The sequence below is a fragment of the Pseudomonas sp. OIL-1 genome, from assembly GCF_010669185.1.
Lineage (GTDB): Bacteria > Pseudomonadota > Gammaproteobacteria > Pseudomonadales > Pseudomonadaceae > Halopseudomonas > Halopseudomonas profundi.
The window spans coordinates 57672-173014 of the sequence record NZ_CP048629.1 but is presented as its reverse complement, the minus strand read 5'-3'; the positions used below and the strand labels follow the sequence as shown (position 1 = coordinate 173014).

The window sequence follows — 115343 nt, the reverse complement described above, 5'->3', positions numbered from 1 at the left end:
ACCCAGTTCATTACCTCGTTTCGCTCTTCGAGTCGGGCATCGCCTGGATGAGCGACCTGGATCTTGCGGCGGCCGGCCTTTTTGCTGATCTCGGCAGCGACCTCCACCGTTCTCAGCAATTCCATTATGCGGTCGTTGGTATGGTCGAAACCGAGCAGCGCCATCGCGGTATTGATAACAAAGCTGTGACCGCCTTCCTCGAAACGTGTGCTTTCGATTTCAACCTTGATTGCCGAGGCAAGCTGGAAGCCTTCGACTTCGGCATCGAGCGGAACTACGACGCCGAATTCGGCAGCGCCGATGCGGCCGACGATTGCATCATCACCGGCGACAGCCTGTAAGCTCCGCGAAAGCTCTTGCAGCAAGCGGTCACCGGCTTCGTAGCCGCAGGTGTTATTGACCAGTTTGAACTGCAATATGTCGATGAAGATGAGCGTGTGGCGTCGCTGGTGTTCCTTGGCGTTGGCGACACTGTGGGCGATGCATTGGGAGAATTCCCTGCGCGTGCACAAACCGGTGAGCTGGTCATGAGAGGCCTCAAACGCCAGTTTCTCGTAAATCTTTTGTACCAGCGTGTCCAGGCCCTGTTCAACGGCTGGCAGAGCGGCATGTTCAAGCGCAGAAAGTGAGCGGTGGCGCAGCTTCTGAGCCATTTCATGCAGGGACAATTCAGCGACTTTCTTGCCCTGTTGGTTGGCCAGAATGAACTGGCTGAAGTCATCCGCTACCCAGGCAAGCTGATACAGGACCGGGGATTGTGGCGGCGCCAGGCATTCCAGCCATTGGCCCTTGCGCAGCCCCTTGGCCCGCTTGATCCAGCGCAGGGCAGTCGCATCGTTCTCGTTCGGCTCCTCCTCAGGCTCCGTTGTGCTGCGATACACCAACGAGGCGAACGCCTGTCCGTTCAGCAGATTTTCGATATTTTCAAGGAGTTGTTCATGCCGGCCCTCGGCATCGTGCACCTTGGCCAGGCCCTTGCCGATCAGCCTGAGCAGGGCATCGATGCGGATCAGGTTGCCGGACGCTTCTTCAGCATCAGAAAGCGTGCGCGCGACCAGCTGATCGACAATCGCCAGCGTCAGATCCCAGGACCTGCTGTCATCGCCCTGCCTGAACAGGCACAGCATCATCAAGCCTTTCCAGCCGTGTTCGAGCAGCTCAAGCACCGGAGCAGGGACCGGGCGGGACCCGAGTCGACGAACAAGCTCGCGATCAATCAGCTGATGGGCTTTGCGAATCCGTTGCTGGCCGTCGGCCGCTTCCGCAATGCGGCGCAGGTTGCGTTCGACGAGCCGCTTTTCCTTGGCGACGAGCTGGTCGAGGATGAGCAGCGAGCGGGTGAACCCTTCGTCATCACTGCTCTCAAGGATCGTGGTGATCGCGTTAATCACCGCAGCCTTGTTGTGCGCGGCGTGCGTGCTGCCTTGATCCGACAACAGGGCTATGTGGTTGACCGCCTGGCGCGCAGGGTGGAAGTCGGCGGTGAACAGGCTCTGGTCCTTGAGCATCACGCGCAGGACCGGCACCTCCAGCTTGCGTACTTCATCGCGCAAATCGTCTGCAACCTGATCGCTCTGCACGATGTTGTCGAACAGGTTTTCGATCATATCGGCAGAGTCTTCTTCAAACTCTGACAGCTGCACGCCCGGATCGCTGGCTTCAATCAATTGCTTGAGTGCGCCGGGCTTTGCCAGATCGGCATGCTGCGCAAGCAATTGTTGTTGCATCTGCTGCAGTGCTGAAAGAGTCGCACGACTCGGCTGGGGCGGCTCCGCTGGCTCGTCGGGCAACGTCAGCCGCCCGGCTGTGCCGTTATTCAGGCGCTTATGCGCGGACCACAAGCGCGTGGCGGTGTTGAAGGCGCTCGGTGTTGCTTTCGCATCACCAGGCGCTGTCTTCGGGGCATCGGCCTGCACCGGCTGCTGCGGTTCAGGCGGCGGGACAGGGGGCGTGATCTTTGCCTCGGCTTGCGGCGACTCCTGGTCCCTGCTCGGGTCGCTGGCCTTGCGCTCGCGTATGGCCTGTTCAGTCAGATACTGCTCTACATCGATATCGGGGAGTACGCCGGCCTCGATAAACAACCGGTTCAGGCTGCGGTAGAGCGTGGCAAGATTGCTTAGCAATACATCGTAAAGCACCTTGAAGGCAACGACCTGAACCTTGCCGGTGAGGCGCCAGTCACGAGTGACCTCGGCGAACCCGTAACACAGCGCACTGGGCGAGTAGGGGTTGTAACAGTGAGATGCGTCGGGCGAGCCAAATGCCGCATCCAGCCGCAGCTGCAACTCAAGCAATTGTTCCCGAAGGATGATTTCGGCCTTGGAGATGGCCTTGCGGATGACCAGCCAATCCTCGAACTCATTCTTCTCGACCAGGGACAGTCCGGCGCGCTCGTTACGGGGTTTCCGCGCTTGCCAGGCCTCAATGAAGCGACCATCGGCCGCCTCCGCCGCGTCCGCACTGATCTTCGCTGAAAGGTCAGGCACAAGATGCATCTGCTGCGTGCGGATGATGCCTAGCGTGTCGAAGAAGGGTTGCTGAGCCGTCTGGCTGCGTTGACGGTCAGCTTCGGTGATCAGCGCATCTTTGAGGGTGCCTATATATTCCGGGAAGCAGCGATTGAAAAACTCTGCGACGTGATGGTTGGTGCTTTTAATCAGCTGCGCCTTGCTGAGTGGATCAAGCGGTTGCTGCGTCGGCGCGACGATGCTTACCGCCGGCGCTGACTGTTCCACGGCGAAGAGTCTGGCTGCGCGTTGAATATTGAGTACGAAACGAGAATCCTGCTGCGCCAGCTGCAAGCCGATGCCCTGACGGCTGACATGGGCCACACTCACGTCGACTGCGATATTCCTGCCCTCGAGCTGGTAGATAACCGTGGCCCGCTTGTCGACCTTGAGCAACCCGCGGAGCCGGCCCAGCTGCCCGGCGCCAGTCAGTATCACCAACATGCCGCCCTGGCTGAAATCGCTGATCACACAGTCAAATTCGCCCTGGTCGCCTAGCACTAGCGTGCCGGCAATCGAAGCTGATTGACGGGTGAATTTACGTTTTTCCGCCGTCACGATTTCCCCGGTTGGCTGTCCTGTTCCTGCACGATCCATTCTAGTGCATAGGGATCGGGTGCATAGGTACGATAATTCAGTTCGCATGGTCAAAGCCAGCCATGCGCGGATTTCCTGTGAAGAAGATCGCGGCGCTGTGCGCTGGGCGATTCGGGGATCATACGCTAACTGTTTGTGCGTTGTGATTGGCGCAACCGGAGCAGCTATCAGATGCCCGTGCCTGGCGAGGCACGCATCCGGTTTCAACTGTCTGTTCCGGGGCGCAGCAGCAGGGTGTAGCGCGACCGCCGGTTCGCTCGTTACGGAATGCAGCGCCGATGCCATGGTCTACTCTGAACAGCAATCAAGTGGCCAGGGGTGGCGCGCCTGCCTGGCTCCTGGTTGGATTGAAGTGTCCGCAGGGAGATTTTCGGGACGGGTATTGACCCCGTGTACGCAAGGTTCTATGGTTCGCCGCGAACGTTGAGGCTGGCACGATCCATACGGCTCAAGTACTGACGACGAGACAGCAAGACCGCAGGTTGCGGGCTTATTGCTTTCGGCGCACGCCTTGGGAAGTAGGCGAACCAAAGTGGGGATACTGATCAGACGTTCGCACCCCCGGGTTGTGTGTTGGCTACGCGTTCAGAGTCGCTTCCGTCGGAAGGCGCCGCTCTCTTTTATCCGAGAGTCAGGCCGTCTGTCTGCCCTGCATCTGATCATCCATGTCCTCACCCGCCCCGAAACTGAATTCGTAGCTTTGGAGCCATGCCATGTCTATCAAACTTGAAGACTACTTCGACAAAGAAACTTTCAACCGCATCAAGCAGCGTGCCGACCAGCATGAAACGCCCTTCCTGGTGGTTGACCTGAAAACCATCGATCGCGCCTATGACGAACTGGTCGAAGGCTTCCCCTTCGGCAAGATCTACTACGCAGTTAAGGCCAATCCATCGAACGAAGTGCTGAATCTGCTGAAGAGTAAAGGTTCGAACTTCGATATCGCCTCCATCTATGAGCTGGAGAAGGTCATGGCGCTGGGCGTCAAGCCGGAGCAGATCAGCTTCGGCAATACCATCAAGAAGTCCCGCCATATTCGCGCTTTCTACGAAAAGGGCGTGCGTCTCTATGCCACCGACTCCGAAGCTGACCTGCGCAACATCGCCAAGGCTGCGCCGGGGTCCAAGGTCTATGTTCGCATTCTGACAGAGGGCTCAACCACGGCCGACTGGCCGCTGTCACGCAAGTTTGGCTGCCAGACCGATATGGCCATGGACCTGCTGGTGCTGGCCCGCGAGCTGGGTCTGGAACCCTATGGTATTTCCTTCCATGTCGGCTCCCAGCAGCGCGATATTGGCGCCTGGGATGCCGCCATCGGCAAGGTGAAGGTGATCTTCGAGCGTCTGAAGGAAGAAGACGGCATTGTTCTGAAGATGATCAACATGGGCGGTGGTTTCCCGGCCAATTACATCACCAAGACCAATACCCTTCAGGTCTACGCTGAAGAGATCACCCGGTTCCTGCACGAGGACTTTGGCGACGAACTGCCCGAGATCATCCTCGAGCCGGGCCGCTCGTTGATTGCCAATGCCGGCATTCTGGTCAGCGAAGTGGTGCTTGTGTCGCGTAAGTCGCACACCGCGCTGGAGCGCTGGGTGTACACCGACGTCGGCAAATTCTCTGGCCTGATCGAGACCATGGACGAGTCGATCAAATTCCCGATCTGGACAGACAAGAAAGGGGAGCTTGAGGAAGCAGTGATCGCCGGACCCACGTGCGACAGCGCCGACATCATGTACGAGAACTACAAATACGGCCTGCCGCTGAACCTCGCCATCGGCGACCGTATGTACTGGCTCTCCACCGGCGCCTACACCACCAGCTACAGCGCCATCGAGTTCAACGGCTTCCCACCGCTGGAAGCGTTTTACGTTTGAGCCAGAGGACGCAGCGGGTCCGCCTGCTCTTTTTGTGAGAGGCTGCGGGTCCGCTGTCTTTTGTAGGAGATTCTATGGTTCCCCACAACCCCTTTCAGGGTGTTTTTGGTTGATAGGTGGTTTGGTTCTGCATTAAGGCAAAAGCGATGCGGGCCAGTTTCCTAGCCAGCTTGACCAACGCCTGGGTCGGCTTGAGCCCTTGTGCAATATAGGCCTCATAGAGGCTTTTCCAGGCCTGTGTTTTTCGCGCTGCCATGGCCGCGTTGTAAAGAAGCCGGCGCAGCTCTGGATCGCCTTTCTTGGTTAGCTTACGTCGGCCTGTTTGAGTGCCTGAGTCTCTGACCCTGACGTCCATGCCCAGGAAGGCGATGAAGGCGTCACTGGTTCTAAAGGGGCCGCGATGGAAGGTGTTGGCTAAGGCTATGCCGGTAAGGTCCCCGATGCCTTCGATGGCCTTGCAGCGCTTGGCATCAAGCCACCAACCGACATCTGCCATGGCTTGTTTTAACCGCTGAACGATCAGCAGCTCTACGCGGCGAATGTGCGCATCGAGCTGCTTGGCAGTCTGCTTCAGCTCCGGTATGTCTTGCAGGCTTTGACTAAGGGCCACTCTGGTATGAACCAGCGATGCTCGGCGGCGCATCAGCCCCTGGACGCGATAGAAGGCATCATGGGCCGGTATCCACGGTTTAAGACTGTCCATTTCCTTGGTGAGATAGCGGAGAATGAGCCTGGCATCTGAAGCATCAGTCTTTGCTCGGGTACCGACGCCGCTGCGGTAATGGTTGAGCTTGTACCCATCCAGCAAATAGAGCTCAAACCCTGCTTCGTGCGCCAACTTGGCAAGCTGACGGTGATAGATACCGGTCGCCTCCAAAGCAATCTTGGATCCAGGGGGCAACGACTTCAGCCAGCGTTTGCAAGGACCTACGGAGTTGCTAATGGTCTCCACGCCAGACGAATCGCTGCGAGCTATCACCAGTTCCGCTTTGCTGACATCGACACCGGTCAGAACGGGTTCGACTGCCTTTGCCATGGTAAGTCCTCCAAGCTAAAGTAATCTTTGACTTGTCAGGGCTCACCAGACGCTGGCTTGCAACATATTGTCGGTCCGAGCGGGCCGCGCTCTGCCGATGGATTCTCTATTGGCGTTATGGTGAGGGTGGGGCTGAATCTCCCACAGTCCGTACCGAACGGTCGGAAGGGGCGTTTACCCCTCCACCCTGACAGGTCCATTTTGGTTCTGGACCTGTAGGAAAACCATACAAGGGGCGACCCGCCGCGATGGCGTCCGCAGGACGCCTTATGGTTCACCAAAACGACCAAGTCTCCCTTCACTCACAAACCTCGAACCAGCCCAGCCCAGCTCGAGGCTCCTTCAGCTCCTTCTTTAACTAAACTTCTGAATATTCGCCATCAGCTCACGCAGCGCCTCGATATTGTCCTTCGGATGCACCGCATTCTCGAAGCTGCACAGCTGCTCGAAATTCGCCGCTACATCTTCCGGGCTATACCCCTCGTCCGGGTTGAAACCGATACCCAGTGAACGCTCCCAACGCACCTTGCCCATCCAGCCACCGCCAACTTCGAACAGGCTGCCGGTTTCCTTGCACTGTTCTGAGCAGAGAAAGGCCACCAGCGGGCTGACCAGCTCCGGCTTCAACTTTTCGAACGCACCAGGCGGGAACAGACCTTCGGTCATGCGCGTACCGCCAGTCGGGGCAATGGCGTTGACGAAGATGTTGTTCTTGCGGCCTTCGATTGCCAGTGTGCGCGTCAGACCGTAAAGGCCCAGCTTGGCCATGCCGTAATTGGCTTGTCCGAAGTTACCGTAGATGCCGGAAGTCGAAGCAGTGAAAATGATCCGACCGAAGTTGCTGTCCTTCATATACGGCCATGCCGCATGCGTGACCTTGTAGGCGCCTTCAACGTGGACCTTGTAGACCAGATCCCAGTCAGCGTCGGTCATCTTGGCAAAACTCTTGTCACGCAGGATGCCAGCGTTATTGACCACTACGTCGACACGGCCAAAGTTATCCATCGCACACTGCACGATCTTGTCGCCGTCGATTACGTTGTCCGGGTTGGCTACCGCAGTGCCGCCGGCGGCCTTGATCTCTTCAACGACTTTCAACGCCGCTTCGCTGTTCGCGCCTTCGCCCTGTGCGCTACCACCCAGGTCGTTGACGATGACCTTGGCGCCATGCTTGGCGAACAACAGCGCGTGCGCACGACCAATACCGCCGCCGGCGCCGGTTACGATGACGACCTTGTCGTCAAAACGGATATCGCTCATGAAATGCTCCTAATCTATACGGGCGTTGAAAAAGGACTGCCAGTGTTAAACACTTGTTTCAATTCGCCAAGGGATAAGGTCAACGTGAATAGCCCGGCATAAGCCGGTGAATATCGGTTCGTGCCACGTCCTGAACGGCCGCAGGCGAGGAACCGCTGCAGAACGCGAATCTAACGGAAGTACGTCACAAAACGTGCGCTGCGCGAAAACTTACACCTGCAATCCAATCCAATACTACTGCCGCCTATGCCGCACAGCAGAGCGGCTGCGCCTATCTGCACCAAGAGCTAACGGTCCGAGACTATAAAAATGAAACGACTTCTCCTGTCAGCATTCGCTGTTTCCGTTTTCGCGTTAGCGGGTATCGCCGTATGGGTCCATGCTGGGCCACCATCCGAAGTGTCTGCTACCTATCTCGGGGTTGAGCGTCAACTGGCCGATCTCGAGTCGCACACAGTTGATATTCCCGGCTTCCAGGTGGCCTATCTCGAAGGCGGCACGGGGGAGCCGTTGCTTCTGATTCACGGTATGGGCGCCAACAAGGACGAGTGGAACAGGGTTGCCTATCACCTGACGTCCCACCATCGGGTGATTGCGATAGACCTCCCTGGGTTTGGCGACAGCGACAAACCGGCCGGTGGACAGTATTACACGCCTGATCAGGTTCGCTACCTGAGCGACATTATTGAGGCGCTGGGGCTGGACAAGGTGCATCTGGGTGGTAACTCCATGGGCGGCCGCATTGCTGCTGCCTATGCCGCCCAGTATCCCGACAGGGTTGAAAGTCTATGGCTGCTGGCGCCGTCGGGCGTCATGAGCGCCCAGCCCAGCGAAGTGATAAAGCGCCTACAACGCGGCGAGCAGTTGCCACTGGTAGCGAGCAATCGTGAAGAACTGGACGAATCACTCAAGTTGACCACACAGCAGCCGCCTTATTATCCCGATCCGGTCAAGGATGCCTTTGCTGAAAGCGCCGCCGAGAACTACAGGCTCCACAGCCGAATCATGGCAGAACTCAATCAAGAGGCGGCAACGCAGCCGCTCGAACGCATCGCCGCAGGCCTGTCAGTCCCCACGCGTATTGTATGGGGCCAGGAAGACAAGCTGTTCCATCACTCCTCGGCTGAGGTCCTGCACAACCTGATCGACGGCAGCTCTGTATTTCTGGTCCCCGACACAGGCCACCTGCCGATGATGGAAGCGCCGGCCGAAGTGGCGGAAGACTACCAGGCGTTTCGAGCTTCGTTTGGGGAGCGTTCTTAGCGAGGCAACAGAATGCTAGGCGGCTGGGGCCGCACACGGGCGTGGACGATAGGCCTGTCTGCGGCTTACCGTCGGGCGACCAAGGCAACTTGCTCCATCGGTATTTTTATTAAGGAAAAGTGATGTACGCACCAGCATATCCTCAGGACGAACTCAGCCTCTTATACCCCGGTGTGTATCTTCTGCATGGCAGCATCAAGATGGGGCCCGGAATGTGGATGAATCGAAACATGATCGTGCTCAAGAACGGAGACGAGTTGACCTTGGTTAATCCAGTGCGCTTGACGACCAGTTCTATCTCGATACATATAACTGCGAATTCTGGGAGCAGGAGGGTCAGAAACCGTACAAGATTCCGCGGCCCTTGTTGGCGAATGTGCAGTTGTGATCATGGATGCCGAATTCGAACACAGCGATTCGATTATGGAAACGGTAACGGTTAACAAATCGAGTGATGAGTGGCAAGTGGTTGGCTATATTGTCAAGTAATACACTTGGTAATAGCAGGCACGGCGATGCACATTCCATTGCGCCTTCAGCTTCATTCCAGGGCTGCGCATGCTGAGGGCGTTAACTCCAAGGATCGAACATGCAACTATTAGCGAAATCAGATGCGGCGATATTACAAGTCGTGAGTCCATTGATGGACAACCTGATGGAGGGCTGCACCGAAATCGACTACGAAAAGCACACCAAAGACTTTTCCTCGCGCATAAAGATCCAAATGTCGCCGAGCAGGCTCGGGTCTTAATTGGGGTCAGTTGAACATTCTTTGCTAAAGTTCCGGATCGTTGACATCACCACGCACCTCCAGAAAGCGCGGGACAACAAAGCACATTCCTAACAACTGGTTCAAACCGTTCGCTCTGCTCACTGGGACGGGCTGAAGCCCGCCCCTTAACCAAACGTTGGACGACAAGAAATTGGGGGGTTGAATCGGCGCAAGTAAGCAGTATGATATTGTCATACTTTCTGATTTGTTAGGAGCTCAGCCATGAGCATGCACCGGAAGACCATCACGCTGACTGAACAGCAAGACGATTGGGTGAAGGGCCAGATTGAGAGCGGTCACTTTGGCAATGATAGCGAGTATATCCGCGATCTCATCCGGAGAGACCAGCAGGCCAAAGAACGTCTTGCCACGCTGAGGCAGGCCCTCGCTGAAGGTGAGTCAAGCGGGAAACCTAAGCCGCTCGACATATCGGCCATCAAAGCGGCTGGCCGTAAGCGAATGAAGGCGTCGGATTAGTGCTTAGGTTAACCGTCACGCCGAAGGCGGAATCTGATCTCACCGGAATCTGGATATATACCTGCGAAGAATGGGGGGTTGATCAGGCGGATAGTTACCTGGATCAGCTTGAAGCAGGAATGAATCAGCTGATTAATCATCCATCTCTCGGCTCTAACTACGCCCATGTTCTTCCCGGATATCGCAGATTGCAGGTAAAGCATCACGCTGTTTTTTATCAAGTGCTAGAGCCGCAAGTGCTCATTGTTCGTGTTCTGCACGAGGACATGGATGCACCGCAAAGGCTTCTGGATTAGCTGGCGGCTACCTTTTGGTGCAGCGCATGTTTTCCAGCTAGGTTCCGTGCTGTTGTCGCCCACGTCGTCGATGGCTTCTTAGTCCACACCTCGATGATTGGCGCATCTGGGATGGAAAGCTTCCGCTTGCACCGCCCCGCCAGCCTTGATTAGCACCTGGCGGCCGCGCTGCCTAGCGCCTCTATTCTTCCTTGGCGGCGTATTTATCTTTCATCAGATAAGCATAGGCAGTATTGAAGGCAACCTCCTGATAGGCCTTGAGGTCAGTTTCGGCATAGTCAATCTGGATCGGGTTGCGCTTCAGTGATTCCTTGATCTCGGTCGGCGACATGATTATCACGTCCAGATCGCTGATCAGTTCGATGGCCGCTTCCAGCTTGAAACCGACCGCGCCGCCAGCAAATTTGCCCTTCATCGGTCGCTGCCGGACAACCACACGGTCTACCTTGTAATCCTGCATCAACTTGGCGAAGGTCTGCTGAAAATAGCGCAGCTCATGTGTGCTGTTGATGTCTGTCAAGGTCAGCCGCCGGGAGCGAAAATCGGGTAGCTCAAAAATTTCGTCTGTCAGCGACAACAAACACACGTTCACATCATTACTGCTGATTTCAACACCACACACTTTCATAGAGCACCCGGTTTGGCTAGACCCGCGCATTGTAGCGCAAATTTGCGAGGTGATTTTGGGTGTTGCCGCCAATTGTCTCCAGACCTCATCTGGCGGCGCTGACAACCTCGCTGTGGTTCTTGAGTGCTTGTTCTTTACTGTCTAAGATAGCTGGCTTTATCCCAGCTCAGGACCGCCGCATGAACGATGCCAAATCGCTACCTCCCTTACCGGATAGACTGTCGAGTAATCCCCGTAGCCCGCATTATGTAGAAGCAATTTTCGAACATGATATTGGCATTCTGTTGAATGGAAAAGAACGTACCAACGTCGAGGAGTATTGCATCAGCGAAGGCTGGATAAAAATCCCTTCGCCTAAGGGATTGGACCGCCGGGGACAGCCACTACTGATCACGCTGAAGGGCAGGGTTGAAGCCTTTTACAGCTAAATTTTCTACGGCTTGGGGCGTTCAATTCCGTTAAGTAACCAACGTCTGAATCAGTAAAAACAAAATCCCCAGTGAATTTCTGTATGACGCTTGGATTATATGAAAACCAGGAATTGAATTTTGACCAACAATGATATTTTACGCCGCTTACGCTATACATTTGATTTAAGAGATACCGCTGTGGTCGATATACTCGCCTTGACCGATATTGACGTGAGCGAAGAGCAGGTGGCTGCCTGGTTGAAAAGAGAGGAGGACGACGGATTCCTCAGAATGAATGACAGTGACATGGTAGCTTTTCTGAATGGTTTTATTAACTTCAAGCGTGGCAAGCGTGACGGAGCGCAACAACCGCAAGAAAAGCACCTCAACAATAATATGGTATTGCAGAAATTACGGATTGCTCTTAATTTGCAGGCTGAAGGCGTATTGCAGATGTTAGAGCTGGCCGGATTTCGTTTAAGCAAGCATGAACTAAGTGCTTTTTTTCGCAAGCCGGAAAATAAGAATTATCGAGAATGCAAAGACCAGATCCTTCGCAAGTTTCTGCTCGGCATTCAGCTTCATTTGAGGCCTGGTGAGGTTGATCCAGAGTTACAATAAAGCCGTCCATTTCGCCCGTTAGCTGCCCCAGGAAGCCATGACCATCGAGTACAGAACCAACGCCCTGGTTACCACCGACGAATTCATAGAGTTGCTGTTGCGGTCCACGCTGGGGGAGCGGCGACCTGTGCAGGACCGTGAATGCATGGAGGGCATGATCTCAAACAGCAATTTGATCGTTACCGCCTGGGAGGGAGGAACGCTTGTCGGCCTCGCTCGGTCCGTGACTGATTTCCACTATGCCTGCTATCTGTCAGACCTTGCTGTATGTAAGTCTTGTCAGGGGCAGGGCGTCGGTCGGAAGTTGCAGATCATTACGCAAAATCAGCTTGGCCCCCGGTGTAAGCTCATTTTGATCGCGGCGCCCGCTGCAAACACCTATTACGAATACATTGGCTTTACCAACAATCCGCGCTGTTGGGTGCTGGAGCGCGATACACGGATCCGCGACTGACCGCGGGCGTTGTCGGTCGGTCACGTGCTTGCCTGGAAGCCGTCGCAAAGCCCAGCGTATCCGTCTCAAGGAGTGAGGATGAAGTACCTGATAATTCTGCCGTTTCTCGTCCTGGTCGGGTGTGCATTCACACCGGAAGCCCCCTCCCCGGAGGCTGTGTTTTCAGATCCGCCCCATTTGTGGTCAGGTCAAAAGGTGATTGTTCAGTCTCCTGAAGCCTGTGCGCGTAAAGGTGTTGCGATCCTGGAGTCACTGCTGTTTGTCGGGGTAGTCAAAAATGGTAGTTATGTCTATGGCACGTTCATGACTAATCGTGCTGCGATAAAGTGCATCCCCAACGGGGAAACCACCTTTGTGTATGCTGCAGTGGCTGGGCCCGACGTAAAACAGGTGGAGCGACTACGTAACGAAGTCGTCTGGCGGTTGTGATCTTTGTTCGTGGTCAGAAAAAATCTTTTGCCTGGTCTGGACGTGTTCCATGCTGCGAATGCCCGAGGAGAAAAACAGTCGTTGGGTCCAAAGGACATTCTTTAGAGATTGTCCAAGTGCATCGCCGGGAGAAACACAATGAATGCAGATGGTGCTGGGCCCCAGCCTGTCGCGACGTTGGGACGAGAGCCAATCCCACTGACTGCACGTGAATTGGATCAACAGTTCCCCGGCGTTCTGGATGGGATTTCGCTTTTGGGAGGTGGCGCGAATGTCATCCTGCAATTGGCGCGGCCCGGGGTAGGCTACGGCGTGCTGGAAAGCCGTGTAGAAAGCGGGCAGATATTCCGTCGTCCTCTCAAGCGAACGCGCACGACACTGACCTATCTCGCCGTAGCCCTGGCCGGTACGAACCAAGAAAAACAGGCGTACCGGCAAGCGGTTGATGAAGTGCATGCGCAGGTTTATTCAACACCGCAGTCACCTGTGCAATACAATGCCTTCAATCACGACCTGCAGTTATGGGTGGCGGCTTGCCTTTACTGGGGTTTTGCTGACACCTGGCGTCAGTTGCGCGGCGAGCCCGATCCGGCAACGGCTGGCAGCTTTTATCAGCGTGCCGCTGCATTGGGAACCACACTTCAAGTACCACCGGAGCGTTGGCCGTCTGACCTTGCGGCTTATCAGACCTATTGGCAGCAAGCGTTGGCGCGGATCCATATCGATCCTCCGGTGCGCGCCTATTTGACCGACATTGCAGAGCTGAAATTTCTGCCCACAGTATTCAGTCGCAGCTTGGGGCCGCTGAATCGTTTCATTACTGCCGGCTTTCTTCCGCCTCAGGTGCGTGAGGAGATGCACTTTACCTGGGGAGAAAAGCAGCAGAAAAAATTCGATAGACTCATATCGACTGTCGGACTTGTGAACCGCTGCCTGCCCCGGGTTATTCGTCAATTTCCTTTCCTCGTTGTGCTCTGGGATTTTCGTCGGCGTCTGCGCAACGGGGCACCGTTGATATGACGGGTAAGCCAACGACGGATGCCGTGTCAGGTCGTCCCACCGCTCTGCTTTCTATTCGTCATTCGCAGCGGGCAAGCAGGCTGGAACTCTAGAGACCTGACGCTAGACTCCAAATAATGAGACTGCTCACTTAAAGGATTGTCTTCCGTTAATGCCGCAGTCTTTCAAGCTTACTAGCGCGGCGGCGAGGCGTGATGCGACATGACTATCTCAGCAAAAAACACGATTTGCCTCTGGTTCAACGGCGATGCCGAAGACGCGGCACGGTTTTATGCCGGTACTTTTCCCAACTCTTCCGTAGAGGCTGTTCATCGTGCGCCGGGCGATTTTCCTGCGGGTAAGGAAGGTGACGTTTTGACCGTTGAGTTCAGCGTCATGGGTATTCCTTGCCTGGGGCTCAACGGCGGGCCGGCGTTCAAGCACGACGAGGCGTTTTCGTTTCAAGTCGCTACAACTGATCAAGCCGAGACAGATCAGTACTGGAACGCCATCATCAACAACGGCGGCCAGGAGAGCGACTGCGGTTGGTGTAAAGACAAGTGGGGGATTTCCTGGCAGATAACCCCTGTCGCCTTGACGCAAGCAATCACCAGCCCGGATCGAGCCGCCGCCAAGCGCGCCTTCGACGCAATGATGACGATGCAAAAAATTGACATGGCGACGATCGAACAAGCATGCCGTGGCTGAAGCTTGAGACTACCGGTGTGATGATGGGCGGCCCGTTGCTCAGTGGACGCGCACCGACGCAGCAGTAGAATAGGACTACACATCGCGCGGCGTCAGGCCCCTCTGGAGAGTACATGTCGGAAATCAAGTCGAAAGACGAGAAGGCAGTCATCGTTCACAAGGTTCAGCGCTACTTCACCGAAGAGCTCAAGCAAGAAATTGGTCAATTTGACGCGGAGTTTTTGCTCGACTTCTTCTCCGGAGAGGTTGGTGCATATTTTTATAATCGTGGGCTATCCGACGCTCAGTTAGTTCTGTCCAACAAGCTCGATGACTTATCCGAGTCGATCTGTGAACTTGAGCGTCCCACGGAATTTCGGAAATAAGCATAGCAGTGCCGTTTGGGCGAACGGAGGAGATCGAAGGAGTCGACAGGGCCCGCCACACACGAGCGAAAGGCATTGCCGAACCCTATGGTCATCCAGTGACTTGCGGGCCGTTAGCCGACTTGATTGCTCTAGAACGGCATTTCCGCCTAAAGCGTAAGGTTAATCCGCCGATACAGTGAATGCTGGTATTAAACGGACTTTGCCTGGGTGGGCTTCCAGCTTCCCGAGTGCACTATCGCTGGAGTTGACTATGTTCAAGCTGTTCCGCAATCTTGGCTTTCGCTGGAAGCTGACCCTGCCACTGGGTTTGCTGGTGGCGCTGTTCTGCGCGCTGGGTGGCGTTTCGTTCATCGCTGTGAAGATCTTTCCGCCCGCCTTCAATTATTTTCTTCTGCCCTGCTACCGCAGGCGACCGCCCTGCTTGAAGCCGACCGGGACCTGTATCAGGCGCTCGTGGCCGAGCGCACGCTTGTGCAGCTTGCCGGTAACGGCAGCCAGCCGAGCCTGGAAGCCGAGCATCGCGAAAATATGCAACAGGCCTTCGACCGCGTGCAAGCCTTCGCCAGCACGACGGAATCGATGCAGGCCAGGGCGCTGGCGGACAGGTTCTCCCAAGCTTTTGACGCCTGGAAGCGTGGTAGTGAAGAGGTCGTTACCCTGGCGCGCAGCTCATCTTTTGCAGATAACGACCAGGCTCACGAGCTGAGCTTTGGCACTTCATACGAGCGCTTCAGCGCGGCGCGCGAGCTGATCGATCAGATGACCCAGCAGGTCGATAGCCAATCCGCAGCAGAAGTTGCCGCAGCCGAAGCGGCCGTTGCGCGCGATGCCGGCATCTTCAGTACGGTCGCGCTGGTCGGGCTGGTCATTTGCGCGTTGCTGATTGCCTTTCTGCCGGGCCTTATTCTCAAGCCATTGCTGGCGATCCTTGCACGCATTCGCGATATCGCTGATGGCGAAGGCGATCTGACCAAGCGTGTCGAGGTCACCTCTACTGACGAAATTGGGCAGCTCGGGCAGAGCGTTAATCTGTTCCTTGAACAGCTGCAGACACTGATCCAGCAGGTGGCCGATTCGACCCTGCAGGTCGCCTCGGCCTCGCAGCAGATGAGTACCATAGCCGTGACCCAGCAACAGCTGGTGAGCGAGCAGTATATGGCAATCGATCAGGTCAGCACCGCAGCCACGGAGATGAGCGCGGCCATTCACGAAGTACAGGCAACGCCCATAACACTGCTGAAGCCGCACGGCAGGCGGACAAACAAGGGCATACCGCATCGGAGCTGGTCGGACACACCATGGGTGCGTTGCGCAGACTGGCCGGTGATGTAACCGAGGCCGCGGGCGTGATCAACCGTCTTGAGCAGGATAGCGAGCGGATCGGTGGCGTGCTGAGCGTAATCCAGGCGATTGCCGAGCAGACCAATCTGCTGGCGCTGAATGCCGCGATTGAGGCGGCGCGTGCGGGAGATCAAGGTCGTGGTTTTGCGGTGGTGGCCGATGAGGTACGCGCGCTTGCAGGCCGCACGCAGGCTTCCACGCAGGACATCCAGAAAATGATAGAAAGCCTGCAGGCAGGCAGTGCCCAGGCAGTCAGCGTGATGCAGCGCAGCGCAGCAGTAGCGGCCGAAAGCGTGGATCAGGCCGCAGGCACCGAGCGCGCGTTGGGTGACACGGCCCAGGCGGTAGTACGCATTAACGACATGGCTACGCAGATCGCCGCGGCCTGCGAAGAGCAGAGCCAGACCACCGAAGAAATCGCCCGGAACATTAGCGGCATCCGCGATCTGTCGAACCAGGCTGCACAAAGCTCCGAAGAAAGCCGCGGCGCGAGCGAGTCTCTGGCGCGTCTGGCAGAGGGTCTGCAACAACAGGTAAGGCGGTTCAGAACCTGATCGCACCCCTGGTATCAGTTGAACATTCGTCGAACCCCGGTGGGAATGGATCCCGCTGCTATAATCGATTAACCGTTCAGCCAGCCAGGGTGTGAGAACATTATGGGGGAAGCAAATAGTAGCCCTAAGGTCGATTCAAACCGAAGAACAAGTCCAGCGGCCTTTTTCCGTGGGTTCTTGCGGGAGCCGAGTCAGGTGGGTTCGGTTATCCCCAGTTCGCGATTCCTGGAGCAGCGAATCGTCGATGCTTCCAGACTTTCTACGGCCAAGCGGGTGGTTGAGCTAGGACCGGGTACCGGTGGCACCACGCGAACGTTTCTACAGCACCTTGCCCAGGATGCGCAGCTGCTTTCAATCGAACTAAGTCCTTACTTCCATGAGCTGCTTGGCGAGATCGCAGACCCGCGCTTCACCAATCACCTGGGCAGAGCCGAGGATCTCGCCGCGATCCTGGCGTTGCACGATATGGGGAAGCCAGATGTGATTATCTCCGGCATTCCCTTCTCGAAAATGCCGAAAGCGGTTGCTACCCGCGTTGCGCAGGCGGTGAAGGACAGCCTGGCCGAAAACGGGCGTTTCATTGCGTATCAGTTTCGCCGGGATGTAGCCTGGGTTACCGACCCGATCATGGGGGCGCCTGCTTCGTGTACGCTGGAACTACGGAATATCCCGCCGATGCGGGTTTATAGTTGGTTCAAGACTGCAAGTGGCTGAGCCGGTTACCACAGCGGATACGGGGGTTGTTCTGGGAGCCACAGGATCAGATCCTTTCAGGAGGCTTCCCTGAACGTCGGAATCTATATCTACGACAACGCAGAGGTCCTGGATTTTTCCGGTCCCTTCGAGGTGTTCTCGACGGCCAACCGGATTTCCGGCCCCACCGAGCCGTTCAAGGTGTTTTTGCTGGCCGAGGACACGAAACCGTTATCGCCCGCGGTGGGTTTAGCGTCAATCCGGATTATGCGTTGGACCAGCATCCCGGTATTGATGTACTGATCATCGCTGGAGGGGTGCATGCCGACCAACTGATCAAGCCCGCCGTCATCGATTGGGTGGTGAAGCAGGCAGAGAGGGCGCAGATTGTCGCTTCGGTATGTACCGGCGCCTTCATTCTCGCCGAGGCTGAATTGCTGTCAGGCCTGGAAGTAACCACCCACTGGGAAGACCTTGCCGAGCTCGCCAGCCGATACCCTGAACTCAGGGTGGTAAAGGGCAGACGCTGGGTCGACACAGGCAGGTGCGTTACGTCGGGTGGTATCAGTGCCGGCATCGATATGAGTCTGCACCTTGTCTCCAGACTGGGCGGCATGGCGTTGGCCAGGCTAACCGCCAGACAGATGGAGTTTGATTGGCCCTAGGGTCAGCGCCAATACCCGCAGCATAGAGGCATGGTTTGCTGTCCCGTTGCGCAACGACAAGCGGCATGACGGTCCGCCTTGCGCAAGGTTCAGCTATGGCTATTCATCTACAGCGAAGGCATCCACCGGATTGTCGAAGGAAATAAACAGCACACAATCTTCCTCCGACTGGCAGGTTGCTACGTGGGGAAGCTCCGGCGGACCATAGGCGTAGGTCCCTTGCTCCATCACCACAGGTTCCTGATTATCGTAATCCACCCTCATTTTACCGGACAGCAATATCATGCGTTCTGCGGAGGTGTGCCAGTGGTGCGGTGCAGTAGTGTCGCTGCGCAGGCGGAAGAGCACATCGGTGTTCTCCTTCCTGGGGTCGCCCTGCAGTACGGCCAGACCGCAAGAATCCGGCATAAAGGCGGGGCAAGGACCCCATTCAATGTCGGCACTCGCATGATCCCGAATAAAGGCTTGCTCATCTGCGGCAATCGACCAGCCGCCCGCCAGGAGCAGTGCGCTCATGACGCCTATTCGCACCGAGAGTCGGGTCATTGGTTTTTCGGTCATTCGCAATGCTTTCATGATTGTTCCTCCTCTTTGTTAATGGACTCCCATAGTGGTCAAATGATTTCTGAAACCTCGAAAGCGATTGGCAACAGGGCGATCAATGCCGGGCTCCGTACTAGCGAAAGTCATCGGCCAGATCGCTGTCACGCGATGCTTTCATCTCGTTTGCTTGGTACTGAAGGCCTTTGATAGACGCGTTTTGAGGGGCAGGGAGGAGGCAGGACGCTGTGATTTGTCGTGGGAAATGCGAAGGAAGGGAGGAGTGATTGGGGCAGTGGCGGAATAGCTGAGTACATCAACCATTCCGCCCGAGCAGGGTCAGATCAGTTCAATCGCCACCGCAGTCGCTTCGCCGCCCCCGATGCATAGCGAGGCGATGCCGCGCTTGCCACCAGTTTTCTGCAGGGCGTTGATCAGCGTCACGATCAGGCGCGAGCCGGTGGAGCCGACCGGGTGGCCCTGGGCACAGGCGCCGCCGTAAATGTTGACCTTGGCGTGGTCAAGATTGTGCTCACGCATCGCCAGCATGGTCACCATGGCGAAGGCTTCGTTGATCTCGAACAGGTCCACATCATCCTTGGTCCAGCCAGTCTTGTTGAACAGGTTGCTCATGGCACCGATCGGGGCCAGTGTGAATTCGCTTGGATCCTGGCTCTGGGTCGCATGGCCGACGACGCGGGCCAACGGCTTCAGGCCGCGACGCTCGGCTTCGGCGGCTGTCATCATGACCAGGGCGCTGGCGCCATCGGAAATCGAGCTGGCGTTGGCTGCGGTAACAGTGCCGTCCTTGCTGAACGCCGGACGCAGGCTCGGGATTTTCTCGATGTTGGCGTTGTGCGGTTGCTCGTCGTCCTTCACAACCACCTCGCCCTTGCGGGTCTTGACCGTGACCGGGACGATTTCGCTGTCCAGCGAGCCATTCTCGATGGCAGTTTTGGCCCGCTTCAGCGATTCGATGGCATAGGCGTCCATATCTTCACGGCTCAGGCCGTTGCTGTCCGCGGTTTCCTGGGCGAAAGAGCCCATCAGCCGACCGGTGCGGGCATCTTCCAGACCGTCAAAGAACATGTGGTCCTTGATCTCGCCATGGCCCATGCGCAGGCCGTTGCGTGCTTTTTCGATGAGGTAGGGCGCGTTGGACATGCTTTCCATACCACCGACAACCATGACCTCGTTGGTACCGGCCTTGAGTGCATCATGCGCGAGCATCACGGCTTTCATGCCGGAGCCGCAGAGCTTGTTGATAGTAGTACAGCCGGTGGAGGCGGGCAGGCCGGCATTCAGGCTCGCCTGGCGGGCCGGGCCCTGCTTGAGACCTGCGGGCAATACGCAGCCCATGATGACTTCCTGCACATCTGCGCCCTGAATGCCTGCTCGCGATACGGCTTCGCGGATGGCGAGTGCGCCGAGTTCTACTGCCGACACGCTGGCCAGACTGCCCTGAAAACCGCCCATGGGTGTGCGGACGCCACTGACAATAACAATGCTGTTATCAGACATGCTCTACTCCTGGTATGTGACTGAGTCGGTTATTCAGCCGGGTTGAGGGCGCAGATTATACTCGGTTTTCGCAAGTTCATACTTTGGAACGATAGGTAGGCTGTGCTGGCCTTGGCTATAGTCCGATGACTGGTAAGCTGCGACATTTGCCAAAACCTAACAACTCAAAAAGAAAAAGCAGGTCATCCCATGTTGAACACTCGCATTCTCAAGCCAACCGATAACGCCCATTCCACCCCGTTGTTGATCAAAAGTCTGCTGCTGTCCGGTAGCCGCTACGAGCGTAGCCAGGAAATTGTCTACCGGGATATCAGCCGGTATGACTACGCGACCTTCAATGAGCGGATCTGCCGCCTGGCCAACGCTTTGACTGCCGCCGGGGTCAAACCGGGCGATACGGTGGCGATGATGGACTGGGACAGTCACCGTTATCTCGAGTGCATGTTCGCCGTTCCCATGATTGGTGCTGTCCTGCACACCGTCAATATCCGTCTCTCGCCCGAGCAGATTCTCTACACCATGAACCACGCCGAAGATATCTTCGTGCTGGTTAACAGCGATTTTCTGCCTATCTATCAGGGCATTGAGGGCGGTCTTACGACCGTAGAGAAAACCATCCTGCTGACCGATGGCGATAGCAAAACAGCCAAAATGGCAGGTCTGGTAGGCGAGTACGAGGAGCTCCTGGCCGCCGCAGAGCCGAGCTATGAGTTCGAAGATTTCGACGAGAACTCCGTTGCGACCACCTTTTATACCACCGGCACCACGGGCAACCCGAAAGGCGTGTACTTCACCCACCGTCAGCTCGTTCTGCACACTCTGACCCAGGCTGGCACCATGGGCGGGCTAGACAGCGTGCGCCTGTTTGGCAACCGCGACGTGTATATGCCGATCACGCCGATGTTCCACGTACATGCCTGGGGCATCCCCTATACCGCGACGTTGCTTGGCGTGAAGCAGGTCTATCCCGGTCGTTACGAGCCAGAATTGCTGTGTCAGCTGATCAAGAACGAGAAGGTTACCTTCTCACATTGCGTGCCGACCATTTTGCAAATGCTGCTCAATGCAGACACAGCCAAGGGTATGAGCTTCGATGGCATGAAGGTCATCATCGGCGGCAGCGCGCTGAACCATGGGCTGTATAAGGCGGCCACCGCGACGGGCATGACCCTGTCGGCAGCCTATGGCATGTCCGAAACCTGCCCGTTGATCTCTGCCGGGTACATCAATCTTGAGCTTGAAGCGGGCACCCAGGAAGAACGTGAGACCTTCCGCTGCAAGGCCGGCGTGCCAGTGCCGCTGGTGGATGCACGCATCATGGACGCCCAGGGCAATTTTCTGCCTAAAGACGGCACTACCCAGGGTGAGCTTGTGCTGCGCGCTCCCTGGTTGACCCAGGGATATTTCCGCGAGCCGGAGAAGAGCGCTGAGCTGTGGCAGCACGGCTGGATGCATACGGGTGACGTGGCGACCATCGACGAGATGGGCTTTATCGATATCCGCGACCGTATCAAGGACGTGATCAAGACTGGCGGTGAATGGATCTCTTCCCTTGAGCTTGAAGACTTGATCAGCCTAAGCCCGGCGGTGAAAGAAGTGGCTGTGGTCGGTGTGCCTGATCCGCAATGGGACGAGCGGCCCTTTGCGTTGATTGTTCCCGCTGAAGGTCATGAGATGAACGCCCGGGTGTTGCGCGATCACTTGAAGAGTTATGTCGATGAAGGGCGCATCAACAAATGGGCAGTCCCCTCGCAGATCGCGACTGTTACCGAAATACCCAAAACCAGTGTAGGCAAGCTCGACAAAAAACGGATCCGTGTCGAGATCGGGCAGTGGCAGGAAAGCCAGGCGCCGTTCCTCTCCACCATCTGATCCATGTCGGCGGGTCTCACATTGGTGCCGGCCCGCCTCGATTCTCGCTTGCAGCCTTATCAGCGCATCTGGTTGTCGTGTTTGAGACAGGATGCAAATCTGTACCAAAATCATACTTTGGATTGATCCCGGATACCGGCGACTTGGTTATAGTTCGCCGCTGTATCCGTTCCGTGCTGCGCGTTATCAACGCGTCGACTGCGCCACCGTCAATACCTCAGGGTCTCCCTGATTCCGCTAGCAGAGAATTCATGATGAAACCTACGCTTCTGAAAACCGCTGTCCTGGCTGTTGCCATTGCCGCGGGCAGTGTCCACGCAGCCTCCGAGCAACAAATTGCTGAACTGGGCAAGAGCCTGACACCGATTGGTGCAGAGAGGGCCGGTAACGCGGCAGGCACCATCCCTGAATGGGATGGTGGCCTGGCACCTGATGCCGGAGAGTTCAAGGATGGTTTTCTGACCAACCCTTATGCCGGTGACCAGCCGCAGTTCGTCATCACGGCTGACAACTACGAGCAATACGCTGAACAATTGGCCCCGGGCCAGATAGCCATGTTCAAGCGCTATCCAGAAACCTACCGCATGCCGGTTTACGAGACCCAGCGTAGCGTCGGCATGTCGGATGAGATCTATGAGGCCGCCAGGCACAACGCCGCCCAGTCGCAACTGGTCAAGGACGGCAATGCGGTCACCGGCTACAAACTGGCGCATGCGTTTCCGATCCCGTCCAATGGCCTGGAAGTCATCTGGAACCACATCACCCGCCTCCGCGGTCATTCCTTTGAGCGTGTGGTTACCCAGGCGACCCCTCAGGTCAACGGTAGTTTCGGCATCGTCCGCTTCGTTGAGCAATACGCTCTGCCAGCAGCGTTGAGCGATTACGACGCCGAGAGCATGGGCAACATCCTTTATTACTTCAAACAGCAAGTCACCGACCCGAGCCGTCTGGCCGGTAACGTATTGCTGGTGCACGAAACCGTCGATCAGGTCGAGACCCCGCGTATGGCGTGGATCTACAACGCTGGCCAGCGCCGTGTACGTCGTGCTCCGCAGGTGTCCTATGACGGCCCAGGCACAGCCGCCGACGGCATGCGTACTTCGGACAATCTGGATATGTTCAACGGTGCCCCTGATCGCTATGACTGGGAGCTGGTCGGCAAGCGCGAGCTGTTCATTCCTTACAACAGCTACAACCTGGGCTCGCCGGAGCACGAGTACAGCGACATCATCAAGGCCGGTCACATCAATCAGGATCTGACCCGTTACGAGCTGCACCGGGTGTGGGAAGTGGTTGCGACCGTGAAGCCCGATCAACGGCACATCTATGCCAAGCGTCACTTCTTTATCGACGAGGATTCCTGGCAGGCTGCGCATATCGACCACTACGATTCCCGCGGGACCCTTTGGCGCGTAGCGGAAGCCCATGCCCTGCATCGCTACAAGGATCAGGTGCCTGGCTACGCTCTGGAGACGCTGTATGACCTGGTCGCCGGTCGTTATCTGGCAATGGGCATGAACAACGAAGAGAGCCGGGATTACGATTACAGCTATCGTGCCAGCTCACGGGAGTTCACCCCGACAGCGCTGCGCCAGTCCGGCGTACGCTGATCCACTCTGACCTGGCGGCCCCTTGAGGCTGCCAGGTTTTTTCTTTTGCGCCGGTTCCCGGTAGCGATACAAACTGCATGACCCGCAGACCGTGCAACCGATACACTTGGTGCCATGGTTTCGACGATTCCCCTGCACCCCGGCAAGATCTATCGGCCTCCGTTACCGGCCGACCATTTGCCCCGCCCCGAGCTTATAGCACTACTTGAACAGGCCGCTTCACGTCGGCTTGTAATGGTTTGCGCGCCCGCCGGTTTCGGCAAGAGCACATTGGCGATTGAGCTCTGTGAAGGCCTGTCTGCTTCGCGTCGCTCCGTCTGGATCTCCCTCGATCATCACGACGCTCTGGCAGGGCAGCTGTTGCACAGCCTGATAGCTGGCTTGCGTACTCTCTATCCGGAACTGGGCGAACCGGAGCTGGCACTGCTGCAGCAAAGTCACAGTGAGCAACCGCTGGCATTGGAGCAGCTCACGTTGTCTGTGCTGGATAAGCTCAATCAGCGCCACCCGGCTGAACAATCCGTCGTGCTGGTGCTGGACGACTATCACCTGGCTCAAAATCCGCAGTGCGACCGCCTCTGCGCGTTGTTGCTGGAGCGCTTGCCTGCCTCGTTTCAGCTGTTGCTGACCAGCCGGCAGCGGCCGGACTGGCACCTGGCACGCCTGCGTGTTGCCGGCAAGTTGCTCGAAATAGGCGAAGCGCAGCTGCGTCTGAACGAAGAAGCAGCCGCAGCTTTCCTGAGCCGTGCGGGCATGGTTGCGAATGATCCCGAATGGTCTCGGCATATGGTCGAGCGAAACGAAGGTTGGATCGCCGGCCTGCGGCTGGCGACGGTTGCAGCGGAACAGGCGGCTGCTGTCGGATACGCCCGTAACCTGCCGGTCATGCCCGGGCCGCTGATTGGAGAATATCTTCTTGAAGAGGTGCTGCAGTCACTGCCGGAGCGGGTGCGGCAGTTTCTGTTTGCGATTGCCTGGCTGGATCGGTTCTCGGCGCAGCTGTGTGATCGGGTTCGTGATCGCAACGATAGCCGGGAGATCATCGACTTCCTGTTACAGCACAAGGTCTTCCTGGTGCCTCTGGATCAGACGGGTGACTGGTACCGCTTTCATCATCTGTTCTCCGACTTCCTGCTCGATCAGGTCGTCAGGACTGATCTGCAGCAACGTCAGTTGGCGCATGCGCGTGCGTGCCAGTGGTTTAAAGAACAGGGTCGGATCAGCGAGGCGGTCGAGCATGCGTTGGCCGCTGAAATGCCTGAGCAAGCAGCGGGCCTGGTTCAGTCTTTGCCCCTCGATCAGCTGCTGGCGGCGCAGCCGGTGGCCATGCTCCTGCGCTGGAAGGCTGAATTGCCAGCCGTTCTGCAGGGCAGCTCGGCGCAGCTGGTTCTGGTACATGCCTGGACGCTCGCGCTCGCGTGTCAGCTGGAGGATGCCGAAGACATGCTGAGCCGGCTGTCACGTTTTATGCCACAGCCGAACGCCACCGGGCAGGCGACTTTGATTGGTCAGGCGCTGGTTTTGAGGAGCTACCTGGCGCGGGCGTCGGGACGGATCTCCGAGGCTGTCGAGCTGGCTAATCAGGGACTGACATGCCTTGCGGACGCGGATGCCGGTAGTCGACTTATGGCGATGCTGACCCTGGCCGAAGGCGAGCTGAGCCGACACCAACTGGAAGCGGCCCGGAGCTGGGCCAGCAACGCCATCGAATTGGCTCAGCGAATAGGTGATCCGTTGTTCGAGGCGCAGGTGGCGCTATTGCGTGCGCGGCTGTTACAGGCGCGTGGCAAGGTAGAACGCGCAAGACAGTTAATAACAGCGCAGCGCACCGACCTTGCAAGGCGCCCGCTGCGCTCGGATGAGTCACCCATTCACGCCCGGCTAATGCTCTACGAAGCGCATCTGCTCAGCCTGCAGGGCGAGCGCAATGTTGCCGGCGCGTTGCTACGCGAAGGGATCGCCGAGGCGCGGCGTCATCGGGATGTCTTCGTTCTGGTGGGCTTTTGCCAACAGGCAGCACTGCAAGCTCAGGTCGATGGGGCTGTGACTGAAGCCTTCGAGACCCTGGCCGAGGCTGAACGGCTGATGTACCAGTGGGACATTCCGCCGGTTTATTATCTGGGCTGGATTACCGCCATCAAGAGCGACTTGTGGATCAGCGCAGGGCGTCAGGAGCTGGCTGAGCAGTGGTTGCCCCGACTGTACCAGACCTATTGCGCTGAAGCGTCTGCTGCTCCGCCGCCTGTTTATCACGCCTTGCCGGTTCTGGTAGGCCTGGTTCAAGCGCGCCTGTTATGGGTTCAGCAGGAACCGGCGGCCTGCGAAGCGCAACTGCAGATCTTGCTGGTCGGTGCGCGAAGGGCAGGCGAGCGTTTGCAGGAGCTGAATGTACTGGTCTATCTGGCATGGTTGCAGTTGGAGGGCGGCCGGCCAGGGGAAGCCGAACAAACCTTGCGTCGGGCGCTGGCACTTGCTGAGGATGACCGGCTGATCGGTTGTTTTTTCCCCTTGTTGCGTGGCGCGCCGGCCGGACTTGGAGAAGCATTGCGCCGGGCGCCCGAATCGGCGTTGCGTGAAGCGCTGTGTGCCCGGCTACCCGCCAGAGATGCCCCCGACGTGTCGATTCCTGCTGCGATGAAAGAGCCGCTTAGCGCCAGGGAGCTGGAAGTGCTGCGTTGCATCGCATTGGGCTATTCCAACCAGCAGATCAGCGAAACCTTGTTTATTTCGCTGCATACGGTCAAAAGCCACGCGCGGCGCATCAACAGTAAACTCGGCGTGGCGCGACGCACCCAGGCGGTGGCGCAGGCCAAAACGATTGGCCTGTTAACCTGAGAGCAGGCCGGGCCGCCTGAAGATCTCTGCACGTGGTTAAAAGGCATTTGATGTATCCTTTTTATTCCAATTAATTGTGCGGAGCCGCGAGCCATGCCAAGCCTGAATCGCCAGATCATTATCGCTGCCTGCCTCGGTGTGCTCGTTGGCTGGTTGTTGAGCGGTATGCCGGACGAGGCAGGCATCAGGGAAGGGGTGCTATACGCGAGTACCCTGGCCGGCAGCGTGTTTATCGGCCTGCTGAAAATGATCCTGGTGCCGCTGATCTTCACCTCGATCGTGGTGGGGGTCGCCAGTCTCAGGGCGCATCACCAGGTGCATCGAGTCTGGGTCACGACTTTGGTGTATTTCGTGTCGACCCTGGCGCTGGCGATGCTGGTGGCATTGATCGCGGCGAATATCTTCAAGCCGGGCGCGGGGTTGTCATTATCCCTGTTCGCCGAGGCGATGGAGAACTTTGAAGCGCGGCAACTGACTCTTTCAGAGTTCTTCCTGCACTTTTTCACCAACCTGTTTCAGAACCCCTTCACAGCCTTTTCCAACGGCAGCATTCTCGCTGTGGTGGTGTTCGCGTTGTTTCTGGGCGTCGCCCTGGTGTCCGGTGGCGAGCGCTACGCAAACATCCTGCAGGTGATGGAAGAGTTTCTCGATCTGATGCTGCGCATCGTCGGCTGGATCATGCGTCTGGCACCCATCGGTATCATGGCGTTGTTGATACGGCTAGTGGCCGAGCAGGATACGTCTTTGTTGGTTACCATGCTCGGCTTCATCGTACTGGTATTTGCGACCACCATTTTTCACGGAGCAGTGGTTCTGCCAGCAATACTTTATGCCGTCGCGCGCAAGTCACCCCTGTGGCTCTGGCGCGGCGCGCGTGAAGCACTGATTACCGCCTTCGCCACCAGTTCCAGCGCCGCTGCGCTGCCGATCTCCATGCGCTGCGCGGAACACAATCTTGGGGTACGACAAAGCGTTGCCGGCTTCGTTTTGCCGCTTGGCGCCACCATGAATATGGATGGCACCGCGCTGTATGAGGCCGCGGCTGCGCTGTTTGTCGCCAATCTGGTCGGCATCGAGCTGAGTTTTGCGCAACAGATGGTGGTGTGCTTCACCGCCATGATCGCATCGACCGGCGCGCCCGGCATTCCCAGCGCGGGCATGGTTACCATGGTCATGGTGCTGCAGGCGGTGGGGCTGCCCGCCGAAGCAATCGCCATCCTGCTGCCGATTGATCGCCTGCTGGACACCGTGCGCACGGCTGTGAACGTAGAGGGCGACATTGTGGGCAGTGTGGTGGTGCAGACTGTGACGGATCGGGCTGAGGCGCGTGTAGGTGGTTGAGCTTTAAAAGCGAAACCCTGAATCCCCCCTAGCCCCCCTTTTTCAAAGTGGGGGATCAGTCCGAGCAGTGGCTACCTTGTCCGCCAGAACTGACTCCGAGCGGTTGCTGGCATAATCGCGCTGGCATGCATCGCTATCAGTTAACGGATATCCAGTCGGTTTGCAAAACCAGCCCCTTTTTCAAAGTGGGGGAAAAGTCTCAGCAGCGGCTACCTTGTTTTCTACGGATCAGTCCGAGCAGCGGCTGGCATTATTGCCGGCATGCATCGCTATCCGTAAACGGAGACCTAGCCGGATCACAAAACCAGTCCCCCACTTTGAAAAAGGGGGGTTAGGGGGGATTCGCTTTTGCGAGGTGTGATTTCAGCCGCGAAGCCCAAGCCGATTCTCGAGCTCAACGAATATCACATTCAGGACATCCTCCAGCTCAACCAGCACCTGGCGATTATCAAACCGGATGACCTTCAAGCCCAACGCCTCAAGCTGAACAGTACGGCGCTGGTCCTTGACCAGTTCAGCAGGCTCGAAGTGCTGACTGCCGTCCAGCTCGACGACCAGCTTCGCTGCCGCGCAATAGAAGTCGATGATATAACCAGCAATTGGTTTCTGCCGGTAGAACTGTACGCCCAGCACCTGCTTGCGACGTAGCCTGGCCCAGAGCAATTGTTCCGCATCAGTCATGTCCTGGCGCAGCGCTCGCGCTCGTGCTCGTGGTTTGAGTTCTTTCTTGTATGGCAACATGGTTCGTCCCTGACGTTGACAGGGAAACCCTAGCGCCATCGCCTGCCCCAATCCAGCAACGGATATCAAGGCTGTGAAATGCATGTTGAAACCCGCAGCCGTTGCCGCCATCCTTGCCGACTCGTGCATTTTTCATAGGACCCGCTCATGCAAGCCCCCAGCACCGCCCTGATTCGCGAAACCTTTCCCGTCGGCCCGTTGCAGTGCAACTGCACCATTATCGGCGACCCGGTAACCGGCAAGGCGATTGTGGTAGATCCAGGCGGCAATCATCAGATGATTCTCGATCGTCTGGAGGCGTTGGGGCTGAAGGTGGTCAGTATCATCCATACCCATGCGCACCTGGATCACTTTCTCGCATCAGGCGAGATGAAGAAAGCGACGGGCGCGACCTTGCACCTGCACAAGGAGGATCAGTTCCTCTGGGATAATCTGGAGATGCAGTGCAACATGTTCGGCATCCCTTACACGCCCGTCCCAGCCCCGGATCAGTGGCTTCAGGATGACGAGGAGCTGGCATGCGGTTGTGGGGTGGCAATGCATACTCCGGGACATACCCCCGGTTCGATGAGCTTCTGGTTCCCCAGGGATAAACTGCTGATTGCCGGCGACACGCTGTTCCGTGGCGGTATAGGTCGCACCGATCTGTGGGGTGGTGACTCGAAGGCCATCGAGCAATCCATACGCGGCCGCTTGTATAATCTCGATGAGGAAGCCGTCGTGGTAACCGGACACGGTCCGGATACGCGCATTGGTGATGAAATGCGAGCTAATCCCTTTGTTCGCGCATGAATACTGGCAGCGGTTTTACTCGTTCTTTACGTTATGCATACACTGCTGTGATGTTGGCGATGTATTCTCTCGCATAACTCGTGTTACTACGTTCAAGGAAATATTATGAAGATTAAAGGTTTGATGGTTGCCGGTCTGTGTTCAGTGGTGCTGGCGGGCTGTACCTCCAACCCTTATACGGGTGAGCGCCAGGCAGGCAAATCCTCTATTTACGGTCTCGGCGGCGCAGCCGCTGGTGCCGTTATCGGCGCCGCGACGTCCAGCAAGAAGGATCGCGGCAAGGGCGCGCTGATTGGCGCTACCGTGGGCGGCGCAGCGGGTGCGGGGTATGGTTATTATGTAGACCAGCAGGAAGCTCGCCTGCGTCAGGAACTGCAAGGTTCAGGTGTTCAGGTCATCCGTAACGGCGACAATCTGCAGCTGGTTATGCCAGGCAACATCACCTTCGCCAGCAGCTCTTCGGATATTTCCAGCAGCTTCTACCCGACGCTCAATTCACTGGTTCGGGTGTTCAAGGAATTCGACCGTAACGGCATCGATATTGTTGGGCATACTGACAGCACCGGCTCCATGGAGCTGAATATGCGTCTGTCCCGTGAACGTGCCACCAGCGTTGCGTCCTACCTGACAGGTCAGGGCATTGCCGGTCCGCGTATCAGCAGCAGCGGAGTTGGACCGAGCCAGCCGATCGCGAGCAACGACAGCCAGTCGGGTCGCGCTCAGAACCGTCGCGTTGAAATCAACCTGCGCCCGCTTTAAACCTTCCGTGTCGGGCTGACCCTGTGGGTCAACCCGGCATGCGCGTAAGCCGCTCTGAACCCTAGCGCTTTGCGCTGGGATATTCCCGGTGCAGCTCATCGAGCAGCACATCCTTGTCCTGCCACAGACTACTGATCCAGCCCTGGAAGTGTTCCCGGAACTGCTGGTCGTTCTGATAATCCTGTCCGAGAAACTCGGCTGGGATCGGACGTAGCTCGCAACGCATGACCACCTTGCGAACCCGGCCACTCAGCAGATCCCAGAAACTCGGGCTGCCGTCGGGGTAGTGGATGGTGATGTCGACCAGCGAGCGCAATTGTTGCCCCATCGCATCCAGCACGAAGGCCACGCCGCCAGATTTTGGGCGCAGCAGATGGCGGTAGGGTGATTGCTGCACGGCGTGCTTGGCAGGTGTCAGGCGCGTGCCTTCGAGAAAGTTGAACACGGCCACTGGCGTTGTCATGAATTTTTCGCAGGCGCGGCGGGTGGTGGCCACGTCCTGCCCGGCTTTTTCCGGATACTTGTCGAGATAGGCTTTGGTGTAGCGTTTCATGAACGGGAAATCCAAAGCCCACCAGCAGATGCCGATGATCGGAACCCAGATCAGCTCCTGTTTCAGGAAGAATTTGAGCATGGGCATGCGCCGATTCAGATTATGCTGCAGCACCAGAATATCTACCCAGCTTTGGTGATTGCTGGCCACCAGATACCAGCCGTCGTAGTCCAGCTGGTCGCGGCCCGTAACATCCCATTCGATGTTGCCGGTCAAGCGCATCCAGCCGCTGTTACACAACATCCAGAACTCCGCGATGCGAATCAGTATCCGGGTGCACAGGGTTTGCAGCGGTTTGTACGGCAATAGCTTGAGCATTGCGAGGGGGAACAACACGCTGAAGCACAGCAGTGTGTTGATGATCAGCAGCAGGGAGGCAATGATGCCGCGAAGGGGCGCGGGCAAAAATTTCAGCATTCTGATTGCTCAATAAATGACCCGGCGCTGACGCCGGGTTTGGGTCCGTTTTCATTTATCGCAGCCGCATCGAGGCGGCAGCAGATCCTGGGTTACTTGTTATTGTCGGCCTGAATAGCGGTGAGGGCGATGGTGAAGACGATGTCATCCACCAAAGCCCCGCGAGACAGATCGTTGACCGGCTTGCGCAGGCCCTGCAGCATCGGGCCGACGCTGATGACATTGGCGCTGCGCTGCACAGCCTTGTAGGTCGTATTCCCAGTATTCAGGTCCGGGAAAATGAATACAGTGGCCTTGCCGGCCACCGGGCTGTCCGGTGCTTTTTGCAGGCCGACGCTGGCGATGGCCGCGGCATCATATTGCAGTGGGCCGTCAATCAGCAAACCTGGCTGCCGCTCACGGGCGATCCGCGTGGCTTCGCGAACCTTCTCCACATCCAGTCCGGTTCCGGATTCCCCGGTCGAGTAGCTGATCATTGCGACGCGCGCCGGGATGCCGAAGGCTTCAGCCGACCGGGCACTCTGGATAGCGATCTCCGCCAGCTCGGTCGCATCCGGATCGGGGTTCACCGCGCAGTCGCCATAGACCAGCACTTGCTCGGGCAACAGCATGAAGAATATCGAGGACACCAGGTTGTACCCGGGCGCGGTCTTGATCAGCTGGAACGCCGGGCGGATGGTGTTGGCGGTGGTATGGATGGCACCTGAGACCAGGCCGTCGACTTCATCCAGCGCGAGCATCATGGTGCCCAGCACCACGTTGTCTTCCAGTTGCTGTAGCGCCATGGGCGCGTTCAGACCACGGCCCTGGCGTAGCTCGACCATGGGCTCGACATACCGCTCGCGAATGACATCCGGGTCGAGGATCTGCAGCCCTTCAGGCAGCGTAATGTGTTGCGCCCGCGCCACCGCTTCGACAGCTTCGGGTTTGGCCAGCAGAACGCACTGTGCAATTCCGCGGCGCTGACAGATCGCCGCAGCCTGCACGGTCCGGGGTTCGTCACCCTCGGGTAGCACGATGCGTTTGCGTGCCTGTTGCGCCCGGCGCACCAGCTCATAACGAAACGCCGGCGGCGACATGCGTACTTCGCGCGGCGTTCCGCAGCGTTGTTGCAACCAGGCCTGATCGATATGCGAGGCGGCGAAATCGGTGACCATTTCGGCGCGCTCCAGGTCATCGACAGGTATTTCGCGATTCATGCGGTCCAGCAGGGACGCGGTGGCAAAGCTGCCGGTCGGAACGGTGATGATTGGCAGGCCATTATCCAGCGCGGGCTGACATAGCTGCATGACGCGTGGGTCAGGGGTGATATTACCCGTCAACAGCAGCCCGGCCAGCGGTGTTCCGGACAGGGACGCCAGGCTACTGGCGATAATGATGTCGTCGCGGTCGCCGGGCACCACCAGCAAGGTGCTGGGCCGGAACAGGTCGATGGTATTGGGCACGGTGCGGGCGCAGAGGATGATGTTCATGACCCGGCGGGTCTGCATGTCGCCGGGATGCAGCGTGCCGGCGCCGAGCAACGCGGCCACGTCAGCGGTGCGCGGCGCATTGAGTTCATCTTTCCAGGGAATACAGCCGATCAGGCGGAAGTCGCCGGTATCCAGCGCGCTGGATTGTTTTTTCAGCGCCTGCGAGAAATCCTTCAGCGTGCGCTTCAGTTCGGTCCGGTCGGCGGGAATATCATCGCCGGCATCCAGGCCCTGCACCTTGTTGACAATCACGCCGATAACCTTCGGATCTTGCGGCCCGCCGAAGCTGTGCGCGTGCAATTCGATACGGTTTGCCAGGTTGGCCAGGTTATCGTCGTCGGGCGCGGAGACCAGTATGACGTCCGCGTCCAGGCTTTTCGCCAGGTGATTATTGATGCGCGCGGCATAGCTGGCCTGACGGGTAGGGACCATGCCTTCCACCACCACGACGTCCGCATCGATTGCGGCCTGCTGATAGCGGCTGATGATGTCCTCAAGCACACCGTTGAGATCGCCGACCGCCAGACGATGCTCGACATCCTGTAATTCAAGTGAAGCCGGCGGCTTCAGACCCAGCGTGCGGGAAATCAGCTCGCTCGAGCGTTCCGGGCCTTCGTCGCCGGGGTGTGGCTGGGCGATCGGCTTGAGAAAGTGGACACGCAAACCTGTGCGCTCAAGGGCGCGGATCAGACCAAGGCTTATGGACGTCAGGCCTACGCCAAAGCCTGTAGGAGCGATAAAAAAAGTATGCATGGTGTTCCTGTTTCAATGAGTAGGTGCGGAATCCAGCAGGGAGAGACTTTCCTCTCCGATCTGACGCTCTTCGTCAGTGGGTACCACCAGAATAGCCGGTGAGTCCGGCATCTGAATCGTACCGGCCTGGCCGCGCGGTAGACTATTGTTGCGCTGCGTATCGATTTGCAGGCCGGAAATTCCAAGGTGGCTGACAGTAAGCTCACGCACCAGAGCCGAGTTCTCGCCAATGCCCCCTGTAAATATCAGACCGTCCAGACGCGGCAGCGCCACCGCCAGCCCGGCCAACGATCGGGCCAGTCGATAACAGAACACGTCAATGGCCAGTTCTGCGCCGACATGCCCTTCGGCGCGCGCTTCCACCAGCTGGCGCATATCGTTGGACAGCCCGGACAGACCAAGCAGGCCACTTTCCCGATTCAGCAGTTTTTCGATACGCAGAAAATCCCAACCGAGGGTGCGCACCAGGTGGAAATGCAGATTGGGGTCGACATCGCCACTGCGCGTGCCCATCACCAGTCCCTCCAGTGGCGTCAGTCCCATGCTGGTATCCAGACTCTTGCCATCCAGCACGGCACAGGACGAGCAGCCATTGCCAAGATGCGCCGTCAGCCAGGCGCCTTCGCCGGGCTGCCGTCCGCTCATCAGGCTCGCCTGGTTGGTCACGTAGTGGTGACTGGTGCCATGGAAGCCGTAGCGCCGGACACTGTGCTGTGTGTAGAGCTCTTCGGGCAGGGCATAGCGGTAGGCGCGCGGCGGCATGCTCTGGTGAAAGGCGGTGTCGAAAACGACGATATGTGGTGTCTCGGTGAACACCTTCATTGCCGTCTCAATGCCCATCAGGTTGGCCGGGTTATGCAGCGGGGCGAGGGGCGCACTGGCGCGGATGGCGGTGATCACCCTGTCATCGATAACCTGTGCGCAGGTGAAATGCTCGCCTCCATGCACCACGCGGTGGCCTACTGCGCTCAACGGTTGGTCGGCATATTCGTCAATCAGCGGCAACAGGCTGGCCATTGCCGTAGTGTGTTCTCCATCGGCCAGATTGATCTGCTGCTTACTGTCGCCGGCCTGCCAGTTCAAGGTGGCGTTGTCCGAATACAACCTCTCAGCCAGACCACTCAACAGCGGTTTATCGACGCCCTCACGGCGCAGGGCAAACTTGATGGAGGAGCTACCGCAATTGATCACCAGAACCAGCCGACTAGACATGTACATTCCGTTTCGCTGAGAAGTGTACGACAGATATTAGCGGGTTTTGCGCGGGCGTTGGGCATCTGCGGCCACTCGTCCCATGTGTCGGTCAAACCGTGCGTTTCGAGTTCAAGGTGCGTAGACTAGCTGGCTTATTGAAAACGACAGGGGCCGAACTATGCAGATTGCTGCCAAAAAAGCTGTATCGATTGACTACACTTTGACCAACGATGCAGGTGAAGTTCTCGATTCATCCGCTGGCGGTACTCCGCTGGTTTACCTGCACGGCGCGGGTAACATTATTCCTGGTCTTGAGCAGGCGCTCGAGGGCAAGCAGGAAGGCGACCAGGTAAATGTCACCGTCGAGCCTGAAAATGCATACGGCGAATTCAGCCCGGAGCTGGTTGCGGTTCTTGGCCGTAACATGTTCGAAGGTGTGGATGAGCTGGAAGCAGGTATGCAGTTTCATGCGTCCGGACCGGACGGCGGAATGCAGATCGTGACCATCACTGGTGTCGAAGGTGACGAAGTCACCGTAGATGGCAACCACCCGCTGGCAGGTCAGCGCCTGACCTTTGATGTGAAGGTTGTCGGTATCCGCGATGCCAGCGATGAAGAGATGGAGCACGGTCACGTGCACGGCGAAGGCGGCGTGGAGCACTAAGCTCAAGCTGCTATCGTCCGTCAGGACGGCAACACGAAAGCCTCCTTATAACGGAGGCTTTTTTGTGGGCGGTAGTTTGACCTTGTAGTCGTTCGCGATAGCGGCCTATCAATCTGAGTGATTAAGCATAGCAATGCTATCAGACTGAAATGACCAGTCGTATAGTGACGCCCATGAACAGTATTCAGGACAAGCGCGCAAGAATTCTCGAAGCTGGCACCAGTGTCATGCTGCGCAAGGGGTATAGCGGCACGGGCGTGCAGGAAATCACCCGGAGCGCTGGCGTGCCAAAAGGCTCCTTTTACCACTATTTCGAGAGCAAGGAAGACTTCGCGGTTCAGGCCCTGCATTTTTACTATCTGCCGCGCCTGGAGCGGTTTGCCCGTGCTCTGGACGACCAGGACGTCTCGCCCCGGGAGCGAATCCTGCGATTCTATCGGGATCTGGTAGGTCACTTTGCCAATCAGGGCGAGCCCTCCAGCCAGTGTTTTATCGGCAGCCTGTGTCATGAGATGGCTGACGAGAGCCAGCCAATCGGTTGTGCCGCCAGCGCTGTGTTCAAACGATCCAGCGAGCTGCTGGCTGGCTGCCTGGAAAAGGCCCGGGAAGCGGGCGAGCTGGCTGTCGAACAGGATCCTGCTGCCCTGGCGGGATTTATCGGCGCGGCCTGGGAGGGCGCACTGCTGCGCATGAAGCTGGACCGGCAAGTGGCTCCGCTGCGCGCTTTTATTGATCAACTGGAAAGGCTGCTGCGTCCCTGATTACCCACTAATGGATACGAGACGACCGGTCATATTGGTTGGCGTCGCGTGCTTGTCACACTTTCTACAATCGCCCGGAGTAACTGATGACTGCTGATATTCGCCCGCTGTTCCAACCCTTCACCATGGGTCCCTTGACGCTGAAAAACCGTATTGTCATGCCGCCGATGACCCGCCATTTCTCACCCGGCGGCATGCCGACTGCAGCAGTTACCGACTACTATCGCCGTCGCGCCGAAGCGGGCGTTGGCTTGATCATCACCGAAGGCACCACAGTTAACCACCCAGCCGCCTCCGGTGCCGGTGACATCCCCTGGTTCCATGGCGAAGCGCTGGCGGAGTGGAAAAAAGTCGTTGATGCCGTGCACGCCGCTGGCGGCAAGATAGCGCCGCAGCTGTGGCATCTGGGCAGCGCACGCCGTCTCGGCAGTGAGCCCAATCCGACCGTGCCAGCCTATGGCCCGATGGAAAAGATCAGCAAGGGCGTCAAGGTCGTTCACGGCATGACCAAAGAGGACATCCAGGACGTAGTGAGCGCCTTTGCCCAGGCTGCCCGCGATGCCAGGGAGCTTGGTTTTGATGCCATTGAGCTGCATGGCGCCCATGGGTATCTGATTGATCAGTTTTTCTGGGAAGGCAGCAACCAGCGCACCGACGAGTATGGCGGCAGCATGGAAAACCGCGGCCGTTTTGCGCTTGAGATCGTTCGCGCAGTACGCGACGCGGTGGGACCGGATTATCCGATCATCTTTCGTTACTCGCAGTGGAAGCAGCAGGATTACACGGCGCGTCTGGCGCCTACCCCTGAATTGCTGGAAGCTTTCCTCGCTCCGCTGGTCGAGGCGGGCGTGGATATATTCCATTGTTCACAGCGTCGTTTCTGGGAGCCCGAGTTCGAAGGCTCCGATCTGAACCTGGCAGGCTGGACCCGGAAGATAACGGGCAAGCCGTGCATCACTGTCGGCAGCATCGGGCTGGACGGGGAGTTTATCCAGTTCATGGTGGATACTGACAAGGTAGCGCAAACGGCCAATATCGACGATCTGCTAGAGCGTCTGAGTAACGATGAATTCGATCTGGTTGCGGTGGGCAGGGCGCTGATTGTCGATCCCCAATGGGCGGCCAAAGTGCAGGAAGGCAGGTTCGACGAGATCCTTCCGTTTAGCCGCGAAGCGCTGAACACGCTGGTGTAAGGCGGCAATAACCGGTGCCCGGCGATAAGGCAGGGCACCGGTGTGTAATCAGGGCGGTCCGTTCATGGGCCGTTCGCGCACCCATAACAGCGTCGATCCGGCCACGGCCGTTGGCATCACCAGCAGGTTGACCAGCGGAATCAGCATGCCGACATACACCGGCAGACCAAAGCCAAGTGACAGGGCCCTGCGGCCCTTCATCCAGCGCAGCATGTCAATGAAACTGACCTTGTCGTTGTCCGCCTGATAATCCACGTACTGCACGGCCATCATCCACACGCCGAACATCAGTAACAGCGGTGATGCAACGAGATTGACTACCGGAATCAAGGTCAATAGCAGTAGCGCGATCAGGCGCGGCAGGTAATAGCTGATCTTGCGCAATTCCCGCCCAATGCTGCGCGGGACCGTCATCAGGATCTCGGTGTAACTGGTGGGCGGACTGACCAGGCCCCGCTCCTGTTCAGCGATCTTCTCGGCGAGAAATCCGTAAAAAGGCGAGGCAATCATGTTGGCCACCAGGCTGAAACTGAAAAACAGAACCAGCAAAATTACCAACGCAAAGAGTGGCCAGAGTAGCCACTCGACGAAGCTGAGCCAATCCGGCAGGGTGGGTACGAGCCGGTCCATCCAGATATTGAACTGCCTGATGCCCCAGCTGATCACAGCGATAAAGAGGGCAAGATTCAGCAAAAGCGGGATCAGGATAAAGCGTCTCAAACCTGGCTGGCGGATGGTTCGCCAGCCTTCCTTGAAGTATTCGGGGCCACGTAGCGGCGCCGGTGTGTTGGCCATGCGTTGCATTCCTTGAATAAGTGGGCGGTCAGGTGAATGTACGAACCAGCTTATAGGCGTAAACTATCCGCTTCATTGAGGCTATGAAATATCCCATCTGCCTGTCGGTGAACTAGGATTCGTCGATCCATTTGCCGCCGAGGCGCACAAGGAGTTTGCATCATGAGTGTTCTGGTCAATCGTCCCGCTCCGGATTTTATCGCCCCAGCCGTACTGGCTGATGGCGCGATCGTTGAGGCGTTCGATTCTGCCTCATTGCGCGGTAAATATGCGGTGGTGTTCTTCTGGCCGCTGGACTTCACCTTTGTATGTCCTTCCGAGATCATCGCGCACAACAACCGCATCGACAAATTTCGCGCACTGGACGTAGAGGTGGTCGGCGTGTCGGTTGATTCGCAGTTCACTCACTACGCCTGGCGCAATACGCCAGTCGAGAAGGGCGGCATCGGACCCGTAGAGTTCACCATGGTCGCAGACGTAAAACACGAAATCACCCGTGCGTACGGGATCGAACATGACGACGGCGTTGCGCTACGCGCCTCGTTTCTGATTGATCGCAACGGCATCGTGCAACACCAGGTAGTGAACAACCTTGCGCTCGGGCGTGAAGTCGATGAAATGATCCGCGTTATCGAGGCGCTGCAATTTACTGAAGAACACGGTGAGGTCTGCCCGGCTGGCTGGCGCAAAGGTCAGAAGGGCATGAAAGCCGACGCAGAAGGTGTTGCAACCTACCTCGCAGAAAACGCCAAACAACTTTGAGTTTTGTGAGCGGTCAGCAGGGCTTACTCCTTCGCCAGGCTACCGCTCCTTTTAAATTTCGCACACCGCGCATGCGGTGCCTAGGAGGCATTGATGTCTGAAGTTCGTCATTCCCGTCTGATTATTCTGGGCTCTGGCCCGGCCGGTTACAGTGCGGCGGTATACGCTGCGCGCGCCAACCTCAAGCCATTGCTGATCACTGGCATGCAGATGGGCGGTCAGCTGACTACCACCACCGAGGTCGATAACTGGCCGGGTGATGTGGAAGGGTTGCAGGGGCCGGACCTGATGGAACGTATGCGCAAGCACGCAGAGCGGTTCGAGACCGAAATTCAGTTCGACCATATCAACAAGGTTGACCTGGCGAATCGCCCGTTCACCCTCTGGGGCGACAGCGGTGCTTACACCTGCGACGGGTTGATCATTGCAACAGGCGCCTCCGCGCGTTACCTGGGCCTGCCCTCTGAAGAAGCCTTCATGGGCAAGGGCGTTTCGGCCTGCGCTACCTGTGACGGCTTTTTCTATCGCAATCAGGATGTGGCTGTCATCGGCGGCGGCAATACCGCCGTGGAAGAGGCGCTGTACCTGGCCAACATCGCCAAAAAGGTCACCGTCGTGCACCGCCGGGAAATCTTCCGCGCCGAGAAGATCCTCGTCGATAAGCTGCTGGCACGGGTATCCGAGGGCAAGATCGAACTGCGCCTGAATGCAACGCTCGATGAAGTGCTGGGTGATCAAAGCGGTGTAACAGGCATGCGCATCGCGCATAACGAAGGCGGCACCGAGGACATTGCCCTGAGCGGCGTCTTCATCGCCATCGGCCACACCCCGAACACCGGTCTGTTCGAAGGTCAGCTGGACATGAAAGACGGCTACCTGAAAATCAAGAGCGGCACGGAAGGCAACGCTACCGCAACCAACATCCCGGGCGTGTTCGCCGCCGGCGACGTGGCTGATCACGTCTATCGTCAGGCGATTACCTCGGCTGGTGCCGGTTGTATGGCAGCGCTGGATGCCGAGAAGTTTCTGGACGAACAGTAAGCGGGGCGTAGGGCTATGGAGGGCCGGGTTCGATCCCGGCCAGCGGAGTTGCTGCAAGGCGCGTTATATCGAGATGGAACTCGATGAGATGGTCTCCTCCCTCTCCCTCTACGGCGTCGTGATGCGCCTGAGAATAGATGCTAAACATCTATTGAGAAGCGAACGGAGACAGGAGGAGACCATGAACAAATCTATGACAGTCGGCATCGATCTGGCAAAGGCTATTTTCTTCGTTGTCGTTCTGGACCCGTCGGGTAAACAGGTGCACCGCAAGAAGCTTCGCCGTCAGCAGGTATTGGCTTTTTTGGCGAATTACCCGCAAGCAGTAGTGGCCATGGAAGCCTGTTCCGGATCCCATTACTGGGCACGGGAAATTGAAGCAGCTGGTCATCAAGTGAAGCTATTGCCACCGCAGCACATCAAGGCTTACTTGCGCCGTCAGAAGAACGATTATAACGATGCCGAAGCCATAGCCGAGGCAGCTCAATATGGGCGAGTACGCGCCGTTGCGGTGAAAACGGTTGAGCAGCAGCTGGATCAAAGCCTTCAACGCATGCGGCAGGCTCTGCTTGCCGACCAAATCGGGTTGATCAATCGCACACGCGCCCTGCTGGCAGAGCACGGCATTGTCATGCCCGAAGGCAAGGCGAACTTCCGCAAGACGGTCGTAGCCTTGCTGGAAGATCCTGAGAACGGATTGCCTTGGCGTCTGCGCGAACTGGTCAATCGTCAGTATCAGCAGTACTGCATTTGGGAGCAGGAACTGGAGTGGTACACACAACAGATTGAGATCAGAGCGAATCAGGATGAGGTCTGCCAGAATCTAATGAGCATCCCGGGCTATGGCGAAATCGTCAGCAGTGCCTTCCGCTGCTGGATAGGCGATGGCCACCAATTCAAGAATGGCCGGGATGCCTCCGCCGCTATGGGGCTGGTCCCCAAGCAATACAGTACGGGAGGCAAAATTATCCTGGGCAGGATCTCCAAATGTGGCGACAAACGTATGCGGGCGTTGCTGGTGCATGGTGCCAGGGCATTCGCGCGCGTGGCCAGCAAGCGCAATGACAGACTCAGTCGATGGGTGTGCAACCTGATTGAGCGACGAGGCTACAACAAGGCAGTCATTGCTCTAGCGAACAAGTTGGTACGCATAGGCTGGGCTGTTGTAACCCGCTGTGAACCTTATCGGGCGATCAATATCAGTCAGTAAAAGCTGGGCAAGGCACGGGTTAACAAGAGGAGTTCCCCCCAAGGTTGCGAAGGCAATCAGCAAGCGATGACAACACAGGTTAGGCCGGTGTATCGAAAACCTGCGGAGGGTCAGGGCCATCAAGGCCGTGAACTCGATTAGGACGATACACTTACGGTACTCATCGAGGCCCGCAGCCGCAGGTTGCATACAGAGGCCGGATATACGACAGACAACCTACATGCCATCAAATGCTGGAGGCCTTGCAAAGAGGGAGGGGACCATATACGACACTCCATTGGTCAGCGTTCAATAGCCTCGCTGCGAGCGTTGTACGCTGGGTTGGCGTGAACGAGCGATACGGCGAGGTAACTTAATACTGGACTGGTTTGGAGCCGGCGGTGTGGGCACGAAGCCTTTCCCCTCGAAGCCTTTGGCGTAGGGGCGCGTATTTGACCGAGTCGGTCAAGCCCCAAGCTTGCCCCTGAACATTCGGGCTGCGAGGCAACGTACGGGAACTGTAGACAACAAAAAACCCGCACAGGGCGGGTTTTTCGGGGTGTTTCGGGTCTTGCTGATACCATCTTAAAACTACAGATGGTGCCTCGAGGGAGAATCGAACTCCCACTCTGTCACCAGAAACGGATTTTGAATCCGCCGCGTCTACCAATTCCGCCATCGAGGCTTTGCGCTTCAAGCAAGCCGGCGCGGAGTATACGAATCGGATGCGGGCGAGGTCAATGGTTTGATACCAGTATTTCCGCTAATATACGCGGCCTTTTCATCCCCACCGGATCGACCTCAGCATGCGTGTCAGCGATTTTCAATTTGATCTCCCGGATGACCTGATTGCTCATCATCCGTTGGCCGAGCGGCGGGGCAGTCGCCTGTTGTGTCTGGACGGCCCGTCCGGCGAGCTGGAGCACAGGCAGTTTGTTGATCTGCTTGAGTTTCTGCGTCCTGGAGATCTGATGGTGTTCAACAACACCCGGGTTATTCCGGCGCGGCTGTTTGGCCGCAAGGAAACTGGCGGTCAGCTGGAAATCCTCATCGAGCGCGTACTCGATTCGTATCGCGTGCTGGCCCATGTGCGTTCCAGTAAGTCGCCGAAACCCGGCAGCAGGATTGTGTTGGATGGTGATGCCCAGGCTGAAATGCTCGGCCGGCATGACGCCTTGTTCGAGCTGGCATTCAGTGAGCCGGTGCTGCCACTGCTGAACCGCGTTGGACACATGCCCCTGCCGCCCTATATCGACCGTCCGGATGAAACCGCGGACCGTGAACGCTACCAGACTGTCTATGCGCAGCGTGAGGGGGCGGTCGCGGCACCCACCGCGGGTCTGCATTTCGACAACCAGCTGCTTGAGGCCATTGCCGAGAAGGGCGTGGAAACGGCGCAGGTGACACTCCACGTCGGGGCGGGCACCTTTCAGCCAGTTCGGGTAGAGCGCATCGAAGAGCATCACATGCACAGTGAGTGGCTGGAGGTCAGCCAGGCAGTGGTTGACGCCGTCAATGCCTGCAGGGCGCGCGGTGGACGTGTCGTCGCAGTGGGTACAACCAGCGTGCGATCTCTGGAAACCGCCGCGCAGGACGGCGAGCTGACGCCTTTCAGCGGCGATACCGATATTTTCATCTACCCCGGCAAACCCTTTCATGTGGTTGATGCGCTGGTAACCAATTTTCACTTGCCGGAGTCAACGCTGCTGATGCTGGTCTCGGCATTTGCCGGTTATACGCAGACCATGGCGGCCTATCGCGCCGCTGTCTCCGAGCGCTACCGTTTCTTCAGTTACGGTGATGCCATGTTCATCACCCGCAACCCGGCCGCAACCGGACCCGAGGATATTCAATGAGTCATATGCAGTTCGAATTGTTGGCCACCGATGGCAAGGCCCGTCGTGGCCGGCTGACTTTTCCGCGGGGTGTGGTGGAAACGCCAGCTTTCATGCCCGTAGGTACATACGGTACGGTGAAAGGCATGTTGCCGCGCGACGTTGAAGCGATTGGCGCGCATATCATCCTTGGCAATACATTCCACCTCTGGTTACGACCCGGTACCGAGGTGATCAAGAAGCACGGCGACCTGCATGACTTCATGCAATGGAAGGGGCCGATCCTTACCGACTCGGGTGGATTTCAGGTGTTCAGCCTGGGCGCGATGCGCAAGATCAAGGAAGAGGGCGTGTATTTCTCCTCACCCGTTGATGGTGCCAAGGTGTTCATGGGGCCTGAGGAGTCAATGCAGGTCCAGCGGGATCTGGGCTCCGATATTGTCATGATCTTTGATGAGTGCACGCCTTACCCTGCCGAGGAAGACGTAGCGCGCCGTTCGATGGAGTTGTCATTACGCTGGGCCAAGCGTTCAAAGGCTGCCCATGAAGGTAACCCGTCGGCGCTGTTCGGGATCGTACAGGGCGGTATGCACGAAGATCTTCGCATGCGTTCGCTGGATGGGCTGGAGCAGATCGGTTTCGACGGACTGGCGATTGGCGGGCTGTCGGTAGGCGAGCCCAAGTCTGAAATGATACGGGTGCTGGATTTCCTGCCGCCGAGAATGCCTGCGGACAAGCCGCGCTATCTGATGGGCGTAGGCAAGCCGGAGGACCTGGTTGAAGGTGTGCGTCGCGGGGTCGATATGTTCGACTGCGTGATGCCAACCCGCAATGCGCGTAATGGTCATCTGTTCACCGATAGCGGCGTGATCAAGATCCGCAATGCGGTGCATCGTCATGACGATTCGCCGCTTGATCCGGGTTGTGATTGTTATACCTGCCAGCACTTCACCCGTGCCTATCTGCACCATCTCGACAAGTGCGGCGAAATGCTTGGCAGCATGCTCAATACCATCCATAACCTGCGGCACTATCAACGTGTTATGGCCGGTTTGCGCGGTGCCATTCAACAAGGTACATTGTCCCGCTTTGTAGATGATTTCTACGCTCGGCTCGGCCTGCCGGTACCTCCTCTTGAGGCTTGAAAAGCGCCAGGGAGGCCCCATTATTCTTTTCTTGCGCGTTCATAACAGGAGCTACACATGAGTTTTTTCATTCCCGCCGCCATGGCCCAGACCGCTGACGGAGCTGCGCCTATGGGCGGTGGTTTCGAGTGGGTTTTCCTGCTCGGCTTTCTGGTCATCTTCTATCTGATGATCTGGCGCCCCCAGGCCAAACGTGCCAAGGAACACAAGAATCTGATCGGCGGCCTCAGCGTCGGCGATGAAGTGGTTACCGGTGGCGGCATCCTGGGCAAGGTTCGCAAAGTCACCGACGAGTTCATCGTGCTTGAAGTGGGCGATGGCCATGAACTGAAATTCCAGAAGGGCGCTGTAGTCGCTGCATTGCCGAAGGGCACGCTGAAAGCCATCTGATTCGTCAATAATCATCTTTCCGGGCGCCTCAATTGGCGCCCGGATCGTTAGCGGGCCCTCACATGCTCAATCGTTACCCTCTCTGGAAATACCTGCTGATCCTCGTGGTCCTCGGGCTCGGGGCAATTTACGCCTTGCCCAACCTCTATCCGGATGATCCGGCCATACAGATTTCCGGCGCAAGCTCTACCCAGACTATCAACGAGAACGACCTCTCGCGCATCGAATCGGCGCTGGAGCAGGCCGGAATCGCGACCAAGGGCGTCGAGGTTGCAGACAACGACAGTTCCGGCCTGGTTCGTCTGGTTAATCGCGGTCAGCAATTGCCGGCGCAGGACGTGGTCAAGCGCACTCTGGGTGGCGACTACGTTGTGGCGCAGAACCTGGCGCCAACCACTCCCGAGTGGTTGATGAATATCGGTGCTGGCCCTATGACTCTCGGCCTGGATCTGTCTGGCGGGGTGCATTTCCTTCTGGAAGTCGACATGGAAAAGGCGATTGAAAACCGCCTGAATGTCTACGAAAGCGAAGTGCGCAGCTTGCTCCGCGGTGAGCGCGTGCGTTATCGCAGCCTGCCGAATCAGGGCAATATGTTGCAGTTCGGCTTCAACGATGACGAGGAGCTTGACCAGGCGCGCCGGATCGTCTCCCGGCAATTCACCCAGTTTCAGATCACCACCGGCACGCGTCAGAATCTTCAGGTGCTGCAGCTGACCCTGACCGATGCAGAGCTGTCGGAGATTCGGGATTACGCTGTCAGCCAGAACCTGACCACCGTGCGCAACCGGGTCAACGAGCTGGGTGTCGCCGAGCCGCTGGTTCAGCGTCAGGGCGCCAATCGCATCGTGGTTGAGCTGCCTGGTGTGCAGGATACGGCCGAAGCCAAGCGGATTCTCGGCAAGACAGCGAACCTGGAATTCCGTCTCGCTGCCGAGCCGAACGCGCCGCGCGCCACGGTGGAAAGCTTCGAGTTCCGGCAGGAGGGACGGCCGTCGGCGGATATCGAACGCAGTATTATTCTCACCGGTGATCAGGTCACGGACGCTCAATCGAATTTCGACGAGAACGGCCGGCCGCAGGTGAATATCCGCCTGGATGGCCATGGCGGCGAGCTGATGACCCGTGCCACGCGCAATAATATCGGTCGCGGTATGGCGGTGCTCTTTATCGAGCAGCGCCAGATCAGCCGCGAGGTGCAGCAGGAAGTCGACGGCGAAATGCAGACTGTCGAGGTTCCGGCTTTCGTTGAAGAAAAGTCCATTATCAGTCTGGCGACCATCCAGAGCACGCTCGGTAACCAGTTCCGCATTACCGGTCTGGATTCCCCGGCTGAGGCCTCCGAGCTGGCGTTGCTGCTACGCGCTGGTGGTCTGGCGGCGCCGATGCATTTTGTCGAAGAGCGGACCATTGGCCCGAGCCTGGGTGCAGAAAACATCGCCAAGGGTATTTCGGCCACCCAGGTCGGCTTTGTTCTGGTGCTGATTTTCATCCTGGTGTTGTACAAGGCGTTTGGCCTGGTCGCTGGCGTTGCGCTGACGTTCAACCTGGTGCTGTTGCTGGCGCTGATGTCCATGTTGGGCGCTACGCTAACGCTGCCGGGTATTGCGGGTATCGTACTGACGCTGGGCATGGCGGTGGATGCCAACGTACTCATCTTCTCCCGTATAAAGGAGGAGATTGCCGCGGGCATGACTCCGCAGCGCGCATTGCATGAAGGTTATGACAAGGCGTTCTCGGCGATCATTGACGGTAACCTGACTACTTTGCTGGTGGGTGTGATCCTGTTTGCCATGGGTTCTGGCCCCATCAAGGGCTTCGCGGTTACGTTGTCGCTCGGGATCCTGACCTCGATGTTCAGCGCCATCATGGTGACACGTGCCATGATCAACTTGTCCGTCGGTGGACGTGACATCAAGAAGCTGTGGCTGTGAGGGCTCATCATGCTGACTAAAAACACAATCAAATTCATGAGCCTGCGTAAGTTCTTCTTTGCGGTCGCAGTGGTCCTGATGATCGGTTCCATTGCCAGTCTGGCTATCAAACAGCTCAATCTGGGTCTGGACTTTACCGGTGGCGCGCTGATCGAGCTCAATTACGCTGAGCCGGCGGATCTGGAGTCGATCCGTGGAACGCTTGCCGACGCGGGTTGGGACGGTGCGGTCGTGCAGAACTTCGGCTCCTCCCGCGACGTTCTGATTCGACTGGCCAGTGAAAACCCTGACCTGGGTGCAGAAATCGCGCGGCTGATTCAGACTGAAGAGGGCGGCGACGTTACGATAAAGCGCGTCGAGTTTATTGGCCCACAAGTGGGGGAAGAGCTGCGCGACAAGGGCGGCCTGGGCATGCTGCTGGCCATGGGTGGCATCCTGCTGTACGTGTCCCTGCGCTTCCAGATGAAATTCGCGGTTTCCGCGATTGTGGCGCTGGTGCACGATGTCATCTTTACGCTTGGGGTGTTCTCGTTCTTCGGTCTGTCCTTCGATCTGACCGTCCTCGCTGCGCTGCTGGCGGTGATCGGTTATTCGTTGAACGACACCATCGTGGTATTCGACCGGGTGCGGGAAAACCTGCGATTGATGCGCAAGACGGAGCTGGAAGAGGTTATCGATATCGCCACCACCCAGACGCTGGCGCGGACCTTGGCGACGTCGGCTTCGACTTTGCTGGTGCTGTTCGCTCTGTACTTTTTCGGCGGTGAGAATATCCAGGGCTTCGCGTTGGCGTTGATAGTCGGGGTGGGTATCGGTACCTACTCCTCGATCTATGTGTCAAACGGCCTGCTGATGACGATGAACCTGACCCGCGAGGACCTGATCCCGCCGCAGCTGGAGGAGGCAGCGGTGGATGATCGTCCGTGAACCGGCGTTGACGGGACATTAAAAAACCCGGCTCTGCGAAGAGCCGGGTTTTTTGTGTGGCGTTACCGCTGCCAGAGCAAAATCAGCGTTTCATTGCCGGTGTCAGGTGCGGCTGGATAGCAGTGAGCACCGCCTTGAAACACTTGGGGTTGCCGGCCACGACATGGCCTTTCTCGAGGAACAGGTGGTTGCCGGTGAAGTCGCTGACCAGACCGCCGGCTTCCTGAATAAGCAGACTGCCTGCAGCCATGTCCCATTCAGCCAGACCGAACTCCCAGAACGCGTCGTAGCGCCCCGCGGCGACGTACGCCAGATCCAGGCTGGCAGCGCCGGCACGGCGGATGCCGGAGGTTTGGCCTACCAGGCTACGGAACATGCCGAGATAATTGTCCAGTGCGTCGAGCTGGTTTTCCTTGAATGGAAACCCTGTTCCAAGCAAGGCGCCTTCCAGGCTCTTGCGTGCGCTGACGCGCAGGCGTTTGCCATTCAATGCGGCGCCACGACCGCGACTGGCGGTAAACTCTTCCTGACGGACGGGATCCAGTACGACCGCGTGTTCAATGCGACCTTTGATACGGCAGGCGATGCTGACAGCGAAGTGAGGCACGCCGCGCACAAAGTTGGTGGTGCCGTCCAGAGGATCGATGATCCATACCACATCGGCGCCTTCACCGCTGCCAGGCTGAAAGCCGGACTCTTCGGCATGGATGCCATGATCCGGATAGGCTTTGCGCAAATGGTAGATGATGGTCTGTTCCGCAGCTCGATCGACTTCGGTGACGTAGTCATGCGCCTCTTTTTCGTTGACGGTCAGAACATCAAGACGTTCTATGGAGCGGTAGATCTGTTCTCCAGCGCTGCGCGCGGCGCGCAGGGCGATGTTCAACATGGGCTGCATACGTGTATCTCTTCAGAAGGAGCTGGAAAAGCGGCGAATTGTAGCAGATTTGTTGGCGTTTAGTTGCCGCTGCGACAAACGCAACAGTCTTGATGCGAATGAACAGCGTAGTCATGGCGTTCAGGCTTTTGTACCATGCACGCCTTATTTTCCTCAGAGCATTCCGGGAGTGTCCAGTGTTCGACAGAGTTCGCGTGGTCTTGGTCAATACCAGCCATCCCGGCAATATCGGGGGTGCAGCGCGGGCCATGAAGAATATGGGATTGACCCGTCTGGTGCTGGTGGATCCGGAGCGCTATCCCGATCCGAACGCGCAGGCCAGAGCATCCGGTGCCGACGATGTACTGGCCGGCGCACAGGTCGTCGCCACGCTGGAAGAGGCTATTGCCGACTGCACGCTGGTGATGGGCACCAGTGCCCGCGATCGACGGATCCCCTGGCCAGTGGTTGACCCCCGCGAGGCGGCTAGCAAGGTATTGGATCAGCTCGAGGAGCTGGACAGCGCCGAGATCGCCCTGGTGTTCGGTCGCGAGGACTCGGGCCTGACCAGTGAGGAACTGCAGCGCTGTCAATTCCACGTACATATCCCGTCGAACCCTGAGTTCAGCTCGCTGAATCTGGGCGCGGCTGTGCAGGTGCTGGCCTATGAACTGCGCATGGCCTACCTGCAACGCCAGGGTCAGCCGACCAAAATGCATAAGCTGGAAACCACCAACCGCCAGAACGAGATCCCGGCCACGGCTGAGGATCTGGAGCGTTATTTCACGCACCTGGAGCAGGTATTGATGGAGATCGGATTCCTCGATCCGGCAAAGCCGCGCCAGTTGATGCCGCGTCTGCGCCGCTTGTACGGCCGGGTGCAAATAAACCAGGTGGAAATGAATATATTGCGCGGTATCCTGACCGAAACCCAGAAAGCCATCGGCGTACAGGCGTCCGGTGAGCGGAGACGTTAAGCCAATGTTCAAGCGCATGAAGGAAGACATCGCCAGCGTGTTTCACCGGGACCCGGCGGCCCGTAATACGCTCGAGGTGCTGTTCTGCTATCCAGGGCTGCACGCCATTTGGCTGCATCGGCTGGCGAATGCTCTATGGGTTCGGGACGCTCGGCTGCTCGCGCGCATGGTTTCCAATTTCGCACGCTGGGCGACGGGTATCGAAATTCATCCCGGCGCGAGGCTCGGCAGGCGATTCTTCATCGATCACGGTATGGGCGTAGTGATTGGGGAGACAGCCGAAATCGGCGATGACGTTACGCTTTACCAGGGTGTCACGCTGGGCGGAACCAGCTGGAACAAGGGCAAGCGCCACCCGACGCTGGAAGACGGTGTGGTGGTTGGCGCGGGTGCCAAAGTGCTTGGTCCCTTTACGGTGGGCGCGGGTGCGAAGATCGGTTCCAACGCTGTAGTCACTAAGGCGGTACCTGCCGGCGCCACTGCTGTCGGTATCCCTGGACGCATCATTCTCAAGGAGCCCGCCGCTGCGGCCGACGCCAAGACTGCCAAGCGTCAGGCAATGGCTGAAAAACTCGGCTTCGACGCCTATGGTGTGACCAACGATATGCCGGACCCGGTTGCCAAGGCGATCGGTCAGATGCTCGACCATCTGCATGCTGTCGATGGCCGGCTCGAAGGAATGTGCGACGCGCTCAAGGAGTTGGGCAGTGATTACTGCGCCAAGGATCTGCCGACACTGAATGATGAGGATTTCGAGGCGCTCAAGGATGAAGCCTCAACCGAAGATGAAGCCGTTGCAGCCGAGTCGGCTCCGCAACAGGCGCAGCACTGAGGGCTCCATGAAACTTCCGATTTATCTTGATTACGCAGCGACTACTCCGGTCGATCCGCGCGTTGCGGAAAAGATGATGGGATGTCTCACCATGGACGGCAATTTCGCCAACCCGGCATCGCGCTCGCATATCTATGGCTGGCAGGCCGAGGAAGCGATTGAGCTGGGGCGTCGACAGGTAGCTGATCTGGTGGGTGCCGACCCGCGCGAGATTGTCTGGACTTCCGGCGCCACTGAATCCAATAACCTGGCGATCAAGGGCGTGGCGCGCGCCTTGCGTGACCGCGGCAGCCACATTGTGACGTCGCGCATCGAGCACAAGGCGGTGCTCGATAGCTGCAAGCAGCTTGAGCGCGAAGGCTTTGACGTCAGTTATCTTGAGCCTGGTGCTGAGGGTATCATCCCGGTCGAGACGCTCGAGGAAGCGATTCGCAGCGACACCGTGCTGATCACTCTGATGCATGTAAACAACGAAATCGGCACGATCAACGATATTGCGGCGCTGGGAGCCGTTGCGCGCGAGCGTGGTGTGTTGTTTCACGTGGATGCGGCGCAGTCCACCGGCAAACTGCCCATAGATCTCAAGACGCTGCCAGTCGACCTGATGTCATTCAGCGCGCACAAGACGTACGGCCCCAAGGGTGTCGGTGCATTATTTGTGCGTCGCTCGCTCGATGTGCGTCCTGATGCGATCATTCATGGCGGTGGCCATGAGCGTGGCATGCGCTCCGGGACGCTGCCGACGCACCAGATAGTCGGAATGGGCGAGGCTTTCGCCATCGCCGGCGCGGAAATGAACACTGAGCGCGAGCGTATCAGCAGCTTGCGCGATAGTCTGATGCAAGGGCTGAGCGGATTATCCGGTGTGCATCTCAATGGCAGTGCTGAGCAGCGTATCCCGCACAATCTCAATCTCGCTTTCGAGGCCGTGGACGGCGAGCTTTTGCTGCTTTCTTTACGCGACCTGGCGCTGTCCACTGGTTCTGCCTGCACCTCGGCCACGGTGGAGCCTTCCTACGTGCTGCGCGGTATCGGTTTGCCTGACGCGTTGGCGCACAGCTCCATTCGCTTGTCGCTGGGTCGCTTCACCAGCGCCGAGGATGTTCAGCGCGCAGCGACAGTGCTGTGTGAAGTGGTCGGGCGTCTGCGCCAGGCTGGCTAGTCTGGCTCAGGCTTTTGTTTCCGGATAAGACCGGCGCCGCTGCTGTTACGTATTTCCATGCAACCTGCGTATAATCCGCGGGTTAACAAATCCTTGTAATCCACTATCCTCAACTTATCTATCTGGAGAGTTTCATGGCCGTTGAACGCACCCTGTCCATTATCAAGCCCGATGCCGTTGCCAAGAATGTCGTTGGTCAGATCCTTAGCCGCTTCGAGCAGGCCAATCTGAGCATTGTTGCTGCAAAAATGGTACAGCTGTCACAGGCCGACGCTGAAGGCTTTTATGCCGAGCACAAAGAGCGTCCCTTCTTCAAGGATCTGGTTGGCTTCATGACTTCCGGTCCGGTTGTTGTCCAGGTGCTGGAAGGCGAAGGCGCAGTCCTGAAGAACCGTGAGCTGATGGGCGCTACCAATCCGAAGGAAGCCGATGCCGGCACTATCCGTGCTGACTTCGCTGAATCCATCGACGCAAACGCTGTACACGGGTCTGATTCCACTACCTCCGCGGCACGTGAAATCGGCTACTTCTTTGCTGAAACCGAGCTGTGCTCACGCACTCGCTGATCAGCAATTATCCATACCAAAGTGATGTGAACGCCATGACTGATGCAAACGGCAAAATCAATCTGCTGGGTCTGACCCAGCCGAAAATGGAAGCCTTCTTCGAGCAGCTCGGGGAAAAGCGTTTTCGTGCCGGTCAAATCATGAAGTGGATCCATCACTGCGGTGTGGACAGCTTTGATGATATGACCAATATCAGCAAGGCCCTGCGCGAAAAGCTCAGGGCTGTTGCTGAAATTCGCGGCCCGGAAGTGGTCAGCGAAGATATTTCCAAGGATGGCACGCGCAAGTGGGTGGTGCGCGTGGCGTCTGGTAGCTGTGTTGAAACTGTCTATATTCCGCAGAACGGGCGGGGCACTCTGTGCGTTTCGTCCCAGGCTGGCTGTGCGCTGGACTGCAGTTTCTGCTCGACAGGCAAGCAGGGTTTCAACAGCGACCTGAGCGTGGCCGAAATCATTGGCCAGGTGTGGGTGGCGAACAAGTCTTTCGGTAGCGTTCCGGCCACGGCGGACCGGGCCATTACCAACGTCGTGATGATGGGCATGGGTGAGCCTTTGTTTAACTTCGACAACGTTGTGGATGCCATGACGCTGATGATGGATGACCTGGGCTACGGTATATCCAAGCGCAAGGTGACCCTGTCCACTTCGGGCGTGGTGCCGATGATTGACAAGCTGGCGACGGTGACCGATGTGGCACTGGCGTTGTCGTTGCACGCCCCGAATGATGAGCTGCGCAATCAGCTGGTGCCTCTGAACAAGAAGTACCCCCTGAAAATGCTGCTCGAAGCGTGCAACAACTATATGAGTCGGCTCGGCGAAAAACGCGTGCTGACGATTGAATACACGCTGCTCAAGGATGTGAACGACCAGCCTGAGCATGCTGAGCAGATGATCGAGTTGCTGCGGAACACGCCGTGCAAGATCAACCTGATCCCGTTTAACCCGTTTCCGCATTCCGGTTACGAGCGCCCAAGCAACAACGTAATTCGCAGGTTCCAGGATATTCTGCACAAAGCGGATCATAACGTGACGGTCCGCATAACACGGGGCGAAGATATCGATGCAGCCTGCGGTCAGTTGGTCGGCCAGGTGGCCGACAAGACGCGCCGCAGTGCGCGCTATATTGCGGTTCGACAGCTCGCAGCTGATGAGCAGGCAGAGCTGCAACACTCAGCCGTTGGCCGCTGATAGCCTACCACCGGCAAGGTAAATCTATGATCAAGCCTGTAGTCGCAATATGGATATTGAGTCTGGCGTTGAGTGGCTGTGTAACGACTGGGGATCAGTCGCGCAAGCCGTCCGATCCGAAAGCGGCGCGCGACGCCTATATTCAGCTCGGCCTGGGATATATGCAGCAGGGCGAAACCGACAGGGCCAAGGCGCCTTTGAGCGAAGCGCTGAAACTGGATCCGAATTCGGCTTCGGCCCATACCGCGCTGGCGCTGGTTTATCAGCAGGAGGGCGAATATCCTTCGGCGGAGAAGCATTTCCGTTCAGCGCTGCGTATTGACGGTAACAACCCGCGCATTCTCAATAATTACGGTGCCTTTCTGCTTAGTCAGGAGCGGTATGAAGAGGCGCTTGAGCATTTCGAGAAAGCCTCCACCGATACGCTCTACAGCGAGCGCTCCAGAGTGTTCGAGAATCTGGGGATGACGCATCGGATGATGGGCAATACCGAGCAGGCAAAAGCCAGTTTCGAAAGGGCGTTACGGCTTAACAGTCGGCAGCCGCAGTCGATGCTGGAGTTGGCCAGGCTGGAATTTCAGGAGCAGAACTATGTTCCTGCCTGGGAGTATTATCGACGTTTCGAGCAGTTGTCGGGGCAGAACGCTTCCAGCCTTTGGCTGGGCGTCCAGCTGGCACGCCGGTTCGGCGACCATAATCGTGCCGCGAGCTACGCCTTGCAGTTGCGTCGTTTGTATCCCTCAAGCGCAGAGGCCAGAGCGCTCAAGGAGTCTGAATCCTCATGAATTCCCGCGAGTTTGATACCACTGGTAGCCAGTATTCGCAGGGAGCCTTGGACGCCGGGGCTGTGTTGCGCGACGCACGTTTGCGTCATGGCTTGAGTGAAGACGAGGTGGCCAGCAGCCTGAGACTGTCTCCGAAAATCCTCGAATATATCGAAACGGGACAGTTCGAGCGGTTACCGGGCGAGACGTTCGGGCGGGGCTATATCCGCGCTTACGCGCGTCTGATGAACCTCGACGCAGACCCGCTGGTGCTTGAGTACGATCGGCAGATGGGCGTCAAGGAACGCGCACGCGCGGTGCACGGAATCGACAAGACTGATCGCTATACAGCGGGGCGCAGTAACAGAATGTGGCTGCGCCGCGGTGCGCTGATTATTTTCCTGCTGATAGCCGGTGCGGTATTCCTGTGGTGGTATGAGAACCGCGAAGCTGATCAGCCCGCTGTTTCGCAGCTGGACGAGCGTCTGTTTGAAGAAGTGCTGGTGGACTCGCTGCCATCACCGGTGCCGTTGCCAGGTGTACGGCATGCGGCAGGTCAGGATATTGCCTTGATCGAGCCTTCGACGCCCGGCTTGTTACAGGTCGCAGCGGTCGAGACGGACGCAGCCAGTAACGTCCAGCAGACGGCAGAGCCAGCGGCCGAGCGGACCGAATCGGCGGACGATTCCACGGCAAACGCTGAGCAGCCGATTGAGGCAGAGCAGACCGAAGCCGCCACGGACGCGCTGTCAGCAGGGCGGGCAACCAATGGACTGCACATGCGATTCAACGATACCTGCTGGGTACAGGTCAGTAGCGCGGATGGCAAGGCGCTGCATACCCAACTCATGCAGGCGGAGCAGTCGCTCAATATCGATCATGAAGGCCCGCTGCAGGTCGTCATCGGAGCTATCGAAGCCGTATCCGCCATCGAATACCAGGGCACCAGGCTGGATACCGCAGCGTACAAGCCAGCGGGTGTCGTCCGGCTCAAGCTGGGCCAGTAGGAGTTAAAAACATGCACCAGGAATCACCTATCAAACGCAGAGTCTCACGCCAGATTCGCGTGGGCTCGGTACTGGTTGGCGGTGATGCGCCTATATCAGTACAAAGCATGACCAACACCGAAACCTGTGACGTGGCCGCGACCGTCGACCAGATCCGCCGCCTTGAAGCGGTCGGCGCGGATATCGTCCGGGTTTCGGTGCCAAGCATGGAGGCGGCTGAGGCTTTCGGCCAGATTCGCAAACAGGTCTCGATTCCGCTGGTTGCCGATATCCACTTCGACTACAAGATTGCGTTGCGAGTGGCGGACCTGGGCGTGGACTGTCTGCGCATCAATCCGGGCAATATCGGGCGCGAAGACCGGGTCCGGGCGGTTGTCGATGCGGCGCGACACAACGGGATTCCTATCCGGATCGGTGTAAACGCCGGATCGCTGGAGAAGGATCTGCAGAAGAAATACGGCGAGCCTACTCCGGCGGCGCTGGTCGAATCCGCACTGCGCAATGTCGAGTTCCTCGACAAGCTGGATTTCCAGGAATTCAAGGTCAGCGTCAAGGCCTCGGATGTATTCATGGCGGTCGGTGCTTACCGTTTGCTCGCACAACAAATTGAGCAACCATTGCATCTGGGCATCACAGAAGCAGGTGGATTGCGCTCGGGTACGGTGAAGTCCGCTGTGGGCCTGGGAATGCTGCTCGCCGAGGGGATCGGCGACACCATTCGTATTTCGCTTGCGGCTGACCCGATTGAAGAGATCAAGGTCGGGTTCGATATCCTCAAGTCGCTGCGGTTGCGGTCCCGGGGCATCAATTTCATCGCGTGCCCGAGTTGTTCGCGCCAGAACTTCGACGTGGTGAAGACCATGAACGAGCTGGAAGCGCGTCTCGATGATGTGCTGGTCCCGCTGGACGTCGCGGTGATCGGGTGCGTGGTCAATGGTCCGGGTGAGGCCCGCGAGGCCGATATCGGCCTGACCGGTGGCTCACCGAACAACCTGGTATACGTCGATGGCTCGCCGAGCGAGAAACTGGTCAATGAGGGCCTGGTTGACCGTCTGGAATCGCTGATTCGCGACAAGATTGCCGCCAAACAAGCAATGGATGCCAACACCATCATCCGCGGCTGATTAAGGAAATACGCTTTGAAGACCCTGCAAGCCGTGCGCGGCATGAACGATATCCTGCCCGCCGATAGCGCCCTGTGGCAATATTTTGAACGCACCGTGGCGGACCTGCTCGCAGGCTACGGTTACCAGCAGATCCGTCTGCCGATTGTGGAACCGACCGAGCTGTTCAAACGCTCCATCGGCGAAGTCACTGACATCGTCGAAAAGGAGATGTACACCTTCGCCGATCGTAACGGTGATTCCCTGACCCTGCGTCCCGAAGGGACTGCCGGTTGCGTTCGGGCAATGCTCGAGCATGGCTTGCTGGGTGGGGGCGTCAGTCACAAGGTGTGGTACACCGGCCCCATGTTTCGTCATGAGCGTCCGCAGAAAGGCCGCTATCGCCAGTTTCAGCAGATCGGGGTCGAGACTTTCAATCTCAGTGGCCCGGACATTGATGCTGAGCTGATTATTCTCAGCTGGCGCCTTTGGCAGAAGCTCGGTTTGGCGGAGGCGGTAACCCTTGAGCTGAACAGTCTCGGCAGTTCGGAAGATCGGGCCCGTTACCGTGAGGCGTTGGTCGAGTATCTAAAGGCTCGCTTCGAGCAGCTGGACGAGGACAGTCAGCGTCGGCTGGAAACCAATCCGCTACGGGTGCTCGATAGCAAAAACCCGGATACCCAGGCGCTGCTGGTCGATGCGCCGAAACTTGCCGATTATCTGAACGACGAAGCGCGGCAGCATTTCGAAGGGCTGCGGGCGCTGCTTGATAGCGCGGGTGTGCCCTACGTCATCAATCCGCGACTGGTCCGCGGGCTGGATTATTATGGCCTCACCGTTTTTGAATGGGTGACCGACAAGCTCGGTGCTCAGGGCACAGTCTGTGCTGGCGGCCGGTATGACGGTCTGGTTGAACAGCTCGGCGGTAAGCCCGCGCCGGCTGTGGGGTTTGCCATGGGTATGGAGCGGTTGTTGCTGTTGATCGAAACCTTGGGCAAGATCCCCGAGGAGCTGTCCCGCCAGGTCGACGTCTATATGGTCATGCTTGGCGCCTCCGCAGCAACGGCAGGCTTCCGACTCGCAGAACAGCTACGGGATGCCTTGCCCGGTCTGCGGCTTGTAGTGCATTGTGGCGGCGGCAGTTTCAAGAGCCAGTTCAAAAAGGCGGATAAGTCGGGCGCCCTGTATGCCCTTATCTTGGGTGAGGACGAAACCGCCGCGCAGCAGATCGGGCTCAAGCCATTGCGCGATCGCAGCGAGCAGGAAAATATTGCCTGGCAGGACCTGCCGGCACGACTCAAACAATTGTTGTGAGCAGTACGGCAGCGCAAATAACTCGGGAAGGAGCGTAGGGTGGCTTACCAGACAGAAGAAGAACAGGTAGAGAAAATCAAGGAATTGTGGCAACGGCATGGTATGCCGTTGCTCACCGGCGCGATGCTTGCCCTGGCGGGCGTATTCGGCTGGAACGCCTGGACTGATTATCGCGACACCCAGGCAGCCAATGCTTCGGCGTTATACCAGACGATGCTTGAGTCGGTATTGGGGCAGGAAGAGACCACTGTTGAGGGGCGTACCCGTGCAGCAGAACTGGCGCAGCAGTTGCGCGATGAGTATCCGGGCTCGCGTTACTCCCGCTACGCAGGATTGATGCAGGCGCGGCTTGCGGTTGAGGCAGGGGATTTCGCCACGGCTGAGCGTTTGCTGAACGAAGTCGTCGAAAATGCTGATGATGAAGCGCTGAAAGAAATCGCCAAACAACGTCTGGCGCGGGTGCTGGCCCAGCAGGAGCGGGCAGAGGAAGCGCTCGCGTTATTCGACTCGGAAGTGTCCGGGCCATTGCTGGCCGGACGCGAAGAAATACGCGGCGACTTGCTGCTGGGCCTTGGCCGTACCGAAGAAGCCCGTGAAGCTTATCAGTCCGCGCTCCGTGCAATACCTGATCGGCAGGCCCGTCCGCAGTTACAGCTGAAAATCGACGATCTGGCGGAGGAAGCCTAGTGAAGCAGATGTCCCGATACCTTGCCATTGGCGTGGCAGCCATCATGGTTGCCGGCTGCGGTAGTTCCGGCAAGAAAGAGCTGCCGCCGGCGGAGCTGGAAAAATTTACCGCCGAGGTTGAGCTGGAGCGGAGCTGGAAACGCAATATCGGCGTGGGTCAGGGTGATCTGTACAACAATCTCAAGCCGACGCTGGATGGCCTGACACTGTATGCTGCCGACGCCAAGGGCCGTGTCATTGCCATGGACCGGGACGATGGCTCGGTACGCTGGCAGACCAAGCTGGATGAACGCACCTCTGGTGCGGTCGGCGCCGGTGGCGGTCGCGTATTCGTCGGTACGCTGGATGGCGAAGTGATCGTTCTCGATGAAGAGGATGGCAGTGAGTTGTGGCGTGCCGAAGTGAGCAGCGAAGTGCTCGCGCCGCCGCAAACCAATGGCGACGTGGTCGTGGTACAGACGCAGGATGACAACATTGTCGCGCTGGACATCTCTGATGGTGATCGCCGCTGGCTGTACGAATCGAGTCTGCCAGTCCTGACCGTGCGTGGGCATGCCACGCCAGTTGTCAGCTTGCAGCAGGTCTATGCGGGCCTCGCCAGCGGCAAGGTAGTGTCGCTGGCAGCCGAAAATGGCGTGCCGATCTGGGAGCAGCGTATAGCGCAGCCCCAGGGCCGTTCGGAACTGGAACGCATGGTCGATATAGACGGCGATCTGCTGCTGGATGACCGGACACTGTACGTTGCAGCGTTCCAGGGCAATCTGGCTGCGTTGAATGCTGAAACGGGCGAGCCGCTGTGGCAGCAGCCTGCTTCCAGCTACGGCGGCCCGGGTGTTGGCTTCGGCAGTGTCTATCTCAGTCACTCCGATGGAGCCGTCGAAGCATTTGATGCCAACCGTCCGCGTACGCTGTGGCGCAACGAGGATCTGCTGCGCCGGAAGCTGACTGCGCCGGTTGCTTTCAGTAGCTACGTGGCGGTCGCCGACTACGAAGGTTATGTGCACCTGCTGGCCCAGACGGATGGTCGGCTGGTCGGCCGGATACGCGTTGACCGCAAGGGCGTGCGGGTAGCACCTGTTGTTCAGGGCGACACGCTCTACGTTTATGGCAACAGCGGTGATCTGGTCGCGCTCAAACTGCGCTGATCACAAAAAAGGTTATACTTTCCCGGCCGTTGCCCATTAGGGGGCAGCGGCCGTTTTGTTTTTGTCGGCACGCCAGGCGTGCGCGGAGTAATCATGGTTCCTGTAATCGCTCTGGTGGGGCGTCCCAACGTCGGAAAATCCACTCTGTTCAACCGTCTGACCAAAAGCCGTGACGCTATCGTCGCTGATATGTCCGGGCTTACCCGCGATCGCCAGTATGGCGAAGCTGTCTGGCAGGGCAAGAAGTTCATCGTGGTGGATACTGGTGGTATCAGTGGCGACGAGCAGGGCATCGATACTGTCATGGCCGGGCAGTCATTGCTGGCTATTGAAGAAGCTGATGCAGTGCTGTTTCTGGTCGATGCGCAGGCTGGTCGTACCGCCGCTGACGAAATGATCGCAGAGCACCTGCGCAAGCGGGACAAGCACACCTTTCTGATCGCCAACAAGCTGGATGGCGCGCAACAGGACTCCATTGTCGGCGAGTTCTCCTCCCTGGGCCTGGGAGCGCCTATTGCGATCGCAGCCGCGCATAATCGCAACATCAACCCCATGCTGGAAGCCGTATTCGGTGATGAGGGCGTTATCGGTACCGAGCTTGATGAAAACGGCGAGCCGCTAACGCCGCGCGTAATCAAGCCGATAGGGACCAAGATTGCCATTATCGGGCGGCCTAACGTCGGCAAGTCGACGCTGGTCAATCGAATGCTGGGCGAGGACCGAGTGGTCGTATTCGACCAGGCAGGGACGACCCGCGACACTATCTATATCCCGTATCACCGGCACGACAAGCCATACACCCTGATTGATACAGCGGGGGTGCGACGTCGCGGCAAGGTGTTCGAGGCGGTCGAGAAGTTCTCGGTGATCAAGGCTTTGCAGGCCATTGAAGATGCCAACGTAGTGATCTTCGTGGTGGATGCGCGCGAAGGCATAGTCGATCAGGATCTGCATCTGCTCGGTTTCGTGCTTGAGGCGGGGCGTGCACTGGTCGTCGCGGTCAACAAGTGGGACGGGATGGATGAAAGCGAGAAGGACTACGTCAAGATCGAGCTGCAGCGTCGGCTGATCTTCACTCAGTTTGCTGATCTGCACTTCATCTCGGCCTTGCATGGCAGTGGCGTGGGTCTGCTCTACAAGTCGGTGGACAAGGCCTACGAAAGCGCCATGACCAAGATCCCGACCAAGCGCATGACCGAAATCCTGGAAGCCGCCGTGGCAGAGCATCAGCCACCCTTGGTCAACGGTCGCCGGATCAAGCTGCGTTATGCGCACCTCGGTGGTTCGAATCCGCCGATCATCGTTGTTCATGGCAATCAGGTCGACGCTGTTCCGCGCTCCTACACTCGCTACCTGGAAAACACCTTCCGTAAAGTGCTGAAGCTTGCGGGCACGCCGATTCGGGTGGAATACAAAGGCGGCGATAATCCCTTCGCTGATCGCAAGAACGCACTGAGTGAGCGCCAGGTCAACAAGAAACGCCGTCTGATGAGTCACCACAAGAAAGCCGAGAAAAAGCGCAAGGACAAGCGCTAACGCGATGCAGGGTTTCCTGGTTGTTGGGCGTTTGCTCATCGACGGGCCCTGTAGCAGCTGAAAGCTCGGCGTAGCGCAGGCGCGCTACACCCCCAGGGGGCGCAGCGTGGCACGTGAAGGCTTCCCCAGGGCTGCCGAGGGCCTGCTCAACGACGGGCCCTGTAGCACAGCTGAAAACTCGGCGTAGCGCAGGCGCGCTACACCCCCAGGAGCCGCTTGTGATGTGCGGGGTTGCCTGGGGTTGTTGAGCGCCTGCTCAACGACAGCTCCGCCGCAGCTGAGGAACCCGACCTAGCGCAGGTGTGCTTCAGGCCGCTTGCCTTGCCGCTTCGCCCAGTGCGCGGTTCAGTGCGCTAAGCAGCGCGCGGAAGCTTGCAGTGGTCAGGTTCTCGTCGATACCCACACCGTGCAGGGGTCGGCCGTTATCCAGACGTATTTCCACATAGGCTGCGGCCTTGGCGTTGGTGCCTGAACCGATGGCGTGCTCGTGGTAGTCCATGATCTCTACCTGATCAGGCAGGCCGGCCACCAAAGCTTCCAGAGGACCTTTGCCCAAGCCTCGCCAATGTTGGGTTTCCCCTTCGTTGAGTATTTCCACATCCACCGCGCTGGTGCCGTTCTCCTCCTGCAGGCGATGGCGGATCAGTGCGTAGGGCGTGCTGGCTTGCAGATATTCCTGATCAAGCAACTGGTAGATCTGGTTGGCGGTCATTTCCAGCCCGAGGCGATCGGTTTCACGCTGCACCACTTGACTGAACTCGATCTGCATGCGGCGGGGCAGGCTGATGCCATACTCCTGCTCGAGCAGATAGGTAATCCCGCCCTTGCCTGACTGGCTGTTGACCCGGATAACTGCTTCATAGCTGCGGCCGATGTCCGCCGGGTCGATGGGCAGATATGGGACCGACCAGATACCATCAGGATCCTGCTGGGCGAAGCCCTTGCGGATCGCGTCCTGATGCGATCCGGAAAACGCGGTATGCACCAGATCACCCACATACGGATGGCGCGGATGCACCGGCAACTGATTGCACTCCTCGACTACCTTGCGCACTGCATCGATATCGGAGAAGTCCAGCCCCGGATGCACGCCCTGGGTATACATGTTCAGGGCGACGGTCACCAGATCCACGTTGCCGGTACGCTCGCCGTTGCCGAACAGGCAACCCTCAACCCGATCCGCTCCGGCCATCAGGCCAAGCTCGGTAGCGGCCACGCCCGTGCCGCGATCATTATGCGTGTGCAAACTGATCAGTACGCTGTCACGCCGATTGATATGCCGCCCGAACCATTCGATCTGGTCAGCATAGATATTCGGTGTTGCAGCTTCGATGGTGGCCGGAAGGTTGAGGATCAGTTTGTTCTCAGGGGTGGGCTGGAATACATCAATCACAGCGTTGCATACCTCCACCGCAAAGTCGGTTTCGGTGGAACTGAACACTTCCGGTGAGTACTCGAAGCGCCAATCAGTCTCGGGGCGCTCCGCGGCAAGCCGGGTGATGATTTGCGCTGCGCTGACCGCAATATCCACTACGCCAGCCTTGTCCTGGTTGAAGACAATGCGGCGGAAGCTGGGCGCAGTGGCGTTGTAATAGTGAATAATCGCGCGCTTGGCGTCCTTGACCGAATCAAAGGTGCGCTCAATCAGGTCCTCGCGGGCCTGGGTCAATACCTGGATGGTCACGTCATCTGGAATATGGCCGCCTTCGATGAGCTCACGTACGAAGTCAAAATCAGTCTGTGAGGCAGACGGAAATCCGACCTCGATTTCCTTGATGCCCACCTGCACCAGCGTCTTGAAGAAGCGCATCTTCTTGTCGGCGTCCATCGGCTCGATAAGCGACTGGTTGCCGTCGCGTAAATCCGAGCTCAACCAGATAGGTGCTTCGGTAATGGTGCGCGATGGCCACTGGCGGTCCGGGATGTCCGGGGTCGGAAAGGCACGGTAGCGGCTGGATGGGTTATCGATCATTGGCATCTTGTGAATCCTGTTCGGGTTTGGCCTTTTGGGCCTGAAAAATAAGAAGGCAACGCTGGGTAAGTCGGTGTGTCAGGTACGCAGTCGTGCACTGACCAGACGAAGGCAGGCGTATTGGCGCAAGGTGAAGCGGACAGTTGATGTTTGCATGGATGAAACACTACCGAGGGGGATGATATATGGCAAGCCAGTCATGAATAACGCTGGTTTCCAGCCTTATACATTGGTTTTTGGCAATAATATTGCAAAGCGTGGCCTGTATCGTTGCGAGGATGGCGCAGCTCTGAAAGGGTCTGAGAGCAAAGGCTCAGACCGGGTATCTCAGGTGCCCAGCGACGTCACCCCGGGTTCGGACTCTGCGTTAGCCGCGCTCGGCAGGCGAATATCTCGGAGATCGCGCAGGTCCATGCCGCTGGGGTGCTGATACACGCGCAGCCCGAACTCCGGCAGGATGGCAAACAGGTGGTCGAAGATATCCGACTGGATGCCTTCATAGACGCCCCATGAGACCGTATTGGTAAAGCAGTAAATCTCCAGCGGCAAGCCATCGGCCGTCGGGTTCATTTGCCGCACCATCAATGTCATGTGCTGATGAATGCCGGGATGGCTGCGCAAATACCGCTCGACATAGGCGCGGAAGGTGCCGATGTTGGTGATCCGGCGGGTATTGACCGGCTCCTTGCCCTGCTCAAGCAACTCCTTGTTCCAAGCCTCGATCTCGTCCTGTTTTCCGTTGAGATATTCTTTCAGCAGCCGGAAGCGCCGCAGGTGGCTGGTTTCATCACTGTCGAGGAAATGAACACTTTGCTGGTCCAGCATGATGCTGCGCTTGATGCGCCGGCCGCCGCTTTCCTGCATGCCGCGCCAGTTCTTGAATGGCTCGCTGATCAGCCGTTTGGTAGGAATAGTGGTTATCGTTTTGTCCCAGTTCTGCACCTTGACGGTATGTAGTGCGATATCGATCACATCGCCGTCGGCGCTGAGCGCGGGCATTTCGATCCAGTCACCGACGCGCAGAATATCGTTGGAGCTGATCTGCACGCTGGCGACCAACGAGAGCAAGGTGTCCTGGAAGATCAGCATGAGGACCGCAGCCATTGCCCCCAGACCCGACAGCAGGATGAGCGGTGAACGGTCAATCAAGGTGGCGATCATCAGAATGGTCGCAAGTGCATAAATCACGATATTGACGATCTGCACGTAACCCTTGACTGGCTTGAGATGCGCCTTGGGCCGCCTTTCGTAGATCGTGTTTATCAATGTCAGTGTATTGGTAATGGCCAATGCGATGGTGAGGATGATGAACGCACTGCACACGTTACGTACCACGATGACCACGACTTCCGGCATGCCCGGAACCAGTCCGATCCCGACAGACAGGATGATGGCTGGCACGACGTTGGCGAGTCGAGAGATGACATGTGACTGGCGCACTTCGGAGGAGCCACTGCCCAGGGGCGTCGCTCTGATCAGGCGCAGCAGGCCGCGGATCAGGACTTTCTTGACGATCCAGTTGGCTATCCAGGCGGCCAGGATAAGTAGCCCCAACGCAATCACTGTGTACAGGTAGGGGTAGTGCTCAAGCCATTCCTGGGCATCGGTATAAAGATCGATCATGGTGCTCTCGTTAGAATCAGTGACAATGGTGATGTTGAATAACCCGAACAGGGCTCAGGGCGTGAAAGCGCCAATGAATATTGCCGGGTCGACCCGGACATTGTTCAGGCTGACGTTCCAGTGAAGATGGGGGCCGGTGGCGCGCCCGGTTGCACCGACCTTGCCGACCTTTGCGCCACGCGCCAATTCATCGCCTACTTGCACATCGATGGCAGACAGATGACAGACCATGCTTATGAGCCCCTGGCCGTGGTCAACGAAGACGGTTTTGCCGTTAAAGAAATAGTCGCCAACAAGGATAACCTTGCCCGCCGCAGGCGTTTTGATCGGCGTGCCGGCAGGCGCAGCGAAATCCAGACCTGAATGCGGATTGCGTTCCTCCCCGTTGAAGAAGCGACGCAAGCCGAATGCGCTGGACAGCCGTCCCTCAACCGGCCGGTCGAACAGAAGATTGCTCGGCTGCCGTGGGCTGAAGGTCTGGTAGGCGCTGGTCTGTTCCACCAGCTCCCGCTGGATGCGCTTGAGCCGTGCGGCATCAGGTGTCACCTGTTGCTGATTCTTCAGCGTGATGTGTTGGGATTCATATTCTCTGGTCTCGACCTTGAACGGCACGCGGACGCCGTCCGCCAGGACAATGTGCTCGGTGCCCGCAGAGACGCTTAGCGGAATGCCCGCGATGGCAATCCAGCGCGAGCCGTCCTCCCGAACGACCAGCAGCGGATTGTCGCGATACCTGGCACGGGGCGCCTGTGGCTGTTCCGGCAGTTCGATGACGGCTACGCCCCCGGGCACCGGTTTGTTGAGCAGCCGGGTAAGGAAGCCATCAGCCAAAGCGGAAAGGCTCAGGCAACTTAATAAACACAGAAGGATCAGTTGGCGAATCATGTTCAGTCTAATAGGGGAAGTGTGTGTGGCTCGGATGAGTCTGATTCGACCCGAAGCGCGAGTCGCCCGTCGCTGAGGCGAGCTTCAAGGCGCTGTCCCGGCCGTGCATCAGTGTGACTGCGCACGGCGCGGCCCTGCTGATCAAGCAAAATACTGTAGCCGCGTCCAAGCGTGGCCAATGGACTGACCAGATGCAAGGTCTGGCCGAGATTGCCGAGTCGCTGACGACGCGCCTCAAGCGATTGGTGCATGGCCCGCGGCAGGCGTTGATCCAGATGCTCTAATTGCTGGCGCAGCAATACAAGCGTCTGGCCCGGGTGCTGCGCCTGCAGCCGCCCTTGCAGGCGCTCGAATCGTTGCGTGAAACGCAATTGCTGCTGCATCTGTGCGCGGCGCAGACGCAGCTCCAGGTCGTCCAGCTTTTGCGCCTGCTGCGCGAGCCGCTCGCCAGGATGGCGCAATCGCTTGCGCAGGTTATCCAGAGCCGCTTGCTCACGACCCAGGTGGGCGCGCATGCATTGGCGCAGCTGGCGCTGTACGCGTTCAAGTTGCAACAGCATCGCCTGTTGATCGGGGCTCAGCAGTTCAGCAGCGGCCGAAGGGGTTGGAGCCCGCACGTCAGCGACAAAGTCACTGATGGATACATCTGTTTCGTGTCCGACAGCGCAGACTGTCGGCGTAACGCAGGCATGCAGCGCACGGGCAACAGTCTCCTCGTTGAACGGCCAGAGATCTTCCAGCGAGCCGCCGCCGCGGGCCATGATCAATGCATCGAAACCGCTACGGTCGGCCAGCTGGAGGGCTCTGACAATTTGTGGTGCGGCGTCGCGGCCCTGCACGGGTGTCGGTACCACTACCAGCTCCACGAAGGGCGCACGGCGACCGAACACACTAATGATGTCGCGCACGGCAGCACCACTGGGCGAGGTAATGACCCCGATGCGCCGTGGGTGGGTCGGCAATGCCCGCTTGCTGGCAGCATCGAATAACCCCTCGGCCTGCAGTTTGGCCTTGAGCGCTTCAAACGCCTGGCGTAACGCGCCGTCTCCGGCCGGCTCGATACTGTCGAGGATCAGCTGATAGTCGCCGCGCCCCTCATAGAGGCTTACGCGGCCGCGGGCGCGGATCAGCAGCCCGTCGCGCAGATCCAGGCGAACCCGCGCTGCATGCTGGCGAAACAAGGCGCAGCGCACCTGAGCCTTGCTATCCTTCAGGGTGAAGTACATGTGCCCCGAGGACGGGCGCGATAGGTTGGACAGCTCGCCTTCGACCCAGATACGCGGAAATACCTCTTCCAGCAGGCCGCGCGCACGCGCGTTGAGCTGGCTGACGGTGAGGACTTCGCGCTCGGTATTCAGGCGCTGGAAAATGGCATTGTCATTCATCGGTGCATCTTAACGCGTGTTAACGCCTGAACACAGCGGCTGACGCGCGCGCGGCCAAGCATCAGCAGTCCTAGGGTCTGTTGCCGTTTCATCGCGGCCGCGACGGAGGCCCGTTTGGTGCAGAACAAGGCGCGAGGAGTGAAGTTGGTTGTTCCAAATGAGCGACGAGTAACGCAGTGCTGCGCTAAACGGGCCCCGTCCCTACGGGTGGGGCCGCCTAGGTTGCGCGCCAAATGACGCCATGCGGCGTTGCGGGACTTGGCAAGGGAACAACCATTACCTGCGTCCCGCGCCTTGCGGAACGCCGCCCGGCCTGGCGTCATTTGACACAGCAACGCGGCTCGCGATGAAACGGCAACTGATCCTAGGATTAAATCGTCTGCCTGAGTGATTCCAATTGAGTGCCACCCAGCTGATAGGTATAATGACGCGCTTCCATTTTTCCCGCTCGGGAGCCTCCGTTATGCTGCGAATAAGCCAAGAAGCCCTTACCTTCGATGACGTTCTGTTGGTGCCAGGTTATTCTGAAGTACTGCCCAATGATGTCAGCCTCAAGACCCGGCTTACCCGGCGTATCGAACTGAATATTCCGCTGCTGTCTGCTGCCATGGATACCGTGACCGAAGCCCGGTTGGCGATTGCCATGGCCCAGGAAGGAGGCATGGGAATCATCCACAAGAACATGACGATTGACCAGCAGGCTGCTGAAGTTCGCAAGGTCAAGAAATACGAGTCGGGCGTGGTCAAGGACCCGATTACCATCGACGCCAGTGCCACGGTGGGTGATCTGATCGAACTGACTCGCCAGCACAGCTTCTCTGGCGTGCCGGTACTGTCCAACGGCGGCCTGGTGGGTATTGTTACCGCCCGCGACGTGCGCTTCGAAACGCGTATGGATGCGTTGATCAGCGACGTCATGACGCCCCAGGACAAACTGGTAACGGTCAAGGAGGGCGTCAGCGCCGCCGAGGTGCGCGAACTGCTGCACCGTCACCGGATCGAGAAGGTCCTGATCGTCGATGACGCTTTCCATCTCAAGGGCATGATGACCGTCAAGGACATCGAAAAAGCCCGCGCCTATCCCAACGCTGCCAAGGACGATCAGGGTCGCCTGCTGGTCGGAGCCGCGGTTGGCACTGGTCAGGAAACGGCTGACCGCGTAACGGCACTGGTCGCAGCCGGGGTCGATGTGGTGGTGGTCGACACTGCCCACGGCCACTCCAAAGGGGTGATTGACCGCGTTCGCTGGGTAAAGCAGAACTTCCCGGATATCCAGGTAATCGGCGGCAACATTGCAACCGGCGCGGCTGCATTGGCGCTGGCTGAAGCGGGTGCCGATGCGGTCAAGGTTGGTATTGGCCCGGGCTCCATCTGCACTACCCGTATTGTGGCGGGCGTCGGTGTGCCGCAAATCTCGGCGATTGCCGACGTCGCTGCGGCGTTGAAGGATACCGACATTCCTTTGATTGCAGACGGAGGCATTCGTTTTTCAGGTGATCTGTCCAAAGCCATCGCCGCCGGCGCTTCCATAGTGATGATGGGCTCGATGTTCGCTGGCACCGAGGAGGCTCCCGGCGAAATCGAGCTGTTCCAGGGCCGCTCCTACAAGGCGTATCGCGGCATGGGCTCGATGGGCGCCATGGCTCAGAGTCAGGGATCATCCGACCGCTACTTCCAGGATTCCAGCGCCGGCGCAGAGAAGCTTGTCCCCGAGGGCATTGAAGGTCGTGTGCCGTACAAGGGATCACTTGGCGCCATCATCCATCAGTTGATGGGCGGGCTGCGTGCGTCCATGGGCTACACTGGCAGCGCCTCGATCCTGGAGATGCGCAGCAAGCCGGAGTTTGTCCGGATCACTGGAGCGGGCATGAGCGAATCCCACGTGCACGACGTGCAGATCACCAAGGAAGCGCCCAATTACCGGGTGAGTTGATTGAACTGATCCTGCCCGCGTTCAGCGCTGCGGCAGGCTCGCCTGAGTTTCCAGCAAATAAAGGTGCCGGAAGCGGGCGGCGGGATGCGAAGTCACTTCGCCGTCCCGCTACCGGCTTCCGGCTTTTGGCTACACGCTCTTTCCGAAGGAAAGCACATGATTCACGATATTCACGCGCACCGGATCCTGATCCTCGATTTCGGCTCACAGTACACTCAGTTGATCGCCCGCCGCGTACGCGAGATCGGTGTCTACTGCGAAATTCGCGCATGGGATATGGACGAAGCGGATATTCGTGCTTACGCCCCCAAAGGCATCATCCTGGCTGGCGGACCGGAATCCGTGCCGAACGAGGGCTCACCACGTGCGCCAGAAGTGGTATATGAACTGGGCGTGCCAGTATTGGGCATTTGCTACGGCATGCAGACCATGGCTGCGCAGCTCGGCGGTAGCGTCAAGGGTTCTGACAAGCAGGAATTCGGCTATGCGCGGGTGGATATCGTCGGCAAGAGTGCGCTGCTGGACGGTATAGAGGATCACGTCGACGCCGATGGCATGTTCGGGCTGGACGTGTGGATGAGCCATGGCGATAAGGTAATGGACCTGCCTGAGGGCTTTCATATCATCGCCAGCACGCCCAGTTGCCCGATCGCGGCAATGGGCGATGAGAGCAGACACTTCTACGGCGTGCAATTTCACCCTGAAGTAACCCACACCAAGCAGGGCTTGCGTCTGATGTCGCGCTTCCTGCTGGAACTGTGCGGCTGCGAAGCGCTCTGGACGCCGTCCAACATTGTCGAGGACGCCATCGCTACAGTGCGCGATCAGGTCGGCGACGCCAAGGTGCTGCTGGGGCTTTCCGGTGGCGTGGATTCCTCAGTCGTCGCTGCCTTGTTGCATCAGGCTATCGGTGATCAGCTTACCTGCGTATTCGTTGACAACGGTCTGCTGCGCCTGCACGAGGGTGATCAGGTGATGGCCATGTTCGCCGAGAACATGGGTGTGAAGGTGATTCGTGTTGATGCCGAGGATATGTTCTTGTCCAGGCTGCTGGGCGTGACGGATCCTGAAGAGAAACGCAAGATCATTGGCCGCAGCTTCATCGAGGTATTCGATGAGGAAGCGACGAAGCTGGAAGGTATACGCTTCCTGGCCCAGGGCACTATCTATCCGGATGTGATCGAGTCGGCCGGCGCCAAGACAGGCAAGGCCCACGTGATCAAATCTCACCACAACGTGGGCGGCTTGCCGGACGACATGGCATTTGATCTGGTTGAGCCGCTGCGTGAGCTGTTCAAGGATGAAGTGCGCAAGATCGGTCTGGAGCTTGGGCTGCCCTACGATATGGTCTACCGTCATCCGTTCCCCGGGCCCGGTCTGGGCGTGCGGATTCTGGCGGAAGTGCGCAAGGAGTATGCCGAGATTCTGCGGCGTGCCGATCACATCTTCATCGAAGAGCTGCGCAGGGCTGACCTCTACCAGAAGACCAGCCAGGCGTTCGCAGTGTTCCTGCCAGTGCGCTCGGTCGGAGTCGTTGGCGATGGTCGTCGTTACGAATGGGTCATTGCGCTGCGCGCGGTGGAAACCATCGATTTCATGACGGCGCGCTGGGCACATCTGCCCTACGAGTTCCTTGAACTGGTATCCAACCGCATTATCAACGAGATCAGCGGCGTATCGCGGGTTACCTACGATATCTCCAGCAAGCCGCCGGCGACTATCGAGTGGGAATGATGTTGGCGTGACGGACTTGGTCTAGAGAGTCCGGAGAGCCCCGCTTTTACAAGCGGGGTTTTTGTATGTGCTGCTGGAGGCCGCTGCGAGGTGTCTTACTGGCTAGGCTGTTTGTCTCGCGCCTGCAGCACCTGCAGCACCTGCAGCACCTGCAGTGTCCAGGGTAGCAATTCGGCGACGAGCTTTTCGCTGGCTTGACCGTATGCGGCGACCACGCCGGGCAGCTGCTCGTTTTTCAGAGTCTGGCGGGTAACGAATGTCCGGTCCGAGAGCACCCGCAGCGTGCCAGCTTCCACCAGGCGTGCGTCGAGCTCGATAACTACTTCCGTGCCGTCAGCGTATACCACCTGAAAGCGGCGCAGATTACTGCTCAGGTGTACGTCGGCGTGCAGTCCGTGCTCGTCGGTACTCACCGTAGCGATACCGCCATGCTGATTGAATGACTGGGCGATGTATTCACGCAGCAGGGCCGGAGAGGGGTCGGACCAGCGAGCGCCCTTGTAGGTTTTCAACTCGTGCCCGTCAGGATTGACCAGAATACGCGGGCCGGCCAGAGCAAAGCCGGTCAGCGGCGTGTTGATCCGCAGTGACAAGGGTATCGCTTCACCAGAGTCTGCGGTGTGCATTGGCGGCGCTGGAAACTGGTATACCGTCACGGGTTCGGATTCAGGCAGCACGGTGCAGGCGCCGAGCCACAGCAGGCCGCCGATCAGCGTGCTGGTGCCAAGCAGGCGAGAAAGCATGTTCACGGTTCGAACTCCTCAAGCGAGTCGCGACCCAGAATGAAACGGGTCGGGTTGTCTTCGAGTCGACGAGTTATATTGCGCAGCGACGACAGGCTGCCGCGTAGCTCGCTGATCGCCGGTTCCAGCTGGCCGAGCCCGCGCATGCCATTGGCAAACGCCTCGCTATTCTCGGTCAGCATGTTCTCCAGCACCGCGCTGGTACGTGCTATCGAGTTCAATGCCTGGTCGGCGCCATCGAGGGTTCTGCTGCCTTGTTCGGTGAGTAGCGTGTTGGCATTGCTCATTAGCTGGTCGGTCTGCTCGAGGGTTAGGGTTGCCTGGGCGCTGACCTTGGTCAGCTCGGCCAACAAGGACTCAAGGTCTTCGCCCTGACCGGCAATCACGCCGGTGGCGCGCTCGATTGAAGCGAGTGTATTGCCGATGCGCTCGACGTTCTCCTCGGAGAGAATGTCGCGGGCGCTGGCGACGAGCTGGTTGATATTGGTCATCAGGTCTTCGCCGTTGGCCAGCAGTGTCGAGATAGGCGAGGGCGACGCGACAATCACTGGCGGCTCGCCGTTCGGGGCGCGCAATGGTGGGCTTTCGGGCGTGCCCTGGCTAAGTTCGATAACGGAAGTGCCGGTGATGCCGGTAAGCTGCAGGCGTGCCTGGGTATCCTGCTTGATCGGAACATCCGGTTCGACCCGGATATTCGCCAATACCTTGCGCGGATCCTCTGGATCCAGGCGCAACCGGGTGATATCCCCGATGCGGATGCCGCTGTATTGCACTGCGCTGCCGGTGGACAGTCCTGTCACCGTTTCGTTGAAGATGACCACATATTCCTTGTAAGCTCGGCTGGAGCTGGCGTTGCTCAACCAGATGGCGAAGACGATAGCTGCCGCTGCGGCAAGCAGGGTAAAGAGTCCGATCAGTACATGATGCGCGCGGGTTTCCATCAATCTCACTCCGGTTGCTGGGGCAGGCTGGCAGCGTTTGCCGCGGACCGACCGCGAGGGCCATGAAAGTAATCCTGAATCCAGGGGTTGTCGGTGGCGGCTACGCGGTTCAGGCGATCAGCTACCAGCACTCGCCGTTCTGACAGCACCGCTACGCGATCGCATATCGCATACAGCGTGTCCAGGTCGTGGGTGACCAGAAATACGCTAAGGCCCATCGCGTCGCGCAGTGTCCTGATCAGCTGATCAAAGGCGGCGGCGCCAATCGGATCGAGCCCCGCCGTGGGTTCGTCCAGAAACAGGATGTCCGGATCCAGAGCCAGCGCACGGGCCAGCGCGGCGCGTTTGATCATGCCGCCTGACAATTCAGACGGGGATTTGCTCCCTGCGTTCGGCGGCAAGCCAGCCAGCGCGAGTTTCATGCATGCCAGATGTTCGGCGTCTTCTCTGCTCAGGCCGGTATGTTCGATCAATGGCAGGGCGACATTTTCGCTGACGGTCAAGGACGAGAACAGTGCGCCGCGCTGGAACAGCACGCCGAAACGCTGCTCCAGACGCGAGCGTTGCTCGGCATCGAGCCGGGCAAGGTCCTGCCCGAAGACCTTGACGCTGCCAGCATCCGGCGGTTTGAGTCCGATGATCGAACGTAACAGTACCGACTTGCCGGTTCCGGAGCCGCCTATCACGCCGATGATCTCGCCGCGGTGAATATCCAGGTCGAGATTCTCATGGATAACCTGGCTACCGAACCGGTTAACCAGGCCGCGTACTTCCACCAGCGGTGTGTGATGTTCGTGGCTCACCAGCCCATCTCCATGTAGAAAAGGGCGGCCATGGCATCTACCAGAATCACCACAAAGATGCATTGCACGACCGCAGAGGTCGTATGTTCGCCGACCGACTCCGCGCTACCGCTGACCTTGAACCCTTCATGGCAGCCGATGATCGCGATGAGGAAGGCGAACACCGGCGCCTTGGCCATGCCGAGCACAAAGTGCTGCATGTCGACGTTCTGCTGCAGAATGCCGATAAACATGATGGGTGATATATCCAGTGCCAGAGCACAGACCATGCCGCCGCCGAACAATCCCGACAGGATGGCGATAAAGGTCAAGGCTGGCATGGCAACCAGTAATGCCAGTACCCGCGGTATCACCAGCAGGTCGAGCGGGTTCAAGCCCAGTGCGCGGATGGCGTCGATCTCCTCGTTCGCCTTCATCGAGCCGATCTGGGCGGTAAAGGCGCTGGCCGTGCGACCAGCCATGAGGATAGCCGTCAGCAGCACACCGAACTCACGTAGAAAGGAAAAGGCGACCAGATCGACCGTGAAAATACTCGCGCCGAACTCCGCCAGTACGGTGGCGCCGAGGAAGGCGATCACTGCGCCCACCATGAAACTCAGCAGGGCGACTATCGGTACGGCATTGAGCGCTGTCTGTTCAATCTGGGCCACGACCGCGGTGATTCGCCAGTTGCCAGGCTGCAGGAGATTGCGTGCGAGACCGGCTAGCGTCAGGCCGATAAAGCCGAGCAGTGAAATCAGGTGCTCCCAGAACAGAAGCATGCTCTTGCCCACCTGCGCGAGCATGTCGCCTAGTGCATTTCCGGGTGGTCGAGGTGCGCTCTCTGGAGCGAGGCTGCGGGCAATGCGACGTAGCAGGATGCGACGTTCTTCCGGCATGTTTGGCTGCTGTTCGGCAGCGGTTTCGAGTAATTCGCTACCCAACAACTCAGCCAGCAGCTGACCGCCGGCCGTGTCCAGCTCGCCCAGACCGCTGAGGTCGGCTCGCATGAGAGCGGTCTTGGCGCCGCCATGGCCTGCAATCAATTGGCGCAGCTCTGAGTAGTACTGCAAAGTCCAGTCGCCGGTGATGACCAGATGCAGCGCGTCGCCCGGGCAATGGGACAGAAAAGGATTTTCAGGGAGCGCCGGCATGTCAGGTTCCCGAGGTTAGCCCTGCACTGAGCGTGCAGGGGCAGCCGTTAGCGCTTGTGCTTGACGCCGTATTCTTCCGACAGCGTGCCGGGGCTGTCTTCCATTTTGGGAGCGTAGTCGCGCGGCGGCTCGAAGCTGTCAAACACCGGTTCAAGCCGTTCGCGTCTGCTGGTATGGATGGGATCGGAATCGTCCTCCAGCGCTGCGAGCAAGCGCTGGCGCGTCATTTCGTCAGGAGCGAGGTTAACCGCTCCCTGGGTCAGATGCGCTTGCATTTCCTGATGGCTACGGTTGAGTTTCGATACCAGGCTCGCGGTAGTATTGAAATGACTGGCGACTTCCTGCTGGTATTCCTCGAACCGCAGCTGCAAACCCTCAAGCTGGGCTTGAGTACCGGTTCCGCCGCTGCCGCCGACGCCTTTGGTCAGGCGGGCAATGACTACGCCAATCACGATGCCCAGCGCCAGGGAAATAAGTACTGCAATCCAGAGGTTTTCGTTTGGTTCCACCTTGGTTCCTCATTAAGTCGATCACTGCATGGGGTTACGGTAACGGCATTTGCACAACAAGGCTAGGGTCTGTTGCCGTTTCATCACGAGCCGCGTTGCTGTGTCAAATGGCGCCAGGCAAGGCGCGGGACGCAGGTAATGGTTGTTCCCTTGCCAAGTCCCGCAACGCTGCATGGCGTCATTTGCCACGCAACCCGAAGGGACGGGGTCCGTTTAGCGCAGCACTGCGTTACTCGTCGCTCACTTGGAACAACCAAATTTCACTCCTCGCGCCTTGTTCTGCACTAAACGGGCCTCCGTCGCGGCCGCGATGAAACGGCAACAGACCCTAGAGTCTGTTGATCTTTGTGTCGCGCGCGCCTGCGCCCGGGCAGCAGGCCTTTGTGCGGCAGATCTAATGAAGCGCCTGGTTGTACATTCGAGGCGCTTCCGGCGTGTATGTCAGCCGGACCACCTGATAGTCTTGTGAACATGCGACGCCATTTGATCGTAAACAGTCACGGGAGCGGGCCATGAGCCGAATAGCAGAACAAACCCAATTGATAGAAGGGCCCGCCGGCCCGCTTGAAATGCTGGTAAGTAAAGCAGAGAGTGCAGACAGGGTGGCCGTGATTTGTCATCCGCACCCTTTGCAGGGTGGCACCATGCAGAACAAGGTCGTACATACGTTGATGCGGGCAGCGCGCGATCAGGGCGCGAGTACCATTCGGTTCAACTTCCGTGGCGTCGGGAAAAGCGCTGGCGCGCATGCCGACGGCATCGGTGAGGTAGACGACTGCCTGGCGGTGATCGCCTGGGCGCGAGCCAATCTCGGCATGGACAAGCTTTGGCTGATGGGGTTCTCCTTTGGCGGCTACGTGGCTGCTGCGGCCGCCAGTCGATTGGATAGCTGGCCGGCGCGCCTGGTGTTGGTCGCCCCTTCGGTAGAAAAGCTGCCCTTTGACAAGTTGATGCCGCTGGCAGGGCCGGCCGCCGTCATGATGGGCGAGGCGGACGACGTGGTCGCGTCCTCCGCGGTATTCGAGCTGCTGGAAGGCAAGCCGGGCGTAGCCATGGAGCGCTTTGCTGATACCGGTCATTTCTTTCACGGTCGGCTGGTCGAGCTCAAGGAAGCGGTGGAGCTGTACTTACGTCAGATTGCCAACGCCGGATCTGACGGTTAGAGTATCGGCCCTCCCGGTATCCCAGTGGACCCAGCATGACGCCTCTTTCACGCTATCAGGCGGACCTCCAGCGTCCGGACTTCTTTCACGATCCTGCCCAGGAAAATGCCGTACGCCACTTGCAGCGGTTGTATGACGAACTGGTGGCCAAGGAGTCCGCCAGGCCGGGTTTGATCGGCAAGTTATTGGGCAAGAAGCCGGAGCCGGTGAAGGGGCTGTATTTCTGGGGCGGCGTAGGGCGCGGCAAGACTTACCTGGTAGATACCTTTTTTGATGCGCTGCCGTTCGAGCGCAAGATGCGCACGCATTTTCATCGTTTCATGCAGCGCGTTCACCATGAGCTGGATAAGCTCAAGGGTGAAAAGAATCCCCTTTCCCTGATTGCCAAACGCTTTGCTGATGAAGCACGGGTGATCTGTTTTGACGAATTCTTTGTGTCGGATATCACCGACGCAATGATCCTCGGGACCCTGATGGAGGAGTTGTTTCACAACGGCGTTACGCTGGTGGCAACCTCCAATATCGTACCTGACGGGTTGTACAAGAACGGCCTGCAGCGCGCTCGCTTTCTGCCTGCCATTGCTTTGTTGAACAGTCACACCGAAGTGGTGAATGTTGATAGTGGCGTGGATTATCGGCTGCGCGCTCTGGAGCAGGCGGAGCTCTACCATTGTCCTCTGGACGATCAGGCTGAAGCCAGTCTGCGTCGCAGTTTCGAAAGTCTGGTGCCGGAACTGGCTGATGTGGTCGAAGGGGAAACGCTCACTGTTATCAATCGGCCGGTGCAGTCGGTCCGGGTGGGTGATGATGTGGGCTGGTTCGAGTTCCGCGAGCTGTGCGACGGCCCCCGGAGCCAGAACGATTACATCGAGCTGGCGAAGATCTTTCACGCGGTATTGATAGCCAATGTCGAGCAGATGGATGTGTCCAAGAACGACATGGCGAGGCGCTTCATCAATATGGTTGACGAGTTCTACGACCGGAACGTGAAGCTGATCCTCTCCGCGGAGGTCGAGCTGAAAGACCTGTACACCGGTGGTCGACTCGAGTTTGAGTTCCAGCGCACCCTCAGCCGCTTGCTGGAAATGCAGTCCCACGAGTTCCTGTCGCGTCCGCATAAGCCGTAACTGAAAAGGCCACCTCAAAGGTGGCCTTTTCAATGGCGCAGGGTGTCGGCGTCTAGGGGGCAGGGTTGGGCTGGCTACGGTGGATAGCCGCTATGGCCTCGAGAATGGCATCAGACAGCCCCATATTGATGCTGCTCAGGTTGCGGTTGAGCTGGTCCATGTTGGTGGCGCCGATAATATTGCTGGTCACGAATGGCTGGCGTGTCACAAAGGCTAACGCCATTTGCGCCGGGTCCATTCCATGATCGCGTGCAAGCTGCACGTACCGAGCACAGGCGGATTGCGCTTCCGGATTGGTGTAGCGGATGAAACGGCTGAATTGCGTGAGCCGCGCCTTGTCTGGCCGCAGGCCGTTCAGGTATTTGCCGGTCAGGGTGCCAAAAGCCAGCGGGGAGTAAGCCAGCAAGCCGGTCTGTTCACGCATCGACATTTCCGCAAGGCCGACCTCGTAGCTGCGGTTGAGCAAGTTGTAAGGATTCTGGACCGATACGATGCGCGGCCAGCCGCGGGTTTCTGCCAGATGCAGGAATCGGCTGACACCCCAGGGCGTCTCGTTCGATACCCCGATGTGACGAATCTTGCCGGCCTGTACCATTTCATCCAGCACCTCCAGCGACTCTTCAATCGGAGTGAGCTGCTCGTCGAGGTCATGGCGATAGCCGAGATCGCCGAACATGTTGGTGCTGCGGTCTGGCCAGTGCAGCTGGTAGAGGTCAATGTAATCGGTATGCAATCGCTGCAGGCTGGCGTCCAGCGCTGCGGTAAGGTGCTCCCGGTTGAAACGTGTCTGGCCGCCGCGGATGTGGCGCATGTCCCGGTTCGGTCCGGCAATCTTGCTGGCGAGTATCCATTTGTCGCGATTTCCACGCTCGCGAAAATAGTTGCCGATGATGGTTTCGGTGGCCGTATAGGTTTCACCGCGTGGCGGGACGGGATACATCTCGGCGGTATCGATGAAATTAACGCCGGCATCGCGGGCGCGGTCGATCTGTGCGAATGCTTCTGACTGGGTATTCTGCTCACCCCAGGTCATGGTGCCCAGGCACAATGCACTGACTTTGAGGTGGCTGCGGCCGAGAGGGCGGTATTGCATGGGCGAGACTCCTGCTGCTGGCGAAAGCCTTTATTAGTACCACGGTTGGAAATAAAGGTTGAAATTTTTGCCTCCCTTGGCATAATGCCCGCCACTTTCGACAGGATGCCTAGCCTGTCGTGGTTTACAGCGCAGATGCCACCAGACCCACAGAGCCCCCACTGAGTGTCTGTCTAGGCTTTGTTGTCTTGTAAAAACACATTTCATTCTGTAAGATTCGCCCTCTTGTTTATTAGAGTGGCCTCTGAGGCTAGGATTAATGAAAACCTTTAGCGCCAAACCGGAAACCGTCAAACGTGATTGGTACGTAGTAGATGCCAGTGGGCTTACCCTGGGTCGTCTCGCTACCGAAATCGCTACACGTCTGCGCGGCAAGCACAAGCCCGAATACACCCCACACGTCGATACCGGTGATTACATCGTTGTCGTTAACGCCGAAAAGGTGCATGTGACCGGTAAAAAGGCTCAGGACAAGATCTACTACAGCCACTCCGGCTTCCCGGGTGGTATCAAGTCGATCAATTTTGAAAAGCTCATCAATCGTGCTCCCGAGCGCGTGATCGAGTCTGCCGTAAAAGGCATGTTGCCGAAAAACCCCTTGGGTCGTGCAATGTACCGCAAGATGAAAGTGTACAAAGGTGCAGCTCATCCGCATGCGGCTCAGCAGCCTCAAGAACTCAAGATTTAAGGGATCTCATTATGTCGGCAACACAAAACTACGGTACCGGCCGTCGTAAGACTGCCACTGCTCGGGTCTTCCTGCGTCCGGGTAACGGAAACATCTCCATCAACAGCCGCAGCATCGAGAACTTCTTCGGTCGCGAGACTGCGCGCATGGTCGTTCGTCAGCCACTTGAGCTGACCAATAGCACCGAGAAGTTTGATGTTTATGTCACCGTCAAGGGTGGCGGCAGCTCCGGTCAGGCCGGTGCGATTCGTCACGGCATTACTCGTGCATTGATGGAATATGACGAGACTCTGCGTGGCGAACTGCGCAAGGCTGGTTACGTGACTCGCGATGCCCGTGAAGTTGAACGTAAGAAAGTCGGTCTGCGTAAAGCACGTAAGCGTCCGCAATACTCCAAGCGTTAATTCCCGCGCTTGCGTCACCAGCGCCCGGTCTCCAAAAGGATGCCGGGCGTTGTTGTATCTGCGACATGGTGTCACGCGCCTGGGGCGCTGCATGTAAAAGCCCCGAATGACGCGCTCTGGCAGTGGGTTGCGCCGTAGAGTTGGGATGGATATCTCCTTGTCAAAAAAGGGCTTTTTCATTACCATCTGTTTCATTTTGTGCAAGCAGTACAAAAAATTTCAAAGCCTTGTAAAAAGGCCTGTTTAGCTGATGGGAGACGACTGGATGAGTAATGACGGCGTTAATAACGGCCGGCGTCGCTTCCTGGTGGCAGCCACGAGTGTTGTAGGCGCCGCCGGTGTAGTGGGGGTAGCAGTTCCCTTTGTGGGGGCCTGGTTCCCGAGCGCCCGAGCCAAGGCGGCTGGTGCGCCGGTGAGGGTGAATATCAGCAAGCTGGAGGCAGGTCAGCAGATCGTTGCCGAATGGCGTGGTCAGCCGGTGTTCGTGTCTCGTCGAACGCCCGAGGCATTGGCGCTTCTCGAGGAGAACACAGGCATCCTCGCCGATCCTCAGTCCGAGTCCTCCGTTCAGCCCGAATACGTCGATGCTGCGACCCGTTCCATCAAGCCTGAAGTTCTGGTGGTGATGGGTATCTGTACTCACCTGGGCTGTTCGCCGCTATTCCGTCCCGAGGTTGCTTCAGCTGACATGGGGACAGAGTGGAAGGGTGGTTATTTCTGCCCGTGCCATAGCTCCCGCTACGACATGTCCGGTCGGGTGCATCGGGGCCAGCCGGCACCGCTGAACCTCCCGGTCCCCCCGCATTCCTATGAGACCGACGATATCCTCGTGATCGGTCTGGACCAGGAGACAGCCTGATGAGCAAGCTTTGGACGTGGGTTAACGAGCGGATGGCGGTCAACGAGGTGATCGAGAATCACCTGACCAAGTATTACGCTCCCAAGAACTTCAATTTCTTCTATTTCTTCGGCTCGCTGGCAATGCTGGTGCTGGTTAACCAGCTTATTACCGGTATCTGGCTGACCATGAGTTACGAGCCGTCCGCGGCTGGCGCGTTCGCCTCTGTCGAATACATCATGCGTGATGTGGATTATGGTTGGCTGTTGCGCTACCTGCACTCCACTGGTGCTTCCGCCTTCTTCGTAGTGGTCTATCTGCATATGCTTCGCGGCATTATGTATGGCTCCTACCAGAAGCCACGCGAGCTGGTGTGGCTGTTTGGCATGCTCATCTATCTGGTACTGATGGGTGAGGCATTCATGGGTTATCTGCTGCCCTGGGGCCAGATGTCCTATTGGGGTGCTCAGGTAATCATTTCGCTGTTCGGGGCGATTCCATTCATCGGTCCTGATCTGGCGCAGTGGGTACGGGGTGATTATCTGATCTCCGGCATTACTCTGAACCGCTTCTTCGCGCTGCATGTCATTGCATTGCCAATCGTGCTGTTGGGGCTGGTGGTATTGCACCTTATCGCGCTGCATGAGGTGGGCTCCAACAACCCGCTTGGCGTCGATATCAAGAAAGCCAAGGACGAGTCGGGCAAGCCGCTGGACGGCATTCCCTTCCATCCTTATTACACCGTCAAGGATATCGTTGGTGTCGTGGTCTTCCTGTTCGTGTTCTGCACCATCGTGTTCTTCTTTCCGGAGATGGGCGGGTATTTCCTGGAGCATCCTAACTTCGAAGTAGCCAACCAGCTGAAGACGCCTGACCATATTGCTCCGGTCTGGTACTTCACGCCGTTCTACGCCATTCTGCGCGCCGTACCGGCAATTGGTGGCTCTGCATTCCCGGGTGTACTGGCAATGGGTGCTTCGATCGCGGTGCTGTTCGTACTGCCCTGGCTGGATCGTAGTCCGGTCCGCTCTATCCGTTACAAGGGCTGGATGAGCAAGCTATGGCTGGCTATTTTCTGCATCGTATTCGTGATTCTGGGTATTCTGGGTGCTATCCCAGGTAACGATACCCGGACGCTGATTTCGCAGATTTGTACAGTCCTGTATTTCGCCTTCTTCATACTCATGCCGTTCTATACCCGCATGGAGAAGACTAAGGCCGTTCCGGAGAGGATTCCTGGCTAATGAAAAATCGACTAATTGCCCTGTTATTTGCCCTGATGCCCTGTGTTGCGCTGGGCGCTGCCAGTGGATACGAGCTGGACGAGGCCAATATTGATCTGACCGACAAGGCTTCGCTGCAGGATGGCGCACGTACTTTTGTTAACTACTGCATGGGCTGCCACTCCGCTCAGTTTCAGCGTTACGAGCGTGTAGCTACGGATCTGGGTATCCCGGAAGAGCTGATGCTGGAAAACATGGTATTCACCGGTGCGTTGATCGGTGAGCACATGGAAAACGGAATGCGGCCGGAAGATTCCAAGGTATGGTTCGGCGCTGCGCCGCCGGATCTGACCATGGTTTCTCGCGTGCGTGGTGAGGACTGGTTGTACACCTACATGCGCACCTTCTACGCAGATCCCTCGCGTCCGCTGGGTTCCAACAATATGGTCTTCCCGAATGTCGGCATGCCTAACGTTCTGGCCGAGCTGCAGGGGCATCAGGTTATCGGCTGCAAGGCGATGCCGGTCATGGAAGATGGCAAGGCGATGCGCGATACGCTGACAGGTGAAACTGTTCAGGAAGAGCAGTGCGATGTGCTGACGGTAGTGCCTGGTACTGGCACTCAGACCGAAGAGGAATTCGACGAGACAGTTCGGAACCTGGTCGCCTTCCTGGCTTACTCGGCTGATCCGATCAAGCTGGAGCGCCATCGTATCGGTATCTACGTGCTGCTGTACCTGGCTTTCCTGTTCATCTTTGCTTACCTGCTGAAACGTGAGTATTGGAAAGACGTTCACTGATCCTCTGCTTTAACTGGATCAATTGCGCGCGCCCTTAGGGGCGCGCGCCTGTTTCTGGGGTATAATGCCTGCCTAATTGATAGCGGCCGGGGTATCTCTGGTCAGCGCGGTCGTGGCATCGCATGCAGGCTGCTACCGCAACGCGCTAAGGATGAGGGTTGATATATGGGTGTTACCGCCAGCAAACGTTCGTCGATGGCTTTTTTCTCAGATCCACGGGACCATTATTGTCACCGCGTGCGCATTGTTCTGGCAGAGAAAGGGGTTACCGTCGATGTGATCAACGTCGAGTCAGGCGATCATCCGCAGGAGCTTATCGAAAACAATCCCTACAACACTGTTCCAACGTTGCTCGATCGTGATCTGGTGCTCTACGAGCCCAACATCATGATGGAGTATCTGGACGAGCGTTTCCCGCACCCCCCATTATTGCCGGTCTATCCTGTGGCCCGTGCCAATACGCGCTTGCTGATGTATCGGGTGCAGCGTGACTGGTGCAACCTGGTGGACGTGATCGCTGACCCGAGGACGCCGGCCGCGGCTGCGGCGAAAGCCCGCAAGGAGCTGCGTGAAAGTCTGACCGGGGTCGCTCCGGTGTTCGCTGAAATGTCTTTCTTCATGAGCGACGAATTCAGCCTCGTGGATTGCTGCATCGCACCGATTCTCTGGCGTCTGCCCATGCTGGGGATCGAGCTGCCCAAGCAGGCGAAGCCCTTGCAGGATTATATGGACCGCATCTTTCAGCGCGATGGCTTTATTGGAAGCCTGTCGTCCGCTGAGAAGGATATGCAGTAGCCATTCATTCTATTTTCAGGAGGCATGCATGGCTCAGATGAGTTCAAGCCGGCCCTATCTGGTGCGGGCGCTGTACGAGTGGATTCTCGACAATCAGTGCACCCCCTATCTTCTGGTTAATGCAGAGTATCCAGATACCGTAGTGCCCGACAGTTTTGTTGAAGGCGGTCAGATCGTTCTGAATGTATCGCCCAGCGCGATCCGGCATCTCGAAATGGATAACGACAAGATCAGTTTTGACGGTCGTTTCGGTGGCCGCCCGCAGCAGGTGTGGTTGCCTGCTCAGGCTATTATGGCAATCTATGCGCGCGAGAACGGGCAGGGCATGGTCTTCGAGATAGAGCCGGTTACGCCGCCGCCTGAGGACGACAAGGGTGGAGCCGATGACGCCAGGCCGGAAGCCAAGCCGTCCGGGCGTCCGTCACTGAAAGTTGTCAAATAGAAGGATTTGTCGAAGCTGATCGGGCTTCGATTGAGGATGGTGTGGGCCGGCTGCTGGATGGCCGGCCCGGATTTTCAGTCAATGTACTCGAATAGTTTCACGATACGCTGCACTCCACCTACCTGTTGTATTGCTTGCACCGCCAGATCGGCTTCGCTGCGTCTGACCAGCCCCATCAGATACACCACGCCCGCTTCAGTGACGACCTTGATACGCCGCCCCGGTATGTTGCTGTCCGCTAACAGGCGGCTCTTGGCGCTGGTGGTAATCAAGGCGTCGTTGTTGCGCGCCAGTAATGACAGTTTCGGACCGACTGTGAGTTCGTTGTGTACCACCTTGACGCGCTGCACTTCGCTGGCGACCCGCGCCGCGGTCTTGCGCAATGCTTCGGTCGGTACCTGGCCGACAAGCAGCACTACGCCGTTGAAGCTGGTTACCTCGATGCGTGAGTCACGCTCTAGTGCTACGTTGGCCTTGGCTATGTTGACGCTCGTGCGGGTTTCGATCAGTTGATCGTCAATGGTGCTGCCGAGCGTTCGGGTGCCATGGTCGCCCTGCATAGGCGTGTCCCGGGTAGCGGTAAGCACGCCACTGCATCCGGAAAGGGTTGCCACCACCATCAAAATGCAGATTCCTCTGAGCATCATTCTTCACTCCCGAACAGCTGCCGATCAATCAGGTCGCACAGGCAGTGAATGGCGAGCAGGTGTACCTCCTGTATGCGCGCGGTGGAGCGCGCCGGTACGCGAATTTCGACGTCTTCCGGAAGCAGCAGGGAGGCCATTGCGCCGCCGTCCCGTCCGGTGAGCGCAACCACCAGCATGTCGCGGTCGTGTGCGGCTTGGATGGCTTGAAGCACGTTGCCGGAATTCCCGCTGGTGGAGATGGCCAGCAATACATCGCCCGGCTGTCCAAGCGCACGAATCTGCTTGGAGAAAATTTCTTCGTAGCTGTAGTCGTTGGCAATGGAGGTGACGGTCGAGCTGTCTGTTGTCAGCGCGATAGCCGGCAGGCTGGGGCGCTCACGCTCGAAGCGATTAAGCAGCTCCGAGGAGAAGTGCTGCGCATCCCCGGCCGAACCACCGTTGCCACAGGAGAGCAGCTTGCCTTCATTCAGCAGGCTGTTGACCATTACCTGGCTCGCCTGTTCTATGCTTGGTCCCAGAGCTTCCATGGCTCTGGTCTTGGTTTCGATACTGTCTGTGAACAGTTGCCTGATGCGGTGCTGCATATCCATAGGAAGGAACTCGTTAGCAAGTAAAAGCTTCGCGGATCCATTGATAGGACGCAAGATCCGCAGGACTGCCATCGGCGGCAATGACGTCGAAGCGACAGGGCTGGTCGGCCAGATGGGGATGGGTCAGTAGATAATGTTGAGCCGCAGCGATAACGCGCTTTTGCTTGCGTCGGTCGACTGTCTCCACCGCGCTGCCCCATTGGCCCGTGCGCCTGAAGCGTACTTCGACGAATACTACTGTATCTGCGTCGCGCATGACCAGATCCAGCTCACCTAGCTTGCAGCGGTAATTGCGCGCCAGGAGCCGCATACCCGCTTTGACGAGGAGTTGCTCTGCGAGACGCTCGGCCTGGTTGCCAAGGATCTGCTTGGCCGTCAGGCGGATCATGGCGCGCTGATGACCTCGTCGACCGGAACGATGCGGCCTTCACTGATCACGCCCCAGCCGAGGCTGCGGTGCACGCGACCATCTGCACTCAGCGACAGACGCCCCGTCGCACCTTCGATGCTGGCTTCTTCGTAGCGTTGTAGCTGTGGCAGGCGGCTGAATAAGCGCTGAGCATCGGCGCCCATGGCGTACAGGCGTCCCATCGGGCCAGTTGCCTGAGGCCAGCTGCTACTGACGGTCTCGTACAAGGCATCCGAACGGGTGAGCAACCAGGGAATCTCCGCTACCAGCAAGCCGTCGAGATCAGCGTTGTCAGCAGCGTCCGCACCTAGTTGGTAGGCGTGTGAGGTGGCGTAAACCGGCAGATCGGCTGCGTATTGAAAGGCCAGCGTCGGTTTGATCTGCCGGGCCTGTTGTGGCGTGGCGGCAAGGAACAAGGCGTGCAGATCCTGGCGCGGCGTAGGCTGCACCACTACCTCGTTGCCCAGCGTACTCTGGATGCGGGCGCCGCGTTGCTCGCTCTCGCGGATATTCAGCAGATCTGCAATCTGGCTTGAAATGGTTGCAGGTTCGTTGATTACTTCTCGGCCAACCAGCTTGCCGCCCAGTGCTTCCCATTCAGCCCGGAACGCCTCGAAGGAGCGCTGGCCCCAATCGGTCTGAGCGGCGAGTACTGCCATGTTTCTGTGTCCATCGTCCCAGGCTCGCCGTGCGGCGGAGCGGGCCTCGTCTTCAGGCGCGAGGCCGAACTGGAAGAGTGTCTGATCGGAGCTGATCGAGCTATCGGTATAGTTAAGCGCGAGAGTCGGCAAGGGAAGCTCTGTCATGCCCGCCAGGCGGCTCACCTGGTCACGCTCCAGCGGTCCGATTACCCACTGCACGCCGTCGGCTTCGGCGTCGCGATAGAAGGCCATCAGGTCAGCATACGCCGTGCTGTCATAGAGGCTGACTTGCGGCTGCTCCAGGCCTTGACTGTGAGCCTGGTATTGCGAGGCCATGAAACCATCTCGAAGGGCTTGGGCAGCACCAGCCAGTGGGCCCTCGAAAGGCAGGAACAGGGCGATATGGGTGGGACGATTGGCATGCAGCTCGAGCAGCTGAGCAATCGAGTCAGGCATCAGCCTGGCTGCAGGATGGTCGGAAAAGGTTTCCTTCCACTTGTTCACGCTTTGCACCTGGAGATCCAGATTGCTCTGTTCCCGGCTGATCAGGGCCAGCTGCACCCAGCCAGCGAACTCGCCTGTGGCCTCGCCGGCCGCCTGGCGGAGATCTTCCAGCGGGGCGCGATTGAGATCTTCCCAGATCGCCTGGCGGTTCGCTTCACGTTCGCCCGGCGGAAGCATGCCGTCAATGAAGGCGCGCTCACGGGCGGCATTCAGCGGGTCGCCAGTAGCCTGGAAGGCCTCTGCGCGCAGCTGCTGAATGGCCAGCTGCTCTTCGATTGGCTGAGTCTCAAGATGGATCATCGAGGGATGTCGCAGCGCGAGCAGCGCCGCTTCCGGCTGCTCCAGCGCCAACGCGCTACGCGCCTGGAGTTCGGCGAAGCGTAGCTGCTGGTCCGGTGGCAGTTCACTCTGCGGAATCCTGCTGAGGATGCTGCGAACCCGTTCAGGCTGATTGGTGCTCCACGCGGCCTGTGCCGCATACAAACGCAGCAGGTACGCTTCGGCGCCAGAGTAGCGCTCGGCATCCTCGAGAATCTCTTCTACCGTCGCATCCGGTGTGCGCGGCAGATCAGACAATTGAGAGGGCGGTGGGGTTGCGCAGCCCCCAAGCATTACGGCAATGGCCAGGGCTGTAAGCGACAGGCGATTCATGCGGGGCATCAGGCAATCCTTACACGGTGAGCCTTGCTGGCAAGGCTCCGTAACTGTGAGGCAGTCATTGTAACCAAGGGGCGGGGTGACCGCCATGCGCTTCGCGGGAACCTGCTCACGTCCTGTACAATGCCGGCTTCAGTCTCGTTTTCAGGTAATGATATGTCTGCCAGCGCCGGTACCCTGTACGTTGTCGCCACGCCAATTGGCAATCTGCAGGATCTCACGCCAAGAGCATTGGAAGTGCTCCGGACTGTGCAGCTGATCGCCGCTGAAGACACACGTCACAGCGCCCGCTTGCTGCAGCATTTTGGAGTGACCACCCCGACCACCGCCTGCCACGACCATAATGAGCGGGACAAGAGTCAGCGCCTGATCGAACGGATGCTTGGAGGCGAAGACATGGCGCTGATATCCGACGCAGGGACGCCGTTGATTTCCGATCCTGGCTACCACCTGGTGCGTCAGGCCCGCGAAGCCGGGATTCGGGTCTGTCCTGTCCCGGGCCCCTGTGCGCTGATAGCTGCCCTCAGCGCAGCGGGTCTGCCGTCTGACCGATTCGCCTTTGAAGGTTTTTTGCCGGCGAAGTCCCACGGTCGGCGGTCGCGTATTCAGGCGCTGAGCACTGAGTCCCGCACCTGGATGGTCTACGAGGCGCCGCATCGGCTGCTTGAGTGCCTTGAGGATATGCTTGCTCTGCTTGGTGCTGCGCGGCACGTAGTGCTTGCCCGGGAGTTGACCAAAACCTTCGAGACAATCAAGGGCGCGCCGCTCTCCGAATTGGTCGAATGGGTGCGTAACGATTCTGATCAACAGCGGGGTGAGTGCGTCCTGGTGATTGAAGGCATGCCGGCACTGCCGGAGGGCGAGGGCCTGGATCCGGAGGCTGAACGCGTCCTGGATATCCTGCTGGCCGAGTTGCCCGTGAAGCAGGCTTCGGCCCTCGCTGCCCAGCTGACCGGGGTAAAGAAAAACCGCTTGTACCAGATAGCGCTGGAAAAGGCAGGCAAGGTTTAAGGCTGGAGGCTGCAAATTGGAATCTGGCCGGGAAAGGGAGCCGACGGTGCTTTTTGCTGGTTTGGAAATTCTTTTTGCTGAAAGGCTTGTTGTAGAGCGTTACAAGAGTGCTTGCTCATCGCGAGGAAGCTGGTTAACCTTGCGCCCAAGAGTTGGCTGGACAGTCGCCGTACCGCTTGCGGTAGGGAGGAAAGTCCGGGCTCCATAGGGCAGAGTGCCAGGTAACACCTGGGGGGCGTGAGCCTACGGAAAGTGCAGCAGAAAATATACCGCCTAAGCGCGCAAGCGCCGGTAAGGTTGAAATGGTGCGGTAAGAGCGCACCGCGCAGCTGGTAACAGACTGTGGCTAGGTAAACCCCGCTCGGAGCAAGACCAAATAGGAACCCGTTGGTGTGGCCCGCACTGGGTTCGGGTAGGTTGCTAGAGGCAGTCAGTGATGGCTGTCGTAGAGGAATGACTGTCCTCGACAGAACCCGGCTTACAGGCCAACTCTTATTTTTCCCGCCTATCGCATTCCTGTTTCTGCCCAAAAATTATCCCTGGTAACAGTTCACATTAAGTTCCACTCATATCTGATTGAAACGTCAATATTTTGTCTGTCGCCCTCGTCCCCGTATACCACAGTATTGCTCCGCTTTTTTGCTAACCCTTCGTCATTAAAGGCTTTTCAGTGAAATGCTCACTTGACGGTCTATTGGCGCATTCCTATAGTGTGCCGAAGTGGTGTGATGTGGACGAAAGTGGGATTTTTTGGCAAGGATAGCCATTCAGTGGGGGTAGCAGGAGCGTGTTTCGAGGAACGAGTGCCATCAATCTGGACGCCAAGGGGCGCCTCGCCATGCCGGCTCGGTATCGCGATCGGCTGCTCGAGTCCTGTGGTGGCCACTTGATTGCGACGATTGCCCTCGAAGAGCGCTGCCTGTGGATCTATCCGCTGCAGGAATGGGAACTAGTAGAACAGCAGTTAAAGAAGGCCCCCAATATGAACCCTGCAGTAAAGCGGCTGAACCGGTTGTTGATAGGTAACGCCAACGAGATCGAGCTGGACGGTAACGGTCGTTTCGTAGTGCCGCCGTTGCTGCGCGAGCACGCCGGTCTCGACAAGAAAGTCATGCTGGTTGGTCAGCTGAACAAATTCGAACTGTGGAGTGAAGACGAGTGGAACGCGACTACCGAAGCCTATCTTGAGGTGCAGGATGCTGGCGAATTGCCGGTTGAGCTGCAGTCGCTGAGCCTATGAGTCAGACTCCCGTGTTCCAGCATATAAGTGTCCTGCTTGAAGAAGCGCTCAAGGGTCTGGCGGTGCAGCCGGATGGGTTGTACGTGGACGGTACATTTGGCCGAGGAGGCCATAGTAGAGCCATTCTCTCGAAGCTTTGCAAAGACGGACGGCTCATCGGTTTTGATAAGGACCCGGAGGCAATTCGGGTCGGAACTCAACTGGCGGCCGATGACGGCCGCTTTGTCGTTGTACGCCGCAGCTTTGCCGACATGGCTGAAGAGCTGCGTCAGCGTGGTTTGCACGGTCAGGTCAATGGTGTGTTGCTGGATCTGGGCGTGTCCTCGCCCCAACTCGATGACGCCGAGCGCGGCTTCAGCTTTCTGAATGATGGTCCTCTGGATATGCGCATGGATCCTGCTCAGGGCCAAAGCGCGGCGGAGTGGATCAACAGCGCCGACGAAGCGGATATTGCCACTGTCCTGAAAGAATACGGCGAGGAACGTTTCGCCCGGCGGATGGCGCGCGCCATTGTCATGCGCCGTGCCGAGCAGCCTTTTACCCGCACTGCCGACCTGGCGGAAGTCATCAAGGTGGCCAATCCTGCGTGGGAGAAACACAAGCACCCGGCGACCCGCGCTTTCCAGGGCATTCGCATATTCATCAACCGGGAGCTGGAAGACCTGGCTGACGGCCTCAAGGCCGCGCTTGATGTATTGGCGCCAGGCGGCCGGCTGGTGGTGATCAGCTTCCATTCGCTGGAAGATCGCCTGGTCAAGCAGTTCATGCGCCGCGAAGCCAAGGGTGCGCCGATACCCCGCGGGTTGCCCATACGTGAAATCGATATCCCGGTCAGCATCAATCTGATCGGCAAAGCCATTAAACCCTCGGCCGAAGAAGTCGCGGGTAATCCACGTGCCCGCAGTGCGATGCTGCGAATCGCGGAGAAGCGCTGATGACTGAGCAGATGCCGCTTCAGGAACGCACTGGTCTGCCACGTAGCAGTGGCTGGCTGATGGTGGTCGGCCTGCTGATTCTGATCAGTGCGCTGGCGGTGCCCTATAGCGCCCATTGGAGCCGTACTCTGCTGAACGAACTCGATACCGAGATGAAGCAGCGGGAAAAGGCGCAGGCCGATTGGGGTCGGCTGGTTCTCGAGCAAAGCACCTGGACCGCCCATCACCGTGTTGAAAGCATCGCCCGCAGCAAACTCGACATGCGCGTGCCGTCGGCGGTCGAAGTGGTACTGGTGAAGCCATGATCAGGATCAAGCCCAATGGCAGCCTGCACCCGTGGCGATTCCGCATCGTCATCGGTGCGTTGGGCGTCTGTTGCGCGGTCATTGCCTGGCAAATCGTGCAGCTGCATGTGCTTGATGGCGGGTTTCTGCGTAACCAGGGCGACAAGCGCAGTCTGCGCCATGTGCCGATCACCGCGCATCGCGGGCAGATTACCGATCGTAACGGCGAGCCTCTGGCAGTCAGTACGCCGGTGCTGACCCTCTGGGCCAACCCGACACAGCTGATCCATCAGGAACAGCATTGGCCCCAGCTGGCCGAGGCGCTGGGAACTGATCTGGCCACCTTCAGAGAGCGGCTGAAAGCCAACGCCGAGCGCGAGTTCATCTACTTGCGTCGCCGTATGACGCCGCAGGATGGTGCCGCCGTCGTCGCCCTCAAAGTTCCCGGTGTTTACAGCCAGGAAGAGTATCGCCGCTTCTATCCGGCAGGTGATGTCACCTCGCATCTGGTCGGCTTTACCAATGTCGACGAGCACGGACAGGAAGGTCTCGAGCTTGCCTATAACGAGTGGCTGCAAGGTGTTCCGGGAAGCCGTCAGGTGTTGCAGGATCGTCGCGGCCGTTTGATCAAGGATGTGCAGGTCGTCAAGAATGCCCGTCCCGGCAACGACCTGGCATTGTCCATCGATTTGCGCCTGCAGTATCTGGCCCACCGGGAGCTGCGCAAGGGACTTGAAGAGTTCGATGCCAAGGGCGGCTCCCTGGTAATGATTGACGTACGTACCGGTGAAGTCCTGGCCATGGTCAATCATCCGAGTTACAACCCCAACAATCGCGCCAATCTCAAGCCCGAGATGATGCGCAACCGCGCGCTGATCGATGTGTTCGAACCCGGTTCGACCATGAAGCCATTTTCCATGAGCGCTGCCCTGGCTACAGGCCGCTGGAAAACCACTGATGAAGTAGACGTCTATCCTGGCACGCTGAGGATTGGTCGCTACACCATTCGCGATGTTTCCCGCGCGCCGGGCGGCAAGCTGGATCTGGCCGGTATCCTGCTCAAGTCAAGTAACGTTGGCATGAGTAAGATTGCTTTCGATGTTGGCGGTCCGGCCATCCGTGAAGTTATGCAGGGCGTGGGGCTTGGCGAATATTCCGGCCTCGGTTTTCCGGGTGAGCAGGTCGGCAATCTGCCCAGCTACCGGGAATGGGGTCAGGCCGAAACCGCAACGCTATCGTATGGCTACGGTTTGTCGTTGACCACTGTTCAGCTGGCGCAGGCGTATTCCGTGCTGGCCAATGGAGGGCGCAAGGTTCCACTGTCGCTGTTGCGGGTCAAGGATGTCCCGGCGGGTGAGCAGGTCATTTCCGCGGATGTCGCCAAGGCGGTCCAGGGAATGTTGCAGCAGGTTATCGAAGGCCAGGGCGGAACGCATCGCGCGCTGGTCCCCGGATATCATGTCTCCGGTAAGAGCGGTACCGCGCGCAAAGCCAGTCATACCAGCAAGGGTTACAAGGAAGACTCCTACCGCTCCCTGTTTGCCGGCTTCGCACCGAGCACCGATCCGCGCATCGCCATTGCTATCGTAGTCGACGAACCCAGCAAGGGCGGCTATTACGGCGGGCTGGTCGCAGCGCCGATATTCAGTGATCTGATGGCCGGTGCGTTGCGGCTGATGAACATCGCACCGGATAACATGCCGGAGCTGCAGCAAGTGGAAATCCCCCCGACCAAGGGAGGGTTTCGCGGATGATGACTTTGCGTCAGCTATTTCCGGAGTGGCAAGGCCAGGATGTCAGAGTTACAGGCCTTGCGCTGGATAGTCGGCAGGTAAAAAGCGGCTATCTGTTTCTGGCAGTGCCCGGACTGAAAGTGGATGGCCGCGATTACATCGGCCAGGCCATCGAAGCGGGCGCGGTAGCGGTTGCATATGACGCCGCCGGCGATTGTCATTATGAAGGCGCCGTGCCAATGCTGGCTGTGCCGCAGCTGGCTGGCCAGATTTCCGCGATTGCCGGCCGGTTCCATGGCGAGCCTTCCGCCGCCCTGACGCTGGTCGGCATAACCGGAACCAACGGCAAAACGTCGGTCAGCCAGATGCTGGCGCAGGCATTGAACGAATTGAATACGCCTTGCGGTGTGATCGGGACGCTGGGTAGTGGCCTGCCGGGTGCGTTGATTGATCATGGTATGACCACGCCCGATGCGGTGAATGTTCAAGGTCAACTCGCGCAATTGCGCGACGCTGGTGCCGAAGCGGTGTGTATGGAAGTGTCATCCCACGCTTTGGACCAAGGCCGGGTCGCCGCGCTCGGTTTTGACGTTGCTGTATTTACCAATCTGACGCGTGATCATCTCGACTATCACGGCGACATGGACAGCTATGAAGCCGCCAAGGCTCGCCTGTTTGATGCTGCCGGGTGCCACGCGGTGATCAACCTCGATGATCCGGCCGGGCGTCGCCTGGCGGAGAGCTGTCCGCCGCGCAAGGGCACCGCACGGCTGCTCGGTTACAGTCTGCGGGATACTCCCGCGCTGCTGCACTGCAGTGAGGTGCGCTATGACGACGCGGGCATCCATGCGTTGCTGCATTTCGAAGGCGAGCAATCGACCCTCCATAGCGAATTGCTCGGCGACTTCAATCTCAGCAATCTGCTGGCCGTGACAGGCAGCCTGTTGGTGCTCGGATTCAAACTGCCACAGGCTGTAGAACGCGCTGCCGGGCTGCGCGCTCCCGCCGGCAGAATGCAGCGTCTGGGCGGCGGTTCGCGCCCTCTGGTTGTGGTCGATTACGCTCACACGCCCGACGCATTGGAGAAGGCACTGACTGCCCTGCGTGCCCACGTTAGTGGCCGCTTGACGTGCATATTCGGCTGCGGTGGCAATCGGGACGCGGGCAAGCGACCGCTGATGGGCCAAATCGCCGAACGCTATGCCGACCGTGTGGTTGTAACAGACGACAACCCCCGCAACGAACCGTCCGCAGGCATCATCGGGCAGATCTGCCAGGGTCTCGGCAAACCCCAAAACATCACAGTCCTTGCCAATCGTGCCGAGGCGATCGCGCACACCATCAGCCGCGCGCACCGCGAAGACGTCATTCTGTTGGCCGGCAAGGGCCACGAAACCTATCAGGAGATAAACGGCGTGCGCCACGCTTTTAACGACATCGAACAGGCCGAACGTGCCCTGCTGCAGTGGGAGGCGAGTCATGCTTGACGTCATGCGCCTGTCCGATCTGGTCAGCCCTCTCGCTGCAACCCTGAAGGGTGTTGACGCCGAGTTTGACAGCGTCGCCTTTGACAGCCGCGCGATTCAGCCGGGTGGCTTGTTCGTCGCGCTTGCGGGAACGCGCACCAATGGTCACGACCACCTGGCCGATGCCCGCGCGCGCGGCGCAACCTGTGCGATGGTCGAATATCTGGTGGAAGATCCGCTCCCTCAGCTCCTGGTGCACGATAGTCTGCGCGCGCTGGGTCAGTTGGCCGGCCTTGCCCGAGCTGCCTATAGCGGCCCGCTGGTGGCAATAACCGGCTCCAGCGGCAAGACAACCGTCAAGGAAATGGTCGCTGCGATCCTGCGTCCGCTTGGCTCGGTGCTAGCGACTCAGGGCAATCTGAATAATGAGATCGGCGTCCCGATGACGCTGCTTGGCCTGAGCAATGAACACCGCTACGCCGTTATCGAGATGGGCGCTGCAGCCCGTGGCGATATTGCGTACAGCATGGAGATCGCCAAGCCAACGGTTAGCGTATTGACCAATGCAGGCAATGCACATGTCGGCCGCTTCGGCAGCCTGGACAATATTGCCAAAGCCAAGAGCGAGATTTTCAGCTGCCTGAGCACCAAGGGCAAGGCCGTGATCAATCTGGATAGCCCCTGGTTCGAAGACTGGTACCAGTTGCTGGGCAAGCGCAAGAGCTACGTGTTCAGCCTCAAGAACCCGACAGCTGAAGTGCGCGCCGAGTCAATCAAGCTCGATGATCGCGGATGCCCGGGCTTTCTGTTGGTAACGCCTAAGGGCGAAGTCAATGTTCAGCTGAACTTGCTGGGCCAGCACAACGTTGCCAATGCACTGGCAGCTACGGGGGCCGCCCTGGCGCTGGATGTCGAACTTGAATACATCCAGCGCGGTCTGGCCAGTGTTCAACCGATGCAGGGCCGCGCGGCCAGTCGCCAGGGTCGGCAGGGCTCCGTCATCATTGATGACAGCTACAACGCCAGCCCGGCTTCGGTGAAGGCGGCGATTGATCTGCTCGCCTGCTTCGATGGGCGTCGTATTCTGGTTCTGGGTGATATGGCAGAACTGGGCGAGTGGGAGAGCGACTGCCATCAGGAAATTGGTGAACACGCACGCCAGCAGGGCCTCGATGGGCTTTATGCGGTTGGCCGGCTGTCCGCCCTGGCTGCGAATCGCTTTGGCGAAGGTGCACAGCAGTTCGCCAGCAAGAGCGAACTGGTTGAAGCGCTGAAAGCACAGCTTGGCCCGGACGTTCGTGTGCTGGTCAAGGGTTCGCGCAGCGCAGGCATGGAGGAGGTGGTCGCAGGATTGGTCGCCACTGTGGATGACGATAACGACAGGAAGGTCGGCTAATGTTGCTTTTACTTGCCCAATACCTGCAGCAGTTCCATACCGGATTTTCGGTATTTCAGTACCTCTCGCTGCGGGCGATTCTGGGTGTACTTACTGCACTTGGCCTGGCGTTGTTCGTAGGCCCCTGGATGATCCGTTCGTTGAGTTTCCGGCAGATCGGCCAGTCGGTGCGCAATGATGGCCCGCAGTCACACCTGTCCAAGGCCGGCACTCCGACCATGGGCGGCGCGCTGATATTGGTGGCTATCGCTATCGCCACGCTGTTATGGGCAGACCTGCGCAACATCTATGTATGGGTCGTGCTGGGTGTCACGCTGGCATTCGGCGCGATCGGCTGGGTGGACGATTACCGTAAGGTCGTAGAGAAGAACTCACGCGGCCTGCCGTCGCGCTGGAAGTACTTCTGGCAGTCAGTGTTCGGGCTGGTAGCCGCCGTGGTGCTTTATATGACTGCCAAGACGCCGATCGAAACCACCTTGATCGTGCCTTTTTTCAAGCATGTCGAGTTCCAGTTGGGCATGGGATTCATCGTTCTGACCTATTTCGTCATTGTTGGCTCGAGCAACGCCGTGAACCTGACTGACGGGCTGGATGGCCTGGCGATCATGCCGACGGTTATGGTAGGCGGGGCACTCGGCATTTTTGCGTACCTTTCAGGTAACGTGCGTTTCGCCGAATACCTGCTGATTCCCCATGTACCGGGCGCTGGCGAGCTGATCATCTTCTGCGGTGCGCTGATTGGCGCCGGGCTCGGATTCCTCTGGTTCAACACCTATCCCGCTCAGGTCTTCATGGGCGACGTGGGCGCGCTGGCACTCGGCGCCGCACTGGGCGTGATCGCCGTGATCGTCCGCCAGGAAATCGTACTGTTCATCATGGGCGGCATTTTCGTCGTCGAAACACTCTCGGTCATTGTCCAGGTCGCCTCGTTCAAGCTGACCGGCAGGCGGGTGTTTCGCATGGCCCCCATTCACCACCATTTTGAATTGAAGGGCTGGCCCGAACCCCGGGTCATCGTGCGTTTCTGGATCATCACCGTCGTACTGGTGCTGATCGGATTGGCCACCCTGAAGCTGCGCTGAGGAAGACACTGTGTCACTGATAACCACGGACAAGAAACGGATCATCGTCGGGCTCGGCAGCACCGGGCTTTCGGTCGCCCGTTTTCTGGCGGGCCGTGGGCTGCCTTTCGGCGTGGCGGATACGCGTCTGCATCCGCCGGGCCTGGATCAGCTGAAACGTTTTGCGCCGATGGCGGATCTCTATCTCGGTGAACTGGATGCGGACGTACTGTCTTCGGCTGCGGAGCTGGTGGTTAGCCCGGGTATCGCCTTGTCGACACCGGCGTTGCAGCGGGCGCGCGATGCCGGCGTCAAACTGGTGGGTGATATCGAACTGTTTGCCCGCGAGGCCAAGGCGCCGATCATCGCAATTACCGGCTCGAACGCAAAGAGCACAGTGACCACATTGGTTGGTGAAATGGCATACGCTGCTGGCATCCGCGTGGCGGTCGGCGGCAACCTCGGCACGCCGGCACTGGACCTGCTCGACCACAACGCTGGCCTGTATGTGATCGAGCTTTCCAGCTTTCAACTGGAAACCACCGAGCGGCTCAATGCCGAAGTGGCGACGGTCCTGAACGTCAGCGAAGACCACATGGATCGCTATGCCAATCTGGCGGCTTATCACCAGGCCAAACACCGGATCTTCAGCGGCGCGCGTCAGGTCGTCAGCAACCGCGACGACCTGCTCTCGCGGCCGCTGGTGGCTGATCAGTTGCCGCAATGGACCTTTGGCCTGTCGCGCCCCGACTTCAAGGGCTTCGGTCTGGTTGAGGAGGAGGGCGAAACCTGGCTCGCCTTCGAATTCAAGGCGCTGATGCCGGTTGCCGAGCTGAAGATCCGCGGCGCGCATAATCAATCAAACGCGCTGGCCGCGCTGGCGCTGGGTCATGCGGCTGGGCTGCCGTTCCCGGCCATGCTTGATGCGCTGCGCAGTTTCACCGGCCTGCCACATCGTTGCCAGTGGGTCGGCAAGCATTCCGGCGTGGATTATTTCGACGATTCCAAGGCAACCAATGTGGGTGCCGCGCTGGCCGCTATCAATGGCTTTGGCGCCGACCTGGACGGCAAGCAGGTATTGATTGCTGGCGGCGATGGCAAGGGTGCTGATTTCGCGCCGCTGCGTGAGCCGGTCAGCCGCTATTGCCGGGCCGCCGTATTGCTGGGTCGCGATGCGGCGGAGCTGGGTCAGGCGCTGGGTAATGCTGTACCGGTTATCCGTGTCGACTCGATCGAACAAGCGGTTACTGCGGCCGCTGATGTGGCACAGCCGGGTGACATAGTGCTGCTGTCTCCGGCCTGTGCCAGCCTGGATATGTTCAAGAACTTCGAAGAGCGCGGCCGTCTGTTCGCCGAAGCGGTAGGGAGGCTGACACATGATCTTGACTGATGTGCTGCAGCGCTCCGCCGCACCGTTGCTGGGTGAGCGGCGTTTCGACATGGATATGCCGCTTCTGGTAGCAGCGCTGTGCCTGCTCGGTCTGGGTGTGGTCATGGTGACTTCATCGTCCATGGAAGTGGCCGCCGGCCAACTGGGCAACCCGCTGTTTTATATGATCCGTCAGCTGATCTATCTGTTGATTGGTGTTGGCGCGCTGGTAGCGGTGTTGTCCATCCCGGTGAATCTCTGGCAGCAATTTCGCTTTCCGTTGTTGTTTGTGGGATTCGGGTTGCTGATTGCCGTGTTGATTCCTGGCATCGGTCGTGAGGTCAACGGTAGCTGGCGCTGGATCGCGGTTGGCCCGATCAACATTCAGCCGTCCGAGCTGGCGAAGCTGTTCGCGGTCGTATTCCTGGCCGGCTATCTGGTGCAGCGTCAGAAAGAGGTCAAGGAAAAGTGGTTTGGCTTCATCAAGCCATTCATGGTGCTGGGCCCGATGGCCTGGCTGCTGGTCATCGAGCCGGATTTCGGCGCGACGGTAGTATTGATGGGCGCCGCCACCGGCATGCTTTTCCTCGGGGGCGTCGGCCTGTTCCGTTTCACCCTGCTATTCGGCTCGCTCGGTGCGCTCGGCGGGCTTCTGGTGGCCTTTGAACCGTACCGGCTGCAGCGTCTGACCAGCTTTCTGGATCCCTGGACCGACCCGTTCGGTACCGGCTATCAGCTGACCCAGGCGTTGATCGCCTTTGGCCGCGGCAGCTGGCTGGGCACGGGTCTGGGCAATAGTGTGCAGAAGCAGTTTTACCTGCCCGAAGCGCACACCGACTTCGTCTTCGCCGTGCTGGCCGAAGAGCTGGGGCTGATCGGTGCGCTGGCCGCCTTTGGCCTGTTGGTATTCGTGGCGATTCGTAGCCTTTATATAGGGCTGTGGGCTGAGCGCGCTGGTCGGCTGTTCTCCGCTTACCTGGCCTATGGGCTGGCAATCATGTGGTGCGGCCAGATCCTCATCAACGTAGGCGTGAATGTCGGTTTGCTGCCGACCAAAGGTCTGACGCTGCCATTCCTGAGTTACGGGGGCAGTTCCCTGGTGGTGTGCTGTATCAGCCTGGGCCTGTTGCTGCGGATCGACTGGGAACGCCGTCAGGCGTTACGGGAGGCCGGCAATGAAAAATAGCGTGCTGGTCATGGCTGGTGGTACCGGAGGACATGTGTTCCCCGCTTTGGCCTGCGCGCGTTTGCTGCGCGACAAGGGCTACGACGTGCATTGGCTGGGTACTCGCCGGGGCATCGAAAGTGAGCTGGTGCCGGCTGCGGACTTCCCGATCCACTATATCGACATTCAAGGCCTGCGCGGCAAGAGCAAGGCGGATCTGTTGAAAGCGCCGCTGAGTCTGGCCCGCGCGCTGCGTCAATCACTACAGGTGATTCGTACGGTCCAGCCTGTTTTTGTGCTGGGTGCCGGCGGCTATGTGACCGGCCCTGGTGGGCTGGCCGCCTGGATGAAGCGCATTCCGCTAATCATCCATGAACAGAACGCTGTAGTGGGAACCGCTAACCGCATGCTGGCGACCATTGCCGCACGCCGCTGCGAAGGCTTCCCTGGCAGTTTCGCTAATGACAGCAAGCGCCGCAGTACCGGGAACCCGGTACGCGATGAAATTTTTCAGGTACCGGCTATGAGCTGGGACGGCCAGCGTCGCCCACGTCTGTTGGTGCTCGGTGGCAGCCTTGGCGCGCTACCGCTCAACCGCATGCTGCCTGAAGCCATGGGCGCGGTGGATGCATCCAAGCGCCCAGAGATCTGGCATCAGTGCGGCAAGCTGCACATCGAGCTGACCAGCGAGACGTACAAGGGCGCTGACGTCGAGGCGAAAGTCGAGCCTTTTATTGCGGATATGGCTGCGGCCTATGCCTGGGCTGATCTGGTCGTGTGCCGGTCCGGCGCGCTGACTGTGTGTGAGCTCGCTGCAGCAGGTCGACCTTCATTGCTGGTCCCGTTGCCCCACGCGATTGACGACCACCAGAGCGCGAATGCGCGTTTCCTGGCCGACCATGGCGCGGCGGAGCTGTTGCCCCAGGCGACGCTGACCAAAGAGCTACTGGCTGAACGAATGGAATACCTTTTTACCCATCCGGAGATTTTGCAACAGATGGCAGACAATGCCCGTAACCAGGCCGCACCCAACGCAACCGCAGACGTAATCCAAGCCTGCCTGGAGGTCGCCCGTGGGTAATAAACCCCGCTCCCAGGCGACTTTCGCTCTGCCGGAGATGCGCCGCATCCGCCGTATCCATTTTGTCGGCATCGGTGGAGCAGGCATGTGCGGCATTGCCGAGGTGCTGTTGAACCTGGGCTATCTGGTTTCCGGTTCGGACCTGAAGCGATCGGCAGTCACCCAGCGTCTGGAAAGCTTTGGGGCGCGGGTGGATATTGGTCATCGCCCGGAAAATGTTCAGGAAGCGGATGTGCTGGTGGTGTCCAGCGCGATCAATACCCAGAACCCGGAAGTCTCGGCCGCACTGGAGCGCCGCATCCCGGTAGTGCCGCGTGCCGAAATGCTTGCTGAGCTGATGCGCTACCGGCATGGCATCGCCGTAGCTGGCACGCACGGCAAGACCACGACAACCAGCCTGATCGCCTCGGTGCTGGCGGCTGAAGGCCTGAGTCCGACCTTTGTGATTGGTGGGCGATTGACCAGCGCAGGCACCAACGCACAGTTGGGCGAGAGTCGCTACCTGGTCGCCGAAGCGGACGAGAGCGATGCGTCCTTCCTGCATCTGCAGCCCATGGTGGCCATCGTCACCAATATTGATGCCGACCACATGGCGACCTATGAGGGCGACTTCAATCGGCTCAAGCGCACCTTTATCGAATTCCTGCACAACCTGCCTTTTTACGGTCTGGCTGTGCTGTGCATCGATGACCCGGTCGTGCGTGAAATTCTGCCGCAGATCAATCGGCAGTTTATTACCTACGGCCAGTCCAGTGATGCGGATGTACGCGCGGTGGACATCCATCAGAGCGGCATGTCGACGTATTTTACGGTGCAACGCGACGGCCACGATGACTTGAAGCTCTGGGTCAACATGCCAGGCGTACACAACGTGCTGAATGCGCTTGCAACGATCGCTGTGGCCACCGATGAAGGCGTTAGCGATGCGGCAATCGTCAAAGGCCTGACCGGATTCGAAGGTGTGGGACGGCGGTTCCAGGTATACGGCGATTACGCGCTGGGCGGCGGCGAGGTGATGCTGGTTGACGACTACGGTCATCACCCCCGCGAGGTTGGGGCAGTGATAAAAGCCGTGCGCGCTGGCTGGCCCGAGCGACGTCTGGTGATGATTTATCAGCCGCACCGTTACAGCCGCACGCGCGACCTCTATGAAGATTTCGTGCAAGTGCTGGGCGAGACCAATGCCTTGCTGCTGATGGAAGTCTACCCGGCCGGAGAAGAACCGGTACCGGGTGCGGACAGCAAACAGCTATGCCGCAGCATCCGCCAGCGGGGCCAGATTGATCCGATTTATGTGGAGCGGGACGCTGACGTCATGCCGCTGCTGAAAGCGGTGTTGCAACCTGGCGATATTCTTTTGACCCAGGGCGCTGGCGACATCGCCGGACTGGCACCACAGCTGGCCGAAGCGCTGACACGCTTGAGCGCGCAGGGAGGGCAGGTCTGATGATTGAACCGTCCCAGTTCGGCAAGGTCGCAGTCCTCTACGGTGGCACGTCCGCCGAGCGTAAGGTATCGCTGAAATCCGGCGCTGCCGTGCTGGAGGCATTGCGCGGTGCAGGCGTCGACGCCTATGGCATCGATGCAGGCGCGGACCTGGCTCAGCAGCTGATCGCGAACCGTCCTGACCGGGTGTTTATTGCCCTTCATGGTCGTGGCGGTGAAGACGGTAGCCTGCAGGGTCTGCTTGAAAGCCTGAAGATTCCTTATACCGGTAGCGGCGTGATGGCCTCCGCGCTGGGTATGGACAAGCTGCGTACCAAATTAATCTGGCGCAGCCTTGAGCTGTCCACACCCGAGCATGCCTTGTTGCGCGACCGCGCCGACTGCCCGTCGATCATTGATTCGCTGGGTACGCCGTTGATCGTCAAGCCGGTCCATGAGGGTTCGAGCATCGGCATGGCCAAGGTCAATAACCTGGCAGAGCTCGAACAGGCCTGTGATGACGCCCGCGCCTATGACGACCAGACGCTGGTCGAACAATGGATTACGGGTGCCGAGTTCACTGTCGCGATTCTGGATGGCCGTGCGTTGCCGGCGATCCGCCTGAGCACGCCGCACAGCTTCTACGACTACGACGCCAAGTATCTGGCCAATGACACTCAATATCAGTGTCCCTGTGGCTTGCCCGCCGATAAGGAAGCCGAACTGGCAGAGCTGTGTCTGCAGGCATTTCATGCCGTGGGTTGCCGGGGCTGGGGCCGCGTAGACGTTATGCAAGACGAGGCGGGGCGTTTCTACCTGCTGGAAGTGAATACTGTGCCCGGCATGACCGATCACAGTCTCGTGCCCATGGCGGCTGCGGCCGCGGGGATGACATTTACCGATCTGGTGCTGGCGATTCTTGCCGGCACCGGGTATTGAGGGCCGGATCATGTTGGGGTTGATGGTGCGTGATCAGCGTACGAGCAAGTCCCTGGTGCGACGTCAGTCGCCGGCTCGGGGTGCTGTGCGCGTCGTAACACCAGCTCCACGCAAATGGTCCCGCCCGAATCTGCGTTGGCCCAGGCTGCAGGGTCTGGGCGAACGGATGCAGCAGGTGATGTGGCCAGTGCTGCTGTTATTGCTCGCGGTCGGCCTGTACGGGCTTGGCACCCGGCTGATGCCCCAGGCAGACCGGGCGATTAGTGTGATCAGTGTTGAAGGCGACCTGCAATATATCGACCGTGACGCGGTGCAGGAGGTTATCCAGCCGTATCTGGATGAAAGTTTTCTCGGCATCGATATCGACGGGCTGAGTGCCGAACTCAACGCCATGTCCTGGGTAGCCGGGGCGTCGGTAAAACGGGTGTGGCCGGACCGCCTGGTGGTCAACCTGGATGAACAGCTGCCGGTTGCGCGGTGGGGCGATACCGCACTGTTGAATAATGCGGGTGAGGCGTTCTCGCCTGAGCGTATCGACCGCTTCGATGAGCTCCCGCGGCTGACTGGTCCGGAGCGCGCCAAGCGCAGGGTCATGCAGAATTATCAGCAGTTCAACCGTCTGCTGCGGCCTTACGGTCACGGTGTGGCTGAACTGGAACTCCGCGAGCGCGGCAGTTGGTTCATGACCACCCGCGACGGGATCCAGATACTGCTCGGACGCGATGACGTAGTGGAAAAAATGAAGCGATTTCTGACCATCGATCAGCTCGTGTTGTCAGAGCGGCGGGATCAGATAGCGCGGGTTGATCTGCGCTACAGCAACAGCATGGCAGTAGCCTGGCACGAGCCGGCTGCTCAAGATGAAACGGGAGAGTAACCGAAAGATTATGGCTAGCAAGCAGGGTACCAGGATGATAGTCGGGCTCGATATTGGCACCTCCAAGGTGGTCGCGCTTGTGGGTGAGATTGGCTCGGACGGCGAACTCGAAATCGTCGGCATTGGCTCTCATCCCTCCCGAGGTCTGAAAAAAGGCGTGGTGGTCAATATCGAATCCACTGTGCAGTCGATCCAGCGCGCGATTGAAGAAGCGGAGCTGATGGCTGGCTGCCAGATTCATTCTGTATTTGCCGGGCTGGCAGGCAATCACATTCGCAGCCTGAACTCCCACGGCATCGTGGCGATTCGTGACCGGGAAGTGGTCAAGGCCGATATCGAGCGCGTTCTTGATGCAGGCCAGGCCGTTGCAATTCCTGCTGACCAGAAGGTGTTGCACATCCTTCCGCAGGAATACGTGATTGATAACCAGGAAGGCGTGCGCGAGCCGCTGGGCATGTCCGGCGTGCGCCTGGAAGCCAAGGTGCATCTGGTGACCTGCGCGCTGAATGCAGTACAGAACATCGAGAAGTGCATCCGCCGTTGCGGGCTGGAAGTCGAGGATGTGATCCTCGAGCAGCTCGCATCCAGCTACGCCGTACTCACCGAGGACGAGAAAGAGCTGGGCGTGTGCATGGTCGATATCGGCGGCGGCACCACTGATATTGCCATCTTTACCGAAGGGGCTATCCGGCATACGGCGGTTATCCCGATTGCCGGTGATCAGGTCACCAACGATATAGCGATGGCGCTGCGTACGCCCACGCAGTACGCCGAAGAGATCAAGATCCGTTATGCCTGTGCCTTGGCCAAATTGGCCGGGCCGGAAGAAACCATCAAGGTCCCGAGCGTGGGCGAACGTCCGCCCCGCGACCTGTCTCGCCAGGCACTGGCGGAGGTGGTCGAGCCGCGCTATGACGAGCTGTTCACCCTGATCCAGGCTGAGCTGCGTCGTTCAGGATTCGAAGACATGGTTCCCGCCGGCATCGTATTGACCGGCGGGACCGCAAAAATGGAAGGCGCCGTGGAATTGGCAGAAGAGATATTCCACATGCCGGTACGCCTCGGCGTACCACAGGAATTCAAGGGACTGACTGATGTGGTCCGTAACCCCATCTATTCAACAGGGGTCGGCTTGTTGCACTACGGCATCAAGCACCACGAGCAAGGTAGCAGTAGCCCGGAGCAGGGCAAAACATCGCCGTTGGGACGCATGAAGAAGTGGTTCCAGGGCAATTTTTAAACAGACCCGTTAAAGCGGGCCGAAATAACGAAACGAGTTAAAACTCAGGAGATGGAACCATGTTTGAATTAATTGATAACGTTCCTCAAAACGCAGTTATAAAAGTAGTGGGTGTCGGTGGCGGCGGCGGTAATGCGCTCCAGCACATGGTCATCAACAATGTCGAAGGCGTGGACTTTATCTGCGCCAACACTGATGCACAGGCGCTGAAGAACATCAGCGCACGTACCGTGCTGCAGCTCGGCTCCGAAGTCACCAAGGGCCTGGGCGCTGGCGCGAACCCTTTGATCGGCCGTGAAGCGGCCATCGAAGACCGCGAGCGTATTGCCGAGGTCCTGCAAGGCTCGGACATGGTCTTCATTACCGCAGGTATGGGTGGCGGTACCGGTACCGGTGCAGCGCCGATCGTTGCTGAGGTTGCCCGCGAAATGGGGATTCTGACGGTTGCGGTAGTGACCAAGCCGTTCCCGTTCGAAGGCCGCAAGCGCATGCAGATTGCCGAAGAAGGCATCCGCGAGCTGAGCCTGCATGTGGATTCCCTGATCACCATTCCCAACGAGAAGCTCCTTACTGTCCTTGGCAAAGACGCCAGTCTGCTGGCTGCTTTCAGCAAGGCCAACGACGTGTTGCTTGGCGCAGTACAGGGCATCGCTGACCTGATCATGCGTCCCGGTATGATCAACGTCGACTTTGCCGACGTGAAGACAGTCATGAGCGAGATGGGCATGGCCATGATGGGTACCGGCCACGCGAGCGGCCCGAACCGTGCGCGTGAAGCGGCTGAAGCGGCTATCCGCAGCCCGCTGCTGGAAGACGTGAACCTGATGGGCGCTCGCGGCATTCTGGTCAATATCACTGCCGGTCCGGACCTGTCTCTGGGTGAGTTCTCCGAGGTGGGTAGCACTGTTGAAGAGTTCGCCTCAGAGACTGCTACAGTGGTAGTAGGCACAGTGATTGACCCTGAGCTGCGTGACGAGCTGCGTGTGACTGTCGTTGCAACAGGCCTGGGTCCGCGCATCGAGAAGCCGGTCAAGGTCGTCGACAATACATCCGCCACTCACCACCGTCAGGCCGAAGGCACTACGCCGAACTACCGTGATCTGGACCGTCCGACTGTCATGCGCAACCCAACTGTTGGGGGTAACGCTGCGGCGGCGCGCCTGAGCCAGCCGGCCGAAGATCTGGATTATCTGGATATTCCGGCGTTCTTGCGCAGGCAGGCTGACTGAGAGATAGACTCTGTCAATCACTCGTATAGGTCTGATCAGTATTCAACAAAGGCGTGTTTTGCTATGATGCACGCCGACTTGTTGAAAACTATTCGCAACTAAGCGGAACCCGTACATGATTAAGCAACGCACACTGAAGAACATCATCCGGGCCACTGGTGTTGGTCTGCATTCGGGTGAGAAGGTGTATCTCACGCTGAAACCCGCGCCAGTGGATACCGGGATTGTGTTCTGCCGAGTGGATCTTGACCCTGTGGTCCAGATCCCGGCGCGTGCCGAGTTCGTAGGCGAGACGACCATGTCCACCACCCTCATAAAGGATGGTGCCAAGGTCGACACCGTTGAGCACCTGCTGTCCGCCATGGCGGGCCTGGGCATCGACAACGCATACGTGGAACTCAGCGCCCCAGAGGTGCCGATCATGGACGGCAGCGCCGGGCCTTTCGTATTCCTGATTCAGTCTGCAGGAATCGAGGAGCAAGACGCGGCCAAGCAGTTCATCCGCATCAAGCGTGAAGTAACGGTTGAAGAAGACGGCAAGACAGCGACTTTCGTCCCCTTCGAGGGGTTTAAGGTGGCTTTCGGTATCGACTTCGATCATCCGGTATTTCGTGGTCGTAGCCAGTTCGCCAGCGTGGATTTCTCCAGCACTTCCTTCGTCAAGGAAGTTAGTCGTGCGCGGACCTTCGGGTTCATGCGCGATATAGAATATCTGCGCTCACAGAATCTGGCGCTCGGTGGCAGCGTGGACAACGCCATCGTGGTGGATGAATACCGTGTGTTGAATGAAGACGGCCTGCGCTATGAGGACGAGTTCGTAAAACACAAGATACTCGACGCGATCGGCGACCTGTATCTGCTGGGCAAGAGTCTGGTTGGTGAGTTCCGTGGATTCAAATCTGGACATGCTCTGAATAACAAGCTGCTTCGTTCTCTGCTTGCTACCAAGGATGCGTGGGAAATAGTAACTTTCGAAGACGCCGGTACAGCGCCCATCTCCTTTATGCGCCCGGCGGCTGCGGTCTAAGCCGTTTCGTTTCGTTTCTGCGGCCACTTATGTGGCCGTTTTTTTTGCCTTCAGAGCCCTGGAGCAGAATGCAGGCCGCCAGGCTTTCCTCCCGTTTTTGGCTACTTCACGCGATGTTGAACTAAAAGCACTGCGCCAGCTCAGATAGCTGTGAGCCGATGGGTCTTCAGTCGCTCTCGTGATGCCTTGCCAATCGCTCAAGCGCTGCTCTGAGTGATGGGTCTTCAATCTGAACTGCCGTTTCTCGCAGGCTGGCTGCGGCTACCCTGGAATGCTTCATTTTGCGAACTGGTGGTGCTTTTTTGACCAGTGGCGGTTGAACCTTGCAATGTATTTTCGTTAAGGTTGCAAACTCTGTGTACGCCTGCAATTGGCGTATCAGCCGTTTTTGCTGGTAGCGCATCCGGGTCGCCCAATGGCTGTCCGTGACCACGAGTCGGAGTACACCATCGCGCAAGGATGCAACACGGCAATGCTCACGCGCAGCCGGTTCCATGACTGTTTCCAGCAGTATCTGCAGGCGCTCAACTGCTCGAGCCTTTGCGAACAGGCCTTTCAGGGTCGAATGGGTGCGTATCAAGTCACCAGGTTGGCGAGCATCCAGCGGAGTAAAAGCCATGAGAGAGAGCGAACCGGAGTTATTGAGCAACAGGCATCCTATCAGAATGACGAAGCCAGTTGTCTGGGGATCATGACGTGAACATTATTATACTTACTGACCGCCACGGCTCCGCCAGGGCCCTCACTTTAAGCACGCCCTGGGTAATTCTTGCAGCGGTAATCATTCTTGCAATGCCCGCCGCAGCTGCCGTCCTGACCTGGCAGGCGCTGGATTCCAGACCTACCTTGTCCAGCCAGGTTGTCGATTATGACCAGTTGTGGCATGACACACTGCAGGAGTATCAGGCCGACGCCTCTTCCGAAGAATCCCAGGCCCAGCTGGAACGCATGACCCAGCAGCTGGGACGGCTGCAAACCCGACTTACCCGTCTGGATGCGCTCGGCGAACGCCTGACCGAGCTGGTCGATATGTCCGACGGTGAGTTCGATTTCAATACCGACCCTGGCATGGGTGGTCCTGAGTTGCGGAAGGACAGCATGCGCTATGAAGGGCCAGAGGTTCAGTCGGTGATCGATCAGTTGGCTGAACGTATCGACAATCGCACCCAGCAGTTGAGACTGCTCGAAGAGCTCGTGCTCAACCGCCAGACCGATGCCAACGCGCTGCTCGATTTCAAACCGGTGTCCGAGGGCTATATATCTTCGGGCTTTGGTCGGCGTACCGATCCTATCAGCGGTCACATGTCCCACCACTCCGGTCTCGATTTCGCTGCGCCACGCGGCACGCCGATACATGCTGTCGGAGCGGGTGTGGTAACGTTCTCGGGGCGCAACGGGGCGTATGGCAACATGGTCGAGATCACTCACGGAAGTGGCCTCAAGAGCCGCTACGCCCATGCGCACAAACTCGAAGTCGCGAAGGGTGACCTGGTAAAGAAGGGCGAAGTCATCGCCCAGGTCGGATCGACCGGGCGCTCTACTGGCCCACATCTGCACCTGGAGATATACAGCAATGGACGGGCCGTGAACCCCGCGCGTCATATTGCTTTGAAATAACCCTGCTGCATTCCTTTCTCCGCCGTACCAGCCCGCGCTTTCCGAGTCGCGGGTCAGTTATCTGAGCGCCAAAAGTCTGCGCTCCTTCCGTTACCTGTTTGTCCGTCGTGGTAGGCTGCGCTGCGACGTGTCTGTTGCCAATCGGCCGCATGCTCGGGCTGATTTTCGTGCGGTTTATTGTCTCGTCGGATTCAGAGTAGAATGCCAGATCCCCGGCAACGGCCAGGTCGGATTGATCTGGACCCGCCCACCATCAAACGGATATCGAAGTCGACTATGTTTGCGCCTTTATTGAAGAAACTGTTTGGAAGCAAGAACGAGCGTGAGCTGAAGCGTATGAACAGGATTGTCAGCGCTATCAATGCTCTCGAAGAAAACCTGAACTCGCTTAGCGATGAACAGTTGAAGGCTAAAACAGGCGAATTCAAAGAGCGGGTCGCCAAGGGCGAAACCCTTGATCAGATACTGCCGGAAGCCTTTGCTCTGGTGCGCGAAGCCAGTAAGCGCATCCTGGGCATGCGCCATTTTGACGTCCAGCTGATCGGTGGCCTGGTACTGCATGAGGGCAAGATCGCCGAGATGAAGACCGGTGAGGGCAAAACCCTTGTGTCCACGCTGCCGGCCTATCTCAATGCGTTGTCCGGCAAGGGTGTGCACGTTGTCACGGTCAACGATTATCTGGCGCGTCGGGACGCAAACTCGATGCGTCCGCTGCACGAATTTCTCGGATTGACTGTGGGTGTGGTGGTTCCCTTTCAGGATCCGATGGAGAAGCGCCAGGCCTATCAGTGCGATATTACCTACGGCACCAATAATGAATTCGGCTTCGACTACCTGCGCGACAATATGGCGTTCCGGCTGGAAGACAAGGCACAGCGGGAGCTGAACTTTGCGATTGTCGATGAGGTGGACTCGATCCTGATCGACGAGGCGCGGACGCCGTTGATCATTTCCGGCCCGGCCGAAGACAGCTCGCAGATGTACACGGCGATAAACAAACTGATCCCCATGCTTAAGCGGGGTTATCCTGCAGAAGAAGGTCAGGAAGAAGTCGATGGCCATTTTTACATCGATGAGAAAACCCGTCAGGTCGAGCTGAATGAAGGCGGTCACCAGTACGTCGAGGAGTTGCTGGTGAAAGAAGGCCTGCTGCCTGAAGGCGACAGCCTTTACGCAGCACAGAATCTCGGGCTGCTGCATCATGTTCATTCAGCACTGCGGGCGCACACCCTGTTCCACCGCAATGTTGAATACATCGTCCAGAATGACCAGGTGTTGCTGGTAGATGAGCACACTGGCCGTACTATGCCGGGCCGTCGTCTTTCCGAGGGGCTGCACCAGGCCATCGAGGCCAAGGAAGGGCTCAAGATCCAGGCTGAGAGCCAGACGCTGGCCTCTACCACTTTCCAGAATTACTTCCGTCTGTATAACAAGCTGTCCGGCATGACTGGCACAGCCGATACCGAGGCGTTCGAGTTCCGCCAGATCTATAACCTGGATGTGGTCGTCATCCCCACCAACAAGCCGATGATCCGCAAGGATTACAACGATCTGGTCTATCTGACCATCGAAGAGAAATTCGCTGCGATTGCCGCTGACATCAGAGGATGTCGGGAAAGCGGTCGTCCGGTTCTGGTCGGTACCGCTTCGATTGACTCCTCGGAAGTTGTCTCCCAGTTGCTGAATAAGGAAGGTATCGAGCACAAGGTACTCAACGCCAAGTACCATGAGAAAGAAGCCGAGATCATCGCCCAGGCGGGCCGTCCAGGCGCCGTCACCATTGCAACCAACATGGCAGGGCGCGGTACTGACATTATCCTCGGCGGTAGCTGGGAAGCGGAAATCGCCAGCCACGAGGATCCTTCTCCGGAAAAAGTCGCGCAAATCAAGTCCGATTGGCAGGAGCGTCACCAGCAAGTACTGGATTCCGGCGGCCTGCACATTATCGCCTGTGAGCGTCACGAATCACGGCGTATCGACAACCAGCTGCGTGGTCGTTCCGGTCGTCAGGGTGACCCGGGTTCCAGCCGCTTCTATCTGTCCCTGGAAGACAATCTCATGCGCATCTTTGCCTCTGACCGGGTGAAGAACTTCATGAAAGCGCTGGGTATGGAGAAGGGCGAAGCGATTGAGCATCGTATGGTTTCCAACGCGATCGAAAAAGCGCAGCGCAAGGTCGAAGGCCGCAACTTCGATATTCGTAAACAGTTATTGGAGTATGACGACGTAGCCAACGAACAGCGCAAGGTTATCTACGGCCAGCGTAATTCCATCCTCGCTGCAGAGAACGTCGAAGACACCATCACTGCGATTCGTGAAGACGTAGTCGCGTCAGCGGTCAGCCAGTTTATCCCACCGCAGAGCTTGCCTGAACAATGGGATGTGTCGGGCCTGGAGCAACACCTGGCGAACGAGTTTGCGCTCAAGCTGCCCGTACAGGAGTGGCTGGACGAAGACGACCGCTTGCACGAAGAAGGCTTGCGTCAGCGTATCCTTGAAGAGCTGGTAAAAGCCTATAAGGAAAAGGAAGAAATGACTGGCGCCGACGCGCTGCGGACTTTCGAGAAGCAGATGCTGCTGCGTGTACTGGATGACCTGTGGAAAGAGCATCTGGCAACCATGGATCATCTGCGCCAGGGCATTCATTTGCGCGGCTATGCGCAGAAGAACCCCAAGCAGGAATACAAGCGCGAAGCCTTCAACATGTTTGAAGAGATGCTCGAGTCCATCAAGCACGACACCATCCGCATCCTCAGTCACGTCCAGGTTCGCCGCGAAGACCCGGCTGAAGAGGAAGCTCGCCAGCGCCGCCAGGCTGAAGAAATGGCCAAACGCATGCAGTTCAAGCATGAAGAAGTCGCCCCGGTAGGCGAAGAGCTTGATCAGGAGGAACAGAGCACTGCGGCACCGACTGGCGCTCCGGTTACCCGGGAAGGGCCAAAGGTCGGCCGCAACGATCCCTGTCCGTGCGGGTCTGGCAAGAAATACAAACACTGCCACGGCCAGATCTGATCTGAAGCCGGCAAACCGGAGCGCCGCGTCCGGATAGCAAGTCCGGACTCCGGGAGGGTTGAGCACCACGGGCCGCGATCGGACTAGACCGGCAGCGTCAACTGATATAACGCTGATCGGGATAAAACGCTGCGCTTTGGAGGGCCGTGCTTCACCTCGACCTGCAGCGTTGCAGGTGAGCATGCGCGCTATGGAAGGTCGAGTTCCATCTCGACCAGCAGCGTCTCCCGCGAGCTCCTTGGCCGGGATGGACCCCGGCCCTCCATTGAACGTGCCGTCCCCACCTGTCACGCCGGCAAGCACGGGAGTCCGCATCTCGGACCGAAACCCTCTCTGATTACTCAACAACCTACGCTGCTCACTCTATGCGCCATCGCTCGCTCAGCTGTATCATCCCCGCTTTGAACCCCAATTGGAGATAACCCCATGGCAGTCGGACTTGGCCCGCTTCCAGCCCTTCATCCGGTCCCTGGTTTTCGTCTTGGTATCGCCTCGGCAGGCATCAAAAAGCCCGGCCGCAAAGATGTGGTAGTGATGGAAGCAGTTGAGGGCTCGACGATTGCTGGGGTGTTCACCACCAATGCGTTCTGCGCCGCTCCGGTTACCCTGGCCAAGCAGCATATGCAGGCCGCCCCGCGCTATTTGCTGGTCAATACTGGCAATGCCAATGCCGGCACCGGCAAACCTGGTATGCAGGCCGCACAGCAGACGTGCGAGGCTCTGGCTGGGCTGGCGAAGGTATCTTCCGAACAGGTGTTGCCCTTCAGCACCGGTGTGATCGGCGAGCTGCTACCGGCAGACAAAGTGATTAGCGCGCTGCCGGCTGCCCTGGAGAACCTGAGCCCGGATAACTGGGCCGCAGCCGCCTCAGGCATCATGACCACCGACACCTTGCCCAAGGGCGCGAGCAGGCACCTACAGCTTGCAGAGCAAACGGTGACCATCACCGGCATCTCCAAGGGCGCGGGGATGATCAAACCCAACATGGCAACCATGCTTGCGTACGTAGCCACCGACGCCAAGGTGGCTCAACCGGTATTGCAAAGCCTGCTGCGCGAAGCTGCTGATCTCTCTTTCAACCGCATCACCATCGACGGCGACACCTCGACCAACGATTGCTGCATGTTGATCGCGACGGGGCAGGCCGACATGGCGCCAATCAGCGATACCGCCGGTGCGGAATATCAGGTGCTGGCCGAAGCAGTAAAATCCATCATGCTCGAGCTGGCCCAGGCGATTGTCCGGGACGGTGAGGGCGCGACCAAGTTCGTTACGGTTCAGGTGAACGGCGGCGGCAACCGCGATGAGTGTCTGGACGTAGGATACGCTGTGGCTCATTCTCCGCTGATCAAGACTGCGCTGTTCGCCTCAGACCCGAACTGGGGGCGGATTCTTGCCGCGGTAGGCCGTGCTGGCGTGCCGGATCTGGACGTGGAAAGGATTAACGTTTATCTGGATGATGTTTGTATCACGCGCAGCGGTGGCAGGGCGGAAGAGTACTGCGAAGAACAGGGCGCCAAGGTAATGGCTCAGGCAGAAATCACCATCCGCATCGAGCTGGGCCGGGGCGATTTCAAAGAGACGCTTTGGACAACTGACCTCTCCCACGAATACGTACGTATCAACGCTGAATACCGTACCTGAACACCAAGCGAGACCCTCGCTTGAGGGCCTCGCTGCTGCGTCAGCTAGAGCAATATTGTGTATCTATCACTTCGCGTTCCAGTCGCACGCGACCAATCCGGTTGATAATGAGCTTTCTGCCCTCCGCCTCGGCTTTGCGAGGACAGAAGCGGAAGGTTCCCGCCTGAAAACCACCATTCAGCAACACTGACTCGCCGTGCGGGTTGTAACGTACATAGTTCGCGACGTTGGTGTTGGCGTGAACGAAGGCGACATCGGCCGGAATGTCTTCACGCAGCAGTGTCTCTCCAGCGTCATGAACCCCATTGTTGTTTCGGTCGAGGAAAATGCGCCAACCAGCGTTCCAGTCAGCGCCAATTGGCGAAACGGTCACCGGCCGATTTCGACGTACTGCTTCGGTGCGGGTGTAGTTCAAACCGCGCACCAGCCCGTTAACGCCATCATCCATTCGCTGACTGTCGATTACAGTGCCAAACGCAGGCACCCCAATTGCGAGCATGATGCCGAGAATGGCGAGCGCCACCATCAGCTCCAGTAAAGTAAATCCGTAGGACCGCATGGCCCGTCCTCCTTGACGTAAGCGGGCTACAGCCATGTGCCCGGAATGAACCGAAGCGGTTCGATACGGGAATTGTAGGTCAGCCATTCGTGATGGATCCGACCTTCCGTTGGGTTTGTGTGCGAGTTCTCGTTGGGATTCGGTCAGATGATCAATCTGTGCTTGGGTGGACATTCTTTCTGTCTGGAGTCCTTTCTCCGTGTCTTTCTGACGATAGGACGCAGCGGATCAGGCAACAGCATTTCTCCCCCTTTCCGATCAGAGTACTCTGTGACTGGATCCGAATAAAAAGCATGTCCCGAGGCGTACCCATGCAAGCTCTACAATCTCCCCATATCTTCTTCCGCCGCGTAATTTTTGATGTGACCGCCACCGAATGCCAGGTGGCAATGGAAGATGAGCATCACTACTTTGTACTCAATATAGGGCATGACGGCGAGCGCATAACCTCGGTCACCAGCACCGCACGTCGCACTCCATGGACCATCTGCCCACAGGCCGCGGCCAAGCTGCAGGAGTTCGTCGGCCAACCACTGCGTCAACGCATCGCTGTCAACCTGTCGGATATTGACGGCAAACAGCAATGCACCCACCAGTACGACCTGTTGATGGTCGCGCTCTCACAGGCGCTACGCCCAGGGCGACGCGAATATGTAGTGAGAGTGATTGGTGCCATGCACGAACACCGTCACGCGCAGCTGTGGCTCGATGGCGAGCAGCTGCTGGACTGGCGACTGCGTGGCACGCTTATCGACAGCAAGGACCAGTTTGACCAAAAAGACCTGCGCAGCATATTCCCCTGGGCAGAAGAGGAACTCGACGAACGGTTGCTCGAAGCGCTATACGTTCAACGACGCGCGGTCATGGTCGCTGCGAGCAAGGGCATCGATCTGGATCAGATCCGGGATGCGGGCCAGGTGCTGAAGGCACGCTCCGGGGCCTGTTTTGTGTTTCAGCCTGAGCGGGCAGCCAGTGCAGTGCGCGTGATCGGCAGCACGCGGGGTGATGTGTATCAGGCTGAGGATTTGTTGGTGGGGTGGGGCGAGTCGTTGAGAGAGATCTAAAAACCGATATATTAGCCCTGTGGCGGCGCCAGCTGGGATCAGCGCCAGGCGGCGGTTATGTTAGAGCCGTAGGGTTACATCTATCCCATGGGACACTGGAACGGTTTCGAGCGTCGGCTCGGACGGCAACCATTCCAGTGTTTACTGCGACATAGATTTATTTCCAGCAATCCTCGGCGTCCTTAGAGCCGCTGGCGTCTTTTTCGCCTAGTCCATTCAGCCTCAGGTTTCCACAATCGGTATCACTGAATATTTGCGTTGCTGTGAGGGCAAACCCCCCGTCAGAGCCATCGCCGGCCACGCTTACTCCCAGGGAGTATTTGCCGGTCTCGGATTTCTTGGTCGTTGCGCCATATAGTTTGGTAAGCGTATCCGCATAACCGTTGTTTTGGGCGCGATACCGTTCTTGCCGAGCGGCTGCTGTAGTTAGCAATGCTTGCCCTTCGGCCCGGTTGCCGCGAAGCACATATTCGCGATAACTGGGCAGCGCAATCGATGCCAGGATGCCGATAATGGCGACAACGACCATTACTTCGATCAGTGTGAAGCCGCGCATCGCTCTTGGATTGACGAGGCTCATTCTTCAATCTCCAGTGGAATAGTCTGCCAGCTTTGCCGGCCTTGTAGTTCGGGTGAGGTGGCAAAACCCACAGAGCCTTTAATATCAATCACACTTCCGTCGCGGGTTAGCGTGATCGGCGAATCGGATTCATAACTCGAAGGTGCTTTGCCTTGGTCGCTGTCTTTGCTGTCAAACGAGCCATCCTGGTTGAAATCAAAGGTTGGGTGCTTGGTGCGTGCTCCGGTATGCGCATTGATGCCATATGCCCAGTAAACTGCGCCATCCGCGCAAGGATCCGCACTGGGCGTTAGAGTGCCGAATAATAGTGTATTGCCGCGAGCGACCATCCTATCAACCATCATTTCGCCTTGTTTGCTGCCGACTTGCAGGTCGACATACCACCCCCATTTAAGAACCTTTTTTTTGTCGGATTCTTCTGCAGGCGTAGTACCACTTATATACCACTGGACCGGGTTGTCTGAGATATAACGGACGGTGCGCTCAACACTGACCTCGCCGGTGAAAGTAGTGCTTTTTTGCTCTTGTATCGTTTGCTGCTGAAGGTTGCTGCGAGTGAGGGAGCCTGCATCGGAACTGACAGTGGGCTGTGCTTTCGTTAGGCGATCCCAGACACCGTAAACGCTATTGGCCTTAGTGACGTCCGGAGCTGCGTCAGAATTCTCAACGTACTTCCCTGTACCGAACATGACTATATAGCCTCGTCGAGTGGGGTGGCGAACAAGGGAGGGAGGTGAAGTTATAGCCTGGATACGGGTTTGATTAGCTTCGATTGGATAGGTTGCCCGGTACAGAGGGCTATCGCCGTACGAGATTTTATAGTCGGAAGCGGTAACAGACGTCTGTTCAGCTTTGCTGAACGGGTCTGCAACCTCTTTTCCAACTGGTTTAACCAAGTCAAAACGCCAAAGGTTGCCCTTGAGGTCTCCTGCGTAAGCATAGTCGACGATGCCATCCCCATTGTTGTCGGCACCCCGAACGCTGGACAGGCCGTTAGCGCTGTTCTCCGTTTCACCGTTATCGACGACCAATTCCTTGATTAGAGCGCCGTCTTTTATGTTTATAATCAGCAAAGACGCCGCATCCTTCTCGCTGTCGTAACCGTTTCCTTGAAGGACTGCCCATTGCCCCCCATGGAGGCGAACGATTTCCGGTTCAGGGAAGGAATAACCGAGGTTGGAGTATCCTTTGGACTCGTTTGTTATTTCCCAGAGCAATTTGATGCCGCTGCCATCCTCGCCGGGGTTAGTAATGTCGAGAGCAAAAAGCGATTTACCGCCCGCTCCAAGTGTACCGACCAGTACGGTATGCCAAGCGCTGTCAAAATAAACGTCCCGAATCGTAGGTGAGCCGTCCACAAAGAATCGGTGCGCTCCGCCCTTGTATGTCTGGCCAGTGAGCTTTGGCATGTGCTTAAGCACCGCAGAGGGAACAAAGGCGAACACTTCTTTTCCATTTACAGCAGAAAAAACATGGAGCATGCCGTCGTTTGCGCCTACGTATACAAGTTCTGGTCTAGATTGGTTATCGTTGAAAAAAGTCAGATATTTGCCAGCGCTACC

The 115343-nt window shown here is 58.2% G+C and carries 107 protein-coding genes, 1 tRNA gene and 1 other RNA gene (2 of these 109 cut by a window edge); 78 read left to right on the top strand and 31 right to left on the bottom strand.

Annotated elements, in window-relative coordinates; genetic code table 11:
- A protein-coding gene (locus G3M63_RS00805; RefSeq protein WP_163981598.1) for a DUF1631 family protein crosses the window boundary here: on the bottom strand, positions 1-3065 show its 5' portion. 766 nt of this gene lie to the left of the window's left edge; the window shows 3065 of its 3831 coding nt (coding positions 1-3065); it begins with the start codon at positions 3063-3065; its stop codon lies off the left edge, out of view.
- 752 nt (positions 3066-3817) lie between these two features.
- Here G3M63_RS00805 and G3M63_RS00800 point away from each other — a divergent pair.
- Positions 3818-4981, top strand: coding sequence for a type III PLP-dependent enzyme (locus G3M63_RS00800; RefSeq protein ID WP_163981597.1), 1164 nt, complete (start codon positions 3818-3820; stop codon positions 4979-4981).
- A 94-nt stretch (positions 4982-5075) separates the two neighbouring features.
- Here G3M63_RS00800 and G3M63_RS00795 read toward each other — a convergent pair whose 3' ends face one another.
- Positions 5076-6017, bottom strand: coding sequence for an IS110 family transposase (locus tag G3M63_RS00795; RefSeq protein WP_163981596.1), 942 nt, complete (start codon positions 6015-6017; stop codon positions 5076-5078).
- 354 nt (positions 6018-6371) lie between these two features.
- A complete protein-coding gene (locus G3M63_RS00790) occupies positions 6372-7277 on the bottom strand; it encodes an SDR family oxidoreductase (RefSeq protein WP_163981595.1) in 906 nt (301 codons plus the stop codon).
- Between the two features lie 309 nt (positions 7278-7586).
- Between G3M63_RS00790 and G3M63_RS00785 the strand changes: the two genes are divergently transcribed.
- The 4 genes from G3M63_RS00785 (at position 7587) to G3M63_RS00770 (ending at position 10085) form a co-directional block, all read left to right on the top strand.
- Positions 7587-8540, top strand: a complete 954-nt coding sequence (locus G3M63_RS00785; protein ID WP_163981594.1) for an alpha/beta fold hydrolase — start codon at positions 7587-7589, stop codon at positions 8538-8540.
- Positions 8541-8852: 312 nt separating this feature from the next.
- A complete protein-coding gene (locus tag G3M63_RS19665) occupies positions 8853-9029 on the top strand; it encodes a DUF4019 domain-containing protein (RefSeq protein WP_371923564.1) in 177 nt (58 codons plus the stop codon).
- A gap of 505 nt (positions 9030-9534) precedes the next feature.
- Positions 9535-9789 (top strand): type II toxin-antitoxin system ParD family antitoxin, encoded by a 255-nt coding sequence (locus tag G3M63_RS00775; RefSeq protein WP_150299408.1) that lies wholly within the window; start codon positions 9535-9537, stop codon positions 9787-9789.
- Complete coding sequence (locus tag G3M63_RS00770) at positions 9789-10085, top strand: type II toxin-antitoxin system RelE/ParE family toxin (protein WP_163981592.1); 297 nt, start codon at positions 9789-9791, stop codon at positions 10083-10085. Before G3M63_RS00775 ends, G3M63_RS00770 begins: the two co-directional genes overlap by 1 nt.
- A gap of 181 nt (positions 10086-10266) precedes the next feature.
- Here the strand turns inward: G3M63_RS00770 and G3M63_RS00765 are convergent, their stop codons facing one another.
- Positions 10267-10713, bottom strand: a complete 447-nt coding sequence (locus G3M63_RS00765) for a DUF3010 family protein (protein WP_150299410.1) — start codon at positions 10711-10713, stop codon at positions 10267-10269.
- Positions 10714-10892: 179 nt separating this feature from the next.
- Here G3M63_RS00765 and G3M63_RS00760 point away from each other — a divergent pair, with 179 nt between their 5' ends.
- The 11 genes from G3M63_RS00760 (at position 10893) to G3M63_RS00715 (ending at position 17955) form a co-directional block, all read left to right on the top strand.
- Positions 10893-11141, top strand: coding sequence for a DUF3297 family protein (locus G3M63_RS00760; RefSeq protein WP_163981591.1), 249 nt, complete (start codon positions 10893-10895; stop codon positions 11139-11141).
- 120 nt (positions 11142-11261) lie between these two features.
- Entirely contained in the window at positions 11262-11744 is a 483-nt protein-coding gene (locus tag G3M63_RS00755; RefSeq protein ID WP_163981590.1) for a DUF1456 family protein, read from the top strand.
- A 37-nt stretch (positions 11745-11781) separates the two neighbouring features.
- Positions 11782-12198, top strand: coding sequence for a GNAT family N-acetyltransferase (locus G3M63_RS00750; RefSeq protein WP_163981589.1), 417 nt, complete (start codon positions 11782-11784; stop codon positions 12196-12198).
- A gap of 78 nt (positions 12199-12276) precedes the next feature.
- Positions 12277-12627 carry a hypothetical protein gene (locus G3M63_RS00745; protein WP_163981588.1) on the top strand — a complete coding sequence of 117 codons (351 nt, stop codon included), beginning with the start codon at positions 12277-12279 and terminating at the stop codon, positions 12625-12627.
- Positions 12628-12840: 213 nt separating this feature from the next.
- A complete protein-coding gene (locus G3M63_RS00740; protein WP_218573632.1) occupies positions 12841-13647 on the top strand; it encodes an oxygenase MpaB family protein in 807 nt (268 codons plus the stop codon).
- A gap of 207 nt (positions 13648-13854) precedes the next feature.
- Positions 13855-14334 carry a VOC family protein gene (locus tag G3M63_RS00735; RefSeq protein WP_218573681.1) on the top strand — a complete coding sequence of 160 codons (480 nt, stop codon included), beginning with the start codon at positions 13855-13857 and terminating at the stop codon, positions 14332-14334.
- A 113-nt stretch (positions 14335-14447) separates the two neighbouring features.
- Positions 14448-14699 carry a DUF2164 domain-containing protein gene (locus G3M63_RS00730; protein WP_163981586.1) on the top strand — a complete coding sequence of 84 codons (252 nt, stop codon included), beginning with the start codon at positions 14448-14450 and terminating at the stop codon, positions 14697-14699.
- A gap of 210 nt (positions 14700-14909) precedes the next feature.
- On the top strand, positions 14910-16034 hold the full coding sequence (locus G3M63_RS19470; protein WP_256669898.1) for a methyl-accepting chemotaxis protein: 1125 nt from the start codon (positions 14910-14912) through the stop codon (positions 16032-16034).
- The gene (locus G3M63_RS19465) at positions 16001-16597 is read left to right on the top strand and encodes a methyl-accepting chemotaxis protein (RefSeq protein ID WP_256669897.1); all 597 of its coding nucleotides are present in this window, start codon (positions 16001-16003) and stop codon (positions 16595-16597) included. The genes G3M63_RS19470 and G3M63_RS19465 overlap by 34 nt, the downstream gene beginning before the upstream one ends.
- Before the next feature lie 195 nt (positions 16598-16792).
- Complete coding sequence (locus tag G3M63_RS00720; RefSeq protein WP_218573631.1) at positions 16793-17311, top strand: class I SAM-dependent methyltransferase; 519 nt, start codon at positions 16793-16795, stop codon at positions 17309-17311.
- 251 nt (positions 17312-17562) lie between these two features.
- Entirely contained in the window at positions 17563-17955 is a 393-nt protein-coding gene (locus G3M63_RS00715; protein ID WP_256669896.1) for a DJ-1/PfpI family protein, read from the top strand.
- Positions 17956-18054: 99 nt separating this feature from the next.
- Here G3M63_RS00715 and G3M63_RS00710 read toward each other — a convergent pair whose 3' ends face one another.
- Entirely contained in the window at positions 18055-18531 is a 477-nt protein-coding gene (locus G3M63_RS00710; RefSeq protein ID WP_218573630.1) for a cupin domain-containing protein, read from the bottom strand.
- Positions 18532-18834: 303 nt separating this feature from the next.
- Positions 18835-20016, bottom strand: a complete 1182-nt coding sequence (locus tag G3M63_RS00705; RefSeq protein ID WP_163981584.1) for an acetyl-CoA C-acyltransferase — start codon at positions 20014-20016, stop codon at positions 18835-18837.
- Positions 20017-20205: 189 nt separating this feature from the next.
- On the opposite strand from G3M63_RS00705, the gene G3M63_RS00700 reads away from it, so the two are divergent.
- From G3M63_RS00700 to G3M63_RS00685, 4 genes are all read left to right on the top strand, one after another.
- Positions 20206-21888 (top strand): fatty acid--CoA ligase, encoded by a 1683-nt coding sequence (locus tag G3M63_RS00700; protein WP_163981583.1) that lies wholly within the window; start codon positions 20206-20208, stop codon positions 21886-21888.
- 254 nt (positions 21889-22142) lie between these two features.
- Entirely contained in the window at positions 22143-23498 is a 1356-nt protein-coding gene (locus G3M63_RS00695; protein WP_163984150.1) for a DUF1329 domain-containing protein, read from the top strand.
- Positions 23499-23612: 114 nt separating this feature from the next.
- Positions 23613-26333 carry a LuxR C-terminal-related transcriptional regulator gene (locus G3M63_RS00690; protein ID WP_163981582.1) on the top strand — a complete coding sequence of 907 codons (2721 nt, stop codon included), beginning with the start codon at positions 23613-23615 and terminating at the stop codon, positions 26331-26333.
- A gap of 93 nt (positions 26334-26426) precedes the next feature.
- On the top strand, positions 26427-27674 hold the full coding sequence (locus G3M63_RS00685; RefSeq protein ID WP_163981581.1) for a dicarboxylate/amino acid:cation symporter: 1248 nt from the start codon (positions 26427-26429) through the stop codon (positions 27672-27674).
- Positions 27675-28037: 363 nt separating this feature from the next.
- On the opposite strand, the gene G3M63_RS00680 is transcribed toward G3M63_RS00685, so the two are convergent.
- Positions 28038-28415: an endonuclease domain-containing protein gene (locus G3M63_RS00680; protein WP_163981580.1), complete on the bottom strand. Its 378-nt coding sequence runs from the start codon at positions 28413-28415 to the stop codon at positions 28038-28040.
- A gap of 147 nt (positions 28416-28562) precedes the next feature.
- On the opposite strand from G3M63_RS00680, the gene G3M63_RS00675 reads away from it, so the two are divergent.
- Together G3M63_RS00675 and G3M63_RS00670 are read left to right on the top strand one after the other, a co-directional pair.
- The gene (locus G3M63_RS00675) at positions 28563-29207 is read left to right on the top strand and encodes an MBL fold metallo-hydrolase (protein ID WP_150299425.1); all 645 of its coding nucleotides are present in this window, start codon (positions 28563-28565) and stop codon (positions 29205-29207) included.
- Between the two features lie 105 nt (positions 29208-29312).
- Positions 29313-29966, top strand: coding sequence for an OmpA family protein (locus G3M63_RS00670; RefSeq protein WP_163981579.1), 654 nt, complete (start codon positions 29313-29315; stop codon positions 29964-29966).
- A 61-nt stretch (positions 29967-30027) separates the two neighbouring features.
- Here G3M63_RS00670 and G3M63_RS00665 read toward each other — a convergent pair whose 3' ends face one another.
- The 3 genes from G3M63_RS00665 to G3M63_RS00655 form a co-directional block, all read right to left on the bottom strand.
- Positions 30028-30936 carry an acyltransferase gene (locus G3M63_RS00665; protein WP_163981578.1) on the bottom strand — a complete coding sequence of 303 codons (909 nt, stop codon included), beginning with the start codon at positions 30934-30936 and terminating at the stop codon, positions 30028-30030.
- Positions 30937-31028: 92 nt separating this feature from the next.
- Positions 31029-33161, bottom strand: a complete 2133-nt coding sequence (gene pta, locus G3M63_RS00660; RefSeq protein WP_163981577.1) for a phosphate acetyltransferase — start codon at positions 33159-33161, stop codon at positions 31029-31031.
- A gap of 12 nt (positions 33162-33173) precedes the next feature.
- Complete coding sequence (locus G3M63_RS00655; RefSeq protein WP_163981576.1) at positions 33174-34373, bottom strand: acetate kinase; 1200 nt, start codon at positions 34371-34373, stop codon at positions 33174-33176.
- Positions 34374-34533: 160 nt separating this feature from the next.
- Here G3M63_RS00655 and G3M63_RS00650 point away from each other — a divergent pair, with 160 nt between their 5' ends.
- From G3M63_RS00650 to G3M63_RS00640, 3 genes are all read left to right on the top strand, one after another.
- The gene (locus G3M63_RS00650) at positions 34534-35019 is read left to right on the top strand and encodes a peptidylprolyl isomerase (protein ID WP_150299430.1); all 486 of its coding nucleotides are present in this window, start codon (positions 34534-34536) and stop codon (positions 35017-35019) included.
- A 173-nt stretch (positions 35020-35192) separates the two neighbouring features.
- A complete protein-coding gene (locus tag G3M63_RS00645) occupies positions 35193-35780 on the top strand; it encodes a TetR/AcrR family transcriptional regulator (RefSeq protein WP_150299431.1) in 588 nt (195 codons plus the stop codon).
- Between the two features lie 86 nt (positions 35781-35866).
- Positions 35867-36973 (top strand): NADH:flavin oxidoreductase, encoded by a 1107-nt coding sequence (locus G3M63_RS00640; RefSeq protein WP_163981575.1) that lies wholly within the window; start codon positions 35867-35869, stop codon positions 36971-36973.
- A 48-nt stretch (positions 36974-37021) separates the two neighbouring features.
- Here the strand turns inward: G3M63_RS00640 and cysZ are convergent, their stop codons facing one another.
- Positions 37022-37768, bottom strand: coding sequence for a sulfate transporter CysZ (gene cysZ / locus G3M63_RS00635; RefSeq protein WP_163981574.1), 747 nt, complete (start codon positions 37766-37768; stop codon positions 37022-37024).
- Between the two features lie 162 nt (positions 37769-37930).
- Between cysZ and G3M63_RS00630 the strand changes: the two genes are divergently transcribed.
- The 3 genes from G3M63_RS00630 to G3M63_RS00620 all read left to right on the top strand — a co-directional run bounded on the left by G3M63_RS00630 (position 37931) and on the right by G3M63_RS00620 (position 40781).
- On the top strand, positions 37931-38530 hold the full coding sequence (locus tag G3M63_RS00630) for a peroxiredoxin (RefSeq protein ID WP_163981573.1): 600 nt from the start codon (positions 37931-37933) through the stop codon (positions 38528-38530).
- Between the two features lie 93 nt (positions 38531-38623).
- The gene (trxB, locus tag G3M63_RS00625; RefSeq protein ID WP_163981572.1) at positions 38624-39571 is read left to right on the top strand and encodes a thioredoxin-disulfide reductase; all 948 of its coding nucleotides are present in this window, start codon (positions 38624-38626) and stop codon (positions 39569-39571) included.
- A gap of 181 nt (positions 39572-39752) precedes the next feature.
- Positions 39753-40781, top strand: coding sequence for an IS110 family transposase (locus G3M63_RS00620; protein ID WP_150302441.1), 1029 nt, complete (start codon positions 39753-39755; stop codon positions 40779-40781).
- 577 nt (positions 40782-41358) lie between these two features.
- Here the strand turns inward: G3M63_RS00620 and G3M63_RS00615 are convergent.
- Positions 41359-41445: transfer RNA gene (locus G3M63_RS00615), tRNA-Leu, on the bottom strand.
- Positions 41446-41566: 121 nt separating this feature from the next.
- Here G3M63_RS00615 and queA point away from each other — a divergent pair.
- The 5 genes from queA to secF all read left to right on the top strand — a co-directional run bounded on the left by queA (position 41567) and on the right by secF (position 46988).
- On the top strand, positions 41567-42616 hold the full coding sequence (gene queA / locus G3M63_RS00610; protein ID WP_163981571.1) for a tRNA preQ1(34) S-adenosylmethionine ribosyltransferase-isomerase QueA: 1050 nt from the start codon (positions 41567-41569) through the stop codon (positions 42614-42616).
- 5 nt (positions 42617-42621) lie between these two features.
- Positions 42622-43740 (top strand): tRNA guanosine(34) transglycosylase Tgt, encoded by a 1119-nt coding sequence (gene tgt, locus G3M63_RS00605; protein WP_163984149.1) that lies wholly within the window; start codon positions 42622-42624, stop codon positions 43738-43740.
- A gap of 57 nt (positions 43741-43797) precedes the next feature.
- Complete coding sequence (gene yajC / locus G3M63_RS00600) at positions 43798-44130, top strand: preprotein translocase subunit YajC (protein ID WP_150299437.1); 333 nt, start codon at positions 43798-43800, stop codon at positions 44128-44130.
- 62 nt (positions 44131-44192) lie between these two features.
- Positions 44193-46061, top strand: coding sequence for a protein translocase subunit SecD (gene secD / locus G3M63_RS00595; protein ID WP_163981570.1), 1869 nt, complete (start codon positions 44193-44195; stop codon positions 46059-46061).
- A 9-nt stretch (positions 46062-46070) separates the two neighbouring features.
- Positions 46071-46988 (top strand): protein translocase subunit SecF, encoded by a 918-nt coding sequence (secF, locus tag G3M63_RS00590; RefSeq protein WP_163981569.1) that lies wholly within the window; start codon positions 46071-46073, stop codon positions 46986-46988.
- Positions 46989-47070: 82 nt separating this feature from the next.
- On the opposite strand, the gene suhB is transcribed toward secF, so the two are convergent.
- The gene (suhB, locus tag G3M63_RS00585) at positions 47071-47886 is read right to left on the bottom strand and encodes an inositol-phosphate phosphatase (RefSeq protein WP_150299440.1); all 816 of its coding nucleotides are present in this window, start codon (positions 47884-47886) and stop codon (positions 47071-47073) included.
- A gap of 176 nt (positions 47887-48062) precedes the next feature.
- On the opposite strand from suhB, the gene trmJ reads away from it, so the two are divergent.
- From trmJ to der, 12 genes are all read left to right on the top strand, one after another.
- Positions 48063-48842 carry a tRNA (cytosine(32)/uridine(32)-2'-O)-methyltransferase TrmJ gene (trmJ, locus tag G3M63_RS00580; protein ID WP_223824947.1) on the top strand — a complete coding sequence of 260 codons (780 nt, stop codon included), beginning with the start codon at positions 48063-48065 and terminating at the stop codon, positions 48840-48842.
- Between the two features lie 4 nt (positions 48843-48846).
- The gene (gene cysE, locus G3M63_RS00575; protein WP_163981568.1) at positions 48847-49674 is read left to right on the top strand and encodes a serine O-acetyltransferase; all 828 of its coding nucleotides are present in this window, start codon (positions 48847-48849) and stop codon (positions 49672-49674) included.
- 7 nt (positions 49675-49681) lie between these two features.
- A complete protein-coding gene (locus tag G3M63_RS00570; RefSeq protein ID WP_163981567.1) occupies positions 49682-50836 on the top strand; it encodes an IscS subfamily cysteine desulfurase in 1155 nt (384 codons plus the stop codon).
- A 134-nt stretch (positions 50837-50970) separates the two neighbouring features.
- The gene (ndk, locus tag G3M63_RS00565; protein WP_150299443.1) at positions 50971-51402 is read left to right on the top strand and encodes a nucleoside-diphosphate kinase; all 432 of its coding nucleotides are present in this window, start codon (positions 50971-50973) and stop codon (positions 51400-51402) included.
- Between the two features lie 35 nt (positions 51403-51437).
- Complete coding sequence (rlmN, locus tag G3M63_RS00560) at positions 51438-52589, top strand: 23S rRNA (adenine(2503)-C(2))-methyltransferase RlmN (protein WP_163981566.1); 1152 nt, start codon at positions 51438-51440, stop codon at positions 52587-52589.
- A gap of 26 nt (positions 52590-52615) precedes the next feature.
- On the top strand, positions 52616-53374 hold the full coding sequence (gene pilW / locus G3M63_RS00555) for a type IV pilus biogenesis/stability protein PilW (protein WP_163981565.1): 759 nt from the start codon (positions 52616-52618) through the stop codon (positions 53372-53374).
- Positions 53371-54360 carry a RodZ domain-containing protein gene (locus G3M63_RS00550; protein WP_163981564.1) on the top strand — a complete coding sequence of 330 codons (990 nt, stop codon included), beginning with the start codon at positions 53371-53373 and terminating at the stop codon, positions 54358-54360. The genes pilW and G3M63_RS00550 overlap by 4 nt, the downstream gene beginning before the upstream one ends.
- An 11-nt stretch (positions 54361-54371) precedes the next feature.
- Entirely contained in the window at positions 54372-55484 is a 1113-nt protein-coding gene (ispG, locus tag G3M63_RS00545; RefSeq protein WP_163981563.1) for a flavodoxin-dependent (E)-4-hydroxy-3-methylbut-2-enyl-diphosphate synthase, read from the top strand.
- 15 nt (positions 55485-55499) lie between these two features.
- A complete protein-coding gene (hisS, locus tag G3M63_RS00540) occupies positions 55500-56777 on the top strand; it encodes a histidine--tRNA ligase (RefSeq protein ID WP_263398678.1) in 1278 nt (425 codons plus the stop codon).
- Between the two features lie 39 nt (positions 56778-56816).
- A complete protein-coding gene (locus G3M63_RS00535; protein WP_150299448.1) occupies positions 56817-57464 on the top strand; it encodes a tetratricopeptide repeat protein in 648 nt (215 codons plus the stop codon).
- A gap of 8 nt (positions 57465-57472) precedes the next feature.
- Positions 57473-58609, top strand: coding sequence for an outer membrane protein assembly factor BamB (gene bamB / locus G3M63_RS00530; protein WP_163984148.1), 1137 nt, complete (start codon positions 57473-57475; stop codon positions 58607-58609).
- Between the two features lie 93 nt (positions 58610-58702).
- Positions 58703-60145, top strand: a complete 1443-nt coding sequence (der, locus tag G3M63_RS00525) for a ribosome biogenesis GTPase Der (protein WP_150299450.1) — start codon at positions 58703-58705, stop codon at positions 60143-60145.
- Positions 60146-60452: 307 nt separating this feature from the next.
- On the opposite strand, the gene leuA is transcribed toward der, so the two are convergent.
- The 4 genes from leuA to xseA form a co-directional block, all read right to left on the bottom strand.
- Positions 60453-62123 (bottom strand): 2-isopropylmalate synthase, encoded by a 1671-nt coding sequence (gene leuA, locus G3M63_RS00520; RefSeq protein WP_163981562.1) that lies wholly within the window; start codon positions 62121-62123, stop codon positions 60453-60455.
- A gap of 321 nt (positions 62124-62444) precedes the next feature.
- Positions 62445-63740: a mechanosensitive ion channel family protein gene (locus G3M63_RS00515; RefSeq protein WP_163981561.1), complete on the bottom strand. Its 1296-nt coding sequence runs from the start codon at positions 63738-63740 to the stop codon at positions 62445-62447.
- A gap of 54 nt (positions 63741-63794) precedes the next feature.
- A complete protein-coding gene (locus G3M63_RS00510; protein ID WP_163981560.1) occupies positions 63795-64625 on the bottom strand; it encodes a peptidoglycan DD-metalloendopeptidase family protein in 831 nt (276 codons plus the stop codon).
- Positions 64626-64627: 2 nt separating this feature from the next.
- Positions 64628-66010, bottom strand: coding sequence for an exodeoxyribonuclease VII large subunit (gene xseA / locus G3M63_RS00505; protein ID WP_150299454.1), 1383 nt, complete (start codon positions 66008-66010; stop codon positions 64628-64630).
- Positions 66011-66473: 463 nt separating this feature from the next.
- Between xseA and guaB the strand changes: the two genes are divergently transcribed.
- Together guaB and guaA are read left to right on the top strand one after the other, a co-directional pair.
- Positions 66474-67943, top strand: a complete 1470-nt coding sequence (guaB, locus tag G3M63_RS00500) for an IMP dehydrogenase (RefSeq protein WP_163981559.1) — start codon at positions 66474-66476, stop codon at positions 67941-67943.
- 156 nt (positions 67944-68099) lie between these two features.
- The gene (gene guaA / locus G3M63_RS00495) at positions 68100-69677 is read left to right on the top strand and encodes a glutamine-hydrolyzing GMP synthase (RefSeq protein ID WP_150299456.1); all 1578 of its coding nucleotides are present in this window, start codon (positions 68100-68102) and stop codon (positions 69675-69677) included.
- Between the two features lie 95 nt (positions 69678-69772).
- On the opposite strand, the gene G3M63_RS00490 is transcribed toward guaA, so the two are convergent.
- From G3M63_RS00490 to G3M63_RS00470, 5 genes are read right to left on the bottom strand one after another with little or no spacing between them, the layout of a single operon-like run.
- On the bottom strand, positions 69773-70420 hold the full coding sequence (locus G3M63_RS00490) for an ABC-type transport auxiliary lipoprotein family protein (protein WP_256669996.1): 648 nt from the start codon (positions 70418-70420) through the stop codon (positions 69773-69775).
- A 2-nt stretch (positions 70421-70422) separates the two neighbouring features.
- The gene (locus G3M63_RS00485) at positions 70423-71361 is read right to left on the bottom strand and encodes an MlaD family protein (RefSeq protein WP_163981557.1); all 939 of its coding nucleotides are present in this window, start codon (positions 71359-71361) and stop codon (positions 70423-70425) included.
- A gap of 5 nt (positions 71362-71366) precedes the next feature.
- Positions 71367-72164 (bottom strand): ABC transporter ATP-binding protein, encoded by a 798-nt coding sequence (locus tag G3M63_RS00480; RefSeq protein ID WP_256669894.1) that lies wholly within the window; start codon positions 72162-72164, stop codon positions 71367-71369.
- A complete protein-coding gene (locus G3M63_RS00475) occupies positions 72161-73297 on the bottom strand; it encodes an ABC transporter permease (RefSeq protein ID WP_163981555.1) in 1137 nt (378 codons plus the stop codon). Before G3M63_RS00475 ends, G3M63_RS00480 begins: the two co-directional genes overlap by 4 nt.
- A gap of 47 nt (positions 73298-73344) precedes the next feature.
- On the bottom strand, positions 73345-73806 hold the full coding sequence (locus G3M63_RS00470) for a YhcB family protein (RefSeq protein WP_150299461.1): 462 nt from the start codon (positions 73804-73806) through the stop codon (positions 73345-73347).
- A gap of 512 nt (positions 73807-74318) precedes the next feature.
- Between G3M63_RS00470 and G3M63_RS00465 the strand changes: the two genes are divergently transcribed.
- Positions 74319-74969, top strand: a complete 651-nt coding sequence (locus G3M63_RS00465; protein WP_218573629.1) for an alpha/beta hydrolase — start codon at positions 74319-74321, stop codon at positions 74967-74969.
- 35 nt (positions 74970-75004) lie between these two features.
- Positions 75005-76096, top strand: coding sequence for a cell division protein ZapE (gene zapE / locus G3M63_RS00460; protein ID WP_163981554.1), 1092 nt, complete (start codon positions 75005-75007; stop codon positions 76094-76096).
- Positions 76097-76148: 52 nt separating this feature from the next.
- On the opposite strand, the gene G3M63_RS00455 is transcribed toward zapE, so the two are convergent.
- Positions 76149-77189: an NADP(H)-dependent aldo-keto reductase gene (locus tag G3M63_RS00455; protein ID WP_163981553.1), complete on the bottom strand. Its 1041-nt coding sequence runs from the start codon at positions 77187-77189 to the stop codon at positions 76149-76151.
- A gap of 259 nt (positions 77190-77448) precedes the next feature.
- On the opposite strand from G3M63_RS00455, the gene rplM reads away from it, so the two are divergent.
- The 7 genes from rplM to G3M63_RS00420 all read left to right on the top strand — a co-directional run bounded on the left by rplM (position 77449) and on the right by G3M63_RS00420 (position 82379).
- Positions 77449-77877, top strand: coding sequence for a 50S ribosomal protein L13 (rplM, locus tag G3M63_RS00450; protein ID WP_150299465.1), 429 nt, complete (start codon positions 77449-77451; stop codon positions 77875-77877).
- An 11-nt stretch (positions 77878-77888) separates the two neighbouring features.
- Positions 77889-78281 carry a 30S ribosomal protein S9 gene (gene rpsI, locus G3M63_RS00445; protein WP_150299466.1) on the top strand — a complete coding sequence of 131 codons (393 nt, stop codon included), beginning with the start codon at positions 77889-77891 and terminating at the stop codon, positions 78279-78281.
- Between the two features lie 265 nt (positions 78282-78546).
- On the top strand, positions 78547-79140 hold the full coding sequence (petA, locus tag G3M63_RS00440; RefSeq protein WP_163981552.1) for a ubiquinol-cytochrome c reductase iron-sulfur subunit: 594 nt from the start codon (positions 78547-78549) through the stop codon (positions 79138-79140).
- Positions 79140-80363, top strand: coding sequence for a cytochrome bc complex cytochrome b subunit (locus G3M63_RS00435; protein WP_150299468.1), 1224 nt, complete (start codon positions 79140-79142; stop codon positions 80361-80363). The genes petA and G3M63_RS00435 overlap by 1 nt, the downstream gene beginning before the upstream one ends.
- Entirely contained in the window at positions 80363-81142 is a 780-nt protein-coding gene (locus tag G3M63_RS00430) for a cytochrome c1 (RefSeq protein WP_150299469.1), read from the top strand. The genes G3M63_RS00435 and G3M63_RS00430 overlap by 1 nt, the downstream gene beginning before the upstream one ends.
- A gap of 165 nt (positions 81143-81307) precedes the next feature.
- Positions 81308-81937, top strand: a complete 630-nt coding sequence (locus G3M63_RS00425; RefSeq protein WP_150299470.1) for a glutathione S-transferase N-terminal domain-containing protein — start codon at positions 81308-81310, stop codon at positions 81935-81937.
- A gap of 37 nt (positions 81938-81974) precedes the next feature.
- A complete protein-coding gene (locus tag G3M63_RS00420) occupies positions 81975-82379 on the top strand; it encodes a ClpXP protease specificity-enhancing factor (protein WP_150299740.1) in 405 nt (134 codons plus the stop codon).
- A 74-nt stretch (positions 82380-82453) separates the two neighbouring features.
- Here the strand turns inward: G3M63_RS00420 and G3M63_RS00415 are convergent, their stop codons facing one another.
- The 4 genes from G3M63_RS00415 to G3M63_RS00400 are packed head-to-tail and all read right to left on the bottom strand — an operon-like array spanning position 82454 to position 85830.
- On the bottom strand, positions 82454-83023 hold the full coding sequence (locus tag G3M63_RS00415) for a BON domain-containing protein (RefSeq protein WP_163984146.1): 570 nt from the start codon (positions 83021-83023) through the stop codon (positions 82454-82456).
- Positions 83023-83616, bottom strand: coding sequence for a phosphoheptose isomerase (locus G3M63_RS00410; protein ID WP_150299471.1), 594 nt, complete (start codon positions 83614-83616; stop codon positions 83023-83025). The genes G3M63_RS00415 and G3M63_RS00410 overlap by 1 nt, the downstream gene beginning before the upstream one ends.
- A gap of 13 nt (positions 83617-83629) precedes the next feature.
- Positions 83630-84004, bottom strand: a complete 375-nt coding sequence (locus tag G3M63_RS00405) for a YraN family protein (protein WP_163981551.1) — start codon at positions 84002-84004, stop codon at positions 83630-83632.
- Positions 84001-85830 carry a penicillin-binding protein activator gene (locus G3M63_RS00400; RefSeq protein ID WP_163981550.1) on the bottom strand — a complete coding sequence of 610 codons (1830 nt, stop codon included), beginning with the start codon at positions 85828-85830 and terminating at the stop codon, positions 84001-84003. Before G3M63_RS00400 ends, G3M63_RS00405 begins: the two co-directional genes overlap by 4 nt.
- Before the next feature lie 153 nt (positions 85831-85983).
- Between G3M63_RS00400 and rsmI the strand changes: the two genes are divergently transcribed.
- The 18 genes from rsmI to lpxC all read left to right on the top strand — a co-directional run bounded on the left by rsmI (position 85984) and on the right by lpxC (position 105305).
- Positions 85984-86838: a 16S rRNA (cytidine(1402)-2'-O)-methyltransferase gene (rsmI, locus tag G3M63_RS00395; protein ID WP_256669891.1), complete on the top strand. Its 855-nt coding sequence runs from the start codon at positions 85984-85986 to the stop codon at positions 86836-86838.
- A gap of 148 nt (positions 86839-86986) precedes the next feature.
- Positions 86987-87335: RNase P RNA component class A (gene rnpB, locus G3M63_RS00390), an RNA gene on the top strand.
- 290 nt (positions 87336-87625) lie between these two features.
- Entirely contained in the window at positions 87626-88078 is a 453-nt protein-coding gene (gene mraZ, locus G3M63_RS00385) for a division/cell wall cluster transcriptional repressor MraZ (protein ID WP_150299475.1), read from the top strand.
- Entirely contained in the window at positions 88075-89013 is a 939-nt protein-coding gene (gene rsmH / locus G3M63_RS00380; RefSeq protein WP_150299476.1) for a 16S rRNA (cytosine(1402)-N(4))-methyltransferase RsmH, read from the top strand. The genes mraZ and rsmH overlap by 4 nt, the downstream gene beginning before the upstream one ends.
- Positions 89013-89318 (top strand): cell division protein FtsL, encoded by a 306-nt coding sequence (ftsL, locus tag G3M63_RS00375; protein ID WP_371923497.1) that lies wholly within the window; start codon positions 89013-89015, stop codon positions 89316-89318. The genes rsmH and ftsL overlap by 1 nt, the downstream gene beginning before the upstream one ends.
- Positions 89315-91051 carry a penicillin-binding protein 2 gene (locus G3M63_RS00370; protein WP_150299477.1) on the top strand — a complete coding sequence of 579 codons (1737 nt, stop codon included), beginning with the start codon at positions 89315-89317 and terminating at the stop codon, positions 91049-91051. Before ftsL ends, G3M63_RS00370 begins: the two co-directional genes overlap by 4 nt.
- Entirely contained in the window at positions 91051-92517 is a 1467-nt protein-coding gene (locus G3M63_RS00365; RefSeq protein ID WP_163984144.1) for a UDP-N-acetylmuramoyl-L-alanyl-D-glutamate--2,6-diaminopimelate ligase, read from the top strand. The genes G3M63_RS00370 and G3M63_RS00365 overlap by 1 nt, the downstream gene beginning before the upstream one ends.
- Positions 92510-93892, top strand: a complete 1383-nt coding sequence (murF, locus tag G3M63_RS00360; protein ID WP_163981548.1) for a UDP-N-acetylmuramoyl-tripeptide--D-alanyl-D-alanine ligase — start codon at positions 92510-92512, stop codon at positions 93890-93892. The genes G3M63_RS00365 and murF overlap by 8 nt, the downstream gene beginning before the upstream one ends.
- Complete coding sequence (gene mraY, locus G3M63_RS00355; RefSeq protein ID WP_163981547.1) at positions 93892-94974, top strand: phospho-N-acetylmuramoyl-pentapeptide-transferase; 1083 nt, start codon at positions 93892-93894, stop codon at positions 94972-94974. Before murF ends, mraY begins: the two co-directional genes overlap by 1 nt.
- Positions 94975-94984: 10 nt before the next feature.
- Positions 94985-96343, top strand: coding sequence for a UDP-N-acetylmuramoyl-L-alanine--D-glutamate ligase (gene murD / locus G3M63_RS00350; protein WP_163981546.1), 1359 nt, complete (start codon positions 94985-94987; stop codon positions 96341-96343).
- Positions 96333-97508 (top strand): putative lipid II flippase FtsW, encoded by a 1176-nt coding sequence (ftsW, locus tag G3M63_RS00345; protein ID WP_178101024.1) that lies wholly within the window; start codon positions 96333-96335, stop codon positions 97506-97508. The genes murD and ftsW overlap by 11 nt, the downstream gene beginning before the upstream one ends.
- Complete coding sequence (gene murG / locus G3M63_RS00340) at positions 97498-98568, top strand: undecaprenyldiphospho-muramoylpentapeptide beta-N-acetylglucosaminyltransferase (protein WP_163981545.1); 1071 nt, start codon at positions 97498-97500, stop codon at positions 98566-98568. The genes ftsW and murG overlap by 11 nt, the downstream gene beginning before the upstream one ends.
- 37 nt (positions 98569-98605) lie before the next feature.
- Positions 98606-100015 (top strand): UDP-N-acetylmuramate--L-alanine ligase, encoded by a 1410-nt coding sequence (murC, locus tag G3M63_RS00335; RefSeq protein WP_163984143.1) that lies wholly within the window; start codon positions 98606-98608, stop codon positions 100013-100015.
- Positions 100015-100932: a D-alanine--D-alanine ligase gene (locus G3M63_RS00330; protein ID WP_150299483.1), complete on the top strand. Its 918-nt coding sequence runs from the start codon at positions 100015-100017 to the stop codon at positions 100930-100932. The genes murC and G3M63_RS00330 overlap by 1 nt, the downstream gene beginning before the upstream one ends.
- Positions 100933-100942: 10 nt before the next feature.
- On the top strand, positions 100943-101809 hold the full coding sequence (locus tag G3M63_RS00325; RefSeq protein ID WP_150299484.1) for a cell division protein FtsQ/DivIB: 867 nt from the start codon (positions 100943-100945) through the stop codon (positions 101807-101809).
- Positions 101810-101819: 10 nt separating this feature from the next.
- Complete coding sequence (gene ftsA, locus G3M63_RS00320; protein WP_150299485.1) at positions 101820-103049, top strand: cell division protein FtsA; 1230 nt, start codon at positions 101820-101822, stop codon at positions 103047-103049.
- A 59-nt stretch (positions 103050-103108) separates the two neighbouring features.
- Positions 103109-104278, top strand: a complete 1170-nt coding sequence (ftsZ, locus tag G3M63_RS00315) for a cell division protein FtsZ (RefSeq protein WP_150299486.1) — start codon at positions 103109-103111, stop codon at positions 104276-104278.
- Positions 104279-104393: 115 nt separating this feature from the next.
- The gene (gene lpxC / locus G3M63_RS00310; protein WP_150299487.1) at positions 104394-105305 is read left to right on the top strand and encodes a UDP-3-O-acyl-N-acetylglucosamine deacetylase; all 912 of its coding nucleotides are present in this window, start codon (positions 104394-104396) and stop codon (positions 105303-105305) included.
- 166 nt (positions 105306-105471) lie between these two features.
- Here lpxC and G3M63_RS00305 read toward each other — a convergent pair whose 3' ends face one another.
- Complete coding sequence (locus G3M63_RS00305) at positions 105472-105924, bottom strand: DUF721 domain-containing protein (RefSeq protein ID WP_150299745.1); 453 nt, start codon at positions 105922-105924, stop codon at positions 105472-105474.
- Positions 105925-106001: 77 nt separating this feature from the next.
- Between G3M63_RS00305 and G3M63_RS00300 the strand changes: the two genes are divergently transcribed.
- The 3 genes from G3M63_RS00300 (at position 106002) to argJ (ending at position 111578) form a co-directional block, all read left to right on the top strand.
- Positions 106002-106922, top strand: a complete 921-nt coding sequence (locus tag G3M63_RS00300) for a M23 family metallopeptidase (protein ID WP_150299488.1) — start codon at positions 106002-106004, stop codon at positions 106920-106922.
- A gap of 276 nt (positions 106923-107198) precedes the next feature.
- Positions 107199-109934 (top strand): preprotein translocase subunit SecA, encoded by a 2736-nt coding sequence (gene secA, locus G3M63_RS00295; RefSeq protein WP_163981544.1) that lies wholly within the window; start codon positions 107199-107201, stop codon positions 109932-109934.
- Between the two features lie 426 nt (positions 109935-110360).
- On the top strand, positions 110361-111578 hold the full coding sequence (argJ, locus tag G3M63_RS00290) for a bifunctional glutamate N-acetyltransferase/amino-acid acetyltransferase ArgJ (protein WP_163981543.1): 1218 nt from the start codon (positions 110361-110363) through the stop codon (positions 111576-111578).
- Positions 111579-111618: 40 nt separating this feature from the next.
- Here the strand turns inward: argJ and G3M63_RS19420 are convergent, their stop codons facing one another.
- Positions 111619-112137 carry a GspH/FimT family pseudopilin gene (locus G3M63_RS19420; protein ID WP_163981542.1) on the bottom strand — a complete coding sequence of 173 codons (519 nt, stop codon included), beginning with the start codon at positions 112135-112137 and terminating at the stop codon, positions 111619-111621.
- Positions 112138-112448: 311 nt separating this feature from the next.
- Here G3M63_RS19420 and G3M63_RS00280 point away from each other — a divergent pair, with 311 nt between their 5' ends.
- Positions 112449-113201 (top strand): DUF2889 domain-containing protein, encoded by a 753-nt coding sequence (locus tag G3M63_RS00280; protein ID WP_163981541.1) that lies wholly within the window; start codon positions 112449-112451, stop codon positions 113199-113201.
- Positions 113202-113358: 157 nt separating this feature from the next.
- Here the strand turns inward: G3M63_RS00280 and G3M63_RS00275 are convergent, their stop codons facing one another.
- A complete protein-coding gene (locus tag G3M63_RS00275; RefSeq protein WP_163981540.1) occupies positions 113359-113781 on the bottom strand; it encodes a type IV pilin protein in 423 nt (140 codons plus the stop codon).
- On the bottom strand, positions 113778-115343 hold the end of the coding sequence (locus G3M63_RS00270; protein ID WP_163981539.1) for a pilus assembly protein. It continues 2034 nt past the right edge of the window; 1566 of the gene's 3600 nt are visible here — the last part of the coding sequence; its start codon lies off the right edge, out of view — the gene reads right to left on this strand; it ends in the stop codon at positions 113778-113780. Before G3M63_RS00270 ends, G3M63_RS00275 begins: the two co-directional genes overlap by 4 nt.

Bases quoted from the DNA above. Each gene is read 5' to 3' on its own strand.
- G3M63_RS00800 (WP_163981597.1), top strand. From the start codon at position 3,818: ATGTCTATCAAACTTGAAGACTACTTCGACAAAGAAACTTTCAACCGC.
- G3M63_RS00795 (WP_163981596.1), bottom strand. From the start codon at position 6,017: ATGGCAAAGGCAGTCGAACCCGTTCTGACCGGTGTCGATGTCAGCAAA.
- G3M63_RS00790 (WP_163981595.1), bottom strand. From the start codon at position 7,277: ATGAGCGATATCCGTTTTGACGACAAGGTCGTCATCGTAACCGGCGCC.
- G3M63_RS00785 (WP_163981594.1), top strand. From the start codon at position 7,587: ATGAAACGACTTCTCCTGTCAGCATTCGCTGTTTCCGTTTTCGCGTTA.
- G3M63_RS00775 (WP_150299408.1), top strand. From the start codon at position 9,535: ATGAGCATGCACCGGAAGACCATCACGCTGACTGAACAGCAAGACGAT.
- G3M63_RS00765 (WP_150299410.1), bottom strand. From the start codon at position 10,713: ATGAAAGTGTGTGGTGTTGAAATCAGCAGTAATGATGTGAACGTGTGT.
- G3M63_RS00760 (WP_163981591.1), top strand. From the start codon at position 10,893: ATGAACGATGCCAAATCGCTACCTCCCTTACCGGATAGACTGTCGAGT.
- G3M63_RS00750 (WP_163981589.1), top strand. From the start codon at position 11,782: ATGACCATCGAGTACAGAACCAACGCCCTGGTTACCACCGACGAATTC.
- G3M63_RS00745 (WP_163981588.1), top strand. From the start codon at position 12,277: ATGAAGTACCTGATAATTCTGCCGTTTCTCGTCCTGGTCGGGTGTGCA.
- G3M63_RS00730 (WP_163981586.1), top strand. From the start codon at position 14,448: ATGTCGGAAATCAAGTCGAAAGACGAGAAGGCAGTCATCGTTCACAAG.
- G3M63_RS19465 (WP_256669897.1), top strand. From the start codon at position 16,001: ATGGGTGCGTTGCGCAGACTGGCCGGTGATGTAACCGAGGCCGCGGGC.
- G3M63_RS00710 (WP_218573630.1), bottom strand. From the start codon at position 18,531: ATGAAAGCATTGCGAATGACCGAAAAACCAATGACCCGACTCTCGGTG.
- G3M63_RS00705 (WP_163981584.1), bottom strand. From the start codon at position 20,016: ATGTCTGATAACAGCATTGTTATTGTCAGTGGCGTCCGCACACCCATG.
- G3M63_RS00700 (WP_163981583.1), top strand. From the start codon at position 20,206: ATGTTGAACACTCGCATTCTCAAGCCAACCGATAACGCCCATTCCACC.
- G3M63_RS00695 (WP_163984150.1), top strand. From the start codon at position 22,143: ATGAAACCTACGCTTCTGAAAACCGCTGTCCTGGCTGTTGCCATTGCC.
- G3M63_RS00690 (WP_163981582.1), top strand. From the start codon at position 23,613: ATGGTTTCGACGATTCCCCTGCACCCCGGCAAGATCTATCGGCCTCCG.
- G3M63_RS00685 (WP_163981581.1), top strand. From the start codon at position 26,427: ATGCCAAGCCTGAATCGCCAGATCATTATCGCTGCCTGCCTCGGTGTG.
- G3M63_RS00680 (WP_163981580.1), bottom strand. From the start codon at position 28,415: ATGTTGCCATACAAGAAAGAACTCAAACCACGAGCACGAGCGCGAGCG.
- G3M63_RS00675 (WP_150299425.1), top strand. From the start codon at position 28,563: ATGCAAGCCCCCAGCACCGCCCTGATTCGCGAAACCTTTCCCGTCGGC.
- G3M63_RS00670 (WP_163981579.1), top strand. From the start codon at position 29,313: ATGAAGATTAAAGGTTTGATGGTTGCCGGTCTGTGTTCAGTGGTGCTG.
- G3M63_RS00665 (WP_163981578.1), bottom strand. From the start codon at position 30,936: ATGCTGAAATTTTTGCCCGCGCCCCTTCGCGGCATCATTGCCTCCCTG.
- pta (WP_163981577.1), bottom strand. From the start codon at position 33,161: ATGCATACTTTTTTTATCGCTCCTACAGGCTTTGGCGTAGGCCTGACG.
- G3M63_RS00655 (WP_163981576.1), bottom strand. From the start codon at position 34,373: ATGTCTAGTCGGCTGGTTCTGGTGATCAATTGCGGTAGCTCCTCCATC.
- G3M63_RS00650 (WP_150299430.1), top strand. From the start codon at position 34,534: ATGCAGATTGCTGCCAAAAAAGCTGTATCGATTGACTACACTTTGACC.
- G3M63_RS00645 (WP_150299431.1), top strand. From the start codon at position 35,193: ATGAACAGTATTCAGGACAAGCGCGCAAGAATTCTCGAAGCTGGCACC.
- G3M63_RS00640 (WP_163981575.1), top strand. From the start codon at position 35,867: ATGACTGCTGATATTCGCCCGCTGTTCCAACCCTTCACCATGGGTCCC.
- cysZ (WP_163981574.1), bottom strand. From the start codon at position 37,768: ATGGCCAACACACCGGCGCCGCTACGTGGCCCCGAATACTTCAAGGAA.
- G3M63_RS00630 (WP_163981573.1), top strand. From the start codon at position 37,931: ATGAGTGTTCTGGTCAATCGTCCCGCTCCGGATTTTATCGCCCCAGCC.
- trxB (WP_163981572.1), top strand. From the start codon at position 38,624: ATGTCTGAAGTTCGTCATTCCCGTCTGATTATTCTGGGCTCTGGCCCG.
- G3M63_RS00620 (WP_150302441.1), top strand. From the start codon at position 39,753: ATGAACAAATCTATGACAGTCGGCATCGATCTGGCAAAGGCTATTTTC.
- queA (WP_163981571.1), top strand. From the start codon at position 41,567: ATGCGTGTCAGCGATTTTCAATTTGATCTCCCGGATGACCTGATTGCT.
- tgt (WP_163984149.1), top strand. From the start codon at position 42,622: ATGCAGTTCGAATTGTTGGCCACCGATGGCAAGGCCCGTCGTGGCCGG.
- yajC (WP_150299437.1), top strand. From the start codon at position 43,798: ATGAGTTTTTTCATTCCCGCCGCCATGGCCCAGACCGCTGACGGAGCT.
- secD (WP_163981570.1), top strand. From the start codon at position 44,193: ATGCTCAATCGTTACCCTCTCTGGAAATACCTGCTGATCCTCGTGGTC.
- secF (WP_163981569.1), top strand. From the start codon at position 46,071: ATGCTGACTAAAAACACAATCAAATTCATGAGCCTGCGTAAGTTCTTC.
- suhB (WP_150299440.1), bottom strand. From the start codon at position 47,886: ATGCAGCCCATGTTGAACATCGCCCTGCGCGCCGCGCGCAGCGCTGGA.
- cysE (WP_163981568.1), top strand. From the start codon at position 48,847: ATGTTCAAGCGCATGAAGGAAGACATCGCCAGCGTGTTTCACCGGGAC.
- G3M63_RS00570 (WP_163981567.1), top strand. From the start codon at position 49,682: ATGAAACTTCCGATTTATCTTGATTACGCAGCGACTACTCCGGTCGAT.
- ndk (WP_150299443.1), top strand. From the start codon at position 50,971: ATGGCCGTTGAACGCACCCTGTCCATTATCAAGCCCGATGCCGTTGCC.
- rlmN (WP_163981566.1), top strand. From the start codon at position 51,438: ATGACTGATGCAAACGGCAAAATCAATCTGCTGGGTCTGACCCAGCCG.
- pilW (WP_163981565.1), top strand. From the start codon at position 52,616: ATGATCAAGCCTGTAGTCGCAATATGGATATTGAGTCTGGCGTTGAGT.
- G3M63_RS00550 (WP_163981564.1), top strand. From the start codon at position 53,371: ATGAATTCCCGCGAGTTTGATACCACTGGTAGCCAGTATTCGCAGGGA.
- ispG (WP_163981563.1), top strand. From the start codon at position 54,372: ATGCACCAGGAATCACCTATCAAACGCAGAGTCTCACGCCAGATTCGC.
- bamB (WP_163984148.1), top strand. From the start codon at position 57,473: ATGTCCCGATACCTTGCCATTGGCGTGGCAGCCATCATGGTTGCCGGC.
- der (WP_150299450.1), top strand. From the start codon at position 58,703: ATGGTTCCTGTAATCGCTCTGGTGGGGCGTCCCAACGTCGGAAAATCC.
- leuA (WP_163981562.1), bottom strand. From the start codon at position 62,123: ATGCCAATGATCGATAACCCATCCAGCCGCTACCGTGCCTTTCCGACC.
- G3M63_RS00515 (WP_163981561.1), bottom strand. From the start codon at position 63,740: ATGATCGATCTTTATACCGATGCCCAGGAATGGCTTGAGCACTACCCC.
- G3M63_RS00510 (WP_163981560.1), bottom strand. From the start codon at position 64,625: ATGATTCGCCAACTGATCCTTCTGTGTTTATTAAGTTGCCTGAGCCTT.
- xseA (WP_150299454.1), bottom strand. From the start codon at position 66,010: ATGAATGACAATGCCATTTTCCAGCGCCTGAATACCGAGCGCGAAGTC.
- guaB (WP_163981559.1), top strand. From the start codon at position 66,474: ATGCTGCGAATAAGCCAAGAAGCCCTTACCTTCGATGACGTTCTGTTG.
- guaA (WP_150299456.1), top strand. From the start codon at position 68,100: ATGATTCACGATATTCACGCGCACCGGATCCTGATCCTCGATTTCGGC.
- G3M63_RS00490 (WP_256669996.1), bottom strand. From the start codon at position 70,420: ATGCTTTCTCGCCTGCTTGGCACCAGCACGCTGATCGGCGGCCTGCTG.
- G3M63_RS00485 (WP_163981557.1), bottom strand. From the start codon at position 71,361: ATGGAAACCCGCGCGCATCATGTACTGATCGGACTCTTTACCCTGCTT.
- G3M63_RS00475 (WP_163981555.1), bottom strand. From the start codon at position 73,297: ATGCCGGCGCTCCCTGAAAATCCTTTTCTGTCCCATTGCCCGGGCGAC.
- G3M63_RS00465 (WP_218573629.1), top strand. From the start codon at position 74,319: ATGAGCCGAATAGCAGAACAAACCCAATTGATAGAAGGGCCCGCCGGC.
- zapE (WP_163981554.1), top strand. From the start codon at position 75,005: ATGACGCCTCTTTCACGCTATCAGGCGGACCTCCAGCGTCCGGACTTC.
- G3M63_RS00455 (WP_163981553.1), bottom strand. From the start codon at position 77,189: ATGCAATACCGCCCTCTCGGCCGCAGCCACCTCAAAGTCAGTGCATTG.
- rplM (WP_150299465.1), top strand. From the start codon at position 77,449: ATGAAAACCTTTAGCGCCAAACCGGAAACCGTCAAACGTGATTGGTAC.
- rpsI (WP_150299466.1), top strand. From the start codon at position 77,889: ATGTCGGCAACACAAAACTACGGTACCGGCCGTCGTAAGACTGCCACT.
- petA (WP_163981552.1), top strand. From the start codon at position 78,547: ATGAGTAATGACGGCGTTAATAACGGCCGGCGTCGCTTCCTGGTGGCA.
- G3M63_RS00435 (WP_150299468.1), top strand. From the start codon at position 79,140: ATGAGCAAGCTTTGGACGTGGGTTAACGAGCGGATGGCGGTCAACGAG.
- G3M63_RS00430 (WP_150299469.1), top strand. From the start codon at position 80,363: ATGAAAAATCGACTAATTGCCCTGTTATTTGCCCTGATGCCCTGTGTT.
- G3M63_RS00425 (WP_150299470.1), top strand. From the start codon at position 81,308: ATGGGTGTTACCGCCAGCAAACGTTCGTCGATGGCTTTTTTCTCAGAT.
- G3M63_RS00420 (WP_150299740.1), top strand. From the start codon at position 81,975: ATGAGTTCAAGCCGGCCCTATCTGGTGCGGGCGCTGTACGAGTGGATT.
- G3M63_RS00415 (WP_163984146.1), bottom strand. From the start codon at position 83,023: ATGCTCAGAGGAATCTGCATTTTGATGGTGGTGGCAACCCTTTCCGGA.
- G3M63_RS00410 (WP_150299471.1), bottom strand. From the start codon at position 83,616: ATGGATATGCAGCACCGCATCAGGCAACTGTTCACAGACAGTATCGAA.
- G3M63_RS00405 (WP_163981551.1), bottom strand. From the start codon at position 84,004: ATGATCCGCCTGACGGCCAAGCAGATCCTTGGCAACCAGGCCGAGCGT.
- G3M63_RS00400 (WP_163981550.1), bottom strand. From the start codon at position 85,830: ATGCCCCGCATGAATCGCCTGTCGCTTACAGCCCTGGCCATTGCCGTA.
- rsmI (WP_256669891.1), top strand. From the start codon at position 85,984: ATGTCTGCCAGCGCCGGTACCCTGTACGTTGTCGCCACGCCAATTGGC.
- rsmH (WP_150299476.1), top strand. From the start codon at position 88,075: ATGAGTCAGACTCCCGTGTTCCAGCATATAAGTGTCCTGCTTGAAGAA.
- ftsL (WP_371923497.1), top strand. From the start codon at position 89,013: ATGACTGAGCAGATGCCGCTTCAGGAACGCACTGGTCTGCCACGTAGC.
- G3M63_RS00370 (WP_150299477.1), top strand. From the start codon at position 89,315: ATGATCAGGATCAAGCCCAATGGCAGCCTGCACCCGTGGCGATTCCGC.
- G3M63_RS00365 (WP_163984144.1), top strand. From the start codon at position 91,051: ATGACTTTGCGTCAGCTATTTCCGGAGTGGCAAGGCCAGGATGTCAGA.
- murF (WP_163981548.1), top strand. From the start codon at position 92,510: ATGCTTGACGTCATGCGCCTGTCCGATCTGGTCAGCCCTCTCGCTGCA.
- mraY (WP_163981547.1), top strand. From the start codon at position 93,892: ATGTTGCTTTTACTTGCCCAATACCTGCAGCAGTTCCATACCGGATTT.
- murG (WP_163981545.1), top strand. From the start codon at position 97,498: ATGAAAAATAGCGTGCTGGTCATGGCTGGTGGTACCGGAGGACATGTG.
- murC (WP_163984143.1), top strand. From the start codon at position 98,606: ATGCGCCGCATCCGCCGTATCCATTTTGTCGGCATCGGTGGAGCAGGC.
- G3M63_RS00330 (WP_150299483.1), top strand. From the start codon at position 100,015: ATGATTGAACCGTCCCAGTTCGGCAAGGTCGCAGTCCTCTACGGTGGC.
- G3M63_RS00325 (WP_150299484.1), top strand. From the start codon at position 100,943: ATGTTGGGGTTGATGGTGCGTGATCAGCGTACGAGCAAGTCCCTGGTG.
- ftsA (WP_150299485.1), top strand. From the start codon at position 101,820: ATGGCTAGCAAGCAGGGTACCAGGATGATAGTCGGGCTCGATATTGGC.
- ftsZ (WP_150299486.1), top strand. From the start codon at position 103,109: ATGTTTGAATTAATTGATAACGTTCCTCAAAACGCAGTTATAAAAGTA.
- lpxC (WP_150299487.1), top strand. From the start codon at position 104,394: ATGATTAAGCAACGCACACTGAAGAACATCATCCGGGCCACTGGTGTT.
- G3M63_RS00305 (WP_150299745.1), bottom strand. From the start codon at position 105,924: ATGGCTTTTACTCCGCTGGATGCTCGCCAACCTGGTGACTTGATACGC.
- secA (WP_163981544.1), top strand. From the start codon at position 107,199: ATGTTTGCGCCTTTATTGAAGAAACTGTTTGGAAGCAAGAACGAGCGT.
- argJ (WP_163981543.1), top strand. From the start codon at position 110,361: ATGGCAGTCGGACTTGGCCCGCTTCCAGCCCTTCATCCGGTCCCTGGT.
- G3M63_RS19420 (WP_163981542.1), bottom strand. From the start codon at position 112,137: ATGCGGTCCTACGGATTTACTTTACTGGAGCTGATGGTGGCGCTCGCC.
- G3M63_RS00280 (WP_163981541.1), top strand. From the start codon at position 112,449: ATGCAAGCTCTACAATCTCCCCATATCTTCTTCCGCCGCGTAATTTTT.
- G3M63_RS00275 (WP_163981540.1), bottom strand. From the start codon at position 113,781: ATGAGCCTCGTCAATCCAAGAGCGATGCGCGGCTTCACACTGATCGAA.